The organism is Arthrobacter sp. THG-b23 (genome assembly GCF_059091265.1).
On the sequence record NZ_JBNHGM010000005.1, the window covers coordinates 171,846 to 274,957 of the forward strand.

At 66.0% G+C, this 103,112-nt stretch carries 77 protein-coding genes and 1 tRNA gene (1 of these 78 only partly in view); 31 read left to right on the forward strand and 47 right to left on the reverse strand.

Going from position 1 to position 103,112, the window contains the following annotated elements; genetic code table 11:
- On the reverse strand, nt 1-117 hold the 5' end (the start) of the coding sequence (locus AC5RVD_RS11310) for a M28 family peptidase (RefSeq protein WP_494126961.1). Its footprint begins 1,398 nt before the window's first position; the window shows 117 of its 1,515 coding nt (coding positions 1-117); it begins with the start codon at nt 115-117; the stop codon falls past the left edge of the window.
- A 282-nt stretch (nt 118-399) separates the two neighbouring features.
- On the opposite strand from AC5RVD_RS11310, the gene AC5RVD_RS11315 reads away from it, so the two are divergent.
- Both AC5RVD_RS11315 and AC5RVD_RS11320 read left to right on the forward strand, forming a co-directional pair.
- The gene (locus AC5RVD_RS11315; RefSeq protein ID WP_494126962.1) at nt 400-1,713 is read left to right on the forward strand and encodes a UDP-glucose dehydrogenase family protein; all 1,314 of its coding nucleotides are present in this window, start codon (nt 400-402) and stop codon (nt 1,711-1,713) included.
- Nucleotides 1,714-1,891: 178 nt separating this feature from the next.
- Nucleotides 1,892-3,928 (forward strand): M1 family aminopeptidase, encoded by a 2,037-nt coding sequence (locus AC5RVD_RS11320; RefSeq protein WP_494126963.1) that lies wholly within the window; start codon nt 1,892-1,894, stop codon nt 3,926-3,928.
- A 52-nt stretch (nt 3,929-3,980) separates the two neighbouring features.
- Here AC5RVD_RS11320 and AC5RVD_RS11325 read toward each other — a convergent pair whose 3' ends face one another.
- From AC5RVD_RS11325 to AC5RVD_RS11350, 6 genes are all read right to left on the reverse strand, one after another.
- Nucleotides 3,981-4,241 carry an SHOCT domain-containing protein gene (locus AC5RVD_RS11325; protein ID WP_494111488.1) on the reverse strand — a complete coding sequence of 87 codons (261 nt, stop codon included), beginning with the start codon at nt 4,239-4,241 and terminating at the stop codon, nt 3,981-3,983.
- Between the two features lie 166 nt (nt 4,242-4,407).
- Nucleotides 4,408-5,388 carry a hypothetical protein gene (locus AC5RVD_RS11330; protein WP_494111489.1) on the reverse strand — a complete coding sequence of 327 codons (981 nt, stop codon included), beginning with the start codon at nt 5,386-5,388 and terminating at the stop codon, nt 4,408-4,410.
- Nucleotides 5,385-6,287, reverse strand: coding sequence for a hypothetical protein (locus AC5RVD_RS11335; RefSeq protein ID WP_494111490.1), 903 nt, complete (start codon nt 6,285-6,287; stop codon nt 5,385-5,387). Before AC5RVD_RS11335 ends, AC5RVD_RS11330 begins: the two co-directional genes overlap by 4 nt.
- A gap of 4 nt (nt 6,288-6,291) precedes the next feature.
- Nucleotides 6,292-6,993 (reverse strand): signal peptidase I, encoded by a 702-nt coding sequence (locus tag AC5RVD_RS11340; RefSeq protein WP_494126964.1) that lies wholly within the window; start codon nt 6,991-6,993, stop codon nt 6,292-6,294.
- Entirely contained in the window at nt 6,990-7,565 is a 576-nt protein-coding gene (locus AC5RVD_RS11345; protein ID WP_494126965.1) for a SipW-dependent-type signal peptide-containing protein, read from the reverse strand. The genes AC5RVD_RS11340 and AC5RVD_RS11345 overlap by 4 nt, the downstream gene beginning before the upstream one ends.
- A 79-nt stretch (nt 7,566-7,644) precedes the next feature.
- Nucleotides 7,645-8,184 (reverse strand): alternate-type signal peptide domain-containing protein, encoded by a 540-nt coding sequence (locus AC5RVD_RS11350; protein ID WP_494111493.1) that lies wholly within the window; start codon nt 8,182-8,184, stop codon nt 7,645-7,647.
- A gap of 367 nt (nt 8,185-8,551) precedes the next feature.
- On the opposite strand from AC5RVD_RS11350, the gene AC5RVD_RS11355 reads away from it, so the two are divergent.
- The gene (locus tag AC5RVD_RS11355) at nt 8,552-9,400 is read left to right on the forward strand and encodes a response regulator transcription factor (RefSeq protein ID WP_494111494.1); all 849 of its coding nucleotides are present in this window, start codon (nt 8,552-8,554) and stop codon (nt 9,398-9,400) included.
- Here AC5RVD_RS11355 and AC5RVD_RS11360 read toward each other — a convergent pair.
- Nucleotides 9,367-9,831: an Hpt domain-containing protein gene (locus tag AC5RVD_RS11360; RefSeq protein ID WP_494111495.1), complete on the reverse strand. Its 465-nt coding sequence runs from the start codon at nt 9,829-9,831 to the stop codon at nt 9,367-9,369. The genes AC5RVD_RS11355 and AC5RVD_RS11360 overlap by 34 nt on opposite strands.
- A gap of 315 nt (nt 9,832-10,146) precedes the next feature.
- On the opposite strand from AC5RVD_RS11360, the gene AC5RVD_RS11365 reads away from it, so the two are divergent.
- A complete protein-coding gene (locus tag AC5RVD_RS11365; RefSeq protein WP_494126966.1) occupies nt 10,147-10,416 on the forward strand; it encodes a hypothetical protein in 270 nt (89 codons plus the stop codon).
- 7 nt (nt 10,417-10,423) lie between these two features.
- Here the strand turns inward: AC5RVD_RS11365 and AC5RVD_RS11370 are convergent, their stop codons facing one another.
- Nucleotides 10,424-10,840 carry a MarR family winged helix-turn-helix transcriptional regulator gene (locus AC5RVD_RS11370; RefSeq protein ID WP_494111497.1) on the reverse strand — a complete coding sequence of 139 codons (417 nt, stop codon included), beginning with the start codon at nt 10,838-10,840 and terminating at the stop codon, nt 10,424-10,426.
- Between the two features lie 95 nt (nt 10,841-10,935).
- Here AC5RVD_RS11370 and AC5RVD_RS11375 point away from each other — a divergent pair, with 95 nt between their 5' ends.
- Entirely contained in the window at nt 10,936-12,741 is a 1,806-nt protein-coding gene (locus tag AC5RVD_RS11375) for an ABC transporter ATP-binding protein (protein ID WP_494126967.1), read from the forward strand.
- Between the two features lie 12 nt (nt 12,742-12,753).
- Here the strand turns inward: AC5RVD_RS11375 and mfd are convergent, their stop codons facing one another.
- Complete coding sequence (gene mfd / locus AC5RVD_RS11380; protein WP_494126968.1) at nt 12,754-16,368, reverse strand: transcription-repair coupling factor; 3,615 nt, start codon at nt 16,366-16,368, stop codon at nt 12,754-12,756.
- Nucleotides 16,369-16,503: 135 nt separating this feature from the next.
- Between mfd and AC5RVD_RS11385 the strand changes: the two genes are divergently transcribed.
- The gene (locus AC5RVD_RS11385) at nt 16,504-17,004 is read left to right on the forward strand and encodes a DUF2505 domain-containing protein (protein WP_494111500.1); all 501 of its coding nucleotides are present in this window, start codon (nt 16,504-16,506) and stop codon (nt 17,002-17,004) included.
- A gap of 16 nt (nt 17,005-17,020) precedes the next feature.
- Nucleotides 17,021-17,242: an SCO4848 family membrane protein gene (locus AC5RVD_RS11390; RefSeq protein WP_494111501.1), complete on the forward strand. Its 222-nt coding sequence runs from the start codon at nt 17,021-17,023 to the stop codon at nt 17,240-17,242.
- A gap of 70 nt (nt 17,243-17,312) precedes the next feature.
- On the opposite strand, the gene sufU is transcribed toward AC5RVD_RS11390, so the two are convergent.
- Together sufU and AC5RVD_RS11400 are read right to left on the reverse strand one after the other, a co-directional pair.
- On the reverse strand, nt 17,313-17,774 hold the full coding sequence (gene sufU / locus AC5RVD_RS11395; protein WP_493988006.1) for a Fe-S cluster assembly sulfur transfer protein SufU: 462 nt from the start codon (nt 17,772-17,774) through the stop codon (nt 17,313-17,315).
- A 1-nt stretch (nt 17,775) separates the two neighbouring features.
- Complete coding sequence (locus AC5RVD_RS11400; RefSeq protein ID WP_494126969.1) at nt 17,776-19,092, reverse strand: cysteine desulfurase; 1,317 nt, start codon at nt 19,090-19,092, stop codon at nt 17,776-17,778.
- A 258-nt stretch (nt 19,093-19,350) separates the two neighbouring features.
- On the opposite strand from AC5RVD_RS11400, the gene AC5RVD_RS11405 reads away from it, so the two are divergent.
- Nucleotides 19,351-20,994, forward strand: a complete 1,644-nt coding sequence (locus AC5RVD_RS11405) for a RecQ family ATP-dependent DNA helicase (RefSeq protein WP_494126970.1) — start codon at nt 19,351-19,353, stop codon at nt 20,992-20,994.
- Between the two features lie 55 nt (nt 20,995-21,049).
- Here AC5RVD_RS11405 and AC5RVD_RS11410 read toward each other — a convergent pair whose 3' ends face one another.
- Nucleotides 21,050-23,959, reverse strand: a complete 2,910-nt coding sequence (locus tag AC5RVD_RS11410) for a PKD domain-containing protein (RefSeq protein ID WP_494126971.1) — start codon at nt 23,957-23,959, stop codon at nt 21,050-21,052.
- Between the two features lie 377 nt (nt 23,960-24,336).
- Here AC5RVD_RS11410 and AC5RVD_RS11415 point away from each other — a divergent pair, with 377 nt between their 5' ends.
- The 6 genes from AC5RVD_RS11415 (at nt 24,337) to AC5RVD_RS11440 (ending at nt 30,336) form a co-directional block, all read left to right on the forward strand.
- Complete coding sequence (locus tag AC5RVD_RS11415; RefSeq protein WP_494126972.1) at nt 24,337-25,077, forward strand: hypothetical protein; 741 nt, start codon at nt 24,337-24,339, stop codon at nt 25,075-25,077.
- Between the two features lie 44 nt (nt 25,078-25,121).
- Nucleotides 25,122-26,471, forward strand: coding sequence for an O-antigen ligase family protein (locus tag AC5RVD_RS11420; RefSeq protein WP_494126973.1), 1,350 nt, complete (start codon nt 25,122-25,124; stop codon nt 26,469-26,471).
- The gene (locus AC5RVD_RS11425; protein WP_494126974.1) at nt 26,468-27,706 is read left to right on the forward strand and encodes a hypothetical protein; all 1,239 of its coding nucleotides are present in this window, start codon (nt 26,468-26,470) and stop codon (nt 27,704-27,706) included. The genes AC5RVD_RS11420 and AC5RVD_RS11425 overlap by 4 nt, the downstream gene beginning before the upstream one ends.
- Before the next feature lie 7 nt (nt 27,707-27,713).
- Entirely contained in the window at nt 27,714-28,565 is an 852-nt protein-coding gene (locus AC5RVD_RS11430) for a sulfotransferase (protein ID WP_494126975.1), read from the forward strand.
- 92 nt (nt 28,566-28,657) lie between these two features.
- On the forward strand, nt 28,658-29,404 hold the full coding sequence (locus tag AC5RVD_RS11435) for a hypothetical protein (RefSeq protein WP_494111509.1): 747 nt from the start codon (nt 28,658-28,660) through the stop codon (nt 29,402-29,404).
- On the forward strand, nt 29,401-30,336 hold the full coding sequence (locus AC5RVD_RS11440) for a glycosyltransferase family 2 protein (protein WP_494111510.1): 936 nt from the start codon (nt 29,401-29,403) through the stop codon (nt 30,334-30,336). Before AC5RVD_RS11435 ends, AC5RVD_RS11440 begins: the two co-directional genes overlap by 4 nt.
- Here AC5RVD_RS11440 and AC5RVD_RS11445 read toward each other — a convergent pair.
- A complete protein-coding gene (locus AC5RVD_RS11445; protein ID WP_494126976.1) occupies nt 30,311-31,330 on the reverse strand; it encodes a sulfotransferase domain-containing protein in 1,020 nt (339 codons plus the stop codon). The two genes, AC5RVD_RS11440 and AC5RVD_RS11445, sit on opposite strands and share 26 nt — an antisense overlap.
- Nucleotides 31,331-31,696: 366 nt before the next feature.
- Between AC5RVD_RS11445 and AC5RVD_RS11450 the strand changes: the two genes are divergently transcribed.
- From AC5RVD_RS11450 to AC5RVD_RS11465, 4 genes are all read left to right on the forward strand, one after another.
- The gene (locus tag AC5RVD_RS11450; RefSeq protein ID WP_494126977.1) at nt 31,697-33,352 is read left to right on the forward strand and encodes a GumC domain-containing protein; all 1,656 of its coding nucleotides are present in this window, start codon (nt 31,697-31,699) and stop codon (nt 33,350-33,352) included.
- Between the two features lie 15 nt (nt 33,353-33,367).
- A complete protein-coding gene (locus AC5RVD_RS11455) occupies nt 33,368-35,044 on the forward strand; it encodes a lipopolysaccharide biosynthesis protein (RefSeq protein WP_494126978.1) in 1,677 nt (558 codons plus the stop codon).
- Nucleotides 35,045-35,068: 24 nt separating this feature from the next.
- Entirely contained in the window at nt 35,069-36,097 is a 1,029-nt protein-coding gene (locus AC5RVD_RS11460) for a glycoside hydrolase family 26 protein (RefSeq protein WP_494126979.1), read from the forward strand.
- Nucleotides 36,098-36,250: 153 nt separating this feature from the next.
- Nucleotides 36,251-37,213 carry a sulfite exporter TauE/SafE family protein gene (locus AC5RVD_RS11465; RefSeq protein ID WP_494126980.1) on the forward strand — a complete coding sequence of 321 codons (963 nt, stop codon included), beginning with the start codon at nt 36,251-36,253 and terminating at the stop codon, nt 37,211-37,213.
- Between the two features lie 8 nt (nt 37,214-37,221).
- On the opposite strand, the gene AC5RVD_RS11470 is transcribed toward AC5RVD_RS11465, so the two are convergent.
- Nucleotides 37,222-37,494, reverse strand: coding sequence for a hypothetical protein (locus AC5RVD_RS11470; RefSeq protein WP_494126981.1), 273 nt, complete (start codon nt 37,492-37,494; stop codon nt 37,222-37,224).
- A gap of 99 nt (nt 37,495-37,593) precedes the next feature.
- Between AC5RVD_RS11470 and cysC the strand changes: the two genes are divergently transcribed.
- On the forward strand, nt 37,594-38,526 hold the full coding sequence (cysC, locus tag AC5RVD_RS11475) for an adenylyl-sulfate kinase (protein ID WP_494126982.1): 933 nt from the start codon (nt 37,594-37,596) through the stop codon (nt 38,524-38,526).
- Between the two features lie 103 nt (nt 38,527-38,629).
- On the opposite strand, the gene cysN is transcribed toward cysC, so the two are convergent.
- The 6 genes from cysN to AC5RVD_RS11505 form a co-directional block, all read right to left on the reverse strand.
- Nucleotides 38,630-39,880 (reverse strand): sulfate adenylyltransferase subunit CysN, encoded by a 1,251-nt coding sequence (gene cysN, locus AC5RVD_RS11480; protein WP_494126983.1) that lies wholly within the window; start codon nt 39,878-39,880, stop codon nt 38,630-38,632.
- Nucleotides 39,880-40,800: a sulfate adenylyltransferase subunit CysD gene (gene cysD, locus AC5RVD_RS11485; RefSeq protein WP_494122630.1), complete on the reverse strand. Its 921-nt coding sequence runs from the start codon at nt 40,798-40,800 to the stop codon at nt 39,880-39,882. Before cysD ends, cysN begins: the two co-directional genes overlap by 1 nt.
- Before the next feature lie 42 nt (nt 40,801-40,842).
- On the reverse strand, nt 40,843-41,652 hold the full coding sequence (locus AC5RVD_RS11490; RefSeq protein WP_494111519.1) for a 3'(2'),5'-bisphosphate nucleotidase CysQ: 810 nt from the start codon (nt 41,650-41,652) through the stop codon (nt 40,843-40,845).
- Between the two features lie 73 nt (nt 41,653-41,725).
- Nucleotides 41,726-43,288: a sugar transferase gene (locus tag AC5RVD_RS11495; protein WP_494111520.1), complete on the reverse strand. Its 1,563-nt coding sequence runs from the start codon at nt 43,286-43,288 to the stop codon at nt 41,726-41,728.
- A 1,276-nt stretch (nt 43,289-44,564) separates the two neighbouring features.
- Complete coding sequence (locus AC5RVD_RS11500; protein WP_494111522.1) at nt 44,565-47,198, reverse strand: LuxR C-terminal-related transcriptional regulator; 2,634 nt, start codon at nt 47,196-47,198, stop codon at nt 44,565-44,567.
- Complete coding sequence (locus AC5RVD_RS11505) at nt 47,195-49,915, reverse strand: helix-turn-helix transcriptional regulator (protein WP_494111523.1); 2,721 nt, start codon at nt 49,913-49,915, stop codon at nt 47,195-47,197. The genes AC5RVD_RS11500 and AC5RVD_RS11505 overlap by 4 nt, the downstream gene beginning before the upstream one ends.
- Nucleotides 49,916-50,373: 458 nt before the next feature.
- Between AC5RVD_RS11505 and pssD the strand changes: the two genes are divergently transcribed.
- Both pssD and AC5RVD_RS11515 read left to right on the forward strand, forming a co-directional pair.
- Nucleotides 50,374-50,823, forward strand: coding sequence for a PssD/Cps14F family polysaccharide biosynthesis glycosyltransferase (gene pssD / locus AC5RVD_RS11510; RefSeq protein ID WP_494111524.1), 450 nt, complete (start codon nt 50,374-50,376; stop codon nt 50,821-50,823).
- Nucleotides 50,820-51,446 (forward strand): glycosyltransferase, encoded by a 627-nt coding sequence (locus AC5RVD_RS11515; RefSeq protein WP_494111525.1) that lies wholly within the window; start codon nt 50,820-50,822, stop codon nt 51,444-51,446. Before pssD ends, AC5RVD_RS11515 begins: the two co-directional genes overlap by 4 nt.
- Nucleotides 51,447-52,092: 646 nt before the next feature.
- Here AC5RVD_RS11515 and pth read toward each other — a convergent pair.
- The 15 genes from pth to AC5RVD_RS11590 all read right to left on the reverse strand — a co-directional run bounded on the left by pth (nt 52,093) and on the right by AC5RVD_RS11590 (nt 76,928).
- Entirely contained in the window at nt 52,093-52,686 is a 594-nt protein-coding gene (gene pth / locus AC5RVD_RS11520; protein ID WP_493987976.1) for an aminoacyl-tRNA hydrolase, read from the reverse strand.
- A gap of 115 nt (nt 52,687-52,801) precedes the next feature.
- Complete coding sequence (locus AC5RVD_RS11525) at nt 52,802-53,404, reverse strand: 50S ribosomal protein L25/general stress protein Ctc (RefSeq protein WP_494111526.1); 603 nt, start codon at nt 53,402-53,404, stop codon at nt 52,802-52,804.
- A 303-nt stretch (nt 53,405-53,707) separates the two neighbouring features.
- Complete coding sequence (locus AC5RVD_RS11530) at nt 53,708-54,733, reverse strand: M28 family peptidase (protein WP_494126984.1); 1,026 nt, start codon at nt 54,731-54,733, stop codon at nt 53,708-53,710.
- A gap of 247 nt (nt 54,734-54,980) precedes the next feature.
- Nucleotides 54,981-56,231: a heparan-alpha-glucosaminide N-acetyltransferase domain-containing protein gene (locus AC5RVD_RS11535; RefSeq protein WP_494111528.1), complete on the reverse strand. Its 1,251-nt coding sequence runs from the start codon at nt 56,229-56,231 to the stop codon at nt 54,981-54,983.
- A gap of 22 nt (nt 56,232-56,253) precedes the next feature.
- Nucleotides 56,254-61,734, reverse strand: a complete 5,481-nt coding sequence (locus AC5RVD_RS11540; RefSeq protein WP_494126985.1) for a Pls/PosA family non-ribosomal peptide synthetase — start codon at nt 61,732-61,734, stop codon at nt 56,254-56,256.
- A 139-nt stretch (nt 61,735-61,873) separates the two neighbouring features.
- Nucleotides 61,874-63,253 (reverse strand): aspartate kinase, encoded by a 1,380-nt coding sequence (locus tag AC5RVD_RS11545; protein WP_494111557.1) that lies wholly within the window; start codon nt 63,251-63,253, stop codon nt 61,874-61,876.
- 219 nt (nt 63,254-63,472) lie between these two features.
- A complete protein-coding gene (gene ectB, locus AC5RVD_RS11550) occupies nt 63,473-64,828 on the reverse strand; it encodes a diaminobutyrate--2-oxoglutarate transaminase (protein WP_494111558.1) in 1,356 nt (451 codons plus the stop codon).
- 607 nt (nt 64,829-65,435) lie between these two features.
- Complete coding sequence (locus tag AC5RVD_RS11555) at nt 65,436-68,138, reverse strand: LuxR C-terminal-related transcriptional regulator (RefSeq protein WP_494126986.1); 2,703 nt, start codon at nt 68,136-68,138, stop codon at nt 65,436-65,438.
- Nucleotides 68,135-70,339 carry a helix-turn-helix transcriptional regulator gene (locus AC5RVD_RS11560; protein WP_494126987.1) on the reverse strand — a complete coding sequence of 735 codons (2,205 nt, stop codon included), beginning with the start codon at nt 70,337-70,339 and terminating at the stop codon, nt 68,135-68,137. Before AC5RVD_RS11560 ends, AC5RVD_RS11555 begins: the two co-directional genes overlap by 4 nt.
- Nucleotides 70,340-70,971: 632 nt before the next feature.
- Nucleotides 70,972-71,952 carry a ribose-phosphate diphosphokinase gene (locus tag AC5RVD_RS11565; protein WP_493978678.1) on the reverse strand — a complete coding sequence of 327 codons (981 nt, stop codon included), beginning with the start codon at nt 71,950-71,952 and terminating at the stop codon, nt 70,972-70,974.
- The gene (gene glmU, locus AC5RVD_RS11570; protein WP_494111532.1) at nt 71,949-73,442 is read right to left on the reverse strand and encodes a bifunctional UDP-N-acetylglucosamine diphosphorylase/glucosamine-1-phosphate N-acetyltransferase GlmU; all 1,494 of its coding nucleotides are present in this window, start codon (nt 73,440-73,442) and stop codon (nt 71,949-71,951) included. Before glmU ends, AC5RVD_RS11565 begins: the two co-directional genes overlap by 4 nt.
- Nucleotides 73,443-73,543: 101 nt before the next feature.
- Nucleotides 73,544-73,615: transfer RNA gene (locus tag AC5RVD_RS11575), tRNA-Gln, on the reverse strand.
- A gap of 110 nt (nt 73,616-73,725) precedes the next feature.
- Nucleotides 73,726-75,264: a putative bifunctional diguanylate cyclase/phosphodiesterase gene (locus AC5RVD_RS11580; protein ID WP_494111533.1), complete on the reverse strand. Its 1,539-nt coding sequence runs from the start codon at nt 75,262-75,264 to the stop codon at nt 73,726-73,728.
- A gap of 34 nt (nt 75,265-75,298) precedes the next feature.
- Entirely contained in the window at nt 75,299-75,685 is a 387-nt protein-coding gene (locus AC5RVD_RS11585; RefSeq protein WP_494111534.1) for a SpoIIAA family protein, read from the reverse strand.
- Between the two features lie 205 nt (nt 75,686-75,890).
- A complete protein-coding gene (locus AC5RVD_RS11590) occupies nt 75,891-76,928 on the reverse strand; it encodes a hypothetical protein (protein ID WP_494111535.1) in 1,038 nt (345 codons plus the stop codon).
- Nucleotides 76,929-77,130: 202 nt separating this feature from the next.
- On the opposite strand from AC5RVD_RS11590, the gene AC5RVD_RS11595 reads away from it, so the two are divergent.
- A complete protein-coding gene (locus tag AC5RVD_RS11595) occupies nt 77,131-77,298 on the forward strand; it encodes a hypothetical protein (protein ID WP_494111536.1) in 168 nt (55 codons plus the stop codon).
- Between the two features lie 81 nt (nt 77,299-77,379).
- Here AC5RVD_RS11595 and AC5RVD_RS11600 read toward each other — a convergent pair whose 3' ends face one another.
- On the reverse strand, nt 77,380-79,104 hold the full coding sequence (locus AC5RVD_RS11600) for an ATP-binding protein (protein ID WP_494111537.1): 1,725 nt from the start codon (nt 79,102-79,104) through the stop codon (nt 77,380-77,382).
- Between the two features lie 256 nt (nt 79,105-79,360).
- Here AC5RVD_RS11600 and AC5RVD_RS11605 point away from each other — a divergent pair, with 256 nt between their 5' ends.
- From AC5RVD_RS11605 to AC5RVD_RS11615, 3 genes are all read left to right on the forward strand, one after another.
- Complete coding sequence (locus AC5RVD_RS11605) at nt 79,361-80,329, forward strand: ATP-binding cassette domain-containing protein (protein WP_494111538.1); 969 nt, start codon at nt 79,361-79,363, stop codon at nt 80,327-80,329.
- Nucleotides 80,329-81,156: an ABC transporter permease gene (locus tag AC5RVD_RS11610; protein ID WP_494111539.1), complete on the forward strand. Its 828-nt coding sequence runs from the start codon at nt 80,329-80,331 to the stop codon at nt 81,154-81,156. Before AC5RVD_RS11605 ends, AC5RVD_RS11610 begins: the two co-directional genes overlap by 1 nt.
- Before the next feature lie 118 nt (nt 81,157-81,274).
- Nucleotides 81,275-82,258, forward strand: a complete 984-nt coding sequence (locus tag AC5RVD_RS11615) for a DMT family transporter (protein ID WP_494126988.1) — start codon at nt 81,275-81,277, stop codon at nt 82,256-82,258.
- On the opposite strand, the gene zapE is transcribed toward AC5RVD_RS11615, so the two are convergent.
- Together zapE and AC5RVD_RS11625 are read right to left on the reverse strand one after the other, a co-directional pair.
- Nucleotides 82,178-83,323 (reverse strand): cell division protein ZapE, encoded by a 1,146-nt coding sequence (zapE, locus tag AC5RVD_RS11620; RefSeq protein WP_494126989.1) that lies wholly within the window; start codon nt 83,321-83,323, stop codon nt 82,178-82,180. The genes AC5RVD_RS11615 and zapE overlap by 81 nt on opposite strands.
- Before the next feature lie 165 nt (nt 83,324-83,488).
- Nucleotides 83,489-84,064 carry an NADPH-dependent FMN reductase gene (locus AC5RVD_RS11625; RefSeq protein ID WP_493978714.1) on the reverse strand — a complete coding sequence of 192 codons (576 nt, stop codon included), beginning with the start codon at nt 84,062-84,064 and terminating at the stop codon, nt 83,489-83,491.
- 124 nt (nt 84,065-84,188) lie between these two features.
- Here AC5RVD_RS11625 and AC5RVD_RS11630 point away from each other — a divergent pair, with 124 nt between their 5' ends.
- On the forward strand, nt 84,189-84,680 hold the full coding sequence (locus AC5RVD_RS11630; RefSeq protein ID WP_494111542.1) for a MarR family winged helix-turn-helix transcriptional regulator: 492 nt from the start codon (nt 84,189-84,191) through the stop codon (nt 84,678-84,680).
- Between the two features lie 9 nt (nt 84,681-84,689).
- Here the strand turns inward: AC5RVD_RS11630 and AC5RVD_RS11635 are convergent, their stop codons facing one another.
- The 5 genes from AC5RVD_RS11635 to AC5RVD_RS11655 all read right to left on the reverse strand — a co-directional run bounded on the left by AC5RVD_RS11635 (nt 84,690) and on the right by AC5RVD_RS11655 (nt 90,982).
- A complete protein-coding gene (locus tag AC5RVD_RS11635) occupies nt 84,690-86,525 on the reverse strand; it encodes an ABC-F family ATP-binding cassette domain-containing protein (RefSeq protein ID WP_494126990.1) in 1,836 nt (611 codons plus the stop codon).
- Between the two features lie 73 nt (nt 86,526-86,598).
- Nucleotides 86,599-87,534: a 4-(cytidine 5'-diphospho)-2-C-methyl-D-erythritol kinase gene (locus tag AC5RVD_RS11640; RefSeq protein WP_494126991.1), complete on the reverse strand. Its 936-nt coding sequence runs from the start codon at nt 87,532-87,534 to the stop codon at nt 86,599-86,601.
- An 18-nt stretch (nt 87,535-87,552) separates the two neighbouring features.
- A complete protein-coding gene (gene rsmA, locus AC5RVD_RS11645; protein WP_494126998.1) occupies nt 87,553-88,395 on the reverse strand; it encodes a 16S rRNA (adenine(1518)-N(6)/adenine(1519)-N(6))-dimethyltransferase RsmA in 843 nt (280 codons plus the stop codon).
- A gap of 191 nt (nt 88,396-88,586) precedes the next feature.
- Nucleotides 88,587-89,699, reverse strand: coding sequence for a resuscitation-promoting factor (locus tag AC5RVD_RS11650; protein ID WP_494126992.1), 1,113 nt, complete (start codon nt 89,697-89,699; stop codon nt 88,587-88,589).
- 329 nt (nt 89,700-90,028) lie between these two features.
- Complete coding sequence (locus AC5RVD_RS11655) at nt 90,029-90,982, reverse strand: TatD family hydrolase (RefSeq protein ID WP_494126993.1); 954 nt, start codon at nt 90,980-90,982, stop codon at nt 90,029-90,031.
- A 149-nt stretch (nt 90,983-91,131) separates the two neighbouring features.
- Here AC5RVD_RS11655 and AC5RVD_RS11660 point away from each other — a divergent pair, with 149 nt between their 5' ends.
- The 3 genes from AC5RVD_RS11660 to AC5RVD_RS11670 are packed head-to-tail and all read left to right on the forward strand — an operon-like array spanning nt 91,132 to nt 95,923.
- Nucleotides 91,132-92,169 carry an AAA family ATPase gene (locus AC5RVD_RS11660; protein ID WP_494111548.1) on the forward strand — a complete coding sequence of 346 codons (1,038 nt, stop codon included), beginning with the start codon at nt 91,132-91,134 and terminating at the stop codon, nt 92,167-92,169.
- 5 nt (nt 92,170-92,174) lie between these two features.
- Nucleotides 92,175-93,548 (forward strand): DUF58 domain-containing protein, encoded by a 1,374-nt coding sequence (locus AC5RVD_RS11665; RefSeq protein ID WP_494126994.1) that lies wholly within the window; start codon nt 92,175-92,177, stop codon nt 93,546-93,548.
- 5 nt (nt 93,549-93,553) lie between these two features.
- Entirely contained in the window at nt 93,554-95,923 is a 2,370-nt protein-coding gene (locus AC5RVD_RS11670; protein WP_494126999.1) for a transglutaminase TgpA family protein, read from the forward strand.
- On the opposite strand, the gene AC5RVD_RS11675 is transcribed toward AC5RVD_RS11670, so the two are convergent.
- Nucleotides 95,911-97,392 carry an NAD-dependent succinate-semialdehyde dehydrogenase gene (locus tag AC5RVD_RS11675; RefSeq protein WP_494108070.1) on the reverse strand — a complete coding sequence of 494 codons (1,482 nt, stop codon included), beginning with the start codon at nt 97,390-97,392 and terminating at the stop codon, nt 95,911-95,913. The genes AC5RVD_RS11670 and AC5RVD_RS11675 overlap by 13 nt on opposite strands.
- Nucleotides 97,393-97,613: 221 nt before the next feature.
- Nucleotides 97,614-98,498, reverse strand: a complete 885-nt coding sequence (rsmI, locus tag AC5RVD_RS11680; protein ID WP_494111550.1) for a 16S rRNA (cytidine(1402)-2'-O)-methyltransferase — start codon at nt 98,496-98,498, stop codon at nt 97,614-97,616.
- Between the two features lie 149 nt (nt 98,499-98,647).
- Here rsmI and AC5RVD_RS11685 point away from each other — a divergent pair, with 149 nt between their 5' ends.
- Both AC5RVD_RS11685 and AC5RVD_RS11690 read left to right on the forward strand, forming a co-directional pair.
- Entirely contained in the window at nt 98,648-100,288 is a 1,641-nt protein-coding gene (locus tag AC5RVD_RS11685) for a dolichyl-phosphate-mannose--protein mannosyltransferase (RefSeq protein ID WP_494126995.1), read from the forward strand.
- A 49-nt stretch (nt 100,289-100,337) separates the two neighbouring features.
- Nucleotides 100,338-102,149 (forward strand): AMP-dependent synthetase/ligase, encoded by a 1,812-nt coding sequence (locus AC5RVD_RS11690; protein WP_494111552.1) that lies wholly within the window; start codon nt 100,338-100,340, stop codon nt 102,147-102,149.
- A 10-nt stretch (nt 102,150-102,159) separates the two neighbouring features.
- On the opposite strand, the gene AC5RVD_RS11695 is transcribed toward AC5RVD_RS11690, so the two are convergent.
- On the reverse strand, nt 102,160-103,112 hold a 953-nt coding region (locus AC5RVD_RS11695; RefSeq protein ID WP_494126996.1), incomplete at its 5' end, for a TIGR01906 family membrane protein.

Genomic DNA, 103,112 nt, shown 5'->3' on the forward strand with positions numbered 1-103,112 from the left:
TTCTCGCAGGGTGCTGGTGTCTGTCCCCTTAGCGGCTTGAGCGGGCAACCCGGTTCCGAACGCCAATGCGGTGGCGGCAGCGATGGCCGCACCCCGCCTGAAACTGTGGGTCTTCATGCTGGTTCCTCCATGAGGTGTGGATGAAAGGATCCCGCTGTCCCCGCAGCAGGATCCTGCCCGGAAGCTACCCCATGGCACCGGAAAGCAACATAGCCAAGCCGTGATACCCCTCACAAACACCTGAAAGAACCATTTCAGCCTTGAATCCGGCGCCAACGTCCTGGGCGCAGCCCTCGGCACCGTGCTGGCCTATGCGTGGCTGGAACACCGGCAAAACCGCCAGCGGTAACGCGCTAAAGTCGAAGTAGTCTCTACTCAAGGCACGTGTAAAGGACCACCATGCGAATTTCCGTCATCGGCTGCGGCTATTTGGGGGCCGTGCATGCCGCGGCCATGGCCAAGCTTGGGCATGACGTGGTCGGTATCGACGTGGACGAACGCAAGGTCGCCGAACTGCAGGCCGGCCGCGCCCCGTTCTTCGAGCCGGGCCTGCCCGAACTGCTCGCTGAGGTCCAGCAGACCGGCCGGCTGACGTTCAGCACCGAGATGGCCGACGCGGCCGGAGCCGCCGTGCACTTCGTGTGCGTGGGCACCCCGCAGCGCAAGGGCGAGAACGCCGCCGACCTGCGTTACGTGGATGCTGCCTTCACGTCCCTGGCCGTGCACCTCCGCCCCGGCGACGTGGTGGTCGGCAAGTCCACCGTGCCGGTGGGCACGGCGTCACGGCTCGCAGAGGAAATCCGGGATGTCGCCCCGGCGGCCATCCTGGCGTGGAACCCGGAATTCCTGCGCGAAGGCCACGCCGTCAAGGACACGCTGACCCCGGACCGCTTTGTCTACGGCGTGCCTCCGGGCGCTCCCGGTGAAGCCGCCACGGCGGCCATGGACCAGGTCTACGCGACGCCGCTGGCCGACGGCACACCGAGGCTGGTGGTCGACTATGCCACCGCCGAACTGGTCAAAGCCGCGGCAAACTCTTTCCTGGCCACCAAGATCTCCTTCATCAACGCCATGGCGGAAGTTTGCGAAGCCGCCGGGGCCGACGTCACCGCCCTGGCTGATGCCATCGGCATGGACGAGCGGATCGGGCGCAAGTTCCTCAACGCCGGCGTCGGCTTCGGCGGCGGCTGCCTGCCCAAGGATATTCGCGCCTTCATGGCCCGGGCAGGCGAACTCGGTGCCGACCAGGCCCTGACATTCCTACGTGAAGTGGACGCCATTAACATGCGCCGCCGCACGCGCGTGGTGGAACTGACCCGGGAGCTCTGCGGCGGGTCACTGATCGGCAAGCGCATTACCGTGCTCGGTGCCGCGTTCAAACCGCAGTCCGACGACGTCCGTGATTCACCCGCGTTGTCTGTTGCCGCCCAACTGCAGCTGCAGGGCGCCACGGTCACCGTCACCGACCCGGAGGCCCTGTCCAACGCCAAGCAGCGTTTCCCGGAACTCAGCTATGAACCGGATACCAAGACGGCTATCGCCCGCGCCCACGCGCTGGTGCTGCTGACCGAGTGGAATGAATACCGCGAGCTGGATCCGGTCGCCGTCGGAAACCAGGTGGATGAAAAGAAAATCCTGGACGGACGCAACGTACTGGACCCGGCAACGTGGCGCCAGGCCGGCTGGGCCTTCAAGGGCATCGGCCGCCCCTAGAGTTTTCCCAAGTTCGGCCCTCCAGAATGGGCCCGAACAGCCAATTGTGCGGGCCCATGGTCGTATCCGTTGACAGTGGTCCCGAACAGGAGCATGTTATGTAGATGGCCAGCGCTTGAAGCCGCCGACCCTGCTGATCAACGGGTCCGTGCAGCCTTGGCCGATGGGGGGACGTTGCATGATGGGTCGGAGTTGCCTTGCCTTGGCCGCGGCCGCGCTGTTGGGCGTGTCCGGCTTGGCGCTGCCCGTCGCTCCGGCGGTCGCAGCACCCGATCCCGGCCAGCACGTCTTCGAGCCCGGCTCCGCCACCCTTCATGATGAGTATTTCCCTGACGCCGGCAACGGCGGCTATCAGGTGATTCACTATCAACTGGACTTGCTGTATGCCCCGCCCACCGACCGGCTGGGCGGCACCGCCACGATCACCGCGCAGGCCAAGCAAGACCTTTCGGAGTTCAGCTTGGACCTGGATGGACTGGATGTCGATTCCGTCAACGTCGACGGGCGGGACGCCCGCTTTGCCCGGACCGGAACCAAGCTCGCCGTCACCCCCACCCGCGGTGTACCGGCCGGCAGCCGCTTCACCGTAGTCGTGGAGTATTCCGGCATCCCCCGGACCCTCGCCTTGCCCGGCCCCGCCGGGTTCATCCATACCGACGACGGTGCTCTCGTCACCGGGCATCCGGAGAGTGCCCCAACGTGGTTTCCGGTGAACAACCATCCCAGCGACCGTGCCGGCTACACCTTCAACATCTCCGTGCCCGACGGATGGCAGGCGGTGGCCAACGGCTTGCCGGACGGCATGGAAGCCGAGTCCGGCCGCACCGTCTACACCTGGAAGGCTGCCGAACCGCTGTCGCCGCATTTGGCGACCATCGCCGTCGGGCATTTCGACCTGTCGGAGCACACGGAGGACGGCATCAACTACGTCGACGCGATGGATCCGGTGCTGAAGGAGGTGGTGATCCCGCGCAACGGCGACGGGCTGGCCTGGTCACAGAGTGACGACGCGAGCTACAAGCGGCTCACGCGCACCGTCAGTGTTCCCCCCTCCGGCGGTGAACTCTCGTTCTGGATGCTGCGGGACACGGAGCCTGGTTGGGACTATGCCTTCGTGGAGGCGCGCACGCCTGGCGGCAACGATTGGACCACACTGAAGGACGACACCGGACTCGCGGACGACGAAACGGGCAATTCCTGCCCGGCGTGGCATCACGTGCACCCCTTCCTAAAGCACTACCAGACGGACGACGGCGGTGGTTCCTGCAGTGCAGGAGGCACCACCGGTCAATGGTGGGCGGCCACCGGTGCCAGTGACGGCTGGGAGCACTGGGAGTTCGACCTGGCAGACTACGCCGGCGAAGATGTGGAGCTGTCCATCACCTACGCCAGCGACATCACGGGGCAGAACGACGGAGTCTTCGTCGAGGACATTAACGTGGCGGGCGGTACGGGGTCCACGTCCTTCGACAGCGACGGCGACCGCTGGGACGGCTGGGAAGCGCAGCGTGCACCGGACGGCAGTCCGGAGAACGCGAACGGCTGGACGGCCGGGTCCGCCGCTCCTCCTTCGCAGGCGTACAAGATCCAGCAGTCGCTGGACAAGCAGCCGCACATCATAAAATTCCTGTCCACCGTGTTCGGCAAGTATCCGCTCAAGAGCGCCGGCGGCATCATTGACCGTTCCGAGAACCTGGGCTTCGCCCTCCAGATGCAGGGGCGGCCGGTCTACCCCATGGATGGCTTCTACGATGAGGCCAGCGGAAATGCCATGGTCGCACGGGAATTGGCGCACCAGTGGACCGACTCGCAGTTGCCGCCGCCGCGGTGGCGGGACAGCTGGCTCAACCAGGGCCTGGCGACGTATGCCCAGTGGCTCTGGAACGAACAGCAAAACCTGGGCAGCGCCGATGATACGTTCGATTTCTACGCCGGCATAGCGGCTGACCACCACTTCTGGCAGGTGCGGGTGTCGGATCCGGGCGCCGACCAGCTTTTCGCCGCCAACGTCCAGACCCGGGCGGCCATGGCGCTGCACGCGCTGCGGGAAAAAGTGGGCGACAAGAATTTCTTCAGCATCCTGAAGACCTGGGTCCGGGACGGATCAGGCAAGCCCAGCGATTTCCAAGAGCTGGCCGAGGACGTGGCAGGCGAAGATCTGGGCGCACTGTTCAAGACCTATGTGTCGACGGGCGGGAAACCGGGGGTCCTGTAGCGGCCGGCCCGTGCGCGCAGATGGGCCGCCCGCCAGCGCATCCACCCATTGGCTAGCGGTCTTCGCCGAGGACCCGCAGGCCTTCGCGGTAGGCATCTGCCGTCAGCTCGCCGCGCGCGAACCTCTGGTCAAGGATCTGCCGGGCCGTACTCCGCCGGTGCGACTGCTGTATTTGGCCGCCTGCCGCTGCCAAAGCATCTTCCACGTCGCGCGGTCTCAGCCCCATGAACGCGCGAACCACAAGAACCGCCAGCAATGCCACGATAGCCAGCAGCAGCAGCCCGAACAGCCAGGCCAAGCCCATATCTACCATGATGAAAGCACCCCTTCGATCACGACGGAACGATGGCTTCTCTACTCCGTTCCCCTAGGGTCAGGATACGCGTCCGTTCGGGCAACCAACAGGGACGGGTGCACCGATCCGCCGCCTGTCTCCAGGGTTTTTGGCAGGACGGCATCCCGAAATCCGGGGGGCATTCCTACTCCGGCGAAACAGCCTCATGGAGTGTCGTACCCCTTGGGAAATACTTCAGGGTCTTGTAGACAGGATCGCCGGCAACAGTTCCGTTCATCGGCTGGATCCGCACGCGGTAGTCACCAAAGAAATCACCGCCGGTCTGGGAGAACGGCAGTTCAAAGTCCGCGCTGGTCGCCTGCACCGTCGTTTCAGCGCCCCAGCCGTTGGCTGCGAGCAGAGACACGTCGTAGGAGGTGGCGCCGGTCGATTCGTTCCAGCTGAAGGACACGTACCTGCGGTCGCTGGCGGGCGCACTGACGGTGTGCTTCACACTCGTCAACAACCCCAAAGGCGGATGCTGTTTGGCGTCGTAGTAGCAGTTTTCCACGTTTGAGTGCTGGTAGTCGTACGCCAAGTAGGCAGCATCGCCGGCGATAGCACCGTTCATCGGCTGGATGCGCAAGCTGTACTGCGTGTAATAGGGAGCTTTTGTCCCGGCCCCGTTGAGGGGATTGCCCAGCCGGTCGGAAGGAATCCGGGGCATGCTGAACGTGACCGATTCGCCTTTCACTTCGGCCGCGTGGTTGTAACGCGGATCAGCTGAGGTGAGCGTGACGGTGTAGTGCGTGAAGCTCGAGGCACGGCTCCAACCGAAGGTGACGTCGACCTTGTCGCGGTTCACCAACTCCTCCTTGGTTTTCCCCACCACGCATTGCGCGGACTTCCGTCCCGGCCCTATGGGGCGGGGCTTCAGGTGGGCGCCGTCCGCGACGCGGGTTGCGCCGGATCCGGACGGCGGGCCATGCACCGGAGCCACCGTAATGTTCAGGGTTGCCGTAGCCGTCTGCTTCCATTTGGCCGCAGCGACGGGCACGCCGGCGCCGAGCAGAATGACCAGGAAAAATGCCACCAAGGCCGGCGTGAAACCGGGCAGTGCCCTCAACCGCGCCGGAAAACCGGGGCTGGCTGAATTTGGCGCGTCGGGTTCGCGCGGCGTGCTCATGAGCGCTTCCTTCGTTTCATTAGGACCACAGACAGGGTTCCCGTCAGGCCCAGAGCTACCGCCAGCCATCTGCTGCTGTTGGCGAAGACATTGCTCTCGATCCAGGTGGCGGGCTGGGTGGCGCGACCTGTTTCGGCCGCCGGTGCACCCACATCGCTTCCGGGCAACGGGAACACCTGGTCTTCGAAATCAGCAGTCACGCCGGCGTCGATGGCCTGTTGACCGTGGAGCTCGGTGGAGCCAGTGGCGTCCGTACCCTTTCCGGTCGAGCCGGAGGCCGCGCGGCCGGACCCGACCGCGGAATCGGCAGCTGCCCCGTCCGGCGGCGGGACGCCCGGGTTGGATCCGGTACCTGCGGGGCAGGCGGCGCGGGCCGCCTGTCCTCCCGCCGTCGCCTGCAACGTCACGGCCACATCCACATCGGCGCTCTTGAGCCGGGTCTCGTTCGCAGCCTCTTTGTCGAGCCGCAGTGTCATGTCCAGGCGCAGGATCTCCCCCGCCTCGAGAGTCCAGACGGTGTTGATTCGGGAACAAGACCACGGCCCCGTCAGCGAGGCTTCGCCGGCAGGTTCCTCGCCCGACTCGACCTGCAGGACCAGATTCCTGGCGATCTCCACGTCGGCGTCGCCGACGACGCCGGCCACGGTCAGCGCTCCGGCGTCGCTGCCGTTGTTGCGGATCCACAGGCCGGAGGTGATGGATCCACCGGGCACCAGCGGCGCACTCTGTTCAAACAACGGTGCCTGAAGCCGCGACGCGAAATCCCGTCCGTCCAGGCTGAGCTGCAGACGTTCATCGCCCGCGAATGCCGGACCGGCCGGCGCCAGAACCAAGAGGATCAACAGGACCGAAACCGAGGCGCGCCAGGCGCAGGGCCGTCGTTCCTTTCGTCCGGTCATCGCGCTAAATCCTGTTCTGTTCCCTGAGCGAACGGCGGGTCGGCAGCGCTTCCGCCTGCGGCCCGGGAGTGGTGCCGACGCGGGCGCAGATATCGTCCCGGGCATCCGTGGCCGCCTCCTCCTTATCCCCTCCTGCCGGATTGGATGGGACCCCGGCGGCGGCACCTGAGCTGCCTTTTTGTCTCCGCTGGCGGAGTCCACGAATCACCGCCAAGCCGCCATACGCAATGAGCGCGAGGGCCGCAAGCTGCACCAGGCTGCCGCGCCCGCCTTGTCCCAGGGCGTTGGCAACAAAGCCGACCGAGGGCACGGCATAGAACAGTTTGCCCCGAACCTGCACTTCCATGACGGGCATCTCGTCTTCCAGGGAGTTGTTATCCCCCTTGGTCACCAGCAGCCGCTCACCGTCTTGGGCCGAGATGATCGCGGTGACGCGGTGGGTGACAACGACGGGGCTGTTGGATTCCACCTGATAGGTAATGATGTCGCCGGCACGCAGCTCTTCGAACGGGACAGGCTGCACCACCAGAAACGTGCCCGGCGCGTATTTGGGCGCCATGGAGTTCGTCAGCACCGTGTATGTCTGAGACCCGGTAACCAGAGGTATAACGACCAGCACCAGCGCTGCCAGGGTGACCGTCAGGAAGACCAGGTAGGCAAGTCCCCTGCCTATCAGGCGAACAACATGCATGAGCTTCTCTCTCACATCTGAGCCGCAGACAACGGAATGGAAATCGCTGTAGACGAACCCTCCAGGGAGGCTGGTACGTCATCGGCGAGTTCCACCTGGAAACAAAAGGCGCGCGCGTGCCCCTTGGCCAGGCGGAACGAAGGGAGCGCATCCGGGTCGGCACCAAAAAGGGCAGGGTTCGAGCAGGAGGCGAGATTTCCAGCGGCTGCGGACGTGATTTTGAGGAATCTACCCAGCTCCTGCGATTCGATAATCGGCGCTACCGCCACCTTCGCCTCAACGGCGAAATCGGCAGTGGCATTGGCCTCGTTCGTCACCAGGACGCCGGCATATACAGTGCCGCCGGGCAGCACGGCGCCCGCTGGTTTCGTGGACAATGCAAGCGTCGCCGGAGCACCGTTGGCCAGCGTCATATCCATGTGCCGGCTTCCGTCCCCGCTGAGGGTGACTGTGAAGTCCGCAGCCTGGACGGTGCCGGCATCGGCCGATACGCTGGCTTGCCAGAGGGCATAAGTGCCCTGCACGGCGAGCATACCCAGAAAAACCGCAGCGGACATCAGCGCCGCTGCCGTCGCAAAACGCCGCATCCAACTCCCCCTGCCTACCACTGGCTGGAGCCGATGCCCAGCGGGCCTGCTGACTGTCAAAACGAGGCAACTGTCTCCGCTACCTCACGGGCGCAGGCGTAACCTGCTCAAGCTTGAATGCCACGTTGCTGAAGTCATACTTCGCGTTCACGCTCTGCCTCTGTGCAGTGTCCGCGTTGAAGGTAAAACTCACGGACGCAGTGATGTCCTCGACCGATTTCGAGAGGACGTTGGTTAGGTCAACGCCTTCCTTGGCCAGGGTGACTTCCGGCTTACTGATCGTTCCGTCGACGAAGGCTGCGTCGAGAACGTTCGTCCCGTTTTTCCCGTCCACGCTGAGTTTCGCCTTGAGGGCGTTGCCCTCAAGAACAACGTCCAGGTTTTGCTTGTAAGTCAGCGTCTCGCCGGGAATCACTCTGTGGGTTGCGAGGTCCACGGGGGCGTCCATCAGATTGCTCGTCCAGATACCCTGCTCTGCTGTCAGGTTGAGGTTACCGGCCTGGATCGTGCCCATTTGTGCGGTCTGGTCCGCGTTCCAGGCTGCCAGTGTTCCGCCGCCACCGAGGAGCAACAGTGCGCCCGCGCCGATCGCGATAGTGCCCTTAACCATCTTGTTCATCTTTGACCTCATGCTGTGCTGACCCGGTAGGACGTTCCTCCCGCAACTTCAACTGTCATCGGCCCGGCCAAAGATGAACCGTTGAATGTGCTGAAGGTTCTCGAAATTACCGGCGTGACGGCCGGACGAACCTCAAGAATCCGCCCTAACCTCAAGATGAAGACGCAGGAGTAAAGCGGAACACGCTGCCGACGACGGAACACGGGCCACCCGGTGTGATTCACCGGCGGTGAGACCGTGCCCGGCGGGAAGGGTTGAACGTTGCACGAGAGCAGGGCATCGTAGCTAAGAGGACTCCCCGCAAATCGACTCAAGCGGTCTCTCGACCGCACGCCAGGAATCGGCAGACACACAAGAAATGGGATAGATGGACATTCCGCAAGTAGCCGTCGTCATAGAGGACGACGAAGACATCCGGCGGCTCATCAGCAGTGTTCTCGCCCAGTCCGGGTTCTCGGTTCATTCGGCCGCCAGTGGCCAGGAGGGTGTAGCTGCGGTGAGGGATCACTGTCCCAGCATCGTGACCCTGGACGTGGGGCTGCCGGACTTCGACGGTTTCGAGGCCGCACGGCAGATCCGGATTTTCAGCGATGCCTACATCCTCATGCTTACGGCGCGGTCCAACGAAATCGATACCGTGCTGGGATTCAAGTCCGGAGCGGACGACTACATCAACAAACCGTTCCGACCGTTCGAACTACGGGCCCGGGTCTCGGCCATGCTCCGCCGCTCCCGCAATACCGGGCCGCTGTCAACGCAGCCCCCCGCGGCCGTGGCCAAACCAACACCTGTCGCTGCCGGGCAGCCCGCGTACCCGTCCCATCCTGCCTCGCGGACTGCCGGAGGGAGCGAGGGCGGTGGCGCCGAAGCGGTTGCGCCCGGCACCTACGACCACAACGGTCTTTCATTGGACTATCCGACCCGTACGGTAACCGTGGACTCGACCGCCGTGGAGTTGACCCGGACGGAATTCGAATTGTTGCTGACCCTCATGGACGGCGGCCGGAACGTGCGCAGCAAGCAGGACCTGGTGCGGCGCCTGCGGTTTGAGGAGTTTGATACCGGCTCATTTGTTTCGGAGGCGGACGAACGCGCCGTCGAGGTCCACATGGCCAACCTGCGCCGCAAACTCGGAGATGATCCGCGTTCGCCCCGGTGGCTGGAGACCGTTCGAGGGTTCGGTTATCGGATGGCTCCGCTGTCCGTCGCCAGGTAATCGGCAGCAAGGCGCTGCATCGTCTCGTCGCCGCACCTTCCGATCGGCTCAAGCAAATCCCGCGCGGTCGCAATCGCTTGCCGGTTCCCCTCCGCGACTTCGACGGCCAGGATTTGAATTTGCTGGCCCATAAACGACAGCCGCAGTGCCCCGGCCACGCTGCTGGCGGTCTTGAGGCTCAGGGAAACATCCATGAGCTTGTCTATGTCCTGTTCCAGGACCGCTTGTACCAGCCGTGTCCTCCGGACATTCCACATGTCAATGTAGTCGGCCACGAACCGCCGGCAGGCGTCTTCGTCCCTCAGGTCCCTCGCCAAGGCATGCAGTACCGGCACCGAGACCACCGGTAGCGCGCAGGCAGCCAGAAGGAGGGACACTGCGGGTTTGCCCTGGTCCGTCTCCTGGACATCGTGCTGGGGAGGAAAACTCATAGCTGCCAGTCTGGCCTCGGCAGCTCAGGAAGCCGGGCGGCGCGGGCCGAAGATCGGCCAAAGGAAAGCTGAATGACGCGGCGGGCCGTTGGCGCCGGGGCGACCCGTCGGACTTCACGACACGACCCGGCTGGATGGCGCGATTCCGGCCCCGGCTACCTAAGATGGCTATGCCACGTCTGTGCGTACAACACCCGTTCCTGATGGCTGAAAGGCCAGTTAATGCCCACTCCTGCCCAAGACACCAAACTGCCGAGCCGGCGCGACGTTCGCACGGGGGCAGCCGACCCCGCGCCGCCAACGGGCATGATTCCAGTGACTCCTCTCGTGGCCAAGCCGTCCGGCGACCCGTATCCGGCCAGGCGGGAGTTGCGCACCGGCCTCATCCAAGTAGTGGCACCTGCGGCCGGTCAAGCGGCCGGTCCTACAAAGTATGTCCGCATCGAGAAGCCGCAGTCCGGCTCCTCCGGGTCCGCACGGCGTGGCAAAGCGCCCAAGAAGGCGGCCAAGACCGCCTGGGTAGTGAGCACCGTCGTCGTCGTGCTTGCTGCGGCAGCCGCCCTGTGGTTCGCGTTCTTGCGGTAGGCCCGCCTTAGTCCTCCGCCGATGTGAGCTTGGCCAGGAGGGAGGAAAGCTGGGAGCGCTCCGCTGCAGACAGGACGCCAAAGTACTTTTCCGCATGCCTCACCTGGACTTCCCGGATGGCCTTTCCTATCTCCCGCCCAGCCTGGGTCAGGACGACCACCGTGGCCCTGCGGTCCGCCGGATCAGGCTCCCGCAAGCACCAGCCCCTCTCCTGCAGGCCATCGACGATGTCGGTCGCCGATCGCGGCGCTATCCGAAGCCGCTCGGACAGTTCGCCCAGACGCAGCGGGCCGTGCTGGCGGAGCACGCGCAGCGCCCTCGCTTGGGACGGGGCGACGCCGAGCGGGGCCATTCCCTCCCGGGTGCCCCTCCTGAGTTGACGCGACACGGCCCAGAACGCGTCCAGTAAACTTTCGTCTGCCACGGGAATAGACTACCAAGTTTCCCTGTTGTAACCTCATATTGAGGCAACCTCAGCAATGCGGGCGGCGCACGTTGCCCCCTTCATCACGGATCGAGGTGGTTCCGACGGAAACCTTCGGAATAACCCCCGGCCGCGGTCCCGTCAGGGAGCCGACGGCCGCAGAAAAAGAACAGGCCCGGCACGTACCGCTGAAGCGGATCGCCGCCCTTTTCCGTCCCTACCGGGGACAACTGGCGCTCGTTACCGGCATCATCATCGCGTCCTCGGCCGCCGCCATGGCCTCGCCGTTCCTCCTGCGGGCCGTGATCGACACGGCCCTGCCAGGCCAGCAGCTCCCGCTGCTGGCCTGGCTGACCGCGGGGATGCTGGCCGTCGCTGCCGTCACGGCCCTGTTCGGCGTTTTGCAGACTTGGATCGCGACCCGGGTGGGCCAACGCGTGATGCACAGCCTGCGGACCGAGGTCTTCGCGCACCTGCAGCGCCAGTCAGTCGGCTTCTTCACGCGGACACGGAGTGGGGAAATCCAGTCCCGCATCACACACGACATCGGTGGCATGCAGTCGGTCGTCACCTCGACCGCAACAGGCATCGCCACCAACCTGACCACCGTCGTCGCCACGGCAGTGGCCATGGCCGCACTGTCCTGGCAGCTGTCGCTGATCTCGCTGCTGGTCATGCCGCCGGCCATTGTGCTGACCCGCAAGGTGGCCAAGGTGCGGCGGGAGCTGACCGCCCGCCGCCAGCGGGAACTGGCCGACATGAATGTGACCATCGAAGAATCGCTCTCGGTCAGCGGAATCCAGCTGAGCAAGACGCTGGGCACCGGAGACGACCTGGCCGCCCGGTTTTCTGCCTCCTCGGAGCGGCTGACCGACCTGGAACTTCGTTCCGAACTGGCCGGGCGCTGGCGGATGGCCACCATGAGCATCATCTTTGCCGCCGTACCCGCCGTCATCTACTTCGCCGCCGGCCTGCCGGGGGCCGCAGGGAACATCAGCATCGGCACGGTGGTGGCGTTCACGGCGCTGCAGGGCGGCCTCTTCCGGCCGTTGCTCGGGCTGCTGAACGTGACGATCACCGTCACCAGCTCGCTGGCGCTCTTCGCCCGGATCTTCGAGTATCTGGACCTGCCGGTGGAAATCGCGGAGCCGGCCTCCCCCGCCCCGGTGGATCTGTCGAAGGTCGCCGGCCATGTCCGCTTCGAGAACGTCAGCTTCAGCTATCCGGACAGCGAGACACCGGCCATCGAGCATGTGGACCTTGCCGTCCCTGCCGGTTCCACCCTGGCCTTGGTCGGCCCGACCGGATCCGGAAAGAGCAGCCTGGCCTCCCTGGTGGCCCGCCTGCAGGATCCGACGGAGGGTCGCGTCACCATCGACGGCGTGGACCTCCGCTCCCTGCGCCTGGCCGATCTGGCGTCCATCGTGGGAGTGGTCAGCCAGGACACCTACCTGCTTCACACCACGGTGCGCGAAAACCTGCGCTACGCCAAGCCGGATGCCAGCGATGCCGACATCGAGCAGGCCGCACGGGACGCCCAGATCCACGACCACATCGCGGCACTGCCCGACGGTTACGACACCGTCGTCGGCTCACGCGGGCACCGGTTCTCCGGCGGCGAGAAGCAACGCATCGCCATTGCCCGGACCCTGCTGCGCAATCCCCCGGTGCTGGTGCTGGACGAGGCGACCAGTGCCCTGGATACCCAGACCGAACACGCGGTCCAGCAGGCCTTCGACCGGTTGGCCGCGGGCCGCACCACCATCACCATTGCCCACCGGCTCTCGACGGTCCGCAATGCCGACCAGATCGCCGTCCTCGAGTCCGGGCGGATCGTCGAACAGGGAACGCACGAAACCCTGCTCGACGCCGACGGCCGGTATGCGGCGCTGGCAGCCTAGGCGCACGCGCCGTTACTCCTTGAACACCGCGTCGATGACGCCCTGCGCCCATTCAAGGATGGCCAGGTCGGCCAGGTCCTTGCCGCCGATCCGAGCGGTCTTGGGCTTGGGGACGAGGATGAAGTCCAGCGCCGGCTTCACCTGCGATCCGGGATACATCCGGTTCAGCCGCATCGCCTTGGACTCCGGCAGTGCCGCGGGCGCGAACTTGATGAAGTTGCCCTGCACCGCCACGTCCGTCAGCCCGGCAGCGCGGGCCTCGATCCGGAAGCGCGCCACCGCCACGAGATTCCGCACGGGCTCCGGCAGCTCGCCGTAGCGGTCGGCCAGCTCGGCCACCACTTCGTCGATGGCTTCGCCGGTGGTTGCCTGCGCCAGCTTCCGGTACGCCTCCAGCCGCAGCCGCTCCCCCGGCACGTAATCGTGCGGCAGGTGCGCGTTCACCGGCAGTTCGATCTTCATCTCGGCGACCTTCTGCTCGGATTCGCCGCGGAAATCCGCCACCGCCTCGCCGACCAGCCGGATGTATAAATCAAATCCGACGCCGGCAATGTGCCCGGACTGTTCTCCGCCCAGCAGGTTGCCCGCGCCGCGGATCTCCAGGTCCTTCAGGGCCAGCTGCATGCCGGCGCCCAGCTCATTGTGCGCGGCCACGGCTTTCAGCCGCTCCAGGGCCACTTCGCCCAGCGGTTTCTCTGCGTCGAACAGGAAGTAGGCGTACGCCCGCTCCCGGCCGCGGCCCACCCGCCCGCGCAGCTGGTGCAGCTGTGAGAGGCCGTACCGGTCCGCCCGGTCGACGATCAGGGTATTCGCGTTGGAGATATCGAGCCCGGTCTCGATGATGGTGGTGCAGACCAGGACGTCAAAGCGCTTCTCCCAGAAGTCAACAATGATCTGCTCCAGCCGTGACTCGCTCATCTGCCCGTGGGCCACCTCCACCCGCGCCTCGGGGACCAGCTCCCGGATCCGTGCCGCCTGCCGCTCGATCGACGAAACCCGGTTGTGTACGAAGAAGACCTGTCCCTCGCGCATCAGTTCGCGCCGGATGGCCGCCGTCGTCTGCTTGTCCGTGTACGGGCCAACATAGGTCAGCACCGGATGGCGCTCCTCCGGCGGGGTGGCCAGGGTGGAGGTCTCGCGAATGCCGGTCAGCGACATTTCCAGCGTCCGCGGGATGGGTGTCGCGGACATGGCCAGGACGTCCACGTTGGTGCGCATCTTCTTCAACGCTTCCTTGTGCTCGACGCCGAAGCGCTGCTCCTCGTCCACGATGACCAGGCCCACGTCCTTGAACTGGACCTCCTTGGACAACAGCCGGTGCGTTCCAATGACGACGTCGATGCTGCCGTTCCTGATTCCTTCCATCGTGTCCTTGGCTTCCTTGGAGGTCTGGAAGCGGGACAACGCCTTGACCCTGACCGGGAACCCGGAAAAGCGTTCACTGAACGTCTCGAAGTGCTGCTGGGACAGCAAGGTGGTGGGAACCAGGACAGCAACCTGCTTGCCATCCTGGACCGCCTTGAACGCGGCCCGCACCGCGATCTCGGTCTTGCCGTAGCCCACGTCGCCCGAGATCAGCCGGTCCATCGGGACTTCGCGCTCCATGTCCGCCTTGACCTCGTTGATGGTGGTCAGCTGGTCGGGCGTTTCGATGTAGGGGAAGGCCTCTTCCAGCTCGCGCTGCCACGGCGTGTCCGGCCCGAAGGCGTGCCCGCGGGAGGCCATCCGGGCCGAATACAGCCGGATCAGTTCCCCGGCGATCTCCTTGACCGCCTTGCGGGCCTGGCTCTTGGTTTTTGCCCAATCGGAGCCGCCCATCTTCGACAGGGCGGGGGCGTCTCCGCCGACGTAGCGGGTCACCTGGTCCAACTGGTCCGTCGGCACGAACAGCCGGTCCCCCGGCGCACCGCGCTTGGCCGGGGCGTACTCCAGCACCAGGTACTCCCGCATCGCCTTGGCGGGCCCGGCGCCGGTGGACCGCTGCACCAGTTCCACGAACTTCCCCACGCCGTGCTGCTCGTGCACCACAAAGTCGCCCTCGGTCAACTGGAGCGGGTCCACCGCGTTCCGCCGCCGCGACGGCATCTTGCGCATGTCCTTGGTGGAGCGCGCGGTGGCCCGGCCCAGCAGGTCGGCTTCGGTCAACAAACCCAGCTTCAGCCCGTCGAACACGAACCCCTTGCCGGTGCTCGCGGTGGTGATTTCGATGATCCCGGGCTGCGGTTCGCTCTCCAGCGATTCGACGCGGGAGGCCGGGATCTGGGCATCGTGGAAGAGTTCGGCCATGCGGGCGGCGGGGCCCGGACCTTCGGTCGCCACGACCACACGCCATTGGTCGCGCACGCGGGAACCGATGAACTCCATCATTTCGGCCACATCACCCTGGTAGCCCCTCGGCTCCCTGGCGGCGATGGTCAGCGTGTCGATGTCCAGGACGGTTTCGTCGTCGGGGTTGAACGAGGTGATGGACCACCACGACACCTGCTGTTCTCCGGCCGTCGCCCGGGTGTCCGCCAGCGAGCGGAAGCCGGCCTGCTCCAGGTCCCCTTGCAGCGCCAGGTCCAGCGGCGCGTCCCCGCCCTCGGAGGCCGTCGCCCACGCGGCGGCCAGGAATTCGTCGTTCGTCGTCTCAAGGTCGTGTGCGCGGCCGCGCACCTTCTCCGGTTCAATAACGACGGCGATGGATCCGGGCGGCAGCTCCCCGATGAACGGCACCATGGCGTCCACCAGCACCGGCGACAGCGATTCCATGCCTTCGACGGCGACGCCCCCGGCGATCTTCTCCAGCATGTCAGCCGCCGCGGGCATCTGGCCCTTCAGCTTGGCCGCGCGGCTCATGACCGAGGGCGTGATCAGCAGTTCCCGGCACGGCGGGGCATACAGCTGGGCGGGGTGCTTGACGTTCTCGCCGGCCAGGGAGCGCTGGTCCGCAACGGCGAACCAGCGCATCGATTCGACCTCGTCGCCGAAGAACTCGATCCGGACGGGGTGGTCGTCGGTGGGCGAGAAGACATCCAGGATCCCGCCGCGGACGGCAAACTCGCCGCGCCGGCTGACCATGTCCACCCGGGCGTAGGCAGCTTCGGACAACCGCCGGACCACGTCGGTGAAGGCGACCTCGTCGCCGACCGTCAGCGAAACAGGCTGCAAATCCCCCAGCCCCTGCACGAGCGGCTGAAGCACCGCACGCACCGGCGCCACGACCACCCGCAGCGGCGCCGCCCCGTCGTCGTGCTTCAGCCGGCGCAACACCGACAGCCTGCGCCCCACCGTGTCCGACCGCGGCGAGAGGCGCTCGTGCGGCAACGTCTCCCAACTGGGGAACTCCTCGATCGACTCATCCGGCAGATAGCTGCGCAGCGCCGCGGCCAGGTCTTCGGTCTCGCGTCCGGTCGCCGTCACCGCCAGTACCACGCCCACGCCGGGATGGTCGCCGCCTGAGGTTCCTTCCGTGGCGCCCGATTCGAGCCCCTGCACCATCTCGGCCAGCAACGCTGCCCGCAGGCCGGGCGGCGCACCGATCTGCAGATCCTCGCTGCGTTCTGCCACGGGCCGGGCCGACTGCAGCCGTACCTTTGCGAACGATTCGTCCTGGGCGAGGGCTGTGCGCAGTCCGTTCAGGCTCATTGTGTTCCATCTTCTTCCGGTCGGGCGCAACACGAATACCCTCCAGTTCGGCGCAACTGAGGGTCAGGGACCAACTTTACCGCGCACAGTAGGATGGGTGCTGGCCCAACCAGTTCCGAGAATCCGGGAGTCTTCATGGCGCTCAGCGCTTCCACCACCCTTCCCTACCCAGCAGCCAAGGTCACCGAAGCCTTCACCGACGAGGCGTTCCTGCGCCACATCAGCGAGTTGGTCGGCGGCACCTTGGAGTCCGTGCAGCGCGACGGCGATGTATCGGGCGCCTTCACGCTGACCGTGATCCGCAAGGTTCCCAGCGCGCGGCTGCCGGAGATCGCAAAAAAGATGCTGGGCGACTCGCTCACCGTCACCCAGACGGAACGGTGGCAGGCGCCGGCGGCCGACGGTTCCCGCACCGCTGACGTCAGCATGAAGGTGGCCGGCGCCCCGGTGGACGTCAATGCGGTCCAGCAGCTCGTTGCTGACGGAGACTCCACCCGGGTGGACCTCAGCGGAGACGTGAAGTCTTCCATTCCGTTCCTGGGCGGCAAGATCGCCGCCGCCGCCGAGCCGATGCTCGGCAAGGCTTTGAACATCCAGGCGCAGCAGGCCGAGGCCTGGCTGTCCGGCCGCGTCTGATCCGGGAGCCGCTGCTGTGAATATTCCGGCTGCCCTGGCCTGGGTGCTGATCCTTGCCGGCGTCTGGTCATTGCTTGTCTGGGCACCGCATCTTGTCCGGGTGTGGAAGGATCCGCGCTCCAAGGACGAGAAGGGTGCGATGACCCGTTACTTCACCATGGAGTTCATGAAGGCGACCACCTCCATGATCCTGGGCATCGCCACGCTGGTGATCGGCGCCCGCGGACTCGCGGGCTAGGCAACAAGCCAACAAGCCAAAGGAGGGGCCGGGCCGCGCTACTGTGCCGCCCGGCCCCTTTTGCGTCCAGTCAGTTCGCCGCCAGCAAGGCTTCCTCCAGCGCCACCCACGCGAGCATGGCGCACTTAACCCGCGCCGGATACCGGGAGACGCCGGAGAACGCGGCCGCATCTCCGAGGATTTCTTCGTCGGCCTCGACGCTCCCCCGCGAGCGCATCAGCTCGCGGAAGTTGTCCACCACCTTCAGCAGCTCCTCCCGCTCCATGCCTTGCGCCAAATCGCTCAGCACCGACGCGGAGGCCATGGAGATGGAGCAGCCTTGGCCGTCCCAGCTGACGCCGGAGAGCATGGTTGCAGCGCCGTCCTCGTGCACGGCGGCCCGGAGCGTGATTTCGTCGCCGCAGGTGGGATTGAGCATGTGCGACTCGCCCGACTTGTCACCGGGCGGCGGATCCGCCAGGGGCGCCCCGTGCCGTTTCTTGGCGTGCTCCAGGATGATCTGCTGGTACAGCTGCTGCAGTTCAGCACTCACGTCAGTTAACTCCAAAGAACGGGCGGACCCCGGCGACGGCCTCCAGGAAGGCGTCGACGTCGTCCGTGGTGTTGTACAGATAGGTGCTGACGCGGGTGGTGGCCACCAGGCCGAGGCGCCGGTGCAGCGGCTGCGCACAGTGGTGGCCGACGCGCACGGCGATGCCCTTGTCGTCCAGGAACTGGCCGACGTCGTGGGCATGGACGCCCTCGACATCGAAGGCGGCCAGCCCGATCCGCTCGGCGCCGGCGGCCGGGCCGAGCACCCGGACACCGTCGATGGCCACAAGCCCGGCCACCAGCCGCTGCCCCAGTTCCGCCTCCCAGGCATGGATCCGGTCCATCCCGGTCTCCCGGAGGTAGTCGACCGCCGCGGCCAAGGCCACCGCCTGCGAGATGCGTTGGGTCCCGGCTTCGAAACGTTGCGGGGACGGCAGATACTCGGCCTGCTCCATGGTCACGGTCGTGATCATGGAACCGCCGGTCAGGAACGGCGGCATGGCGTTGAGCAGCTCCGCCTTCCCGTACAGCACGCCGATGCCGGTGGGGCCCAGCATCTTGTGCCCGGAGAAGGCGGCGAAGTCCACGTCCAGCGACTTCACGTCCACGGCCATGTGCGGCACCGACTGGCAGGCATCGAGCACGACGACTGCGCCCGCCTCCCGGGCGAGCCCCACCAGGGCCTCCACCGGGTTGATGGTCCCCAGCACATTGGAGGCATGGGTGAACGCCACCACCTTGGTGCGCGGACCGATGACCTGCGCTGCCTCGTCGAGGCGCAGCGCACCGGCGTCGTCCACCGGGATGAAGCGCAACGTGGCGCCGGTGCGGAAGGCGAGCTCCTGCCAGGGGATCAGGTTGGCGTGGTGCTCCATCTCGGTAACCACCAGCTCGTCGCCGGGCCCCAGGGCAAAACGCGACGCGGCCTCCCCGCCGCGGCCGGCACTGGCGTTGGAAAAGGCATAGGCGACCAGGTTGATGGCTTCAGTGGCGTTGGAGGTCCAGACCACTTCGTCGATGCCGGCATTGATGAAGCCTGCGACCGTTTCCCGCGCGTTCTCGAAAGCATCGGTGGCGGAGACCGCCAACATGTGCGCGCCGCGGTGGACGGCGGCGTTGCGCTGTTCGTAGTACTCCTGCTCCGCCTCCAGCACGGAGAGCGGATTCTGCGACGTGGCGCCCGAATCCAGGTAGACCAGCGGCGAGCCGTTCACCTGCTGGTCGAGGATCGGGAAGTCGTTGCGGATGCGCCGCGCCTCGGCGTTGTCGATCATGCCGGCGGCATGCTTGAGGGTTGCGGGAGTGGATACCACAGACACCTGGGGTGCTCCTTGGATCGATGGTTGGAACCAGTTTGTCCCGCTATTGGCCGACAATACGCAAGACAAGTCTGCGCTAATCATCCCACTTCACCGGGTGCGGGGTCACCTGAGCCAAGCCTTACCCGCAGGCCTCAGGGGCCCCGAACGACGGCAGGACGGCTGCTTGGCCGCCCCGACCGGTATATACAAAGTCCTGCGGATTGGTTAGAAACGAGACTAAGCACCACGTCATTGACCCGACCTTTCAGGAGCCTGATGCCAGATCATTCCCAGACGCCCGACCACGGCGAATTGCGCAGGGTGGCCGAAGAAACTTTCGGCTGGGACGTCCTCCGCGAAGGGCAGTTGGACGCCATGGCTGCGGCCGCCCGCGGTGAGGACGTCCTGGCCGTGATGCCTTCGGGTCACGGAAAGTCCGCCATCTATCAGGTTCCTGCCGTCGCGTTGCCGGGCACCGCCGTCGTTATTTCTCCGCTGATTGCGCTGCAGTACGACCAGGTGGATGCCATCAACGGCGATCTGGGCGCACAGCGGGCCTTCGCGGTGAATTCGCAGCTGAGGGCGTCCTCGGAACGGGTGGCGTGGGACGCGATGGCCAGCGGCGAGGCGAAGTTCCTTTTCCTGGCGCCGGAACAATTGGCCCGTGAAGAGACCCTGCTGCGGTTGGCGGAACAGGACATCTCGCTGCTCGTGGTCGACGAGGCGCACTGCATCTCGTCGTGGGGACACGATTTTCGGCCCGACTACCTGATGCTGACCTCGGTGGTGAAGCGGTTGGGGCACCCGCCGGTCATCGCGCTGACGGCCACCGCATCACCGCACACGAGGACGGAAATCGTCGACCGGCTGGGCATGCGCGACCCGTTCATCAACGTGCAGGGTTTCGACCGGCCGAACCTGAACCTCCAGGTCCTGCGGCATCACGAGGACGGCGGCAAGCGGCGGGCCGTGGTGAACCAGGTGGCCGAACTTGGCGGGCCAGGCCTGTTATACACGGCCACCCGCAGGGACACCGAAAGATACGCCGCCGAGCTGGCCGAGCGCGGCCTGCGGACGGACGCCTACCACGCCGGCCGGAAGGCGGCGGACCGGGAGGCGATCCACGAGCGTTTCCAAGAGAACGGGGTGGACGTGGTGGTGGCTACCTCCGCCTTCGGCATGGGGATCGACAAGCCGGATGTGCGGTTCGTGGTTCACGCGGACATCCCGGATTCGCTGGACAGTTACTACCAGGAGATCGGCCGCGCAGGACGGGACGGTGAACCGGCGCAAGCCATTTTGCATTACCGGTCCGAGGACCTGGGCCTGCAGCGTTTCTTCGCCGGCGGCGCCCCCGACCCGGACGAGCTCGCGAGCGTTTTCAGCGCCGTCCGGGACCACGGTCCACTCCGTCCCGCCGCGCTGCGCGAACACACCGGCCTGTCGCAGCGGAAACAGTCCCGCCTGCTCAACTTCCTGGAGCACAGCGGCAGCATCACCGTGAACCGCAAGGGCTACCGGGCGGTCGGCGGCGCGGACCCGGCGTCGGCTGCGGAAAGTGCACTGGCGGAAGCCGATGCGCGGCACCGGATCGACGAGTCCCGGATCGAAATGGCCCGCGGCTACGCCGAGACTGATCACTGCCGGCGCGACTGGTTGCTGAACTACTTCGGCGAAGAGACGGACGGTTACTGCGGCAATTGCGACAACTGCGAGGCCGGGTCCCAGGCTGCGGCCGAAGCCCGGGAGGCGGCAATGCCGGCGGGCTATGAGATCCAGCGTCCGGTGAAGCACCGCGAGTGGGGGCCCGGCATCGTCATGGGGACCCAGCCCGACCGCATCACGATCCTGTTCGAATCGGTCGGCTACAAGGACATCGCCCTTTCGGCCATCGAGTCGGACGAGGGCCTGCTGACATAGGCAGACCCCGCCGGTTCCTGAGCCGGCGGGGTCTGCTTGCTGCCAGTTGTTGCCTTTACGGCGTCGCGGGGCGTATGACGATGGTGCCCATCACGGCGTTGGCGGTGGCGCTGTCAGCGGTAGCGGTCAGGCCACCCGCCCTGGAACCGGACACCGGGCCGTTGCTATCGGCTACCAGCCAACTCAGGTGTCCGGCGCCCGTACCGGCGCCGGTCTGGCGTACGGTCACGCCGGCAGGTGCCGTCCAGGACGTCGTCGAAGCGGTTTTATCCGCCCAGTACGAGAGCACCCAGTCACCGGCCGCCGCAGCCATCACCGGCGTGGTGTGGGTGGCCCGGCTCACGGTTTCCCGCTCGAACCCGAAGGACGCGGCACTGACCTGCGCCCCGCGGTAGGCCGAGACTGCCAGCGAACCACGAGTCCAGTCGGCCGTGCGCACCATCACCGTAGCCCCGGCATCCTGCGCCGTGGCAACCTTCGAGTACAGCACCGAGCGCATGGACGTCGCCCCGGCCTCCGCAGCCAGGGTCCACCCCGCCGGCGGCGTCAGACCGACCGTGCCCGAGTTCGCCGAGAACGCCGCGACCAGCACATCGCCGGCCGCTACCTGGGCCGGCAACTGAACGCTGTGGCTCATGGCCGACCCGGTATTGGAGCTCGCCACCGAACCCACGAACGCAACCTTGGCAGACGGATCCGGCTGCGAGGAACCCGATACGGTCACCGTCCGGGTCACCGACGCGGTTGCACCGGCGGCATCCGTCACCGTCAGCGTCACGCCGTAACTGCCCGCCGCGGTGAAGGTGTGCGAGAACACCCTGCCCGTAGCCGTAGGTCCACCCGCGACCCGCCAGGCGTAAGAAGCGATCGCACCCTCAGGATCGGATGAACCAGATCCATCGAACACGCAGCTCAACCCGCTGCATTCCGCCGTGAACGACGCCACCGGCGGCTGGTTCTGAGGCGGAGTCGATGTGCTGGTTCGCGCGATGAGTGACCGCGCGGCCCAGTTGGCGCCGTCCAGGCCCGGGCCGCTGACCGCCGCGGTGGTTCCGGACACCCGGCCATCACGGCCGGCGGGTTCGGTCCAGTTCACCGCATTGAGGTTGCCGTTGGCGGAGGCCCAGTACAGGGTGTTTCCGGCCAGGAACATGCCGCTCACGTTGCGCCAGTCCACGCCCGCGGCCGCACCGGTGATGACGTGCTGCTGGGCGCCGATGGTGCCGGTGTCCAGCTCGAAATAGCGCATGTACAGGTTGGGCTGGCCCTGGACCGTGTAGTACATCCGTCCGTTGGAGTAGAACAGGCCGGTCATGTCCTGCAGCTCCTGGCCCAGGTTGGCCAGCTTGTAGCTGGAGGTCTGCCGGCCGAATGAAGCCAGGTCCGTTCTGTTCAGGTTGCGCAGGTTGACCTGCTCGGCCGCGCCGATCTGCGTTCCGTTGAAGGAACGCTTTTCCATGGTCCCGTTGGCCATGGCCAGGTAGAGGGAACCGCCGGCCACGAAGCCGCCCCGGACATTGGCCCAGTCCACGTTGCCGGAGGGCGCCCCGGTGACGGGAGTGGCCCTGCGGCCGTCGAAGTAGACCTGCTGGACCGTGCCGGATCCCGACTTCAGGACATCAACGGGAAGCCTCGGTGCGCTAGCCGTAGCCGCCGCATAGCCGCCTGCCAGCGGGAAATGCGCGATTCTGGCCCGGTACTGGGAGTTCGCGATCCGATCGGTGTCGGACCCGACCCACAGGCCGGTGGCGGTAGCCAGCAGGTCGAAGACTCCACGACCGCGGTCCCGTCCGGGGTTCCACGCCAACGCCATGCCGTTGGCAGAACTGATCACGCCAATGCCTTCGCGGACTTCCGCACCGGGTCCCGCCGCGTCACCGACGAACGGATTGTTCGTCCAGCGGTTGTGTCCGCCGAAGTAGATGTGCGCGCCGACGTGCTCCAGGGCATAGATGCTGTCGCCGCCGACCCAGTTAATCCAGGTCGGGTCAAGCTGCTGGCCGGAAGCGGCGGTTTCCCAGCGCGCAATGCTGTCGCAGAGGCTGGGCGGACCGGAGCCATAGCCGCCAAACGTCGAGACAGCCAGGTTTGACCCGTCCGGGGCAAAGTCCAAATCGTTCACGTAGTAGGCCCGCTGGAAGTTGCAGCGGGCATCGTAGCGGTCGGTGTGCCAGTTTTGGTCCACGGAAGCAGTCGCACCAGCGAGGTTGATTTTCGCGATCTGGTTCCGATCCGCACCGTTGACCGTGGCGAAGTGCCCGGTGATGAACATGGTGTTGCCGTCCGGGGTGGTGTCGAACTTGTGGACGAAGACATTGATCCCGGCGTCGCCGGTGCCTGTCGCGCCACCGACGAACTCGAAGTTCACGGTGGGTCGCAGCGCACCGGACGATGCATCCAACTCGGCGAGCTTGCCGCGCTGTTGCCCGCCAATGGTGTCGAATTCACCCCCGATGAAAAGCCGGTTGCCCACCAACTTCATGTCATGCACGACCGAGTTGATTTGCCCCGGATTGAAACCCGTAATGCGGGCACCGTTGCTCACCGAGAGCCTGGTGACCTTCTGCACGCTGGCTCCGTTCAAGGTTCCGAACTGCCCGCCGACGTACACGGACTGCCCGTCCGCGGATGCCACCACGCTGCGGACCGTGCTGTTGAAGTTCGGTGCGAACGAATTACTGATCGCCCCGGTGTTCTTGTTAAACGCGACGATGCGGTTGCGGACCAGTTCGGGGCCTCCCGTGCTCGCCTGCACCCGTGTGAACGAGCCGCCCAGGATGATCATGTCTCCCGCTTCCGCAATGGAGAACACGATGCCGTCGAGCACGTGCGGCGTGTAATTGACTGGGTTCGCCCGCACCACCTGGTTGTGGCTAACGTCGGCGGCCACGGCCGCGCCGGGCGTTGCCAATCCCATGCCGGCGACCAGCAGTAGCCCCGTAAATATGGATAAGAGTCTTCGCATTGTTATTCCTGTTCTCCCCCGGTTCCGCTTTCGCGGCGGAATAGCTGCGGCCCCCTCATTCGGCATCCCGGATATGCAATTCGGGATCAAAGAAAAGACCCTAGGCTGCACCAATACTGCCGGGGATCAAAGAGCACGGAAACACTCGGCAGTGGCTTGCGGCTACCAGTTCTTCTTTCGCTCTACTCGAATTCCTCCGGACCGCTACGGGTCATATACCCGGTCTTTCCGACCCCGGTAACGGTGTTGGGACAGACCGGGTATCTGAAACCTTTTTCTGCACCGTCAATGGCCATACGATCGGGTCAGCTTCGTTCCCCGGCGCGTTGAATCCGGGGTGCGGCAGCCTCGTTCTTGAGGTTCATCTGGGGGGAAGAATGAAACGAACGATTGCCCATGGCTGTGCCGCGCTCGGCCTGGTCCTGGCCTTGTCCGCCTGCAGCAATGGTGCCGATCCTGCGGCGGACAGTTCGCCCACAGTGGACGGGAGGGCAAGCGGGACTCCGGCTAATGGAACCAAGTCCGGCATCGGCAATGAAAAGGGGGCCACGGCTACTCCGTCCCCCGCGACCACGCCTGATGCGGCCAAGAAAAAAACGCCTGACGCAGCCGCCAAGAAGGACACGCCTGGCGCTGCCGCCCAGGAGGATCCGCTGGCGAAGCTCGACCTCAACCACCACGGCAACCTGCCGGCGGAAGTCGGCGAGGCGGGAGTGCTCGGCGAACCGAGCGGGGAGAAGTTCGCCGAGATGGAGGCCAGTGAGATCCAGGCCGATTTCACGTGCACGGCGGACACCGCCCTACCGAGCATCAACGGGCAATTTGTCGCCATCCATTTCTCGGTGAAGGCGCACCCCGAGCTGCCGGAATCCGGCTGGCCCTATCTCGCCATGTCGGTGCACGATTTCCGCGCCTGGGACGGCGACGGCGAACAGGTGGTGGATCCAGTCGGCAACAGCGAGGGCTGTGTGCCCGCGGCCGAACTGCTGCCCAATCCGGTAAATCCCGGCGGCGACGCCGAGGGGCTGATCATCCTGGATGTCCCGGAGGGCAACGGTTCGGCTTCGTTCCGGATGGGCGGCTTCGAGGGCGCTTACGGCTGGGAATGGTCCTGGTAAATAACGGCACAGGGGGCATCTTGATGTTGGGGGCAAAAAATCGGGTGGCGCTGCACGCGTGGCCCTTCGTGGTGTTCTTTGCCGGTTTTCCGGTGTGGTGGCTTTTGGGGTTCGGGGTGCTGGGTTTCCTGCTCATGGCAGCGCCCCTGGGCTACTATCTGCTACGCTGGCGCGCAGTGCTGCTCCCCCACGGTTTCGGGATCTGGTGGTTGTTCCTCGCCGTAGCTGCCATCGGTGTCGTCGTGCTCTGGATTCCGGTCCCGGGGCTGCTGCCCGAAGAAGGACCTGAACGCCTCCTGCCGTGGGCCTACCGGATGGCGTGGTTCGTGGCGGTGACCATCGTCATGCTGTATATCGGCAACACCTCCGAGCGGGAACTCCCCCGCAGGCGCATCGTGCTGCTGATGGCGTGGATGTTTGTCATCACGGTCGTCGGCGGATATGCCGGACAGTTCCTCTCGCGGGTGGATTTCCCGTCCCTGCTGGAGGCGGCACTGCCGGCCCAGCTGGCCTCAAACGCGTTCCTGAACGGCTTGATCCACCCCGGCCTGGCCCAAATGCAGGGCATCCTCGGATTCGACAACCCGCGGCCGAAGGCGCCGTTCGAGTATGCGAATTCCTGGGGCGCAAACTTCGGCATGTTCCTGCCGTTCTTTATGCTCTCCTACGCCTATGTGCGGAATTGGTGGCAACGTGCGCTTTGGGCCGCGGTATTGGTGGCTTCGGTGCCGCCGGTTATTTTCTCGCTCAACCGCGCGCTGTGGCTCGGTCTTGCCGTCCTGGCCCTGGCAGCCGGCATTCGGATGGCCTTGCGCGGCAAAGTACTGGTTCTCATTGCGATGGCCGCCGCTTTCGTGGCCGGTTTGATGGCGGTACTGCTGACTCCTTTGGGCTATCTGGTGCAGGCACGGCTGGAAAATCCGCACAGCAACCAGGGCAGGTTCAATCTGGCCAAGCGAAGCATCTCCACGATGCTGGACCAATCGCCCGTCATCGGCTTCGGCGCCCCGCGGACCCAACAGAACAACTTTTACTCCATCGCAGCCGGCGCTACCGCGGATTGCAGCCAGTGCTCGCCGCCGCAGCTGGGCACCCAGGGTGCACTCTGGTACCTCATCTTTTGCACCGGCATACTCGGTACGCTCCTGTTCCTCTGGTTCATCTTCCGGAGGTATCTGCCGGCGCTGCGGACACGCGACCGGGAGTCGGCCGCCATGCTCTACGTCTTCCTCTTTTTCCTCTGCGTGCTGCCGTTCTACGACACCATCGCCGCCCCGCTGATGACCCTGATGATAGGCGTCGGCCTGCTGTGGCGGCGGGAACTGGAGCAGCGGCATCCGCCCCGCCTTTGGGCGAGCAACCGGAAGCAGCGATCGAAGGAGCCGGTTTCATGAAAACAATCCGCAACAGCCCGGCGCTGGAGGATCTGGTGGCCACCGTGGAGCAGCTGTTCCCGGATTCAATCGTCAGCGCCGGCCCCGTCGGGCCCGGACGGCATGCCTTCCGCCTGGTGCCCGGCCCGCGACGGCCGCGCCTGCTGGTACCGGCCCACTGCAGGGCGGCGGCATCAGATGCGGTAGACCGCCCCAGCGCCAACGACTCGTTCAGCCGTTCGGCGCAGCGGTGGCTGCTCGCCAAGCTGCTGGCGTCGCCGGGGGGCGGGGCGCTGATGCCCTACGGGCTGAACGTCACTCCCGGGTCCGGATCCATCAGCGACTACTTGACCGACATCGTGGGCGCACCGGTGATGCTGTCCCTCTCCGTAGGCTCCGCGAGGGCGAACCGGAAGCCGGTGCTGAACGTCCACACGGCAGAGGGGCGGGAAATCGGATTCGCCAAGGTGGGACTCAACGACTTAACGAACGCCTTGGTGGACCATGAGCACGGCGCGCTGCGGGCCCTGGCCCGTCAACGGTCGGCTTCCTTTGCAGTGCCGGAGGTGATTCACCACGGCAACTGGCGCGGCAACGCGGTCTTGCTGATGACCGCGCTGCGCCCTGACAGGCGCCGCGTCCAGAACGGGGTCCCGGTAGAGGCGGCCGCGGCGATCGCTGCAACCGGCACCATCGGCTCCTGCACGGTGGAGTCGGGGTCCTGGTTCACCCGGCTGCGGCGGCAGCTGACGATGCTGCACGGCACGAGCGAGAGCGTACTGCCGGAGCTGGCCGATGCCTACGGCGAGCGCTTCGCCGGCTTGGACGTCCCTTTTGGCGCGTGGCACGGCGACTTTGGTGCCTGGAACCTGGCTGCCACCGCCGGACCACCCTTGGTCTGGGACTGGGAACGGTACGCCGAGGACGTCCCGCTGGGCAGCGACGTTGTCCACTACCTGGCCCACCCGGCATTGCGGGCGGTGGACGATCTGGCCGCCGCCCGCCGTTCTCTCGGCGTCGGCTGCCGCCCCGTGCTGGCACAGGCAGTCTGCCGCAGCGCGTTACCGGATGCTGCCCGCGACCCCGCGGTACTGGACGCGCTGGTACTGGGCTACCTGCTGACGATCGCCAGTCGGTTTACTCTCGACAGCCTGACCCGTGACGGGACCGCAGTCCGCCCGTTGGCACGCTGGCACCAGCGGGTACTGGCAGACCGGCTGGAGCATCCCGCCCTCACCACCTTCGGCAAGAAATGAGAGATCGATGACTTTGACCGAACGGCTCAGCGGTTCCGCCCGCGCTGCTGCCCGCACCGCGGCCACGTCGGTGGGCCAGCTCAGCGCCGATTTCCGGATGCGTCCGTCATTCTTGATCGCCGGCGCCCAACGCTGCGCCACCACCAGCCTGTTCCGCATGTTGGCGCAGCACCCTCGGGTGCGTCCGCCGCTGTTGAACAAGGGCATTCACTTCTTCGACACCGCGGACCGTTTCCGGCGCGGGACGCGGTTCTATGCCGGGCATTTTCCCTTGCGCCGCGCGGGTGGGGAAGAGATCACCGGCGAAGCCAGCCCGTACTACCTTTTCCACCCCCTGGCACCCTGGCGGATCGCACAGGAGCTGGGACCGGTGAAGATAATCGTGCTGCTGCGCGACCCGGCCGAGCGGGCGTTCTCCGCCTACAAGCAGGAGTACGGCCGGGGATTCGAGACACTCGGTTTCGCCGAAGCGCTGCGAGCCGAACCGGGCCGCCTGGCCGGTGAAGAAGAACGGATCATCGCCGACCCGGGCTATCAGTCGTTCGCGCACCAGCACCACGCCTACCGTGCCCGTGGCCGGTATGCGGCACAACTGCAACGCATGTTCGACGCCGTAGGGCGGGAGCACGTATTGGTGCTGGACGCCGACGACTTTTTCCAGCCGGGGCTGCCGCAGTGGGACCAGCTGCTGGAGCACCTGGGGCTGCCGGATGACCGCCCGCCCACGACTGTGCATTCCAATTCCCGTCCCAGCCAGCCGATGCCGGAGCGGTTGCGCCGCCAGCTCCGCGACGATTTCGTTGACGACGACGAACGGCTCGCCCGGCTGCTGGGCGTCACTCCGAGCTGGCGCAGATAGCAGTGGCCGAGATGAAGATTCAGGACCGACACCAGGATCGGCCGGCACCGCTCCGGCAACCGGACGGCCGGCAGGGATCAAAGTATCGCGGCATGATACGCGCCAACTGGCGGGCAGGCTGCGCCGTGCTTGCCGCCACGCTGGCAGCCGGGTTGGGACTACATGTCGCCAAGGAACCCGAATACACCGCCCGCACCGACGTGGTGGTCGTGGCCGTCTCCGACTTGGCCCTCAGCGATGCCCTCGTGGTGGATGTTTCCATCGACTCGGCCGTGCAGTTACTGCTCTCTGATCGGGTTTTGGGGCGGACGGCCCGCAGCCTGGATTACCCGGGAGGTACTGCCGCGCTATTGGACGACGTCACGGTTTCGCCCGTGGTCAACTCGCGGATCCTTCAGCTCTACGTCTCAGCGCCCGAGGCGCGGACGGCTTACCGCGCGGTTGCCGCGCTGTCGGAAAACTTTCTTGAGGTGCGCAGCGAATCGCTTGCGGCGACCACCCGGGACCGGGCGGAAACAATCGCCGCCCAGAAGCGGGTCATCGAGCGCAGCATGCAGGACCGGTCAATCCCGGCCGCCGCGAACACTGCTTTGCGAGTCGACACACTCAGCCGCCAACACGCACAGCTCGAGGCAGAACTGACTGCCCTGAGCGTCCATGACCCGGAACCCGGCTATATCTCCCGGCCCGCAGTGCTGCCCGACCGCAGCAAGCGCACAGGGCTCCCCACCGCGATCGGGTCCAGCCTGGCGGCCGGACTGGCCTTGGCCGCGGCCATGGCCGCACGCAGCCAACGCAGGCACGAACAGAGGTCTCCGAACGAGGGAAGGACGTCATGAACACACCTACCGGGCTGGAGGTCGATGCAGCCGTCGACGTCGTCATAGCCACGCACAACCGGCCGGAGCTGCTCCGCCAGGCGATCGGCAGCGTCATGGCGCAGGATTACCCCGGCGACATCCGTGTGACCGTGGTCCATGACCGCTGCGCTGAGGACCCGGCCCTGGCCAGAACCGATCCCCGGCGCCAAGTGCGGGTCATGTCCAACCGGCGCACTCCAGGCCTGGCCGGCTCGCGCAACACCGGCCTGCTCGCCGCCGACGCACCGCTGGTGGCGTTTTGCGACGACGACGACGCCTGGCGTCCCGACAAACTGAGGCAGCAGGTGCAGACGATGGTCGAGCGAGCCGCCACGGCCTGTGTTACCGGCATCGAAGTCCATTACGGGGAAAAACGGTTGGTCCGCATCCCCAACGTCCGGGAGATCACGGCCGGGCAACTCACCGCCAGCAGGCTGACCGGGGCACATCCGTCGACCTATCTCCTGCTGCGCGAGCACCTGCTCGAGAGAGTGGGGTTGGTGGACGAGGATCTGCCGTACGGCTACGGCGAGGACTATGACCTGCTGCTGCGCGCAGCCCAGCACGGCAAAGTGGCGGTCCTAGCGCAGGTAGGAGCCGACGTGCTGTGGCACCCCGACGGTTCATATTTTTCCCGCCGCTGGGACGCGATGGCAGACGGCTTGGAGTATCTGATGGCCAAACATCCGGCGATCGCGGCAGACCGCCGGGGCCGAGCGTGGATGCAGGGCCAGAGGGCCTTCGCGCTGGCGGCACAGGGGAACCGCAGGGACGCCCTGCGCACGGCGGCCGGGTCGTTGGCCGGCAGCCTGCTGGAACCGCGGGCCTACCTTGCGCTGGCGCTGGTGCTGAACCTGGTGAAGGCGCCAGCGGTGGTCCGGGCACTCAACGCCCGCGGCCGCGGGATTTGAGATTCGTGCCGCTGCGCGCCACGGCATAGGCGGCGCGCAGCGGGGCGCTGAGCACGCCGGCGATCCGCCGGTCCCGGACCGGCATTTGCCGCCGCCAGGCCTCATCCAAACGGATAGGCAGCGCGCCGGTGCGGAACCGCATCGGGTTGCCGGCGACGGTGTGATGGGCCGCGAGTTGCACCTCCTTTGGCGTAATGTGTCCCATCGCCGCACCGGGGTTCACGCCGGCGAATCGAAGGACATCATGAACTGTTTCGCGTGGCCTGGCCATGAAATCCTCATAGTGGACGGTCATGACCGGCACGCGCAGCAGCGTCAGGGCGTGGAAAAGGACCCCGTAGAGGGTCCAGCGGGTGACCGCGGCCGCCGTCGAGTACCGGGGCATGAGCGCATCGGCGCCCGTGCTCTCGGGACGCCTCACGACCTTGGCCCATGAGTACGCCACCCCGCGCGGGTCCCGGACCACGAGCACGCATCTAAGCCGGACCTTGGCGGCACGAAGCAGGTATGCGTAAGCGGGATGTTTGCTGGAGTCGATGATGAGACCGGCACCGCTGACCTGGGCAATCGCCCCGTACAGGGAGTCGAGCCGATGCAGGAGGCGTTCCCGGGGCTTCCTGTGTCCCGGCAACGGCAACCCGGACGCCAGCTCCGGCAGGAAGCGGTTCCGCACGACCGCGAAACGGTCCCGAATCGCCTGTACGGAATCCACCCGTGCCCAGCCGCCGTATGCAGCCTCGCCAACCTGCTGCCAGAAACCGCACTCGCTGAACGGCAGGCCGCAGCCACAGAGCTCGTCGTCGCGCAGCCCCCGTTCCCACAGATGAAGCACTTCGCCCACGCCGACGGCATCAGGGCATTCTGCCAGGCAACGTTCCAGCAGGGTGGACCCGCTGCGGCCGAATCCGCCGAGCATCAGGACGGCCGGACGTTGCCGCCGTTGTAGCGCGCCGCCGTGCTTCCCCGCCGTCGTGAGCGGCTCCACGCGATGCACGCCGCTGTCTCCCGGCCTTGCCGCATCCGCCGGCGGCCCAACAGCAGGGCGACCGCTCGACATGTTGATCCCCATTACGACTCCCCCATGGCTGGGAGCCGTTCACCCGGCGCGGAATGCGCCGGCCGTTCGCCCCCAGACTTGCCAATAATCACGGCGGCACGGAATCCTGTCAAGAATTTCGTGAAAACGCCCGTGCTATTGATGAAAGCGTTAATGTTTGCCCGGGCGGGCTATTCCACACTCTGTGGTTCTGTGCAAGACTGGGCAACACGCATCGCCTGGGGGCATTTGGCGGGCGTTTTTTGGGGAATTTTTGGGGATGCCGGAGGCGAAAGCCGGCCGGCAAAAGTTGGGGGTTTAATCATGGACGATTCATCGGCGCGCCCAGCATTCTTTGGCCGTGCCATGCGCCGGCATTGGTTGTTGCTGCTGGCTGTGGTGCTGCTGGGAGTGCTTGGTGCCGGAGCCTATGTCGCGGGCAGCGTGCCCAAATATTCGTCGACCAGCGTTGTCTTCTTGGAACCGTTGTCGGGCAATCCGTTTTCGCCCGCGACGCCGCCGACGCGAAACGAGCAGCTCGCCGCCTTGACCACCGAGGCCGGGCTGGTCCACACGCAGGCGGTGGTCGAACTCGCCAGGGAATCGGTCGGGGATGCGCTCGGCGAAGACGCCGGGCAGCTCATCGCCACGGAGGTGCCGTCCAATTCCCAGGTAGTGCACATCACCTACAGCGCGGCCTCACCTGCTCAAGCGCAGTCCGTGGCCGGGGCGCTGGCCGAGGCCTATCTGCAGTACCGCAGCGACCGGGCCGCAGATGTGCTCGAGGCCCGATCGGCGATGCACGATGAGCAGATCGCGTCTGCTACGCAACTGCTGGACGAGGCCTCCGCCGCGCTGAACACCGCGCGGACCGCAGAAAAACCAGACCAAGCGGCCGTACTGGACCTCGAGCAGCAGGTCTCCCTGTACGCCAACCAACTGGCGGAGATAAGGCTCGAGGCTTCGGACGCGCAGGCAGGATCCTTGGATCCCGGAGACATCATCGACCCGGCCAGCCTCCCCACCGTGCCTGATGGCGTGGACCCGCTGCTGATTGCCGGGGGGATAGTCCTTCTGGCCTTGGCAGTGGGCGTCGGGCTGGCTCTGTTGCGCGAGCATCTGCATCAACGGATTCTTGACGGACCCGATCTGGTTTCCGCAGGAATAGGTCCGGTGCTCGGCACGGTGGAAGCGCTCCCGGCAGGGCGGAATGCGGAGGCCACCTTGGACGACTATCGCCGGCTGAGCAACGCCATGCAGCGCGTGACGTTCCTGCCAAACAACACTGTTCTGCTTGCCGGTCTCTCGGAAGGAACGGCGACACGGCAGGTGTCCGAAGGGCTGGTGCAGGCGTTCGAGGAGGCCGGTCTCCGCACCGTGGTGGTGATGGCGGACGGCACGGCACCGCTTGATGGCAAGGCATCCGCTTCTGCGCAGGATGACGGAGCGGCAGGAAATGGTCTGAGCGAGCTTCTGAACGGCCAGCTTCCGCCGTCCGAGGCCCGGACGCTGCTGGTTCAGGTCTCCGAGCACGTGTCAGTGCTGGAAACGGGGCGGGAGCCGCAGCGCCTGTCGGCGCTGGTTCAGCACCGCGCCCTGGATACCGTGCTGGCCACGCTGCAGAACGCCTCGGATTTGGTGCTCGTTGTTGGACCTGCAGCCGACTCGGCCACGGGCGGCTCCCTGATGCGCGCTTGCCGCGAGGCGGTGTTGGTCGCGGCACAGGGCCGGTCCACCGCCATGGAAGCTTCGGCCGCCCGCGACCTGCTCGGCAATGGTGGGGCTGCAATGCTTGGATCAGTACTCCTCCGAAGGAGTTCCAGACGGCGCAGGGCCACACCGCCCCAGCCCGCGATCCAACGCCAGGAAACGGCCAACCCCGAACCGGTACCGGTAGGCGGTTCCGTCGACGGCGGCATAGCCGACGGACCAGGCACGACGGAGACCGGCGAGCGGTCCCGGCCGCTCTCCCGCAGCTGACCGGTGGCGTCATCCGTGTTCGCCAAGGAAAACGGGCGCGTCCGGCAGGATGACGACGACGGCCAAGCTGCGGTCCGCCGGATAGCACGCTCCGGCAGTGTGAACATCCTGGGCAGCGGGATCTCTGCCGGGGCAAATTTCGTGATCATTGTCCTGATCTCCCGGCTCTGGGATTTGGAGACCGCCGGTTCCCTGTTCGCCGTGACGTCGCTGTTCCTGATTGCCTTGGCTTTGTGCCAACTCGGCGTGGACCAGGGACTCATCCGGTCCATCGCGTGGAACAACGCTCGCTCCGAGAGCAGGCACAACCCCCGGCTGGTCGTGGAAGGCCTGCTGGCCGCTCTGGCCGCCAGCCTGGTCGTGATGGCCGCGGGCATGCTGCTGGCCGGGCCACTCGGGCAGTTGCTCGGAGGTGCGCCGGCGACACGGGACGTGATCGTGGTCTTCGCCGCCGCGCTGCCCATTGGCGCAATTTACGAGCTTCTACTGGCCGTCTCACGGGGACTTGCGCACATGCGGCCGACGATCGTCGTCGAGCGTCTGCTGCGCCCCTGCCTGCAGCTTGCCTGCGTGCTGCTGGCAGGCGTATCGGGTGCCGACGCCGTAGGGCTGGCCCTGGCGTGGACGGCGCCCTACCTCCTGGGGCTGGTTCTCGCGGCCGCAGGGCTGCTGCGGATCCTGCGGGCGAATCCGGGCTCGCTCACCGGCGCTTCATCGGGCACGGCCGTCATCGATTACCCCATCAAGGCCAACGCTGCGCGCGCCGCATTTTGGAAGTTTACGATCCCCCGCGGCTTGGCCCGGCTGGCGCAGGTCGGGCTGCAGCGGGCGGACATCGCGCTGGTCACGGTGCTCGCCGGCCCGTCGGCCGCCGCGCTGTACACCGCCGTCACGCGATTCCTGGTGGTGGGCCAGATGGCCACCAGCGCGATGCAACAGGTCAGTGAACCGCAACTTGCGCGGCTCCTCGCTCGCGGACAGCTGGACCAGGCCAAGATGGTGGCACGGAAGATGACGCTGTGGGCGGTCATGCTGACCTGGCCGGTGTACCTCTTGATCACTGCCTATGCCGAATGGCTCCTGGAACTGTTGTTCGGTTCGTCCTTCGCCCTCGCGGCCGGAAGCCTGCAACTGCTGGCCTGCGCCATGCTGATCGGCGCGGCCATGGGTCCGCTGGACGTGTTGCTGTTGATGGCAGGACGGAGCAGCCTGTCGCTGATCAACGTCACGCTGGCGCTGGCCGCCGACGTGGTGCTCTGCCTGTTGCTGGTCCCGGTGCTTGGCATCTTCGGAGCTGCGGCAGCGTGGGCCTCGGCGATCGTGCTGAAAAATGTCCTGTGCCTGGTCCAGGTGCACCGGACGCTGCACATTGTGCCGACCTCGCGGGAGGTCGTGGCGATGGCCGCCTTCCTGTTGCTGGTCTTCGGTGCGGCGCCGTGGCTGGCCGCACATGTGCTGGTGTGGCCGCCGGCGGTCCAGGTGGCGCTGCTGGCGGCAGCCGCGTTGATTTATGCGGCGGCGGTCTGGCGTCGCCGGGCGTCGCTGCTGCGCGGGACGCGGATGCGGGAAGTTCCGGAGGCCGCCGCCGGGTCGACAGGCACCCCGGAGGCCGCCTCCGGGTCGACAGGCACCCCGAAGGGCGGCCGGGGACACGCCGTCAGCCAGGCAAAGGCGGCCACTCATCAGGTGTGAATGCGCACTGCGGAGGAGACGCAGATGAGACGTCGTGTGCTGCTGCCTGCATTAGTTGCTGCCGTGGTGTCCCTTGCCTCCTGCTCGCTGCCATTTCCGCAGGTCGATCGGTGGTCGTTGCCGACCTGCAACGTCCTGCTCGGCGTGGCCGCCAACCCGCTGCCCGGCCAGGACTGGGATGCCGCCCTGACCGATTTTGAGGCAGCGGCCGGACGGAACGTGGACGTGGTGCGCTATTACAAACGAGGCCAGGGCAAGATGTTTCCGGACGAGATTGAACTTGCGCGCAGCAGCGAACCAGGTCGAAACAGGATTCTTTTTTACAACTGGAAACCAGACGGGCTGACCTGGCGTCAGGTTGCCGACGGCGCCGCCGATCATTACCTTCTCCAATTGGCCCGCCACCTGGCCGCGCATGCGAAGCAGCCGTTTTTCCTGTCGCTGAATGCGGAGATGGAAGACGAGGTCAACACGGACCCGGATTCCGGTCAGACTGCCGATGATTTCCGCCGGTTTTTCCGCCATGTCGTGTCGACACTGCGTACCAACGGGGTGGACAACGTGGTAACGGTGATGAACTACACCGGTGCCGAAAAGTGGGCCGTGCAAGACTGGTTCGCCGATCTGTACCCCGGCGACGACGTGGTTGATTGGATTGCGCAGGATCCCTATGCCTACCCCGGGTCCGGCACCACGGACTTGGCTGGGCTCGTCAACCGCTCGAGCGGCGGGGCCTGGCCCGGTTTCTATGATTGGGCGGCGGAACATTACCCGGACAAGCCGCAGATGCTCGCCGAATGGGGTGTTGCGGCGGAACTTCCACCAGCCGGCGCCAAGGCCGATTTCTTCCGGACCGCCGCCGACGACCTCGCTGCACTGCCACAGCTGCGCGCGTTGGTTTATTGGAACCACTCCGGCCCTACCCAGGAAGACCATTTCGCCGTGGGTGACACCGCCATCGACTCGCGTCCGGAGGATTTAACCGCATTCCGCGAATTCATTGACGACGGCGCGCTGAATTCCCCTTCTGCATGCCGACTGGCGCACGAGTGAAGAGGCAGCGGCGCGGCCTTGCCGGCGAAAACAATGGGACGCACCTGAATTTCTGCAGCCTTTTCCTGCCGCGGGGACTGGCGTAACTATTCCAGTAGCGGCAAGGAAAAATACTCTATTTCCGCGGCAGCAGGGCTGCCAGAATATCGTTTCATGGACGTCACTATCGGTTTCGCCGCGTTCGGCATCGGCATCGTCGTCGGGCTGACCGGCATGGGCGGCGGCGCTTTGATGACGCCGATGCTGGTGCTCTTCTTCAATGTTCCGCCGTTGACGGCTGTCTCCAGCGATCTCCTGGCCAGCGCAGTCATGAAGCCGGTCGGATCGGCGGTCCACCTGCGGCGAAAGACCGTGAACCTGCAGCTGGTTAAATGGCTGGCTATCGGAGCCGTTCCATCGGCTTTCTGCGGCGTTCTGATACTCAAGGCGCTCGGCGACGACGCCCTGGTCCAAGACGGAATCAAATTCGCCTTGGGCTGCGCCCTGATGCTCACCGCCGTGCTTTTGGTCGTCCGCGCCTACATCCGGTTGGTCGAACGAGCCAAGTCACGCAACGGGCAGGGCGCGAAGCTGCCGCTGGATCGACCGGAAGTAGCCGCCCGGATCCTGCCGACGGTGCTGCTCGGTGTCGTCGGCGGCATGATCGTCGGCCTGACATCCGTCGGGTCAGGGTCGATCATCATCATCGGTCTCATGATGATCTATCCGGGGCTCAAGGCTTCCCAGCTAGTGGGCACGGATTTGGTGCAAGCCGTACCGCTTGTCGTGGCCGCTGCCGTCGGTCATATGCTGTTCGGTTCGCTGGACCTGGGAATCGCCCTGCCACTCATTCTGGGCAGCATTCCGGGCGTCTGGGTCGGGGCCCAGATGTCGTCCCGGCTCAGCGGCGGTTTCGTCAGGCGGGCCCTGGCTTTCGTCCTCCTGGCCTCCTCGCTGAAGATGCTGGGCGTTGACAACACCACCACGGGGTTAATCCTGGTCGCGGTCCTGCTGGTGGCACCGCTGGTCTGGATGCATATCCGCCGGCGCCGGGGCTTCCCTGCCCTGGCCTGGACCGAGAAGCACGAACGCGCCCGCGCCGCGGCTGGCCAACCGGCGTCGGAGGTGGCCCGGTGAGGGACTGGTCAGCATCCCTGCGGGAACCGGTTCACGCGCTGTCCGGCGCCAGCCTTGACGAGCTTGAGCTGCTCACGGGCGGCTTGTATGCACCAGCGGACGGCTACTGCCGGCCGGGCCACAAACCCGACGGCTGGCCCCGTGAGTTCACGCTGCCCGTGCCGTCCGATATCGCCCGGCAGAGCGCCGCCCAGGGTGCCCTCCTCCTGTCTGATCCGGAAGGTACGCCGCTGGCCCGGCTCACTGTTGTTGAACGCGTCAGCCACGAAGAGCCAGACCACGCGGAGGCACCATGCATTGGCGGCAACGGTGCGGTCTATTTGAGCGGTACCCTGAAGCCGTTACAGCCGGCAGAACACCCGCCGGCGCGGAGACTCCGCTTGACCGCTCCCCTGTCGGAGGCGGACGGCCCCTGCCTTGTTGCGGCGTTTGCCGTTTCGCCGGAGCCGGGACAGATCGCCAAGGCGGTGTCCGCCGCATATGAGGCCGATTGCCGCCTGTTACTGACCGCCGTGGTCAGCAGTTCGGTCTCCGCCACCCGGGACCTCAGGAAGCTGCTGGACGCCTTGAACGACTGCGCCCATCGGGTATCCGGCGCCTTGGTGCGTTTGCTGGTCATACCGGATGCCGACGACCATTCCCTGCTGCGGAGCCATGCGCTGGAGCGGCTTGGCGCCGCGGCTGTCCTTGATTTCACGGCGGATCATGCGTCGCTTACCTCCCCCGCGCGGCCCGCCGCCGATGCGGCCGGGACGCGGCGGGAGGGCCTGGTGGTGTTGTTTACAGGGCTGTCCGGCTCCGGCAAATCGACCCTGGCCCGCCGGTTCACCGAACGCTTGCAGAGTATGGATGGCCGCGAGGCCATCCTGCTGGACGGCGACGAAATGCGGCGGATGCTGTCGGCGGGGCTGGGCTTCTCGCCGGCCGATCGTGAGCTGAACGTCCGTCGGATCGGTTGGGTGGCGGCACAGATTTCACGGGCCGGAGGCATAGCGGTTTGCGCCCCGATTGCACCCTTCGAAGCTGCACGCCGGGAGGTTGCGGCAATGGCCCGGGAGGCGGGCGGTTACCTTCTGGTGCACGTCTCGACGCCCCTGGAGGTCTGTGAGGCCCGCGATCGGAAGGGCCTGTACGCGAAGGCGATGGCTGGCCTGATTCCTGATTTCACCGGCATCAGTTCACCCTACGAGACGCCGCAGGACGCCGATTATGTGGTCGACACTTCCCGGGTCGACGTCGAGGAGGCCGTCGGAGAGCTCCTCAACCTGGTCAAATCCGGGCAGATGCCGGTTGGTGCGGCGGCCAACGGCTAGCGCGCCTACGGGATCCGACGGACCCTCTCGTTCCGACCACGGTGCCCGCAGCCCTGCCCGTGGCATGAATCCACGGGCAGGGCTGTTGGTGCCGGTGCCGGTATCAGGCCGTGGCGACGATCATTCCGGCGCCGACCGTCGCATTCGTAGCCTCGTCTATCAGGATGAAACCGCCGGTCTGCCTGTTCCTCCTGTACTCGTCGGCGAGCAACGGCGACGTGGTGCGCATCCTGATCCGGCCGATTTCGTTGAGGCTGAGCGAGTCGGGGTCGGGCCGGCGATGCAGGCTGTTGATGTCCAGCCCGTACTGCAGGTCCTTGACCAAGGCCCGCGCGCTGCGGGTGGTGTGTTTGACCGCAAGCTTCTGCCCCCGCTGGAGCGGCTTGTCGCTCATCCAGCACACCATCGCGTCGATGTCCTGGGCCACCAACGGCTTGTTGTTCGGCCTGCAGATCATGTCACCGCGGGAGATGTCCAAATCGTCTTCGAGCCGCACGGTAACCGACATCGGAGCGAAGGCCTCGTCTACCGGTCCGTCCGGGGTATCGATGGCCGAAATCCGCGAAGGCAGGCCGCTGGGCAGGACGATCACCTCGTCGCCCACCTTCATGACGCCGCCGGAAACTTGGCCGGCATAGCCGCGATAGTCGTGGTTGCGGTTCTGGTGTGGCCGGATCACGTACTGTACTGGAAAGCGCACGTCCACGAGATTGCGGTCACTCGCAATGTGTACGTTCTCAAGATGGTGCAGCAGTGACGGCCCCTCGTACCACGGCATGTTCTGCGACCGGGAGACAACGTTGTCGCCCTGCAGTGCGCACACCGGGATGATTGAGAGGTCGGTGATTTCCAGCTTGCTGGCGAATCCGCTGAACTCCTCGCGGATCTGTTCAAACACTTCCTGCGACCAGTCCACCAGGTCCATCTTGTTGACGGCCAGCACCAGGTGCGGCACCTGCAGCAGCGACACGAGGAAGGCGTGGCGCCGGCTTTGTTCCACCAAGCCCTTCCGGGCGTCCACGAGGACGATCGCGACGTCCGCCGTGGAGGCGCCGGTGACCATGTTGCGGGTGTACTGCAGATGGCCCGGAGTGTCGGCGATGATGAACTTGCGCTTCGGCGTCGCGAAATACCGATAGGCAACGTCGATGGTTATCCCTTGTTCCCGTTCGGCGCGCAGCCCATCGGTCAGCAGGGCCAGGTCGGTGTACTCGTCGCCTCGTTCCCGGCTAGTGCGTTCGATCGCTTCCATTTGGTCGCTGAAGATGGATTTTGAGTCGTAGAGCAGGCGCCCGATCAGGGTGCTCTTGCCGTCATCGACCGAACCCGCAGTGGCAAAACGCAACAGATCCATCAGAAATACCCCTCTTTCTTGCGGTCTTCCATGGCCGCTTCGCTGACTTGGTCGTCCCCGCGGGTGGCGCCGCGCTCGGTGATGCGGGTCGCCGCTACCTCGGCGATCACGTCCGCGGCCGTCGTCGCCGTGGAACGGACAGCGGCGGTGAGGGTGGCGTCGCCCACGGTGCGGTACCGAACCGTCTCCCTGAAGGTGCGCTCGTTGCCTCGCGGCTGGCAGAAGCGATGCACTCCGAAGAGCATGCCGTTGCGTTCGAAAACTTCCCGCTCATGGGCGTAGTAGATCGGCGGGACGGTGATCTGCTCGTGCGCGATGTAGCTCCAGATGTCCAATTCGGTCCAATTCGAAATCGGGAACACGCGGATGCTCTCACCCAGATGGATTCGGGGGTTGTACAGGCCCCATAATTCCGGACGCTGGTTCTTGGGATCCCACTGGCCGAATTCATCACGGAAAGAAAAAACCCGTTCCTTGGCCCGGGCTTTTTCCTCGTCACGGCGCGCCCCGCCCATGAGGGCGTTGAAGCCGTATTTTTCGGCGGTCTCCAGCAGCACGGCCGTCTGGATGCGGTTGCGGGACCCGTTGGGCTCCTCCTGCACCAGCCCGCGGTCGATGGCATCCTGCACCGAGCCGACCACCAGGTTCACCCCGAGTTCTTTGACCAAGGAGTCGCGGAACTGCAAGACCTCGTCAAAATTGTGGCCGGTATCGACGTGTACTACCGGAAACGGTATCGGTGCCGGCGCGAAGGCCCTCGCCGCGAGATGCAGCATGACGATCGAGTCCTTGCCGCCGGAGAACATGAGCGCCGGTTTCTCCAGTTCGGCGGCGACCTCACGGATGATATAGATCGCCTCCGACTCGAGCAGTTTTAGGTGGCTCACGTGATAGCGCGGTCCACTGGTTGTCTCATTCATTTCTTTCTTCCCCCTTTGATGGTGCCGGCCGGTACGTAACGCCTATTTCCTGGACAACAGGCTGAGCCGCTGCAACAGGTCGCCTGCCAGTTCCTGCCGGCAGACCAGCAGATCGGGCAAGTACGCACGCGGTTGGTTGTAGACCAGTGGCGAACCGTCCAGCCTGCTGGCATGCAGGCCACGGCTACGGGCCACGGCGACCGGAGCCGCAGAATCCCATTCATACTGGCCGCCGCTGTGCAGGTAGGCGTCCACCTCGCCGCGGATGACGGCGGCGATCTTGTAGCCGGCAGAGCCCATCGGCAGCACTGCCGCGCCCGTTTCCTCCACCAGTGCGTCAATGACGGCGGGAGGCCTGGTCCGCGATACTGCGATCCGCAACCGGCGGCCGGGCGGGAAGCGGGACGGCTGCAACCGGACGGCGGGGTCGGAGGTATCCAGGGTCGTGGAAAGTCCCGGCAACGCGACGGCCCCCGCCCGCAGGCTGCCCCTGCACCACAAAGCCACGTGGACCGCCCAGTCCCGGCGCCCTTCGGAGAATTCACGCGTGCCGTCCAGCGGATCGACAATCCAGACCCGTTCCGCCCCCGGGCGCGCCGGATCATCCTCGCCCTCTTCCGACAACACGAGGTCCTGCGGCCGAGACCGCCGCAGCGCTGCGACCAGCAGCTCATGCGAGCGCGCATCACCTTCTGTTTTCAGCCGTTCGGCCGTCCATCCCGCCACCGCGGCGTCCCACTGCAACTGCCGCAGCATGGCCCCGGCCCTACCGGCGAGCTCCGGCGCCAGCGCGGTGTCCGGGACGTAGCGTCCCAAATCCAGGCGGTTGACCGCCTGTATATCCGCCCCCATCAATTTCCCCTTTCACTGCTTGGTTCGCTTGTTCCTGCTTGTAGCGAGCGCTCATCGCATGGACGGCGGGCCCTCAATAAGCGCCGGTTGGATTCACCATCACCTTCAACGTGCGCCACATGATCATGAGGTCCCCGGTCAGCGACCAGTTCTCCACGTAGTAGAGGTCGAGCCTGACGCTTTCGTCCCAACTCAGGTCGGACCGTCCGTTGATCTGCCAAAGCCCGGTCAGCCCCGGCTTGATGTACAACCGGCGGCCCACGTGGCCCTCGTAGCCCGCCACTTCCGAGGGCAGCGGAGGCCGGGGCCCGACCAGGGACATTTCGCCCCGCAGGACGTTGAAGAACTGCGGGAGTTCGTCCAGTGAGTACTTGCGCATCCAGGCGCCCACCCTGGTGACACGAGGGTCGGACCGCAGCTTGAACAGCGGCCCGCTGCCTTCGTTCATAGCCTTGAGGCCCTCAAGTTCCGCCTCGGCGTTGGCGGTCATGGACCGGAACTTGAACATCTCAAACGTCTGTCCGTTGCGGCACACCCGGCGTTGCTTGAAAATGACCTTGCCGGGCGAGTCCCAGCGGATCAGGCCGGCGAAGGCGGCGAAGACAGGTAGCAGGACAAGAAGAGCGGCGGCGGAGACGACGACATCGACGAACCGCTTGAGCAAGTACCGGTAACCGGAGAACTGCGGCCTCTCGACATGCATCAGCGGCAAGCCCTCCACCGGGCGCATCTGGATCCGGGGACCGGCGACGTTGGTCAGCGACAGCGCGACCACCAGTTCGGTGGCGCTCTCCTCCAGCCGCCAGCCGAGTTCCCGCAGGTAGCCGCTGCGCTGCCCCACCTGTCCCGCAACGATGACGGCGTCTGCGCCCAGGAGTCCCACGGCCCGCTCAACGTCGTCCAGGCCGGCCACCACGGGGACCTGCCGTGCCGCGAGGGCGCCGCTGTCAGCCGGGACGCCGTCCAGCGCTGCCCCCACCACTTGGTACACGGCGCCGGATTTCTTGGCGATCTGGTCTATCACGTAAACGACGTCTTCATAGGCACCGAGGACGACGACCTTTGAAAGGTAGTGTCCGTTCTCCCGCTGCCTCGTCAGCCACCGCCGCCAGCTCCAGCGTCCCGCCAAGAGTGCGACGACGCCGACCGGTACCCCCGCCACGAATAAGGGTGCCAACTCGTCCGCCTGCAGGGCCAGGAGGACGACGGCGAGCATTCCATAGGCGCCGGAGCTTGCCCTGATCACTTTCTTGTACTCGGCGGCTCCCACACCGATCACCCGCAGGTCCCGGGTCCTCCCGACCGCGAGGGCGCAGGCCATGACAGCCCCGGTGACCAGCGCAAGGGTCGCACCGGCCCGGGTTGCCTGATCGCCAACGAGCAGCAGTGCCACACCCACCGAGAGCACGATGATGGCACTGTCCGTAGCGAGCAGTTTGGCCTGGTAGCGACGGGCCCACGGCTTGGACGTGCCGTCGCGCGTTCCCAGACGTGGAATAGCCGGTTTCAGGAGCGTCGGTATGGACAGTTTCGGTGCAGCCGGCGTCTCGAACCCGAACGTTTCCGCGGCGACACCCACCAGCGGGGCGACCGTGCGTTGCAGGTAGTTGTCCGTGGACACCTGGGCATCATGCATGGCTAGCGCTTCCCTTCAAGAACCGGAAAGTCCGGCGTAGTGATCATTGACCGGCGCGAAGTTGGCCGGCGGCGGCTGGCGTTGGCTCTGCCGGCGGCCTCGCAAACAAGCGATGTCCTCACGGCCCTCATGGCGCCCTCAGCAGAGCAGCCGCTGCAGCCAGCCGTTCGAAGGCCGAGCGGCCGACGCTTCCCCCCGCACTCCGGCTGAAAACGGCCTCCTGCGCTCCCTCGCCAAGAGACAGTTGACCGGGGGCCCTCTGGTCTACAGAGCCAGCTACCGGGCGTGCCGGCACCCCCGCCCAGCATTCTTCGGGCGGCACGTGGCCCAGGACTGCGGAGCCCATGCCCACCGTCGCGTCCCGGCCGATGGCAACACCGGAGGCGACGCTGCAGCACATCTGTAGCCAAGCGCCACGCCCCACCTGCACCTGGCCGGCAAGGGCCGCACCTGCCCCCACGGTGGCAAATGCTGACACTGCGACATCGTGCGCAAGTGACACCCGCGGCATGATGACGACGTGTTCTCCAAGGGTCACTCCCGCGGCCAAGACACTTTCCGCCAGGACAAGGCTGCCTGCACCGACCCGGACGCCCGCAGAAAGCGGTGCGCGGAGGCCGACGAATGTGGCGTAGCGTTCGGGCCCGGCTCCGCACTCCGCCAACCGATCCACCAATTGCTGGCGGATGGCCGGTGATTCGTGGCATACCAGGAGCCGGCAATCCGGGTACCGGTGAACCGCCTCGACAGGCCCGAGGACTTGTACACCATCTACGGAACGTCCATGGACGTCCGGGTCGTCGTCGAGCACGCCGACTACGTCCCAGCCACCCGCAAAGCGCATCGATGCCAGGACTTCCCTGGCCAGTCCCCCTGCCGCAACCAGCAGCACACGGGTTACAGAATCCCCCATTGCACATCTCCCCCCAGAAATGCACTTCCCCGCTCTTGTCCGGCAGCGGGTGCCGCAGCCGTCCTTTATACATGTACGGGTTACTCGCCCAAGCGATCCGTGGACTCCCTGCGTCCTTGCAGGGCCGGTGTTTTCCGTACCCTCAGAAGCCTACGGAAGCGCGCCTGAGTGCGTGCGCGTACCGGCTACCTGATTGTCCGCCGCGCTACTCAGGTTTCTGCCTCCAATGTTGCGGCGCAGGCGGCAACCGCGGGTGCGAAGAGGAGGGCTTTGCCGGTAGCGGGACGCCTGATACCCGGACATGGAACGACCACTACCGGCGGCATACCTGCCTCTGGCAGTGGTCATACCCACGGGCCGCTCCTACAGGTGTTCGCGCCCCAGTTGCTCCCTGCGGTTGATACCCAGTTTCTCGAACATACGGTAGATGTGGCCTTCGACGGTCCGTACCGACAGCGAGAGCGCGTCAGCAATCTCCGCATTGCGCTTGCCCGCGATGACCAACGCCGCGATGTCGCGTTCCCGTCGTGTCAGCGACGTAGAGGACGGGACCTCGCGGGCGACGGGTGCCGTCTCCTGCCACTGCCCGAGCAGTGCGTTAATGCGCCTTTGCGCGGTCCTGTTGCGTTCCGCCTTGGCAATCCGCAGCGCCTCGGACAGGGTGTGGAGCCCAAGGGAGACCAGCCCTGATGAGTGCACTTCCTCGGCCGTGTGCACCAATTGCTCGATTCCCCCTGTGTCCGCAGCCTCGCAGTAATGGGCTGCCAACGCGGCCTCCCTCCCCTCAAGGGAAGCGGCCAACGTACCGACCTGGCCGATCCGGCCCATGTCGCCCAGCTGAATGGCCAGGAAGCCCATGGCGAGTTCGAGGGAGCTCCAGCCCCGGTTCCCCGCAGTGTCTGCCAGGGATTGCAGCTCGGACAGCGCCTTGGTGCCGGGGAACTGGAGAAGCCGGGCGGCAGCAGCCAGGCCTGCGCTGAAAAGGCCGGAGGGAGTAGCGTTACCGGTCTCCGTCAGCGCGTAATCGGACAGGTACTGTCCGGCCGGCTCATCCTGACCGTTCAACATCGCCAGATACGCACCGACGGCGAGCGCCACCGGGCGCAGGCCCAACGGGTCGTGGTGCTCCAGTTCCCCGGCAGCCCCGGCCAGCATCCGGTAAGCCTCGGCATAATCGCCCCGGCGCCCGAGGATGATCCCGGCCGCTACGTCGACTGCTCCGCCGTAATGGACCAGCTCGTTGGGCCTTGCGGCCCGGAATCCAGCCACTGCTTCCGCGGCGTCATCCCAACGCCCCGCCGTCAGCAGCGCGGCGATATGGCGGACAAGGACAAACATCCGGCTTGCTACCTGTGGCTCATGCGCTTCGAGCGCCTGCAGGGCCTTGGTCGTTTCCCCTACCGCGTGATCCGCTCGACCGGTGACCGTATAGGCCTGTGCCAACAGCGCGCGCGCCAGCACCAGGCAATCCAGGTCCTGGGCCGAGGACGCCTCCGCAACGAGCACCGCCAGGGGCCCGCTCGCCGCCGTGTATTCGCCGTCGGCCACAAGATGGCGCAATCCAAGCAGCCGGAGGCTCCGGTCCAGCATCCCGGCCTGATCCATACCAGGCGCTGAATCTGAGCGCGTCGGCAAGCCCTCTGCCTCGGCGGCCCAGGCCTCCAGGCTGCGGTGCGTCCAAATATTGGGGGAATACGGCCGTTGTACCGCCAGCAGTGCTGCATCCCGGGCCTGCTCCGCATTACCGGCGGCGGCGACCAACCCCTCGAGGAGGGGGCCGGACGTGGGATCGGAAGGGCAAATCGCCCGGGCCCGCTGCAGCTGCGCCGCCCAGCGGAACTCGACTGTCATCACGGCGCCAGCTGACCGCACGGCAAGCTCTGTTTCTCCCGCATTGTTGGCCGCCGCGGCCGCCTTCACCAGCTCATCGTCGGGCAGCTGCACGCCGCTATCGAGCGCCCACTTTGCTCGCCGGAACAGCATCTCCCCCGATCCGCCGTCCGGCAGGACGTCCTCCATTTTCCGATACAGCCGCAGCCTCCGGAACACCGGCACCAGAGTCGGCAGGGCCCGGGCGTGAACCGGGTTGCGCAACCAGACCCGCGGTTCGGGCGGCGGCGAGATCTCGATGAGTCCGTTTTCCATCAGCCGGTCGATGGCCTGCACGTTCCCGCAATCGAACATCACCGTCAGGGGGACTGCCCCGAGCAGTGCCACGAAATCCAATACTTCGCGCTCGTCGGCGCTCAATTCGCTGAGCTCCCGTTCAATCAGCTCCGAGAGGCGGACGTCCGCCTCCGGCAGCACATCGCGCAAGAGCCACACGCCGCGGGTCTGAACTAATCGTCCAGCCTGCCGGGCCTGCTCCAGCAGGCTTAGCAGGAAGAGCGGGTTACCGCCGCTCGCCCGGGCAAACATGGCACTGGCACTGGCCGCGGTCTCTCCGCCAAGTACCTGGTTGCACAATTGGTGCACCTGCCCGTCGGTCAGCGGATCCAGTGACCGGCGGTGCAGCACGCCCTCGACCGCTTCTCCCAGCAGCGTGGGCGGTTCGGCCAGACTGGGTCGGCTGAGCAGCAGCGCCTTGACCTGCATCGAGGCGACCAGCTGGCCAAGAATTTCCGCGCTTCTCGCGTCCAGATCTTGGGCGTCGTCGACCACCAACAGGGCTGGCTTTAGGCCGGCTGTATCGGACTGCAGCCGCTCCGTCAGGGTACGCATGGTGGAGAAATGCGAGTCGAGTTGTTGCGCCGTCAAATTCGTGAGCAGCGGGGCCAAAGCGCCGTATGGGACCGAGGAGAAGGTCCGGCTCCCATGTACTCGAAACGGCCGCACGTCGTCCGCCAGTTCCTGCAGCACGGCAGCCGCGAGGGCGCTTTTGCCTAGCCCGGATTCAGCGACGATCCATGTCCCGTTGCCACTGCGGATGTTCTCAGTGGCGGCCACGACATCGGTGTCCCGCCCCACCAACCGACGCCCGTTACCATCGTCAGTCATGATGCCGAACCCGCCGCTCCCAGCAGTTCGCGTAAATCGGCGCGGCCCGAGACATGGAGCCTGGCGAACATCTTCCCCAAGTGCCAATCAACGGTCCGTGGCGACAGATGCAGCCTCCGGCCCAGCGCTGCACTGCTGCTGCCCTCGGCGGCCAGCTGCGCCAAGGTCAGCTCGAAGGGAGTCAGGGACGCCAGCATCGCAACGATGGTGCTGCTGTCCCGGAGCATGCGGTAGCCCGCGTTTTCCAAGGCGCGCGCCTTGCGGGCCGCTGCGCGGTCGCCCCCGGTGACCGCCGCGCTTTGGGCGGCACGGGCGGCGTCGTAGCTGAACAGGATGTCGCCCAGCGCCGCCGCGCCATCGGCTGCCTTAAGCAGTATCCCGGGGTCTTGGGACATCAGGCCCTCGCTGTACTCATTGCAGAGCCGTGCGGCTTCGCCGTCGCAGGCGGCAGCCGATGTCTGCAGCTTGCGGGCATAGGACTTGCCGCCCACCCGCGCGGCGGCGGCATGAAAAGTCATGGCCGCGGCAGAATTTCCGGCGGCCAGTTCTTCGACACCGGTCTGATTCAGCACCGCGGCTGCGTCGTCCCCCCGCTGCAGCCGCTGGGACGCAAGGATGCTGAAGTATTCCGTGGCGCGGCGCGCCACCTGGCGGGGACGTTCCGGTGAAGCAGCGGCAGCGGCCAGATGGCGGCGGGTATTGTTTTCGTCCGACAGCAGCGAGTAGGAGTAGGCGGCCGCCGCGTTGGCAAGGCCGACGCCGCCGCTGTTGCCGGAGACTTTTAGTTGGCTGATGGCCGGTAGCAGGGCAGCAAGGGCTTTTTCCGCCCGACCGGCGCGGGCGTGGACGAGCCCCAAGGCCAGCTCGCTCCCGCCGCCGTACAGGGACGTCCCCGCCTGCGCCGCGAAGGTTTCGCAATAGCCCAGGCATGAATCAAGTTGGCCTGCCACGATGAGCGACGTGAAGATCCGGGTGCCCACGAAGTTGCGCAGCCCCTTGGGCAGTCGCAGATCCGCCAGCTCCGCCAGCAACATGTTTCCCACGCCAAGGGCTTCCGTTTGCCGGCCCATGACCGCAAATGCTTCGCAGAGAAGCGCTCCGGCGCGGAGCCTGATCTGCGGCGGTTTGTCCCAGTCGTCGCGCAGCAATTTGACCAGCTCGGGGACTTGTCCGTAACTGCCGTCGAAAGCCGCCTGCTCTGCTTCGATCAGCAGGGTTTCATCGATCGTGGTTTCCAGTATTTCCTTCGTCCGGGCTGCATCACCGCGTACCTCGTCGCCTTCGTTGGTCTCCGTCACCGTATGCAGTTCTGCGGCGAGCCTTTCGCGCAGGTTCCTCAGCTCCTCCAACCAGGGGTCGATGGATCCGCCCGTGACCCGCGAAACGGCGAGACGTTCGCCGGCCAGCGCGACCAGGGCAGCCATGGGCTCCTTGCCAAACTCCGGGAGGGAGGCTGCCAGCAGGTCGGCAGCCTGGCCCGGTTTTCCCATCAGGAGCAGTGCCCGGGCCTCTTCCCGGAGGCCGGACGCGCCGCGGTGTTGCCGGCCCAGTGCCCGGACCAACTGCAGCGCGCGTCCCGGCTCCAGTTGGTCGTTGGCGGCAGCAGCGGCTCGCAGGGTCTCTTCCGGGTTCAGCGCGGCGCCCCCCTCCAATGCCCAGATGCCGAGATCCGGCAGGTAGCGCTCCGGCACCTCCGCCGGGTGCAGGACGTGCGCCACCTCATCCCACAGTTCACGCGTCCGTCCAGGCGTGAGCATGCTCTTGACGACTCCGGCCAGGAATTGTCCTCCCACCCGCACCAGCGGGTCGGCGCCCAGCTCGACCGTGATGGTACCGCGGGCCTCCAAGTGTTCCAGAGCCAGCGGGTCGGCCAACCGCTGAAGAGCCGAGAGCGTGACGCCGCCCGCCAGCGCCAGTTGCTCGACGAGCCGCCGGTGCCCGGGAGGCAGTTGCAGCAGCCGCGGTCGCATCACCTCTGCGATGTCGCCGGTGAAAACGAGCGGCTGCGCCAGCACCCACGTCCCGTCCTGCTCAACCAAAGTCCTTGCTGCCACCTGGTCTTGGGCCAAGACCCGCAGGTAGCGCGGATTCCCACCGGTGTTCTGCCACAACGACCGTGCAGCGACGGAAGATATGTTGCCCCCGAGAATCTCGGCCAGCAGCGCCTCACTGTCTGCCGGGTCCAGCGGAGCAACGTCGAAGCGGCGGAGGTCTCCGTCGATCCACAGCTGCATAAAGGCTCCGTCGCCGGCGGCAACGTCCTGGCTGGCCACGAAAAGAGTAACGACTCCAGCGCGTGCCAATTGGGTTAGGGCAGCGGAGGTGAAGGCGTCGAGATTCTCGGCGTTGTCCACAAACAGGACAATCCGTTTGCCCTTGGCACGGTTCAGCAGCGTAGCAGCGATTCCCTCGAGCACGAGCGCCGGGTGCTCCAGTCCGTCGTCGCCCACTCCCCCGAGCAGGATCCCCAACGGGGCGTAGCGGGTGCGGGACGAGGCGTGGCTTCCCCGGACAAATTCGACGTGCGTTTCCGGGCCGAACCATTTCAGCACCTGCTGGGCGATGGTGGATTTCCCCATGCCGGCAGCACCGATCACCAACACCCCTTGGTGGCCTGGTTGCAGTGCCGCGAAGATGTCCTCTGCAAGGCGGCGGCGCCCCGGCGAAATAGAGTCGGTCAGCGGACCATGAAACGGCCCATTAAATACAGCAGTCATCAGCGTCTCCCCCCAAAGTCGCTCAGACACAGCCGTGCATTACCACCGGCCATGCATTAGCACCGGCCACAAGCTGCGTTCCCCCAAGGTCCGCAAGGCCCGATCCCCAACCGGTGTGGTCCACAGTCTAAAGCCGATTTCGTGCCGCGTCTATGGAGGGAGAGTCTCCTGTTGTGCAACATGCAGGTAGCAATCGTGCACCCTGGCCAAGTAATGCCCGTACCAGTCACCGTAAAGATGAGTGTCTTCCGGCTCTGCTCCGGGGAAGCAACGTGTATCCTCGCGCGCATTCTCCGGCAAGCCCGGTAGCGGCAAGGGCCACGACTGGTGCAGCCCCGGGATCCCGGTACGCACCACTCGTGAATCCACCAGCACGTGTCAATAGGCTCGCCTTATCACCGGAGAGGTCGGTGGTCCGAGGTGCCGTGGGGCGCATCTCGGTAGGGGGAGGATTACGCATGAAAATCATGTTCGTGACGTCGGCAGGCGGGCACTTGGCCCAATTGCTGCCGTTGGATAAGTGGTGGAGCCAGCACGCCCGGAGTTGGGTGACGTTCCAGCGGCCCGAGGTCGAGGCTGCTTTGCAAAACGAAAAGGTCACGTGGTGCTTTTATCCAACCACCCGGAATGTCCGTAATGCCATCAGGAACCTGCTTCTGGCCTGGCCGACGCTCCGCCGGGAGCGCCCGGATGTCGTAGTTTCCGTTGGCGCCGGCGTGAGTGTTCCGTTCTTCCTGATCGCCCGCCTGCTCGGCATCCACACTGTTTACATAGAGTGCTTCGATCGGATCACCATGCCGACTCTGAGCGGCCGCCTTTGCTACCCGTTATCCGAGCTTTTCTGCATTCAGTGGGAAGAACAGCGGCGCTTCTATCCCGAAGCCGTGAATATCGGACCGGTGCTGTGAACAGCGCGCATCCCGCTCCGCGGATCGTGGTCTCCCTGGGAACCGACCATCACACGTTCGACCGCCTGGTCGACTGGATCGACGAGTGGCTGGCAGGTATTCCCGACCCACCGTCGTGCTTGGTGCAGCACGGTGCCAGCCGTGCGCCCCGGCACGCCGACGGGGTCACCAGGATGCCTCGCGAGGACTTGCTGGCACTGTATCGAACTGCCACCGTCGTCGTCGTCCAGGGCGGGCCAGGCTCGATCCTCGATGCCCGTGAGGCCGGTCATCTGCCGATCGCGGTGCCCCGGCGGCCGGAACTGCGGGAAGTCGTCGACGGGCACCAGATTGCGTTTACCGAGACGATGGTGCAGCACGGCGACGCGATCCTCGTGCAAGACCAGCAGTCATTGGCGGCCGAACTGGAGAAGGCGCTGCTCGACCCCTCGTCTGTCCGAACGGCGCCGCGCGTCTCTTCGGCCGCCGAGGCTGCCGAAAGACTCAGCGCGGCTGTCGAGCGGCTGGGGAAGACCTCCACCGGACCCATTGCCCTGCGCCGTATCCGGCAGCTTCTGGCGCTGCGGCAGACGGAGGTCCATGCGCACGCGGGGGCCAAGGCTCCTCGCGTCGCCCGAAACTAGGCCTGCGGCGCGTCCGGCTCGAACCGGACGTCGCAGTCCCTCTAGACGGGGACGAGCCCGCCCTGCGCAGGTGGGTGAAATCCCTGACCGAAGGGTTGCGCTGCGTTAAACGCCCCCGACGCAGCGCAACCCGAGGTTTGCCTGTGGCACGCCTGCATCGGCATGGTCATGAAAAAGGGGCCGACGATGGGATGGGGGTGGCCCGGTCTCTTCAGGCCGCCCATCGTCGGCCCCGCTCAGGGAGCCGCAATGGCTGAAACGATTCTATTCACGCTCAACCCTGTGTGCCAATTGACGGTTTTGTGACGCTTGCCAAGGCGTGCAGCACCTTGGTTATCCAGCAAGGACCGACGGGGCCTGGGGGGAAGGTTCCGCCTACGCGGTTCCTCTGGCTTTAGCCAACCCCGCCGGTCCGCTGGAGGCGCCTGGATCCTTGGGCTCCAGGCGCACGGTATTGCGACACCGCCTTGAGGGCGCCAGCAACACTTTCTCAGCGTAAACAGGCGCGGGCGGCCTGACACGAGTAGTCACCACTCGTTCTTGGGCCAGGATGCGGGGCCCATGACCCGCGGGTACCCGGAGTTCCGCGCCCGGGTGTGCTGTCCTCCGCCGTCCGACGATGGGTTAGGGCACGGCCTCCTGACGCTCACCCCTGCTTTGCGTTGGCGTGGTACTTTTGCTGCGCCGCCAGGAGCCCGTCGGCCAGGAGCAGTTCGACGGCGTCTGCTGCATCGTCCAGGAGGAAGGGCAGGTCCTTCTTTTCCGCCGTCGAAAAATCGCGCAGCACATAGTCCGCCGTATCCATCCGCCCGGGAGGGCGGCCAACGCCTATGCGGACCCTGTAGTACTCCTTGGTCGCCAGCGCCTTGGACATGTCGCGGAGGCCGTTGTGCCCGCCCTCTCCCCCGCCGATCTTGAGTTTAATCGTGTTGAAGGGAATGTCGATCTCGTCGTGCAAGGCGACCACATGGTCCGGTTCGATCGAAAAGAACCTGCACAGCGCCGCCGTCGGCCCTCCTGACAGATTCATGAACGTCAGTGGCTTGGCGAGCACGACCCTGGGCCCGCCGATTCCCAATCGCCCTTCCAGGACCTGTGCGTGCGCCTTGTGCGACTTGAACGAACCACCGACCCGGCCGGCCAGTTCGTCGAGGGCCATCTGGCCGACGTTGTGTCGATTGCCGCTGTAGCCGGGGCCTGGGTTGCCCAAGCCGATTATCAGCCAGGTGTCGCTGCTCACGTGGACGGGTGCTCCTCGGACGGTAGATGCGAAGGATTCATGATCATCCTAGGGATAGACCAAAGCCCCCGGCGAATGCGGGATGCAGTCGCCGGGGGCTTTGGAGGCAGCGTTGTTACTCAGCCGGGGTTTCGGCAGCCGGCTCAGCGGCTTCGCCCTCTTCCGCAGCTTCAGGCTCGGCCACGGTCGGAGCGGAGACCGCGGCGATCACGGTGTCCTCGGGGATCAGCAGGCTGACGCCGGCAGGCATCTGAATGTCGGTGGCGTGAACGTGCTCGCCAACCTCACGGCCCTCAACGTTGATGGTCAGCGACTCCGGCAGGGCGGTCGCATCGGCTTCGACCAGGACGGTGAACTCTTCCAGGTCCAAAACAGCACCGGGGGCGACTTCGCCCTCAACATGGATGTTGACGTCGACGTGAACCTTCTCGCCCTTGCGGACGGTGAGCAGGTCAACGTGCTCGATGATCTGGGCGATGGGATCGCGCTGGATGTCCTTGGCCAGGGCCAGGTGCTCGCTCCCGTCAACGTCCAGGGTCAGCAGCGCGTTGGAGGTACGCAGCGCCAGCGTGGTGGCCTTCTGCGGGAGCAGCACGTGCAGCGGCTCTGCCCCGTGGCCGTAAATGACGGCGGGAATCTGGGCGTTGCGGCGGGCCCGGCGGGCCGCGCCCTTGCCGAATTCGCTGCGGACTTCAGCTGCAAGCTTCTGGTCGGACATGATGTTCTCCTTGTGCTGGGTGGTTTTGAGGCGGGTGCCTAGAGACCGACCCGCCGCACCGATACCAGCGCAGAGAAACGAAGCTGCTAGCCACCGTCGATAACGGAGGACCGGTTCCGGCCCTCCCTCGCCTAGGCAATGGTTGAAGTTTATCAGGATCAGGCCGCAGGCCCGAATCACGCACCGGGAGGAGCCCGCAACTTCGACTGGCTGGCGCGGACCAGTAGATCAGGGTCCGGAAACGGGCCATTCCCCACACTGGTGGCAGCCGTGCTCCGAGCCTGTCAATTGATTAGCCGCCGCTTACTCGAGGGCGCTGCTGTCTTCAGCCAGGCTGGTGGCGGCGTGGGTGATCGCGTCGGTCATGATGCTTAGAGCCTCCAAATCGACGTTGCTAATGTCATCGCCTGGCTTGTGGTAGTTCGGGTCGCGCGGCTGCCCCGCAGCGCCGCCGAAGAGGATGCCCTCCCGGGCCGACTTTCTCTCGTTGCTGCCGGTGAACAGGCCGCCCACTGCGACATCTTCCTCAACGAACGCGACCTGATCGGAATAGAAGTCCCAGTCTGTGGACACCCAGGGCTGGTCCCGGGAGTCGAAGTAGTCCGTGAAGAAGTTCATGATCTCCAACGAACCGTCGGGCACGTCCCGCAGGGAGTCGTTATCGGTTCTACGTGGGTCATAGACCGCGATGACATAGTTGGGCGAGGCGACCATGTCGACGTTCAAATAGGCGGCGATGTGGTCGAGTTCGCCGCTGTCGTCCTCTACCAAGTCCTCGACATAGTGCTGGGAGCCGAACGCCTCCGGAAACTCTTCCGCCCCCCACCACGCGAAGCGCACTTTGTTGTTGGGTTCACTACGTTGGCTGAGTTCTTGCGCGGCCTCCAGCAGAGCCGCCGCGCCGGAAGCGTTGTCATTGATCGCCGGACTGTTCCGCACTCCGTCGAGGTGTGCGCCAAGCATGATCACGTTCTCGTCATCGCCGCCAGCGGTCTCGGCGATGATGTTGAAAGACTCATAGTTCTCGCCGCGACTTTCGAAAGTGAAGTACTGGCGCCAGCTTTGATAACCGGCACGCTCAAGTTGCTGTTCTACGTAGTGAGCCGCGGCCTCGTATCCGGAGGTGCCGGTCGCCCGGTCACCGTGCTCGTCGGCAATTGCTTGAAACTCTTCCAGATGCTCGTACGGCGTGGCAGCCAGCGCCGGCGGCCCGGAATCGTCCTTCCGCACCATGGCCAGGACAAGCGCCACCAGGATAACGACCAGCCCGAGCGCCGCGAAGACGACAATTGGCCTCTGATACAGGGTTCGGGGCCAGTGCCGTTTCATGTCACCCTCATGTGTCCAACATCACGACAGCATTCTAGCGTCCGGGCTGTCGGCCAGCGAATGTCGGTGGCAGGCCTGTAGGCGTTCCGGTGGCAGGCCTGTAGGCGTTCTGGTGGCAGGCATGCAGGCACAAGGATGAAGTCCCCAGGGGTAGACCTCGCTTGGCCAGTTCAGTATGGATGCGGTGGTGCCCACAAGGTTGCCGAAGCACTTCCCGGCCTGTGCGCCCGGGGCAAGAGGTCCCTCATCAGCGGGGAACCGTTCCGGATGCCGCAGGAGAGCCGGACGACCCGTCGTCCGCGATCTGTCCGAAGTTTCTGGCGGCCGCGGCGACCGGTCTCTCCAAGGGGCCTTGTCCCAGCCAGCGGCGCCAGATTACACCGAACGCCACGGCGACCGATAGATGCACGATGAACCACACAAAGGGTGCCTCGTAGTGCACCTCCGGGCTGAGCGCGAGCAGGTGCGCGGAGTAGAGGGTCAGTGTCATCGAGCCCATCGCGGCAAGGGGTGCCAGCAAGCGTGCGGCCGCCCGCTCGGCCAGGAGGAACAGGCCGGTCGCCAACAGACCGAGACCGAGGCTGCTGGCGATTGCCAGCGGCATGTTGGAGTGCGGTGTCGCGATAGCGAGCCACCAAGCGGAGGTGTCCGGAATGATCCCGGGCCCAAAGACAAGACCATTGTCCAACTCTTCCTCCGTCATCCCGCTGGTGGCGAGCAGCCGCTCGAAGCCTCCCATGGCATACAGCAGGATGGCTGAGGCTGCGTTGGACAAGATCGCCAAGCCTGCACCGATAACGGCGATATATCCCTGCACCTTAGGCTTCCGCAGGTCCAGTCGTCCGATCCCCAAGCCGGTCAGGATGTAGCACATGTACGCCAGCGCCGGATATGAACCGGTCAGCAGTAGATCCGAGGCCACGCCGGCCGGTTCGAAGAAGAAATGCCCCACGGTGGGGTTGAACGTCGACGATGTCGGGAGCATTGGATCCAGCTTCTGCAGCAGGATCGGCGAGACGATGCCGAAGACCGCTGCGCTGATGAACAATGTTTTGGGCCGCAGATGGAGGAAAGGAATGGCGAGCAGGAAGAATACCGAGTAGTAAATCAAGATGCCGTAGGCAGGAGGGTCCTCCTGCTGCAAAAAGGGCGCGATCGTCAGGGCTATTGCTGCGATCAGGACGGCCCGCACGGCCAGTCCCAGACGGTCCCCCGCCATTCGCCGCCCCGTGTGCGGTCTATACCCGCCGGAGGAGAGGGCCAGACCCACTCCGGCGAGGAGGGCGAACAGCGCAGCCGAGTCGCCGGCGAAAAGGATCCACGCCAGGGTCGGCTCGTGGGTTTCCTCATTCGCGTCCGGCAGGATGTGAATGGCGATCATCCCGACGAGGGCCAGACCGCGGGCCGCGTCGATGCCGACCAGCCGCCTCCGCTTCTGCATCGACTCACCGGCCGCAGGGCTGACGTCGCGTCCCTGGCTGTCCTGAATGGGGCCCATCTTCGTCCCTGCCTTCCGGTGCCTAGACAATTTCCCGTGCCGGGTTGCCACCGTACCGCGCGCCCTCCGGCACTTGGCTACCCTTCATCAGGAAGGAGTCGGCCTCCAGCACCGAACCGTCGCCCATGGCGACGTCGTAGAGCACGTAGGCGCCGACGCCCAAGGTGGCCCCCCGGCCGATGGTAATGGCGTCGAGCTTGAAGACGCCGTCCTCCATTGAGTGGCACTGCACGACGCTGGCGAGATTGAGGGTCGTGTCGTCGCCGACGGCCACCAACGTCTTCTCCGGGATGACGCAGCCGTCGTCAAAGACCCGCTTGCCCATCCGCACACCATGCAGGCGCCAGAACAGGGGCTTGAACGGGGTGCCGTCGAAGAAATACAGCGGATAGGTGATGAACTTCCAAAACCGTTCGTGCCGCCAGAATTTCACGTCATAGATGGAGCAAACAGTCGGGACCATCGCTTTGAATCCCTGGGCGGCACGCTCAAGCACGATGAAGAAGGCGATCATGAAGGCGCCGAAGCTGACCGTGCCCGCATAGAGTCCGGGGCCCGGTACACCGGGGAACAGAATGATGGCGAGTGAGAACGCCAGCATGCCGGCGAGGACGAGAACCCACCGGCTGGCCAGATACAGTCCAATCGAAATTGCATTGTGCCGGTTTTTGGCCGGCAGCCGGCGGGCGATTTCCTTCTGGCTGTCGATCTTGAGGAACGCTGTGTCCTGATTGACCGAGCGGGGAATCTCGAATGCCGGTGAACCGAGCAGGCCGACGTTTTGCCTGACCTCGCCGTGGATGGGAACCATGACTTTGCTGCCGAAAAGAACGTTGTCGCCGGCACGAGCGCCGGCGGGATACGGAATGTCGTTGCCGAAGAAGTTCTTCGCCCCGATTTCTACCTCGGAAACGCGGAAGGACGTACTCGAGTAGTTGGCGTTGCTGATCGACACCCCGTCGGAGATCATGGTCCCGGATCCCACGGTGGTCAGGTAAGGGTTGTCGTGGTCGAGTTCCGTCCCGAAGTTCGACCCGGTCTGCTCCAGATTGGGCTGCTTGTAGCCGAGCATACGGAGGTAGTGCACAGCCAGGGAGCTGTCCCCGCTGATATGCATGAACTGGAAGACATTGGTCATCCGGAAGATGAGTCGGTGGGCCGCATAGCGCAGACCATACAGCGGATAGGCCTCCCCCGGTTTGATCAAGAAATTGAGCACTCGAGGAACCGTCAACATTGCTGCCAGACCGACGAACATGCCACCGAACAGCAAGACGAAAGAAGCCAATGCGAGATCCAGGTAGAACCCCGGGTTCGCATGGTTCACGTGGCCGGTTTCCACGTAGGCCGGCAGGAGCAGCGCGATGGCCAACAGAAGCAGCGGGCCGAACAGGACGGTGTTGCTGATCAGGACGAACGCACTGTAGGTGACCCGTCGCCGCCGGCTAACCGGCAGCGGCTCAACCAAACGGTAGTTCACGTCCGTTGGTACCGCAGGGGATCCGTGCCAGCTTTCGCCGGCGGGTACGGACTGCAGTCGCTGCAGCGACGACGAGTGGCCCAGCTGCGCTCCATCACCCATCGTAGAGTCAATGTCCAGCACGCACCTCTCGCTGATCAAGACGTCCTGGCCAAGGGTGACACGGCCGGTCTGGATCCACCCGTTATGGGCCCGGTAGCCCAAGTAGAACGTATCCCGATTGATCACCGTTCCGCTGCCGATCGTCAAGAGGTCGGTGCACACAGGAGTAATGGGGGTGAGGATGGTGACGTTGGCGCCGATCTTCGCCCCCAGCAACCGCAGATAGAAGGGAAGGATTGGCGTGCCCACGAAGAACGCCAGCGGGTTGATTCTAATCAGCGCACGGACAAACCAGAACTTGACGTATGCCAGGGACCAGATGCGGATGTTCTGCTCTTTCCACCGTCCGAGGATCAGCCATTTGAGCAGGATCGGCACGATGCTGAGGGCCAGAAAGAAGCTGACCCCGACGATGACCGAACGTCCCCAGATCTCCAGGACGTCGGCCCCTGCAATGACCCAGGTGTAGCCGGCCACGATCGCCGTGATGAAGGCGTAGGAGTAGCCGATGGAGAGCGCTGCTTGCAGGACACCGCAAAGCACGATGTCGAAAGTGGAAATCCGCCCTCGTTTTGGCCGGGTGGGCGCTTCCTGTTCCGCCCACACGTCGGCCGCGGTCGGAGAAGCGATCGCCGCAGCGAGCCCTCGGATCGTCGGATGCTCATAAATGACCTGCAGACCGACCGGCGGCAGGTCGGTGTTTGAGCGCAGCGCAGCGGAGAAGCGCGCCATCAGCAGTGAGTTGGCCCCGAGGTTGTCGAAGATGTGAGCCTCGACGGAGACGCGTCCCAATCCCAGCACGTCAGCGAGCTGCTCCGCCAACGCCGCCTCTGCGTCCGTCGCCGGCTCGCAGTACTCGGCGTCAACCGAAGCGCTCACCCGGTTGCTGGGCGTCGGCAGGTTCTTACGGTCGGCCTTGTCGCTGGGCAGCATCGGCATGGTCTCAAGCTGCTCGTAGAAGGCCGGGACCATGTAGCTCGGCAGTCGGTCGCGGAGCTCCTCCCTGATGATCTCGGGCGCGAGATCGGAGACACCCTTGCGCAACGTATAGAACGCGGCGAGCTCGGTCATCCCCGGTGCTGATTCATGCGTCTCGACCACTGCCTGAGCAATCCCGGGGACTTGCAGGAGCACCGATTCGATCTCGGACAGCTCGATCCGGTATCCGCGGATCTTGACCTGGGTGTCGATCCGGCCGTGGTACTCGATCAACCCGTCGTCGGTGATGCGGCCAAGATCGCCGCTGCGATAGATTCGTCCGGAGGGGTTGTTCGGAATGCCCATGAAGTCGGGGATGAAGACTGAATCTGTCTTCTCGGGATGATTCACGTAACCGACCGCCAGCCCGATCCCGGCGATGCCGATCTCACCCATTTCGCCCCGTGGCAGGGCCCGTGGCTCCTCGGGATCCAAAATCATGATCGTGTAGGTCGGCAGTGGTTGGCCGAGTGTGATCGGCTTGTCGGGATGCATAACGTCCCACGTGGCGGTCACGGTCGCTTCGGTAGGCCCGTAGACGTTGAGGAACCTCCGGCCCGGCCGGTGCCAGCGCTCGGCCAGATCCCGCGGGCAGGCCTCACCGGAGACCAGCAGAAAACGCAGACCAGGGAGCTCATGCTCAAGTGTGGCCAGCAGGGTGGGTACACAACACATCGCGGTAACACGGTTGTCGATGACGAACCGTTCCAGGTCTGCCCCGAGCAGGCTCTTCGAACTCGGCTTGGGCACCAGAGTCGCACCGACCATCCATGGCACCCACATCTCCTCGACGGAGAAGTCGAAGGCGATTGTCAGCCCCTGATAGACGCGGTCATCGCTCTGATATCCGTAGACCTCGGCGGCGACCCGGACAAAGTTGCAGATGCTGGTGTGTTCGATGGCCACCCCCTTGGGACGGCCGGTGGACCCCGAGGTATAGATGATGTAGGCCAAGTTCTCGACCGGGTCGGGCTTTTCGCTGTCGGTGAGCCGGGAGCCGGGCAGACCCGCGATGTCCGCGGCGGCCGTGTCCAAACTCAGGGCGCGGGGGCAACCTTGCGGCAACAGGCTGGCCAGGTGGCTCAAGGTCAGCACGCAGCTGGCGCCGGAATCCTCCATGATGTAGCCCATCCGGTCTGGCGGGAATCCGGCGTCCAACGGCACATATGCCGCCTGAATCTTCAGCACCGCCAGCATCGAGACGTAGGACCACAGTGCATCGTCGAATAGCAGCGCAATACGGTCGCCGGACCGTGCTCCGTCGGCGAGCAGGTGACGGGCCAGCTGATTGGCCCGCGCGTCAAGCTGGTCGTAGGTCAACGTCGAGTCCCCGGAGTCGACCGCCAACTGGCTTGCTCGGCCTTCGCGGCGCAGCGAGTCGCATCGGTTCTCGAAGAGCGCCTCCAGACGCTCACCCGGCGACCACCGCACACTTTGGCGGTGCGAGGACTGCAGCAGCAACGGGTCCAAAGTAGCTGCCGTCGCCTCACGAGCCGCGTCAGCCGCGGGCACCGAACCGTCCGAGCGCACCTCGTACGGCGCCGCACCGCGCTCCGTCTCGCTGAGTTCGAGTCTCCGTCCGGCAGGTTCGGCATGCCCGTCGGCCCGGCCGATAAATACCAGACCTTCATGATCGGCGCGGACAAGGTCTCCGGTGCGATATGCCCGAGGCCAGCCCAGGGTGTCCATGGGAGCATACTTCTCGGCATCTTCGCTGGGATCGAGGCACCTGCCCAACCCGACGCCGCCGATGACCAGTTCTCCTTCTTCGCCCCAAGCGACAGGCGCGTCGCCCTTGCCCACCACGGCCAGTTGCCAGCCGGGCAACGGCCGGTCGATGCGCACCGGAGTCGACCCGTCGGCCTGAGCGCAGGCGACGACGGTGGTTGCGGTGGGCCCGTAGGTGTTCCAGACCTCCCTGCCCGGGGCGGCCAGTCGCGCCGCAAGATCCGCGGGGCACGCCTCGCGGCCGAAGATCAGCAACCGCACGTTTTGCAGCGATTCCGCCTGCCAAAGTGCAGCCAGGGCCGGCACCGTGGGGACGACGGTGATACCCCGGGCCGCCATCCACGGACCCAGCTCCTCGCCGGATCGGACCACCTCGCGTGGGGCCGGCACCAAACAGGCGCCGTGCCGCCAGGCCAGCCACATCTCTTCGCAAGTGTCGGCACTGACGGGAAGACCGGCCAGCACACGATCGCCGGGCCCGAGCGGCTCCTCGGTGCAGAAGACGGACGCTTCGGCGTCCACGAGAGCGGCCACCGACCGGTGGGAAAAGGCAATCCCCTTGGGCCTGCCAGTCGAGCCGGAGGTGAAGATGATCCACGCATCATCGTCGGCGGTGGGCGGGCGAACTTCCCCATGGGAGGGCGCGTCCATAACGGGACGGACCCGCAGCCCGGATTCGACTACAGCGCATACTTGAGCCTCTTCCCAGACCCTCGCAGCCCGGTCCCCTGGCTCGTCAGGATCGACAGGGACGTATGCCGCGCCGCGGACGAGCACGGCCAGCACGGCGATGTAGAGGTCGACCGTATCCGCGGCCATCAGGACGCCGACCCGGTCGCCGGTACCGATCCCGCGTTCGCGCAGGTCCAGGGCCAGGGACTCGATCCGCCCCAGCAGCGCCAGGTAACTCAGCGAGGTGGTGCCATCATCCAGCGCTACGGCGTCCGGGTACTCGTCCACGGTGCGAAAAAGGATGTCCAACAAAGTTCGAGGGGTCGGTGCAGGGCCCCCTGAGGACACTGCGGTCGTGGGAGCAACCGTGCTGCCGGCGCGTCCGTTGACTGCTGCCGGGGCCTGGCCGGTGCGGGCGGCCAGCGCGACGAATGTTTCCGGAGCCGCCTTGTGGGCACCGGCCCGCCGCTTCCGCACCGGCATCTGTCCGACGAGCATGGTGGTGTCCTCTGATCCAGAGTACGAGTCCTCGGCTGGAGCCATTGGTACCTCCCGTATCGGCGGTGCTTTTGGGTAGATGGGTTACTGCGGTTAGCCCCTGCTCACGTGGTGCAGAAAGCCAATGTCCTTGTGCCGGCTCGGCAGAGGGTCTGCGCCTTGGGCCTTTCCTTTCAGCCCGACGTCACAGGGAAGATCCTGGCCGGGTAGAGGCAGCCGCCTGAACGACGAACGGCGGAAGAGTGTCTTGCGTGCGGTCCCCCACGGCTTCCCTTTCCAATGGCGCGGCTTCTTTTTCCAAAGGCGTCAGGCCAAAGGCGATCTGGAGCGCGCGGACAGCATCGGCAAGCTCATCGGTGCGTGCCACAGCCGCGATGCACAGCTCCGAAATCGAGATCATTTCAGGACTGATTCCGGCGTCCGAGAGCGCTTTGAAGAAAGTGCTCAAGGTAGCGGGCGAAGAGCGCATCCCGAGTCCAGTGAGCAAGACCTTGCCCACTTCGTCATTGTGATAGAGCGCTTCAAAACCGATGCAGGTCTGGGCCGCGTCCAAAACCGAAATAGCTGCCGGCGCCTCCGCGGATGGAAGGGTGAAGGTGATATCGGCGGTTTCGGCGCCAGCATCCCGCGGATTTTGGGCGATCATCTCGATGTGCAGCCCCGATGCGGCGAGTTCCTGAAGGAGCCGCGCTGCGGTCCTCGAGCAGGTTGGGATGCCGGCGACGGTGACTTGTGCTGCAGAGTTGACGCTTGCCACGCCCGAAACCAGGGTCTGTTCGCCTGCGTGCGCATTCGAATGGGGCTGGTCGAGACTGGGCAGAATCATGGTGCCCCGCTTTTGCACGAACGAGGATCGGACATGAATGGGGACACCGAAACGACGGGCGTATTCAATGCATCGGAGGTGGAGAACCTTTGCTCCCGCGGCCGCGAACTCAAGCATTTCCTCGCTGGCGAGCACGTCAATCTTGCGGGCATTGGGTACTATCCGCGGATCCGCCGTATAGATACCGTCCACATCCGTATAGATCTCACAGACGCTTGCACCCAGTGCTGCGGCGAGCGCGACGGCGGTCAGGTCCGAACCTCCCCTTCCCAGAGTGGTGACCGTTTTCCCTTTGCGGCTTTTACCCTGGAACCCTGCCACGACGGCGATCTGACCGTTCTTCAGGCAGGTGCGGATCCTGCGCGGATCGACATCGATAATGTGCGCTTTGCCATGGCAGTCGTCGGTGATGAGGCCCGCCTCGCTGCCGGTGAAAGTCCGGACATCGGCCCCCAAATCCGCCAAGGCGATCGCCAGCAAGGCCGCCGAAACGAGTTCGCCGGTCGTCAACAGGGTGTCGAGTTCGCGGGCAGGTGGATGCGGCGAGACACTGGCCGCGAGATCCAACAACTCGTCGGTGGTGTCGCCCATGGCGGAAACCACCGCCACTACTTGATATCCGGAGGCCTGTGTCTCAGCCACCCGCTGAGCAGCGCGTCGAATGCCTGCGGCATTCGCCACCGACGAGCCACCGTACTTCTGCACTATGACGTTCGTCGGTCGTCCCGCCGCGCCCATCGTTACCGGCAATCCGCCCGGCAGCGCCCCGCCGCTCGTCGAGGCACTGCGCGGGAGGGCGAATGAGTCCTTCGCCGTCCGGACAGCAGCCCCATCCATGCGCTTGAAGTTTTTCACCCTGGCCCCCCGATCTTCGTGGACTGCGCTGCACCTCGGTGCGGTGCCCTGCCCGCCACAACTCCGGACCGCCCTGCGGCGCGCGGCCGGAGCGCTTTCCACCTATCTGCCAATGTGCTCGGCCGGCTCACTGACTGCCTGCTGCAGAACGGAAGCGGACGCCCGTGCCCTCGGAACTTCCCCGCCGCGGTTGATTGATACTTCGTCGCGCCGCTCACCGGTAACCGACCCGACCGCCTCTGCAAGAAGGTCAAGCCCGCGGGTCATGTTTTCCGCGCTGATGGTCAGCGCCGGCATGGTTTTGACCACTTCTCCCTCCGGTCCGGAGGTTTCTACGAGCAAGCCTCGGGCGAAGGATTCGGCGGCAACTTTTCGTGCCATTGTCCGGTCCGGAAAATACAGGCCGGCCAAGAGTCCGCGGCCGCGGACACGGGCGCCTTCGGTTCCGGCCGCCATCGTTGCAAGAGCTGCGTGCAACTGTGCGGCCCGAGCAGCGATGTCTTGTTCGAATCCGCGGCCGTTCCAGAAGTGCTCCAGCGCAGCGGTCCCGGTGACGAAGGCCGGGTTATGCCCGCGGAAGGTGCCGTTGTGCTCGCCAGGCTTCCAGATGTCTAGTTCGGGCTTTGACAGCATGAGGGCAAGCGGCAGTCCGAAGCCGGACAGCGATTTGGACAGGCAGACAATGTCGGGGCGGATGCCTGCTTCCTCAAAACTGAAGAACGTGCCGGTGCGCCCGCACCCGGCCTGAACATCGTCAACAATAAGAAGCACACCGTGCTGGTGGCAGAGATCGGCGAGCCGCCGCAACCACTTTCCACCGGCCGCTCTGAGCCCTCCCTCGCCCTGGACAGTCTCCACGATGACTGCGGCGGGTTTATCCATTCCGGACCCGCTGTCCTCCAACGCATGCTGCAGCCACAGAAAATCTTCCGTCGGCTGGTCGAAATAACCATCGTAAGGAATGCTTGAAGCATTATTGAGCGGAACTCCTGCGCCTTGGCGCTTCATTGAATTGCCCGTCACCGCCAAGGCGCCGAGCGTCATCCCGTGAAACGCATTGGTGAAGCTCAGCACCTGGTGCCGGCCGGTAACCTTGCGCGCCAGCTTCAGCGCCGCTTCGACGCTGTTCGTCCCGGTGGGGCCCGTGAACATGACCTTATAGTCCAGCCCGCGTGGCGCCAGGATAAGTTCCAGGAACGTCTCTAAGAATCGCCGCTTTGCCGTCGTCTTCATATCAAGTGAATGAATGACAGAGCCGGAGCGCAAATACGCAATCAGCGGCTCCAGCAGAAGCGGATTATTGTGCCCGTAATTAAGTGCGCCTGCGCCGGAAAAGAAATCCAGATATTCCCTGCCGTCCTCGCTATACAACTTGTCCCCGGCGGCGTGGTCGAAAACGGTGTCCCACGTCCGGCAGTAACTGCGGACCTCCGACTCCAGGGATGCAAAAATGTCCATCATTTGTCTGCCTTAGCTGTCGTGGACTGGCCCGGGGGTATCGGGGGTATCTCCTCGGGGCGAGGGGAGCATAGGACTGCCGGGGGCCCGGCCCGGACGACCCCGGCGTCCCATCCTGCTGCCTCGGACGGTGCGGGGCCGTCGCATGAATGTCCATGCGGGTGGCGGACCCTCGAGACCTTGACGAATTCTTCGATCATGACCATTCCCCAATGCGTTCAACCGGGTCCCCAATCCGTTCCACCAGACGGATTCTGCGCTCGACCAGCGTGCGCTGAGCTACTGCCGTGACGCTGTGAAGCGCGTTGCTGCCCGTGGCTCAGGTGAGGCCCGTATCCCCAATGCGGTGCCGGGATGGATGCACAGCCCGCCGACGCATGTCTGCGGACTGTCCCGAAACCGATGTCGTCGAAAGCCCCATGCCCCCTTGTGTTTTCCGGTGCTTTCGACAGTTTCAGCCTAGGAAGCGGCTACGTAGTTTGCCCCAGTAGCCGACACTCGACTTGGACCGCCAAATCGGCTGATTCCCGCACGGCCGGCCCGACTGCCTACTTGCTGCTTGCCAAGCGGTACTTGGATTCGCGCGTTCAGACACTTACTGATGGCCTCACTGATCGAGTACTTCGGCATACTGAATCAGCTGTTTGCGGTTCTCAACCCCGAGTTTTAGATATATCCGGTAAAGGTGTCCCTCGGCTGTCCGGGGAGAGAGCGTCAAGGACTCCGCGATCTGCTTGTTGGTGGCACCCTGACGCACCAGGAAGACAATCTGTTGCTCCCGCGCGGTCAAGGCCGGTCCACCCCCACGGACACGCTCGATCGCAGGAGTCGCTACACCCTCGAGTTGACGCAGCGCCACCCGCAATTGGTGCAGTGCACCGTTGTGCTGGCGCTGAAGCCCCTGCCGCTCGTAGATGCCCGATGCCCATGCCATTGCCGTGGCCGCGAGCAGGTCTTTGCCTGCCCGCGTCGCCATCTCGGCTGCTGTCATCAGGTCCCCCGGATCCGATGATGCCCGGCCGGAAGCGACAGCCGCCAAAGCCTGGGTTTCGAGTCCATCCAACGGGGCGCAGAGTTCCGCGAGACGGTCCGCCCCGGCACCGTCCCCGAGCAGCAACTGCTGCTCCAGGATCTCTTTCTCCGCGCTCACCCATCCCGCGGCCCTGGCCGTCGCCGCGCAGGACTCAAGTTCTCCCTGCAGAAGGACCGGAATCGGGCGTGCCTTCCCCGGCGGACCCTCGCGGCGCGTTGCAGCAACCGCAGTGAAGGCAGAGGCCACGAGCAGGCGCGGGCGCCTCCCGGTGCCCGCTTCGTCCTGCAAGCCCATGCGGAAGTCTGTGGCTTGCTCGCCGTTGCACAACATCGCTTCAGCAGCTGCCGCAGCTCCGACCGCGGAAGGAAGCAGCATCCCGTGATCCTCATGCCGCAGCGGCCCGAAACCCTCCGCCAACGCTTGGACCGCAGTCTTCATTCGGCCCTGTCGAAAGAGAAGCAGTCCTCGGAGAGCGGGTTCGGTACCTGAAAACCAACGGTGCCGGCACGGAGCGCTCCTGCCGTAATCATCCAGGGCGCGTTCGGCTTCCTGGTAGCGGCCGGAGATCAACAAGGACTCCACGTGGCGGGAGAAGACGAAAGGATAGAGTGCCCGCAGCGAGGGAGTCGCTTGGACCAACTGCAGGGCCTCTGTCCCGGCTTCCGCCGCTTGCCGAAAGTGGCCCGTTTCCGCGAGACACAGCGCCTTGACGGTCCCGGCAAGCAGCCGGGCAACAGCGCCCTCAACTCCACCGGCAGGGGCCGCCAGCTGATCAAGGGCCGTTCTGAAGTCTCCTTCCAACATGTGGGCATAAGCCCTCAGCAACCAAGCGCCGGTTGCTGCATCCAGGCAGGCGTCCGCGGCGACCGGAGCGTCGCCCGGGCCTGTCGGGGGTTGCACTCCCGCTGCTTCCATCCAACCGCCAGAAATCTTTTCCAGCTCAACCCGGTAGCCGGCTTCCGGCTCAACCAGGGACGCCCGGAGCAGCGCGGCGGCCGCGATGGTCCGATGGTCCGCGGTGTCCTTGACCAGGTCCAATGCCGTTTTGGCATTCGTACTGTCGCCAAGCCCCCAATGGGCGCGCGCCAGTTCCACATGGGCCGCGGCAGAATCGCCGGTTGTGGCCGCGGCATTGGCAAGCCGGAAGGCCAGCGGATGCTCACACTCGTCATTGGCATGACGTGCGGCGCGCAACGATTCTTCCAGTGATGGCGGCCGGCCGGCATCGATCTTCCAACGCACCAGCTCCACACTGGTTCTTCCCGGTGATGGTTCCAGACGTTGCAGGACATCAAGGAACTGGTCCAGCAGTTCCGCGCTGCGTCCTGCGGGAACCATGGACCGGATAACATCGGCGTACGGCGGAAACCGGAGCCGCACGGTGAGGTCCCCGGCCTGCATGTCGGCCAGCAGCCCAGCCTCCTCCAACGATCGGACCACCGCGCTGTCGAAGAGGGAACCGGCCGCTGCCGCCGGCACCGAGCCAGCCAGTGCGGCGATGTCCAATACACGCCGCTGTGATGCATCCAGCCCATTGACCAGTCCCTTGAACAGATCAGTGGTGACTGGATCGAGTCCAACGGGTTCCCGGATCATCCGCCACAATCCGTGGTGCTCTACCGCAGCGCCTGTTTGCGCAGCGTGGTCGGCCAGAGCTTTTAGCAGGTGCGGATTTCCCACAGACTTGTGCTGCAGCAACTGCACAGTTCCGCCCGCTATCGTCCCTCCGAGCATCTGCTCGAGGGTGTTGCGGACTTCCGCCGTCGTCAGCGGAGGTACTTCGAAGGCTTCCAGGATCCCGTCCTGGCACAATCCAAGGAGTTCACGCGGCTGCGAGTTCCAGCTTCTACAGAGCGCCAGGATCTTGAGCGAACGCGCCATGACCAGTTGCGCCAGCAGATAACTGCTCGCGTCGTCCAGGTCATGGACATCGTCGACAATCAGCAACACGGGACGTGCCTCGCCGTCGGAGCCTTCGGCAAGGGAGGAGCGCACTGTCCGCAGGACTGCCAGCGGAGAGTCCAACTCCGCCGAGGTCACTCCCCTCAGATAAGGAAAGAGCGCCCCGTAGGAAACGTTTGCCAGCGTTTGTTCGGCCCGTGCCCGCTGCACCCGCACCGTGTCCCCAAGGCTCCGGACTACCTCATCCGCGACGGTTGACTTCCCTATCCCGGTGTCCCCGTAAAGCACCGCGCCGCCGGTGGCATGGCCGGCCAGACATCCTGCTACGGCATCGATGAGGTTCCGGCGCCCGCCCCCGGAGCCGGGGACGTTCATGCCGTTGTGCCCGGAGATTCCGGAGCCAGCATCTCGGCCAACTCTTGACGGCTGCGAATGAGCAGCTTGGCAAATACCTGGTACAAGTGGCCTTCCACCGTTCTGGTCGAGACACCGAGTTCCTGGGCAACAGCGTGGTTGCTGCGGCCCTCAGCAACACACCGGGCTACGTCCTGTTCACGCGCCGTGAGGCGCCCGCGCCATGCGGCCTCGTAGCCTGGTTCCGCCCCGTCCGCCAAGAGCGTACGAATGTTGCGCCTGACCCTGCGGAGTACATCGGCCCGTCCAGCTCTGGCTGCGGCCGCCTCAGCTTGGCCGGCCACGTCGCGGGCGAAGGCCAGGTGACCGGCACGTTGCGCTTGCTCGGCCGCTTGGAGAAGCAGGCTGGCGTTTCCGGCGGCAAGCCCCTTCGCATACGTTTCACAGACAGCCGCGAAAGGTCCTTGGCACCGGGTGGCAAGTTCCAGCATCCGTTGGTCCTCGTCGACCCCGGAAAGTCGCGCCATGGCCGCCAACGTCATCAGCTCCATGGTGCCCACCGCCGCCGACCGGTCCGCAGCCGCCTGCTGCCGAAGCAGTCGCAGCGCACCATCGACGTCGCCGCCGGCCGCCCGCGCCAAGGCGCGAAAATGCCGTTCCAAGCGGCTGATGAGCCAAGGGCTTGGACCGCTGCCGGGGGGCTCTCCTCCCGTCTCACCCCCGACTTCATTGAGCACGGCGCGGCAGTAAGCCCAGGCCGCTTCGGCGAGCGGTGCCAAGCCGTCCGGGTCCGCTTCCGACACTTGGGCGCGGGCGGAACGCAGCAGGCCTGCTGCACGGTGCAGTTCACCGGTCAAGGCCAGCACGATGCCGTCAACCAGTTCCTCCCAGGTACCGCCGGAATCACCATGGCGGCCGTACCGGCGGATACTTTCACCAGAGCCCAGCCACGAGCCGGACAGCAGGTAAGCCGCGGCCCGGTGCTGTTGAATTTCAAGGCGTAATTCCTCGGACACCGTTGCAAGCTCCGGCCGGGGTTCGTCGGCGAACGCGAGCGCGTCATCGCCGCGCCCGGTGATGACCAGGGATTCGCAGAGCAGGGCCCGGCTGAGCAGCCTCTGCCAGGTCGGGACAAAGGGATCCTCCGCACAGTTCCGAAGCAGCCCTACCGACCCATCGTACTCACCGTGGAAGACCATGGACCGGGCCGCGTCCAGCGGCGGCACCAAGCCGTGCTGGACCGGTCCTGGCTGGCTGCGGGCGCCGGCCCTCCGGTTCACCGCTAGTGGCCGGGACCGATAATGGCCGTCGGGCGACGTGGCGCGCAGGGCTTCGGCCATCAGCCGGTCGGCGATTTCGGCCACTGGTAACGGACGGTAGCCGATGCCAACTATTCCGCGGTGCTGAAGCTGGTCCAAGGCGTCGCCGCGGCCGGTCGCTTGCAGATCGGACAATGACAGACCGCCGGATGCGGCCAGCCGGCGGGCGAGATCCAGCACGTCATCGCTTAAGCCGCTCAGGGTCGCACACACCGTGCTTACCGTGAGCGGTCCCAGTCTGACTGGGTTCCCGGTATGAACCCATACACCGTGCCGTTCCCGGAGAGCACCTGACGAAACATAGTCCCTGACCAGCAAGGGAACGAACCTCGGGTTCCCGCCGGAATGCGCCTGCAGCACCCGCGCTGCCTCGCGTGAAAGCCTTCCGTCCAGCCCGGCCGCAGCCAACTCGCCAACTTCCGCCTGATCCAGCGGAGGCAGGTCGATGCGCTGCATTCGCGGGTCGTGGCCCAGGTGCAGGAACGCCGGTGGAACCGCCGAAAAGTCCCGGGCGAGGATGATTACCCGCGCGTCTCCCCGTGTGACCAGTTGGCTGAGCAGTGTGGCGGAGTCGCCGTCGAAATGCTCCGCATTATCGATGAGCAGGACGACGTTTCTCCTGCCGGCTGCCTGGCTGAGCTGTTGTGACAATCCGTCCAGAACCAGCATGGGGTGCGCCAACTGCGAGTCATCCAACTCGGCCAGCAAGTAGGTCAGCGCGCCGTAGGACCGGCTGCGCGCGTACGCGGTGCCCCGCAGCTGGACGACCAGAACACTCGCCCCAAGATGCCCGGCCACATGCCGTGCCAGCAGGGTCTTCCCGTATCCGGAAGGCGCGACCACGACTGCGCCCGCGGATTCCCTGTCCGTCAGCGCTTCAAGAACCGCTCCTGTTGCTTCCACCCGGCCGATCAGAACGGTGTCCGGGCCGGGCACAAGCGCATGACTGAATAAAGTTCCAGCCTTCATGGCGAGACCGTCTTTCTTCCCCTGCCCCCAGCGCCCAACCCCAATCGGACGTGAAATTAACCATAGCCAGCAAGCCGGGCCTTGTATACGAGTAGCAGGTGGGCCGGGAACGGCAGCGGCAGACGATCCACGGTGGCGAAGGCACAGTCCCGGTCTCGGAGGACTGCTCCACCTCGGGACCACTCTCGGCCTTCGCATCAGCGGTGAGGGGGAATTCCGCTGGCGCTCCGGCCGATTCTGCCATGGCCGCTCCCGGCCCACATCCCTAATGTAGGAGCCTGGGACCACGCCTGCACGGGGGGACGCTACGCGTCTTGACGTTGCGCTACCTAGATATCGGCTGCGGGCTACCCGGGTGGAACCAGCTCACAGCCAGCGGTCACTTGCCACTCCAGCCGTAGGGCTGCGGATCTAAGTTCATGCTCCGGGCGACGCTCCGCGGCAATCCTCCGCCGGACATGGAAAACGGAGCCGACGATGGGGTGGCCCGTTTCTTCAGGCCCCCGCCGCCGGCCCCGTTCGGGAACCCGTTATGGCTGGTTGGAACTTAGTTCAGAACGCCGTTGTCAGGCCTTGCCGTCGAACAGGCTCGTGACCGAGCCGTCTTCGAAGACCTCGCGGACCGCGCGGGCGATCAGCGGAGCAATGGAGAGGACGGTCAGTTCCTTGAAGTTCTTCTCCGGCGGGATTGGCAGCGTGTTGGTGACCACCACTTCCCGGGCACCGCTCTCGGAAAGCCGGCGGGCGGCGGGATCGGAGAACACGGCGTGCGTTGCCGCGATGATGACGTCCTTGGCGCCGGCGTTCTTCAGCACCTGGACGGCGCCGGAGATGGTTCCGCCGGTATCGATCATGTCGTCGATCAGCACGCAGGTGCGTCCCTCGACCAAACCGACGACCTGCTTAGACACGGCCTGGTTGGGCGCGTTCACGTCGCGGGACTTGTGCACAAAGGCCAGCGGAGCCCCGCCCAGTCGCTCGGCCCACTGTTCAGCAACACGGACGCGGCCGGTATCCGGGGACACGACGGTCAAGTTGTCCAGGTCGACCCGTGTGCGGACATACTCGGCCAGGAGCGGAATAGCCATGAGGTGGTCGACTGGACCGTCGAAGAAACCCTGGATCTGCGCCGTGTGCAGGTCGACGGAGATCAGCCGGTCCGCGCCGGCCGTCTTGTACATGTCGGCCACCAGCCGGGCCGAAATCGGTTCCCGGCCGCGGTGCTTCTTGTCCTGCCGGGCATACGGGTAGAACGGAGCCACCACGGTGATGCGCTTGGCGGAAGCCCGCTTCAACGTGTCCACCATGATCAGGTGCTCCATCAGCCATTCGTTGATGGGAGCCGGGTGCGCCTGGATTACGAACGCGTCGGTACCGCGCACGCTTTCCTCGAACCGCACGTAGATCTCGCCGTTTGCGAAGTCGTAGGCGGACGTCGGCAGGAGGTCGATCTCCAACTCTTTGGCGATCTCCCGCGCCAGTTCCGGATGGGCGCGTCCGGAGGCCAGCACCAGCCTCTTTTCGCCCTGTGCCTTGATTCCGCTCATGAAGGATCACTTTCTGCAGTTGGGGATTGCGTGGAGGAAGTTCGGGAGGCAGCTTCTGCAGATGAGCTGCCGGGGCGGTTCTTCTGCACCCAGCCGTCAAGGTTCCGCTGCGGTGCGACGCTGACCGCGAGCGCTCCGGGCGGCACATCTTTGCGGATCACCGCGCCTGCGCCGGAGTAGGCACCGTCGCCGACGCGCACGGGAGCGACAAAGACGGTGTTCGAGCCGGTGCGCACGTTCGAGCCGATGACGGTCCGGTGCTTCTTCTCGCCGTCGTAATTGGCGGTGATGTTGCCGCAGCCAATGTTGGCGTTCTCACCGATCTCGGCATCGCCGGCATAGCCCAGATGGGACAGCTTGGCGCCCTTGCCGATGCTCACGTTCTTGGTTTCGTAGAACGCGCCAATCTTGCCCTTTTCGCCCAGCACCGTGCCGGGGCGCAGGTAGGTGAACGGGCCAACCGTGGCGCCGGGCCCGATCTCGGAATCGGTGCCGTGCGTCCTGACCACCGAAGCGCCTTCGCCCACGGTCACGTTCGTTAGGGTCGTCTCCGGCCCCACCACCGCATCGGAGGAGACATGCGTGACGCCGTGCAGTTGTGTGCCGGGCAGCAGCGTCACGTCGGTACCGAACGTCACCGTCGAGTCGATCCAGGTCGATGACGGATCCACGATGCTGACGCCGGACCGCATGGCAGCGTCCAAAATTCGCCGGTTGTGCTCCGCGCCAAGGGCCGCCAACTGGACCCGGTCGTTCGCCCCCTCCACCTGCCAGCGGTCGGCGGTGACGACGGCGGCCACCCGGCCGCCGTCGGCCCGGGCCAGCGACAGCACGTCGGTCAGGTACTTCTCACCCTGGGCGTTGTCCGTGGTGATCTTGGACAAGGCTGCGCGAAGGACACCGGCGTCGAAGGCATAGATGCCGGAGTTGACCTCGCGGATCGCACGCTGTTCTTCCGTGGCGTCCTTGTGCTCGACGATGCCCTGGACACTGCCGTCGTCGGCGCGGATGATCCGCCCGTACCCGCCGGCGTCATCGAGGACCGCGGTCAGCACGGTGACGGCATTTCCGCTGGACGCGTGCTCGGCCACGAGTTCCTTGAGCAGCGCCGTGGTCAGCAGCGGAACATCGCCGTAGGTGACCACCACAGGGCCGTCCAGTTCGGCAGGAAGCGCATCCAGCGCCACTTCCACTGCACGCCCCGTACCGGGGATCTCGTCCTGGTCGACGATCAGTACGTCCGGGTCCAGCGAGGAAATGTGCTCCGCCACACGGTCGCGCTCGTGGCGTACGACGGCGGCGAGCACCGTGGGTGCCAGGCCGCGGGCCGCGGCGAGCGCGTGGCCCACCATGGAGACTCCGCCGATCTCATGCAAAATCTTGGGCTTTTTGGACTTCATCCGGGTGCCCGCCCCCGCGGCCAGGACGATGACCGCTGCCGGTGTTGAAGCGTTTTTGACGTTTTTTTCAGGGACGTCCTGGGGGCTCACTAAGTGGCACTCCTCGCTGCGCTGATTCCGGTGTGGCCGGTGCATTTCTGTTAACGGCATACTACCTGCCGCAACACCGCCTGTTTACCGGCCGGTGGTCGTTCCGCCCATAGGATTCGAACCTATACTCCACGGCTCCAAAGGCCGGGGTGCTGCCATTACACCAGGGCGGACTGTGCCGCCACGAACGCTGACCCGGTGGCACAAGTGTCCATTTTGCCACGTTTGCCAACCTCGATGCGACTCGGCGGCATGGGCCGCCGGCAGAGGGCATCCGTACCTGTCACTCGGCCGGGGTCGCCAGGCTCAGTTCGTCCTCGCAAGACGGCTCGGCGGCCGCCGGCAGGCAGGCACCGCTGCGCAACAGCTGGGCGATGCGAGATGCCGACACCGGCTTGCTGAAGTAGAACCCTTGGCCACCGGTGCAGCCAAGATCACGCAATTGTTCGGCCTGCTCCCGCGTCTCGATGCCCTCGAAGATCGCGTCCAGCCCCGCGGCACGAATGAGCTGGAGTACGGCGCCGATGAAATCCTGCTGTGAACCGTCGGCCGAATGGGTAGCAATGATGGACCGGTCCACCTTGACCAAATCGACCGGCAACCGGCGCAGGTAACTGATCGATGAGTAGCCGGTTCCGAAGTCGTCGATCTCAATGCCGATCCCGAGCTTTCGCAGGGCCAGCAAGGAGTAGGTTTCGACTTCGCCCCCGGTGACCAGGCCAGTCTCCGTAATTTCCAGGACCAGCGACTCGGCCGGCATTCCGGAGTCCCTCAGGACCCCGCGAACATGCTCCACGAAGTCGATGCGCTGAAGCTCGGCCACCGAGAGATTTACACGGATCTGAAACCCCGGATCCAGCGTCAGTTCGGCGGACCACTGGGCAAACTGGTGTGCGGCCGCGGACAAGGTCCACCGGCCGAGATCAACTATCAGGCCGGTTTGTTCCGCCATGGGAATGAAATCGCTCGGCATCACACGTCCACGCACCGGGTGATTCCACCGGACCAACGCTTCCACCCCGATCGGCAGGCCCGTGCACAGATCCACTACCGGTTGGTACTCGAGCTCGAAGCCGCCGGTCGCGATGGCTCCGCGGAGTTCCGACGCCATCTGGTTGTGCAGTTGGCGTGCCTGGAGCATGTGGGATTGGAAAATTTTGGTGCGGTTTTGAGGGTCTTTTTTCGCCTCGTACATGGCCGTGTCTGCGTCCAGCAACAGGCTCTGCGCGCTCTGTCCCGCATCTGCCACGCGCACGCCGATACTGGCCTGCGGCCATACAGTGACTTCGTCCAGTTGGATCTCGTCACTAAGCACGTTCAGAATGCGCTGGGCCACCTGAAGCGCGAGGTCCGTCGTTGCACGCGGAAGAAGGATCGCAAATTCGTCGCCGCCCAGCCGTGCCACCGTGTCGCCGTCGCGCACGATGGACCTCAGCCTGTTCGCGACGACCGTGAGCACTCGGTCGCCGGCGTCGTGGCCAAAGCTGTCATTGACCTGCTTGAAGGAATCCATGTCCAGTAGGAGCAATGCCGGGGCCCGCTGGCCAGACCGGGCATCATCGAGCGCGACGTCCATGTCCTTCGCCAAAGCCGTTCGGTTCGCCAGCCCTGTCAAAGCATCCGTCAGGGCCATCCGGCTCATGTCCCGATGGGCTTGGCGCAGCTCAGCCGTCCGTTGCTCGACGCGCTGTTCCAATTCCATGTAGCTGAGCTGCAGCTCCTCAGCCAGGAGGTTGACGCCTGTGATGACAGCATCAATGTCGTCGCGGGCCGGTGAGGGCTGGATTCTGGTGGTCAGATCGCCCCCGGCCAGGCGGACCATGCCGTCGACCAGCAGCTGGAGCCGCGGGTCGGAATTATGCGGCATTGTCCCGTTCCAGCCACGCAAGGGCCTGTGGTTCGGAATCAAAGTAGCGGACCGGGCATTCCGAGGGTTCGGCTCCGAGCACGAAGTTAGCGATTACCCGGTCCACCGGCGACTCACCCACGAGGGCAATGGCGGAAGCGTTAGTGTGCCGCCCGAGCATCGACCGCGCCATGCGGGAAATCGATGTTACTCCCTTCATCCGCATCAGCACGCGGCAAGGGTGTCCGCCGGAAAGCACACGAAGCTGTGTTGAGGTATGGGCCGCCACTTCGTCGGTGAAGGCTGCTCCCCGCGGAAGATCGACGCTGATAATGCCGACGCCGGCACTGATCACATCGGCAGCAACGGCATTGGCCGCGTCAACCGCGGACCTCATGCGGCAGCGTCGTCGTTGGGTACCGCTCCTACTACCCTCTCGGGCCAACCATGACCTAGCACGTGCATCCGCTCCCCAACGATTCGATGGAAGCTTTCGCTCCCGTCCAATAAATCCAGAACTTACTGCTTCGGAACTGCCAATTGTTCACAGCGTAAACGAACGGAGTTCACGACACGCCCAATGACACGATAAAGAATTTAAGTTACGAAGCTCGCGGAATCTCCGCGATTTCTCCAGCCACCTGGGCCGCCCGATCCTTCGCCCCAGACTGGTTGAAATAGGACTGACTGTCCTTTAAGTGACGTATCGCCGAGGCAGAATCGCCTTGTGCACGAAGTGCCTTGCCCAGGAGCCAGTTAGCCTCGCCCGCCGTCTGATGCGCCATCGATGGAGATTCGGCGCATATCGGCACGAGCAGCCGGACCGCCTCGGCGTATTCGTTTCTGCGAAGATGCCAATGAGCGCGATTCATCTGATTTGAACGAATCATATCGTCCGTCACACCTACAATGGATGCAGCCAATTCGGCTCGGTCCATGCAATTTTCTGTTTCCGCGTCTGAGATGCCTGCTGAGAGTCGCATTGCGGCTGAAGCCCTGTTAAACCACGCCCACAGTGCCAAATCATTCGATGGCGACAGGCGTTCCGCGGCCAATTGGTGGTAGCGCACCCCGTCACTCGCGTGCTGACGCAGGAAGGCAACATTCCCAACGGCCCAATACCCTTTCCCTGCCATTTGCGAGTCGGTAGAGGCTTCCAGCAGCTCGATCAGGCTTTTGCAATGCTCCCAAGCTTCGTCGTTATCACCGCGCTCTGCCAAGGTAGCCACAAGAGCGGTGTGCGCCTCTATGCGGATTTCCAGCCGCAGATCATCAGAAACACCGATTTCGACTGCGGCTGCGGCGTCTGCCAGTGCGGCATCTAACTCCCCTAAACCTTGCAGGGACACGGACTCCAGCGTCAGCACGCGGCACATCAACTCGGAGGACTCTGCTGTGAGGGGGTGTTTTCGAAGCCGCTGCGTCATCGCGATGCAATCCTGCTGTTGCCCTAAATCACGGTGGCATTCCGCTTCCAAGAAAGCCATATGCCACCACGTACCCTGGTCACCCGCCTCGGCCGCTTTCTCAGCGCAGTCGTTGGCGAGCAGGCTCGCCGTTCGAAAGTCACGCTTGAAGAATGCCTCCCGCGCACGGAGCTCAAGTAAAACTCCATCGCCCGAACCAGTAGCCGGTCCCATATGTCCTCCATGCATCCTGACCGCGGAATGGTCACCAGACGGTTCCTGCCTCGATCATATTCGTTGCAAGGCTTTGTCCCGCGCTCAAAGCCATGTGTCGTTTAACCTAGCTCTTTCGGCACTTCGCTATGTAGACTGACGACTGTCACCGCACTGTATGGATTTGCAGATCCGTGCATAAAGAAAGAATGAGGGAACCAAGATGAAGAAGTTTTCTGCATCCGTTCTGGTTGCTGCAGTCCTGGCAGTTGTTGGTGCCGCGGCGCCGGCCGCTGCCGCTCAGTCCAGCGACCTGTCTGCCACCGTCATCCAGAGCAAGACCGTTGATAGCGGCAGCTTCGGAATCCTGATCGGCAACTGGCCGCACTAAGCAAGTAAATAGAGCAGGGATTCCGCTCTACGGCTGAGGCCGTGGCATGCATCTTCGGAGGCGCGCCACGGCCTTTGTGGTTTAAGAGACAGCAACCGTGTCCGAGGACTCGGCCGGCTCCTGCGTCGGGTTGGATTGCAGCGGCAGAGTGATGGTGAAGGTAGTGCCCACGCCCACGCTGGACTCCACGGAAATATTGCCGCGGTGCTGGTCGACCATCCCCTTGACGATGGCCAGGCCCAGGCCGGTGCCTTGGATGGCGTGGGCGTTGGATGCCCGATAGAAACGGGCGAAGAGCTGCGGCAGGTCCTCTTCCGGGATGCCGATCCCGCTGTCGGCGACCTTGACGACGGCGCACGGGACGCCGTCGTCGTCGTTTCCGCCACTAACGGTGACCCGCACCTCTCCGTCCTGCGGCGTGAACTTGACGGCGTTGGACATGATGTTGGTGAAGACTTGCTCCAACATCTTGATATCGCCGTCAGCGGCGAGCCGGGTGTCCAGCCCCTCGCCGAGCAGCTTCACGTTCTTGGCCTGCGCAGCCGGTTCCAGCGCGGTGGAAACCGTGCGCAGGAGGCGCGGCAGGTCCACCGGTTCCGTCTTCAGGCCACTGCCCTGGAAGTCCATTCTGGACAGGGTGAGCATGTCTTCGATCAACTCGCGGAGCCGCGCGGCGTTGCGGCCCACGATTTTCAGCATCCTGGCCACCGACTCCGGGACCTCACCGGCGTCTCCGTCGAGGACCAGCTCCAGGTATCCGGCGATGGAGGTCAGTGGAGTACGGAGCTCGTGGTTGACCGTTGCCACGAAGTTCGACTTGGCTTGGTCCAGCTCGCGAAGCTTTTCCACGACCTGTTGCTGCGCTGTGATCAGGTGCCCCTGGATCAGTCCGTGTGCCAGGTTGCCGGCCACGTGCTGGAGCAGGGAAATCTCGGCCGGTGACCATGGACGCGGCCGTCCCGTGCGGGTCAGGCAAAGCAAGCCGAAAGCCTTGGGGCCCTGCCCCAGGGGCGCCAGCAGGGATGCCTTGCCCTGCGCGGTGGCGAGCCATTCGGCAACATGCGAATGTGCGGCGAGGTCGACACCGCCGTCGTCGGCCGACGTGAGCACACTGTGACCGGCCCAGAGCGCCGAGGACAGTTCCAGCACCTGTTCCTCGGTGCGGTGGGGCATAACCATGGCCTCGTGGACGGAATCGCCGGTCCATTGAGCGGCGGTGTGCGGCACGCGTTCGTCAGCCAGGGTACGCACCCAGACGTGGTCGGCTTCGAAGGCCTCGCCGATGCCGCTCAGGGCGAGGTTGATCATTTCGTTCGGGTCATTCGTGCTGCGAATGCCATCGGACACGTTCCGGATCTGCTCCCGCAGGACGGCCACGCCGTTGCGCTCCCGGCGCCGGTGTTCCGACCTCGCGAGGGTCACGCGGACACGGTTTACCACACTGGATGCCGTCAGCGGTTTGATCAGGTAGTCGGAGACGCCCAGCTCATAACCGCGCTCCACCAAGGGCAGTTCGTCCTGGGTGGCCATGAGCATCACGCGCCACTGCGCGCCCGGCTGGCTGTCCGACAGGCGTCGCACGGCCTCCATCCCCGCCAGGGACATATCGGCGGCGTCCACCAAGAGGATGTCGGGCGGGTTGCGCTGCACCTCGGCCAACACCTCGGCGGCGGAAGTCAACGCAGCGACCGATATTCCGGCATCGTTCAGGACGCTGCGGAGGAACTCGCGGGTCGCAGGGTCCACCGCGCCGACCAGTACGGTTGGGCGAACTGCCGCCCCGGGCTCACCTGCAACGGTCCGCACTGCATTCCTCCTGCATTGAACGCGGCCCGGCGTCGTCCCGGCCCCCCGACGTTATGAATGAAGAGTAGCAGTGCTCCCACCGGTACGACGGGAGGTTCCGGTCCTGTCTGCCGGCACGAAACCCCTCCCCCACCACCGGGCCGACATGCCGTTGCCGCGCTTCCAGGACCGTTGCTGTCCGCGATGACTTCGTGTCCGTAGACGCCAGGCTCCCGGCGGGCGTAGCGTTTTGCCATCGCAGAGACTGGGAGCCCCGGTGATCCATACGGACAAACTCACCAAGCAGTTCAAGAACAAAAAGGAAACGGTGGAGGCGGTCAAGGGCGTCGACATCGACGTTTCGCCCGGCGAGCTGGTGGCCTTCCTGGGCCCCAACGGAGCCGGCAAGTCCACAACGCTGCGGATGTTGACCACCTTGCTCTGGCCCACCTCGGGCAGCGCCACCGTCGCCGGCGTGGACGTGATGGCCGACCCCGCAGGGGTACGTTCGCGCATCGGCTACATCGGACAGGGCAACGGCGGCGGCCACAGCTTTCGGGTCATCGACGAACTGGTCATGCAGGGCCGTTTCTACGGGATGAACGCCGCCGATGCCCAGTCGCGTGCCCGCGAACTGTTGAGGACGCTCGACTTGCAGGACTTGGAAAAGCGGACGGTCATCAAGCTCTCCGGCGGCCAGCGCCGCCGCATGGATGTGGCCCTGGGGCTCATGCATTCGCCCCGGCTGCTGTTCCTCGACGAACCTTCGACGGGCATGGATCCGCAGAACCGGGCGAACCTGTGGGAGCACATCATGCGGATGCGGGCCGAGCACGAAACCACCATCGTGTTGACCACCCATTATCTGGACGAAGCGGACTCCATGTCCGAGCGGGTGATCGTGATTGACCACGGCCGGATCATTGCCGACGATACGGCGGCACGGCTGAAGTCCAATCTGGCCGGGGACCTGCTGGCCGTGGAGGTTTCCCTGGACTCGGTCCCGGCCGCCCGTGCCGTCCTCGGCCGCGCTGCCGCGGATGGGGACCTGGAAGAAAGCAGGAACGACGGCGCCGCCCGCTTCCGCGTTCGCCTCACGGATGGCGCCCGGCTGGCTCCCGGGCTGCTCAAGGCACTCGACGATGCCGGCGCCCCGGTCATGTCGCTCCAGCTCAACCCGCCCACCCTGGACGACGTGTTCCTGGAACTGACCGGGCGCAGCCTGCGGGAAGGATCCGAGGTCTGATGCAACAGCAGCGGACAGACCCGGCACAGCTCCGTCGGAGCGCCCCGGTCACCACACCCGGCCTGGGCAAGATCGTCCAGGACACCAAGTTTGTCTTTTGGCGCGAGCTGCTCCTGGTGCTCCGGGATCCGTTCTCCCTGATCTTCTCGCTGTTGCAGCCGCTGATTTTCCTGGCCCTGTTCGGCCCCCTGCTCGGCGCGGCCGTCGGGGCCGAAGCATTTGGCGGGGAGAGCTCGCTGCAGTGGTTCCTGCCGGGCGTCGTCGTCATGATCTCCTTGTTCGGCACGACCATGACCGGCTCCAATCTTCAGTACGAACTGATGACCGGCTCCTATGAGCGGGTTTTGGCGACACCGCTGTCCCGCTCCTCGCTCATGATCGGGCGGGCGCTGAAGGAGTGGGCGCCCCTGGTGGCACAGGGTTTGCTCATCGCCGTGGTCTGCATCCCGTTCGGGTTTGTTTTCCATCCGCTGCAGGTCCTGCTGGGCCTGCTGATTCTGGGGATCTTCGGCATCGGCATCGGCGCGCTCTCTTACACGCTGGCCTTGGTCACCCAGGGGACGGAATGGGTGTTCTGGGGCGTGCAGCAGACCCTGCTGTTCCCGCTGATGATCCTCTCCGGCATCATGCTGCCCGTGGAGGCCGGACCCGGCTGGATGCAGGTGCTCAGCCGCTTCAATCCGCTCACCTATCTGGTCAATGCCGAGCGGGAACTGTTCGCCGGCGCCATCGGCTCGGACACGCTGTGGGGGCTGGTGGCAGCGGTGCTTACCGCGGCCGTTGGGCTGGTCGTCGGCGTGCGGACCACCAAACGGCAGACGCTGTGAGACGCACCCGCCTGGCCGCAACACCCATCCGGCGCGGACCCCGGACATCCGAGGCAGGAAGCAGCCGTTCGGCCCCGGCGCCGGCCGGTGCACTACCGCTTGGGCTAGCGTAGCGGCCATGAGCAGTTCCACCCCCGTCCGGCGGATCGCCGCCGTCCCGCCTACGGTCCTCGCGGCCGTAGCGGTAACGGTCCTGGCATGGGCCAGCGCCTTCGTCGTGATTCGCGGTGTGCTGCCGCATTTCGGGCCCGGGGCGCTCAGTTTGTTGCGGCTTGCCATCGGCTCCGCTGCACTGGCCCTGCTGCTGGTCGGGCGGCCGTGGGTCAAGCCGGGCCGCCGGGCCTGGTTGCTGATCACCGGCTGCGGCCTGCTGTGGTTCGGCGTCTACAACTTTGCCCTCAACACCGCGGAGCAAACGCTCGACGGCGGCACCACCGCCATGATCGTCAATTTCGCGCCCGTGCTCACGGCCTTGGGCGCCGGACTGTTCCTGGGCGAAGGCATCCCCCGGTGGCTGGCGATCGGCGCCGGCGTCGCCTTCCTGGGAGTCGTCATGATCGGCTTCGGCACCGGTGGCGGTGCCGCCGGCGGCCTCGGGCTGCTGTGGGCGCTGGCCGCGGCGCTGACGTACTCCGCCGGGGTGCTGCTCCAGAAGCCGGCCCTGGGCAGCGTGCCCGGCGGGCAGGTCACCTGGTTGGCCTGCAGCATCGGTGCCGTCTCGTCGCTGCCGTTTGCCGGCGAGCTCATGTCGGACCTGCGCAGCGCCCCGACCGAAGCGACCCTGGCGGCGGTGTATCTGGGTTTGGTACCCACGGCGCTGGCCTTCAGCACGTGGGCCTATGCCCTGGCCCGGATGCCGGCCGGGCAACTGAGCGTTTCGTCCTACTTGGTTCCTCCGGTCACCATCGTGTTGGGATGGCTGTTCCTGAGCGAGACGCCCACCCTGCTGGCCATCATCGGCGGCGCCGTGTGCCTGCTGGGCGTTGCGCTGTCCCGCCGGCGCGACCGGCGGGAACGGCAGTCAGCGCCCGGCGCCCACACGGCCGAGGGTGCCCAACCGGCTGGCAATGCGGGAGATGTCGACGGCGGACGGGCTGGCTGACGGGCCCAGGTCAAGCGGCTCCGCGCTGATGACCGTCAGCGGCACGTCGGCGTCATAGAGGATGTCCACTAGATTGCTGAAGCGCTGCCAACCGTTCATGCTGATCCCTTCCCGGGCCGGCACACCGGAAACAATCCAGTGCGCGGCATGCGCCAGCAGGCCCAGGTAGTCGGAGGTGGCGGTGGGGCCTTCGCACAGGTCGCGGAAATCGAACCACAATTCCGCCGGAGTGCTCCGGAGGACCGGCAGCGGCCAGCTCCCCGGCCGCAGGTCGCGCGCCTCTGCCGGGGACGGCCACTCAAGGCCTGCCTCGGCGACCCGCGGGTCCTCGGGACCGTCCGGGGCAATGATCATCGCACCGTCGCCGAACCGCGCGAGGCGGACGCCGCCGTCGTCGTCCCGGCCCCCGGAACGCCCGGCAGGCTGCGTGCGGTAGTCCACCGGCCCGGCGATGGGTGCAACGTGCATGGTGCGGCGGATCAGGGCGATGGTGGACTCGAACAGGCCATGGAACGCCTCGCCGGGCATCAACTGGTCGGGCGGATAGTTCGAGGTGGTGACCAGCACTATGCCGCGGCGGTGGATTTCGCGCAGCAGCCGGGCCAGCAACTGGCCGTCCCCCGGATCGTGGACGTGGAATTCATCCAACACCAGCAGGGCGCAGTCGCGCAGCAAGCCGTCGATGGCCACCTCGATGGCGCTGGTGCCCGGCGGCCTCGCCGCCGGGTCCTGCGCATCGCGGCGGCGGGCGTGCAGTTCGCGGAACAGGTCGTGGAAGTGCCAGCGCTGCTTGTCCGGCACGTCCACGGCCTCGAAGAAGGTACGGGCCAACCAGCTCTTGCCCCGCCCGACCGGACCCCACAGGTACAGCCCGCGGTGCCCGCCCTGCGGAGCGGGCATTCCTGCGCGGAGCCTCGCGGCAGCCTCGGCCAGCAGGCGGGCGGCCTTGTGCTGGTCTTCATCGAGGCGGAAGCCTGCTGCCGAGGCGGCCTGCTCGAGGCGGTCGAGCATCTGCTTGCGGCGTGCGGTAGCCCACCGGCCGGCCGCAATGTTTCCTGCGTCCACGACGCGTCCCTCCCTCTCCCGATACCCCCGAAACCCTACCCTCCGTCGACGCTGTTTCGGCCGTCCCGCCTTAACGGGGCAGGGCGCCCCGGCTTCCCTGAGGGGAAGCACGGAGCGCCCTGCCGTGCGGAGCGTCAAGCGGCGCAGTGCCGCCGGGACCGCAGGTTAGTTGGCGGCGACCGCGGCGGCGCGGACAGACTCCATGGCCTTGGTCCACGGGATGAGCTGGTCGATCATCGGCGCCAGGGTGCCGGCGTTCTGCTCGGTCGGCTTGAAGTCGGCGAAGTTCTCGAAATCGGTGAACAGCGAGAACATGACCTGATTGCGCACGTGGGCGATCTGCAGTTCGGACAGGATGTTGCGCAGGTGCTCGGCGGCACGGGCGCCACCCATGGAACCGTAGGAAACGATGCCGGCGGCCTTGTTGTTGAACTCGACGTTCAGGTAGGACAGGGCGTTGGTCAGGGCCGGCGTGACGGTGTGGTTGTACTCGCCGGTGACGAAGATGAAGCCGTCGAACTCGCTGATCTTGGCCGAGAACGCCTTGGTGTGGTCGTTCTGGTAGTTCTGGTAGGCCGCCGGGTAAGCTTCGTCCAGCAGGGGCAGGTTGAAGTCGGCGATGTCGACGACCTCGAACTCGGCGTCGGTGCGGCCGGCTGCCTGGGCGAGAACCCAATCGGCAACCTGCTTGTTGACACGACCCGGACGGGTGCTGCCGGTAACGATAGCGATCTTGGTCATAAATAACCCCTTCGAGGTCTGGTCCCGACGCGCCAACAATGTTGACACGTCATGGTTTTGTTGACACGTCAATTATGCAGGGCCGAAACTTGAATTGTCAACCAAAGACGAGGAAGGGACAGTCGTGAACTCCGACACCCGCTGGCTGAACGACCACGAGCAAGAGATCTGGCGTGCCTTCCGCGAATTGCTGTGGGGCTTCGAGTCCGCCATGGACCGCCAGTTGCTGCGCGACTCCGATCTGTCCGGCGTGGAGTATTCGGTCCTGGCCTCCCTGTCGGAGGCGGACGAGGGCGTCATGCGGGCACGGGACATCGCGCAGCAGCTGGACTGGGAGCGCAGCCGGCTGTCCCACCTGCTCAAGCGGATGGAAGCGCGCGGACTGGTGGAGCGGGTGGCTTGTGCCACGGATGCACGGGGTTTCAACATCTCGATGACCGACGCCGGGTGGGAGGCCATCCGGCAGGCCGCCCCCGGTCACGTCCGCTTCGTGCGGGAAAACGTGTTCGATCCGCTCTCGGCTGCGGAACGCGAGGCGCTGCTCTCGGCAACCACCAAGATCCAGCAGTCCATCCGCGACGCGGGCCTCTGGGGTAACACCGGCAAGTCGTCCTGAGCCAAGGGGTCACTCCAAGACTTCGGAGACCTCCAGCCACTCCATCTCCAGGGCCTCCTTCTCCTCGGCGATTTCCTGGAGCTTGCGGTTCATCTCCGCCAGCCCGGCGAAGTCGACGTCGGCCTTGGCGCCTGCCGCGTGCATCTGCTCCTTGAGTTTGTCCTCCTGCTGGCCCAGTTTGCCCAGTTGGCGCTCGATCCGGTTGAGGTCCTTCTTGGCCTGGCGCTTGTCGGCTTCGCTGTGTACGGCGCCGGAGGGCGTTTCGGCGGCGGCGCCTCCGGTGCCCGATGACGTCGAGGACCTGCCGGCGAGCGCCGCTTCGCGCAGCTCAAGGTACTGGTCCACTCCCCCGGGCAGCCCGCGGAGCTTGCCGTCGCCCAGCAGTGCCACCTGGTGGTCGGTCACCCGTTCCAGCAGGTAGCGGTCGTGCGAGACGACCACGAGCGTGCCCGGCCAGCCGTCGAGCACGTCCTCCACGGCCGCCAGCGTGTCCGTATCCAGGTCGTTGGTTGGCTCGTCCAGCATCAGCACGTTTGGCTCGCCGACCAGCAGCCGCAGCAGCTGCAGCCGCCGCCGTTCCCCGCCGGACAGGTCCCGCACCGGCGTCCACTGCTTCTCCTTGGAAAAGCCGAGCTGTTCCACCAGCTGGCTGGCGGAGACCTCGCGTCCGCCGATGTTGAAGACCTGGCGTTCGCGCTGGATCACCTCCACCACGCGCAGGTCCGAGACGTCATCGAGTTCACGGACTTCCTGGGTGAGCATGGCCGTCTGCACCGTCTTGCCGCGCTTGACCTTGCCGGCGGTGGGGTGGATCTCGCCGTTCAGCAGCCGCAGCAGGGTGGTCTTGCCCGCCCCGTTGACGCCCACCAGCCCGAGCCGTTCTCCCGGTGCCAGCCGCAGCGTGATGTTGTCGAAGAGCGCGGCGGGTCCGTCGCCGCCGTCCGTGGGCCGGGGCGGCGGCGTGTACGAAACCTGCTCGAGGTCCAGCACGTCCTTGCCGAGCCGGGCGGTGGCCATCTTGTTCAGGGCCACTGCGTCGCGGGGCTCGGGCACATCGGCGATCAGCTCGTTGGCCGCTTCGATCCGAAACTTCGGTTTCGCGGTCCTGGCGGGAGCACCGCGGCGCAGCCAGGCGAGCTCCTTTTTCACCAGCTGCTGCCGCTTGCCTTCGACGACGGCGGCCGTCCGGTCGCGTTCCGCACGGGCCAGCACGTATGCGGCGTATCCGCCGTCGAACGGGTCCACGGTACCGTCGTGGACCTCCCAGGTCCGCGTACACACTTCATCCAGGAACCAGCGGTCGTGGGTGACCACCAGGAAAGCTCCCTCGGTGGGGCGCCACCGCGTCTGCAGATGCCTGGCCAGCCAGGCGACCCCCTCGACGTCGAGGTGGTTGGTCGGCTCGTCGAGCATGATCACGTCGTGGGGCTCGATCAGCAGCTTGGCGAGGGCGACCCGGCGGCGCTGCCCGCCGGACAAGGACGACACCGTGGCGTGCCAGTCGACATCGCCGACCAGGCCGTTCATGATTTCGCGGATCCGCGGGTTGGAGGCCCACTCGTGCTCGGCGGCTTCGCCGACGATCGCCACACCGACCGGCAGGTCTCCGTCCAGCACGTCCTGCTGGTCCAGGTAGCCCACGTTGACATCGCCGCGCTTGGTGACCCGGCCGTCGTCGGGCGTGGCGCGATGCGCCAACAGCCGCATCAGGGTGGACTTGCCGTCGCCATTGCGCCCGACCATGCCGATCCGGTCCCCTTCATTCAGGCCGAGGGACACCGAGTCCAGGATGGTGCGGGTGGCAAAGGCGACGCTGACGTTTTCTGCGCCGAGCAGGTGGACCAAGGATGCTGCTTTCTGTTGCGTTGGTGGATGCGGAGGGTGGCCGCCGCTGGCATGCAGGGGCAGGGCCGGGCGGTCAGGCCATGATGCGGGCGCCGTGCACCGGTCCGCGGACCGGCAGGGCAACCACACCGGCGACATCCGAGAGCCGCTGCCCCAGCTCTGCCGCCTCGCGCCGTCCGGCGGTCAGGAAGGCTACCGTCGGGCCGGAACCGGAGACCAGGCCCGCAAGCGCGCCTTCGGCCTTGCCCAGTTCAAGGATATCGGCCAGTTCGGGGGCCAGTTCGATGGCGGCCTCCTGCAGGTCGTTGTGCAGGCACCCCGCCAGCTGGTGGACGTCGCCGGACTGCATTGCCTGCAGGATCGCGGGGTCCACCTGCTCGGGCTCGTCCGGGACGTGGCCGCGGCGGGCGCGCAGGTCGTCGGCCACGGCGTAGACCTTGGGCGTCGACAACCCGAACGAGGCAGGTACCAGGACCCAGTGCATTTCGCTGCGCGCCAGCGCCGGCGTCAACCGGTCCCCGACCCCCAGCCCGACGGCCACTCCGCCGTGCAGCGCGAACGGCACGTCCGCGCCGAGCCCGGCGGCCAGGCCGATCAGCTCATCCCGGGAGTAGCCGGTGTTCCAGAGTGCGCTGCAGGCCACCAGGGCCGCGGCCGCGTCGGCGGAGCCGCCGCCCATGCCGCCGGCAATTGGCACCCGCTTGGTGATCTCCAGGTGCACGCCCTGCGGGTGTCCGGAGGTTTCGCGGATCAGGTCGGCGGCCTGTACCGCCAGGTTGGAAGCATCCAGCGGAATGCCGGCCAGGTCAAACTCCACTCCGGGCCCGTTGCGCACGCTGACCGTGATGGCATCATCCTCACGCGCGGTAGCGGTGACCTCCTCGTACAACGAGAGGGCCAGATAAACGCTGGCCACCGAGTGGTAGCCGTCCGCACGGGGGCCGCCGACCCGGAAGGAGACGTTGATCTTTCCGGGTGCCATGACGCGGACGGGACGTGTTCTGGTCATATCGGTGCCGCCACCTTCCTAGCCGACAAGCGGATGGTTGAACTCGGCGATGCGGGCGAAGGCGGCAATGTCCAGCACCTCTCCGCGGGCGCTTGGGTCCACGTTGGCCAGCCGCAGCGCTTCCTCCGCCCGGGCGGCGCTGCCGGCCCATCCGGCCAGTGCGGCGCGCAGGGTCTTCCGGCGTTGCGCGAACGCCGCATCGATGACGGCAAACACTTCGCGGCGCGGGGCGCGGGTCACCGGCGGTTGCCCGCGGGTGAACTCCACCAGCCCGGAAGCGATCTTGGGGGCGGGCCAGAACACGTTCATGCCGATCACGCCTGCCTTGCGCATGGTGCCGTACCACGCGGCCTTGACGCTGGGCACACCGTAGATCTTGGAGCCGGGCTTGGCCGCGAGCCGGTCGGCCACCTCGTCCTGCACCATGACCAGGCCGTGCCGCAGCGACGGGAAATGCTCCAGCAGGTGCAGCACCACCGGTACGGCCACGTTGTAGGGCAGGTTGGCGACCAGCGCATCCGGGGCCTTGGGCAGTTCGGTGACCCGCAGCGCGTCCGCCAGCACCACGTCCAGGCGCCCGGCGGCGTCGGGACGCCATTCGGCCGTTGTGCGTTCCAGCCGGGCGGCGAGTTTGGGATCGATTTCGACGGCGACCACATGCCCGGCCGCATCCAGCAGCCCGAGCGTGAGCGACCCCAAACCGGGACCGACCTCCAGGACGGTTTCGTCGGGGACAACATTGGCGGCAGCCACGATCCGGCGGATGGTGTTCCCATCGATCACGAAGTTTTGCCCGAGGGTCTTGGTGGGACGCACGTCCAGTTCGGCCGCGAGCCGCCGGACGTCGGCGGCTCCGAGCAAGGGCCGGGTGGGGGCGGGCGCGGCTTCCCCGGCGTCGTGCCGGGAGTCGGTGCCGGATGCGGAGTGGGGTTCTGTCACTGTGCCATCGTATCGGGCCGCGGCCCGCTGCCGCGGCGGCCCCGACCGGTTAACGGACCTCGGGCCCGGGCGGCATGGCCCGGGCCCGAGGCCGTGGATCTCTGGCGGGATGCCTACAGCAGTCCCAGCTTGGCAGCACAGGCGGGCCAGTGGCCCCAGCCGCCGTTGCTGCGCAGCACTTCGGCGGTGGCGATCTGCTCCGAGGGCGTGGCCATGTAGGCGTAGGGCGCGTACTTGCCGCCGCCGGCGCCGAGCCAGGAGCTTGCGCTGAACTGCAGTCCCCCGGAGTAGCCGTTGCCGGTGTTGATGGACCAGTTGCCGCCGGACTCGCACTCGGCGAGCGCCTGCCAGCTCCCGCCGACGTTGGCGTTGTTGACCTTGGCCGGGCGTTTCTTGGTGCCGACCGTGACCTTCTGGCTGACCGGTTCGCGGGTGACCTTTTCGCTGACCAGCTTCCGGTCGGTTTCCTTGCCGTCGGTCAGGACGACTTCGTAGACCTTGACGCGTTCGCCGGCCTCCCCGGCGCGGGTGACCTTCTCTTCGTCCTCGTACATGGCGGAGTTCGTCGTGGTGGCCGTCTCAAACGGGACGGGCTCGGCCTCCTCCACACGCTCCCGGTCGATTCGGGTCACTTTGACCTTGGTGCCTTCGGCAATCGGCTCGGCGGCGGCAACGGAGAGCTTGTCTTCCTTGCCCAGCTTGATCTTCTGTTCCTTCAGCAGGTCGCCGATGGTGGTCGCGGTGGTGACTTCCTTGCGGGTCTCGCCGTCGACCGCAATGGTAACGTTCTTCGGCGTCGAGATGGTCACCGCGCCCACCGAGGCCAGTTCGGCGGTCAGCGGGGCGGACAGGGCCGACTTTTCGTTGACTTCCAGTTCGTCCAGCAGTTCCTTGACGGTGGCGGCGGTGGTGTGCACGGTGGAGGCCTCGCCGTCCACGTTCACGTCCACGGGTTTGGCGGTAACCACTTCGATGCTGGCACCGTCGGTGATTTCTTCGCCCACCGCCGGGGTGACGTCGTCGAGCTCGCCGACGTGCACCTCGGATTCGGCCAGCACGTCTGCAACGGTGGAACCGAACGTGGAGACGGTGCTGGCCTGCCCGTCCACGGTCAGGGTGACCGACTTGTTATTGCCCACAAAGGCCACCAGTCCCAGGACCAGGGCGGTCATGACGACGACCTGGCCGGCGATCTTCACCCAGCGGTTCTTCAGCGCGTTTGTCACGGTTCCCGAATCTGTTGCAGTTTCCGGGCACGGGGACATAAAGACACGCGCGTGGGACGTGCCGCTCTTAACGGCACGGTGCGAGTGCAGGCAGCACCCGCAGCGGATGTTTGGGCGTACGAACGGAACGTCCAACGGCTACCGCCACGGGTGTCACAATGTCCGGTTGCCTTCCCCGACCCCGGCCATTAGCTACCTACCGTAATCGAAACGTGACATGGCGACAAGCGCGGCCATCGGCCGGCAGCACCGGCCGATGGGATTGCGTCCCCTCGTTCGGGCGCGCCGACCTGCCCGTTTCCGGTCCAGCCGGGAAAAATACCCGCGTGTTATTCCTGCTGCCAGGAGCCGTAGACATGCCGCGTGTTGTCCGCCACCTCTGTGCATAACTGCGCCAGGTCCTTCCCGAGGACCTCGGCCATCGAGCGCATGGTGTAGGGCACCAGGTAGCTGGCGTTCGGCCGTCCCCGGTAGGGATGCGGGGTCAGGAACGGCGCGTCGGTCTCGGCGAGCACCAGGGCCGGTTCCGCGGTCGCCAGGGCCTCACGCAGGCCGTCGGCATTCCTGAAGGTGACGGTTCCCGCGAAGGACATGTGCCAGCCGTTGTCGTTGCAGGTCCTGGCCAGCGTTGCGTCACCGGAAAAGCAGTGGAAGACAACTTTCTCGGGAGCGCCCTCCTCGAGCAGCACGCGCACCACGTCGTCATGCGCGTCCCGGTCATGGATCTGCAGGGCCAGGCCCAGCCGCTTTGCCATGTCGATGTGGCGGCGGAACGATTCCTGCTGGGCGCCCCTGCCTCCGCTTCCGGTCCGGTAGTAGTCCAGTCCGGTCTCCCCAATGGCCCGGATCCTCGGGTGCGACGCTATCGACTCGATCTCCGCCAAGGCCTCCTCCAGCGTCCCCGCATCGGCCAGCGGGGGTGCGTCATTGGGGTGGATGGCCACCGCGCCCAGCAGCCTCGGCTCGGCCTCGACAGCCTGGAGCGTGAAGCGGGCGGATTCCAGGTCGCAGCCCACCTGGACGGCGCCGGCAACGCCGACCGCCTCGGCAGCATCCATCGCCTGCCGGACCGTGACCGCCACCAGTCCGTCGCGGAAGTCCAGGTGTGTGTGGTTGTCCATCACCGGCACGGGCAGCGCTTCGGGGGCCGGCGGATAGCTGAGATCACGACGCCGGCCGTCCCCCTCGGTGGGGCTCCGCACCGCCGTCGTGCGGGCTGCGGTGCTGTCAACTGTGTAGGCGGGAGGAGTTTCGCCGGCAACGGCGGCTGGAGCATGGGACATGATTCCAGCCTACTGAAGCGCCGGGTGCGGTACCGGCGTGATGGGAAGCGGGCGTGCCAAAGCGGCGTGCGAGTGTCTACCGCATCACACAGCCAACAAGTAGGGTTGGAACAACCGGCCCTCGGGGAAGGCACACCGGAAGGTACTTCATGGATACGCAGCAGCACATGGCAGAGGCCGGGACCGTCCACTCCGATCAAGCAGGCCTGGGGCCTGGCGAGGGCCTCGCGCTGACGGAGTTCCACGACGCCTGCGGCCGGATCAGGGCGGCGATCGAGACCGTCATCGACGGCAAGTCCGAGGCGGCACGGCTGGCGCTGACGGTGCTGTTGGCCCAAGGGCACCTGCTGTTGGAGGACGTGCCCGGCGTCGGCAAGACCATGCTGGCGAAGACGCTGGCCAAGACCATCGACTGCAGCGTGCACCGGATCCAGTTCACGCCGGACCTGCTGCCCTCCGACGTCACCGGTGTTTCCATCTACAACCAGGACATGCACCGGTTCGAATTCCGCCCCGGGCCGGTGTTCGCGAACATCGTCATCGGCGACGAAATCAACCGCGCCTCGGCCAAGACGCAGTCGGCGCTGCTCGAATGCATGGAGGAACACCAGGTCACGGTGGACGGCAACACCTACCCGCTGGACACTCCCTTCATGGTGATCGCCACCCAGAATCCGATCGAGATGGAGGGCACCTACCCGCTGCCGGAGGCCCAGCGCGACCGTTTCATGGCCCGGATCTCGATGGGCTATCCGGATCCCCGCGCCGAAATGGAAATGCTGGAGACCCACCAGTCCGTCTCGCCGCTGGAGGGAGTCCGCCCGGTGGTCACGGTGGGCGAGGTGCGCAGCATGGTGGCCACGGTCCGCGATGTCTATGTCTCGCCCGCGGTGAAGGAATACACGGTCAACATTGGCCGGGCCACCCGCGAACATCCGCACCTCCGGCTGGGAGCGAGCCCGCGGGCCATGCTGCAGCTGCTGCGTGCGGCCAAGGCGACGGCGGCCCTGAGCGGCCGCGACTTCGTCCTCCCCGACGATGTAGCCGCCGTTGCCGAGGCCGTGCTGGCCCATCGGTTGATCCTTGACCGCAAGGCCATGACGGCCGGCGAAGACGCCTCCAGCGTGGTGGCCTCCGTGTTGGCCAAGGTTCCCGTGGGCGGCGAATCCCGCCGCGCTTCCTCCTGACGGCCATGGACGCGTTCGGCTGGCTGCCCACCCGGTACGTCACGCTGCGCGGGTGGGGCCTGCTGGCGGCCGGCGTGCTGGCACTGCTGCTGGCGCAGATCCTGGGCCGCCGGGACCTGCTCACCCTGGGGGTGTTCCTGATCGGCCTGCCGCTGCTGGCCGCCGCGGCGATGGTGCTCCTCAAGCCGCAATTCACCGTGGAGCGGAAGTTCCGGCCCGCCGCCGTCGAAACCGGCCTCGTGGTCCAGGTCCGGTTGTCGGTGCGCCGCAGCGGGGGCCTGGCGGGACTGGTGTACATGGAAGAGCAGCTGCCGCTGCGCTTCGGCAAGGCGCCGTCCTTCCGGTTCCCGGCGCGGCACCCGTCCCGTTCCGGGGCGAGCGTGTACGAATACAAGCTCCGTTCCAGCAAGCGCGGGCTGTTCGCCATCGGGCCGGTGACGGCGGATTTCTCCGACCCTTTTGGGCTGGCCAACCACCGGCACCAGCTGGGGGAAACCAGCCCGCTGGTGGTGACGCCGTCCCCGGTGGAACTGCCCGCCACCTCGCTGACCGGCGCACGGGGTTCGGACGGCACGGCAAGCACCCGGCGACAAGCCAACCCCAGCGACGACGACGTGATGACCCGCGAATACCGGTACGGCGATCCGATGCGCCGGGTCCACTGGGCGGCGACGGCCCGTCACGGCGAGCTCATGGTCCGCCAGGAAGAATCGGTGACCACGCCGCAGGCGACCATCGTGCTGGACCGCCGGGCCTCGGCCTACGGCGCCGGCCTGCTGCCCTCCTTCGGCGATGGCTCCGGCCAGCACGGGGACCTGCTGCACACTTCGCCCTCCTTCGAGTGGGCCATCACTGCTGTGGCCTCCGCTGCCAATGACTTCCTGCAGCGCAACTACACCGTCCGGTTCCTCGACGTCCATGCCCGGGCAGCAGTACTGGAGTCCCCGTCGGCCCCGTCGCCCGGCCAGGATGATTTCGACGGGCCGGCGGGCTACCAGGACCTCGCCGAGGGGCTGGCCGCGCTGGGGCTGGCCGAAGACCACAAGAAGTCCGACCGGCACCAGGGAGAGCCCGCCTTCGGGGACCGGCTGATGGACAAACTTGCGGCACACAAGTACAAGGGGCCGCTGGTCGCGGTCCTGGGCCAGATCAGCAGCGGCGAAGCGCGCCTGCTGGCCCCTGCCGCCGCATTCGGCTCCCATGCCTTCGCCCTGATCGTCACCGACCGACCGCAACAGGCCCGGCCCGTCATGGACGTGCTGCGCGCCGGCGGCTGGCGGACCGTGGCGGTCAGCCCCAAGGCCTCGCTGCCGGCCGCCTGGGCGCACTTCGACCTGGTCGACCGGATCGAACCGGTGGGAACAGGAGCGGCCCCGTGACCCTCATGGTGGACAAACAGGCAGAACTCCGCGGCCCCGAAACACCCGGCCCGAGCGGCGGGCGGCCGCCCTCCCCCGGCCTCGCACCGTGGTTGATGAGCGCCGCCGTCGCACTTGCCGTCCTGCTCACCGCCGCCAGCCTGCACGGGGTCCTCGAGGGCTGGAGTTGGCTCTTCCAAGCCGCCGTGACGGTCTGTTGCACAGAGGCCGGCACCGGGCTGGCCCGCCGGCTGGACTGGTCGGCGCTGGCCGGGGCCCTGCTGGGACTGGCCGGCCTGGTGATGTCCGTCACGGCGATGTTCCTGGCGCCGACCGGCTTCCTGGGCGTGATCCCGGGACCCGACACGTTCGCTGCCCTGGATCCCCTGATGGAGGAAGCCCGGGACACCGTTGTCTCGCAGGTCGCTCCGGTGCTGGTCAACGACGGCATCGCGCTGGCGGCGTGCGTGGGAGTGGGGCTGATCGCCCTGCTGGTGGATACGCTGACGGTTCCGCTGCAGATGCCTGCCATCAGCGGCCTGGGCCTGCTGGGCCTGGCCATCGTTCCGGCCATCATCAAACCGAACAGTATCGGGGCGGCGGGTTTCCTGGCCGCCGCGGCGGGTTATCTGCTGCTGCTGGGCTGCGCCCAGTGGCTGGCCGCCGGCGGCAGCGGCAGGGGCCGGCTGGCCTCCGTCGAGCAGATCCGCCGCGCCTCCGGCATAGCGGCGGCCGGCCTCGCGGTCTCGCTGGTGCTCCCGCTGGCCATCCCGGGCTTCACGTCCGGATTGTTCCCGGAGGGTTCACGGCTGAATTGGGGTGCGCCGACGGGCCTCAATCCCGTGGTGAGCCTGGGCGACAACCTCCGGCGGCCCGGCGCCTTCGGGAGGATGACCTATGCCACCGATGCGCAGGAACCGCTCTACCTGCGCTCGGTCACGCTGGAGAACCTCACCGGCGCGCGCTGGAGCCCGAGCGACTTCGACGGCCACCGCCGCACCGGCATCGACGAACTCGAGGTGCCGAGCGTGCGGAACCTGCTGTCCGACGGAGAGGTGACCACCACGCGGATCAGTACGGCGTCCTTCACCAGCCCCTGGCTGCTGGCCCCTTACGCTCCGGCGCGGATCTCGGGCGTCCGCGGCAAGTGGAGCTGGGATCCCCGCACCCTCAACATCCGCGGCGAGTCCGGTACCACCACGGCCAACCAGGAGTACGAAGTCCGCAGCGTCAGGCCGGCGCTGACGAGGGAAGCGCTGCGGGCTTCGGAGCCGTCGAACAATCCCATCGTCGATCCCGTCTTCTCCGAGCTCCCGGACAGCATGCCCGGCATCATTGCAGACACCACAGCGACCGTGCTGGAGGGTCTGGAGAACCCGTACGAGCAGGCCATGGCCATCCAGACGTACCTTCGGACATCCGGATTCGTGTACTCGGAACAGGCGCCGGTCGACGGCGGCTACGACCAGAGCGGTTTCGAGGTCGTGGCAGCGTTCCTGGAGGAAAAGTCCGGCTACTGCATCCACTACGCCGCGACGATGGCCATCATGGCCCGGATCGCAGGAATTCCCAGCCGGATGGCGGTCGGCTATGCTCCGGGCCGCCCCACCGGCGCGGTCATTGACGACGGTGCCGGCGGGGAATTGGAGGAATTCGAGATTGATTCCCGGGACGCCCATTCGTGGCCGGAACTCTACTTCAGCGGAATTGGCTGGGTCACCTTCGAGCCCACGCCGTCACGGGGGGTGCTGCCGGCCTACGCCCGGCCCGAAGGCGCAGGTGGCCCGGTGCTTCCCAACGACGACCCGCTCAGGCCGGCGGGACCGCCTCCGGCCGCCACCGACGACCCCGGAAATCCGGCTGCCTCGGGTTCCGCCGGTCCCGCGGGCGAAGACATGCTCTCGCAACGGCTGTGGTCGGCGGCAGCCGCGGCCATGGTGCTGGCCGTCCTGTTGACGCCGCTGGTGCTGCGCCGCCGGCGTACCGGCTGGCGCAGGGCAGCGTTGGCCGGAGGAGGCGGCAGGGCCGCCGTGGCCACGTGGGCGGAAGCCGTGGATACCGCCGAAGACCTCGGCTGGGCGGCCGCGGCAACGGAAACACCCAGGGCCTTCCAGCAGCGCCTCGACGACGCCGGCGTGGTCACCGGGAAATCTTCTGCCGCCTTGGCGCGGCTGCGGGCCGGCTACGAGCGGGCCGCCTATGCGGCTCCGGAGGCACCGGCACCGGGCGGCGCCGAAACCGCACGGTGGTCTGATGTGGAAACCGTCAAGGACCGGCTCCTGGAGCGGGCCGGATGGCGGCGACGCCTTGCCGGGCTGTTTTGGCCGGCGTCGCTGTTCCGCCGCCGGCCGCCCGCTGGGGACGGCCGGTCGACGGATCTGAACTACCGGGCGTAGGGGTCCGCGATGCCGATGTACTGGACGCTGGTGTACTCGTCCAGGCCTTCCGCGCCGCCCTCGCGGCCCATTCCGGACTGCTTCACTCCGCCGAACGGGGCGGCGGCGTTCGAGATCACGCCGGCGTTGTAGCCCACCAGGCCGAACTCGATCTGCTCGGAGACGCGGAACATGCGGTTCACGTCGCGCGAGTAGATGTAGGAGGCGAGGCCGTACTCGGTGGCGTTGGCCAACGCGATGGCCTGCTCTTCGGTTTCGAACGTGGTCACCGGGGCCACCGGGCCGAAGATTTCGCTCTGCAGGATATCGGCGTCGTTCGGAACGTTGGACAGCACGGTCGGCTGGTAGAAGTAGCCGTCGCCTTCCACGGGCCCGCCGCCGGTGCTGACGGTTGCGCCCGCTTCCACGGCGGCGGTCACCAGGGCATGCACGTCCTCGCGGGCGCCACCATCGATCAGCGGGCCCACCGTGGTGTCCGCTTCGGTGCCGCGGCCCGGCTTGAGGGCCTTCATGGCGTTGGCGAACTTGGTGGTAAATTCCTCGGCCACGGAGGCCTGGACCAGGAAGCGGTTGGCGGCCGTGCAGGCCTCGCCCATGTTGCGCATCTTGGCAGCCATGGCTCCCTCGACAGCCTTGTCCAGGTCGGCGTCTTCGAACACGATGAACGGGGCGTTGCCGCCGAGCTCCATCGAGGTCCGCAGGACATTGTCCGCGGCGTCCTTGAGCAACTGCTTGCCCACCGGCGTGGAGCCGGTGAAGGAAACCTTGCGCAGGCGGGAGTCCTGCATCAGCGGCCCGGAGATGCCGGAAGCGCTCTTGGAGGAGACCACGTTCAGCACTCCGGCGGGGAGGCCGGCCTCCATCATGGTCTGGGCGAAGAGCTGGCTGGTCAGGGGGGTGAGCTTGGCGGGCTTGAGCACCATGGTGCAGCCGGCGGCTACGGCCGGGCCGACCTTGCGGGTAGCCATGGCGAGCGGGAAGTTCCACGGGGTGATCAGCAGGCAGGGGCCGACCGGCTTGCGCTGGACCAGGATCTTGTTCTTGCCCTCCGGCGTGGTCAGATAGCGGCCATAGTCGCGGACCGCCTCCTCCGAGAACCAGCGCAGGAATTCGGCGCCATAGGCCACCTCGCCGCGGGATTCGGCCAGCGGCTTGCCCATCTCCATGGTCATCAGCAGGGCGAAATCCTCGGAGCGCTCGGTCACCAGATCGAAGGCGCGGCGGAGAATCTCGGCGCGCTGGCGCGGAGCCGTGCGGGCCCAGGCTGCCTGCGCACTGTCTGCGGCGTCGAGGGCCGCGAGCGCGTCCTCGCTGGTGGCCGAGGCCAGGGTGGCCAGCACCTTGCCGGTGGCGGGGTCGTGGACGTCGAAGGTCCCGCCGTCGGAGGCGTCGCGCCATTCGCCGTTGATCAGCAGGCCGGTGGGTACTTTGGCGAGCAGTTCTGCTTCGCGGGCTGCGGTTTCAGCCATGGCGGTGCCTCCAAGTGTTCGGGGTTGAGTCCGTGGGCACAGTTGCCCGGTTTCCTTCACGGTAGGTGTTCCGCTTCACGGGTGTAAATGCGAGGGTGCACTACGTTCAACGGTCCCTACTGTGCAGATCGACAATACCAATCCGAGGGCCGGGGTCAGGTCACAGAGCGCGCAGATTACGACATCCCCCGGCTGCCGCCGGCGCCTGCATCGCTCAGGGATCAGCGCCCGCCGCCGGTCCGGGTGGCCAGGACCGCGGCGTAGAGCTCGCGCTTGCTCACCCGGGCATCGGCCGCGACGGCGGCCACCGCGTCCTTGAGCCGGGCACCCTGCGAAACCAACGCGTTGACGCCTTCCACGTGGTCTTCGGGCTGTTCAGGTGCCGCTTCCGGCGCCCCGGCAACCACCACGGCGATCTCACCGCGCACCTCATGGGTTTCTGCCCACTCCAGCAGTTCGCGGACCGGACCGCGCAACACTTCTTCATGCAGCTTGGTCAGCTCCCGGCATACCGAGGCGCGGCGGTCCGGGCCGAACCCGGCATCAAGAGCCCGCAGCATGGCCGCCAACCGGTGCGGCGCCTCGAAGAAGACCATGGTCCGCCGCTCGGCGGCGAGCTCCGCAAGCCGCGCGGCGCGCTCCCCCTGCTTGCGGGGCAGGAAGCCCTCGAAGGTGAAGCGGTCGGTGGGCAAGCCGGACAGCGCCAGCGCCGTGAGCACGGCCGACGGCCCGGGCACGGCCGTGACCACCAGACCTTCCGCCACGGCCGCCTCCACCAACCGGAAACCGGGATCCGAGACCGCCGGCATGCCGGCGTCGGTCACCATCACCAGGGTGCTGCCGGCACGGACCAGGTCCAGCAGGTCGGAGGTACGGGCCGCCTCGTTGTGTTCGTGGTAGCTAATGATCCGGCCGACGGCCGTGATGCCCAGCAGTTGCAGCAGCTTGTGCAGCCGGCGGGTGTCTTCGGCCGCGACTACATCGGCGGTTTGGAGCAACTCGACCAGCCGCGGCGACGCGTCCCCGACGTTTCCGATTGGCGTCCCGGCCAACACGATCTGCCCTGCCTGCCGCGCTGCCGGGGCGCCCCGTTCCTGCTCATTCACATGGACAACCCTACCTGCGGCGTTCACCTCTTTCGCCGGCTCCTTATATAGAGTCGGTATGTGCCCCACTGCAGCGAGGACCGCCCTTCGGCAGCCGACGTCCCGGCTCGTGGCCCCGCACACCCCCGCACCTACCGGTCGGTAACATGATGGCCGTGACCCGAACCGCGTCCCGGCCGGCTACGGCTGCCCGGCGCGGCGGCTGGCTGGAATCCCCGGGATGGGCGTTCAGCGAGGCGGCGCTGCGCCGGCGACTGCTCGGAGTTCCGGGCCGGTTCGGCCTCTGGGCCTGGCTGCTCCCCGTGCTCACGGCCGTCCTCGGCGGAGTCTTGCGCTTCTACCGCTTGGGCGAACCGGGTTCGCTGGTATTCGACGAAACCTACTACGTCAAGGATGCCTACTCCTACCTGCAGTCCGGCTACGAACGCGAATGGCCCAAAGACGCCAACGACTCCTTCAACGCGGGCAATCCGGATGTCCTCCTCGATACCCCCGAATATGTGGTGCACCCGCCCGTCGGCAAGTGGATGATCGCCGCCGGCATGTGGCTTTTCGGTTCCGACAACGGCTTCGGCTGGCGTTTCGGCGCCGCGCTCACCGGCACGCTGTCCATCCTGATGATCGCCTTGATCGCGCAGGCATTGTTCAAGTCGCCGGCACTGGGCGGGGTCGCCGGTTTGCTGACGGCCATCGACGGGCACCATCTGGTCCACTCCCGGACGGCTTTGCTGGACGTGTTCCTCATGTTCTGGGTGGTCGCCGCGTTCGGCGCGCTGCTGCTGGACCGCGCCGACGGACGGCGCCGGCTGGCCGCGAAGATCGCCCGGCAGACCGGCCCCTCCGGGATACCGCACCCTGCGCGGCTGCTGTACGGCCCGTGGGTACTCTGGCGGCCGTGGCGGCTGGCCGCAGGCGTCTGCCTCGGGCTGGCCGTGGGCACCAAGTGGTCGGCGCTGGCGTTCGTCGCGGTGTTTGGCCTGATGTGTGTGTTCTGGGACCTTGGCGCCCGGCGTACCGCGGGGATCAGGGAGTGGTTCTCCGCCGGCGTGATCCGCGACGGGGTGCCGGCCTTCTTCACCATGATTCCGGCTGCGGCGCTGACCTATCTGGCGACCTGGACCGGCTGGCTGCGCTCGGACGGTGCCTACGACCGACACTGGGCGGCGTCGAACCCGTCCGCGACGTGGGGCTGGCTGCCGGACTGGCTGCGCTCGCTGGCCGAGTATCACCGCAGCGCCTACACCTTCCACAGCGGCCTGGATTCCGAACACCCGTACGAATCCAACGCCTGGACCTGGCTGTTCATGGGCCGCCCGACGTCGTTCTACTACCATGCCGAGGAGGCCGGCCAGGGCGCCTGCCGGGCGGCCACACGATGCTCCGAGGCGGTCACGGTGGTCGGCAACCCGCTCGTCTGGTGGGCTGCCGCTGCCTCGCTGCTGGTGCTGCTCTTCTACTGGGCCGGGCGGCGGGACTGGCGTGCGGGTGCGGTGCTGGCGGGGGTCTCGGCCGGCTACCTGCCGTGGTTCCTCTACCCCGACCGAACCACTTTCTTCTTCTACGCGATCTCCTTCCAGCCGTTCCTAATACTGGCCCTGACCTACGTGCTCGGGCTGGCGTTGGGCCGGCCGGCGGATCCGCCGTGGCGCCGGCGCCAAGGCGTGCTGGTGGTAGGGCTCTTCGTGGCGGCGGCGCTGCTGGTGTCGGCGTTCTTCCTGCCCGTCTGGACCGCAGAGATGATCGGCTACGACCAGTGGCGCTGGCGGATGTGGATGCCCAGTTGGATTTGATGCAGGCAAGACAACACGACTTTTACCGGATTCAGAAAGTGGGCACGAAGTGCGCGAAGCAGTAACCGAAGTCCTGGCAGCGATGCCGGCCGGGTCGAACATCACCGACATCCTGGTGGCCCAGCATCAGCGCGACCCGCAGCGGGCCCTCTACGCGGTCAAGCGCAACGGGGCCTGGTCGGATGTTCCGGCCGCCGAGCTCCTGGCGCAGGTCAGCGCCGTGGCCAAGGGCCTGATGGCCTCGGGCATCGAAGCCGGAGACACCATTGCCGTGATGTCCAAGACCCGGTTCGAGTGGACGGTGGTGGACTTGGCCGGCTGGTTCGCGGGCGCGGTGGTGGTTCCGATCTACGAGACGTCGTCCCCGCACCAGGTGCAGTGGATCCTGCAGGACTCGGCGGCGAAACTGGTGTTCGCCGAGGACGCCGCCAAGGCCGCGGTGGTCCGCCAGGCCATGTCCGGGCTGCCAGCCGGGCTGCCGGTGTGGCAGTTGGACGGGGAGGCCGAGGGGCTGGCCGAGCTCGAGGCCCGCGGAACCGCCGTCACCGACGAGGAACTGGAACTGCGCCGGACCTCCCGGGGCATGCACGACGCGGCCTCGCTGGTCTATACCTCGGGCACCACCGGGCGGCCGCGCGGCTGCATCATCACCCATGGCAACTTCGCGGAACTGGCGGTCAACACCGTGGAGTTCCTGGCGGACATCCTCAAGCGTCCGGACGCAAAATCGCTGATGTTCCTGCCGCTGGCCCACGTGTTGGCCCGGGCAGTGCAGGTGATCTGCCTGACCGCCGGAGTGAAGATGGGCCACACCTCGAGCATGGCCGAGTTGATCGAGGACCTAGGCACCTACCAGCCCACGTTCCTGCTGGTGGTTCCGCGTGTGTTCGAAAAGGTTTACGCCACCGCCCGGCAGAAAGCGCAAGACGGCGGCAAGGGCAGGATCTTCGACGCGGCGGCGCAGACGGCGGTCGCCTATTCACGGGCACGGGATGCGCAGGCACGCGGCACCGGCGCCGGGCCCGGGCTGGCGCTTAAGGCCCGGCACGCCGTGTTCGACAGGCTGGTCTACGGAAAGCTGCGCGCGGCGTTCGGCGGGCATGTGGAGTACACCGTCTCCGGCGCTTCGGCCCTGAATCCGAAGCTCGCGCATTTCTTCACCGGCATCGGCGTGCCGGTGCTGGAAGGGTACGGACTGACCGAATCCACCGCCCCTGCGGCGGTGAACCTGCCCCGGGCCAACCGGATCGGCACCGTGGGACTGCCGTTGCCCGGCACCACCGTCAGGATCGCCGACGACGGCGAGGTCCTGATCAAGGGAATCGGGATCACCCCCGGCTACCACAATAACGACGAGGCCAATGCCGAGTACTTCCGGGACGGCTTCTTGTGCACGGGGGACGTCGGCACGTTGGACGACGACGGCTACCTCACCATCACCGGCAGGAAAAAGGAGTTGCTGGTAACGGCAGGCGGCAAGAATGTGGCTCCGGGCCCGCTGGAGGACGCGTTGCGCGAACACCGGCTCGTCTCGCAGGCGGTAGTGGTCGGCGAGGGACGCCCGTTCGTCGGGGCCCTGGTCTGCCTGGATGAAGAGGGCTTGGCGGGCTGGCTTGCCTCGGCCGGACGCGGCCCGGTCAGCGTGGCCGATGCCGCTGAAGACCCGGCGGTACTGGCCGAGCTGCAGCAAGCCGTGGACCAGGCCAACCAATTGGTCTCGCGGGCCGAGCAGATCCGGAAGTTCACGGTCTTGGGGCAGGATCTCACCGAGGCCTCCGGGCACCTGACGCCGTCACTGAAGCTCAAGCGCGTCACGGTGCTGGAAGACTTCGCCGGCGAGATCGAATCACTGTACCGCTAGGCCCTGCAGCTCAGTCCTGTTCGCGGGCGAGCAGCAGTTCGTGCCGGCGGCGCCGTTCTTCGGCAGCCGCGGCGCTCCGGTTCCGGCGCCCGCGGGTCGGCCAGGTCAGGGCGAGCACCAGCGAGGAGACCATCAGCACCAGCAGGGCAATGACGATTCCGGCGTCCATCCAGAACTGTGCGGGGAAGAGGCGGATCAAGGTGTCGTCCACGAAGAAGGTCCAAGTGCCGTCGGCAAAGAAGATCCGGTGGAACTCGGTGAAGAACTGCTGCCAGTTGAGCGCCCCCAGGACGCCCAGCAGTAGGACCAGGATCAGCGTCGCGGCAGAACCGGCGAACAGGCCGCGCCGGATGCCTCCGTGGTAGCGGCGGGCCAGGTAGACCGCCGCGACGACGGCCAGGAGCAGCAGGACCGCCCCGGCAATCATGGCCGCGAGGAACACGCCCTTCACGTCGGCCATGTGGCTGACCTCGGAGTCCAAAAACAGGCTTCCGCCGTTGGGGCCGGAGAGGTCTCCCAGGTACCGCGGGCCGGCGAAATTCAGCAAGTAGTCCACCGCATAGGAGCCGTAGGTCATCCGCTCCTCGGTGCTGAAGCCAAAGCTGTCTGCCGGGAACCCGGGACGGTGGTACTCGATCCAGAGGAACAGCGGCGTGGCCACCAGCCGGATGGCCCCGATGATCAGGAGCGGCGGGAACAGCACCGCCAGCACCACCTGCAGGATGCGCCCGGCCAGCGGTTTGGCGTTCATCGCCTCGTCGCGTTCGGTGGTGCGCCGGACAACCTCCGAGCGCGGCGGGCGTACCGAGAGCGCGCCGGTCGCTGGGTTCGCGTCACTGCCGCCGGCGGCTGCGGCCGTGCCGGCGGGCGGCGCTGGTGGCCGCGCCGGCAGCGGCTTCGGGGCGGCCGGGCCCTGGTCGACGGCGGCGGCTGTGCCGGTCCGCCGGGGCGCTCCGCCCGGAG

Coding starts and splice junctions, on each gene's coding strand:
- AC5RVD_RS11315 (WP_494126962.1), top strand. CDS start 400: ATGCGAATTTCCGTCATCGGCTGCGGCTATTTGGGGGCCGTGCATGCC.
- AC5RVD_RS11320 (WP_494126963.1), top strand. CDS start 1,892: ATGATGGGTCGGAGTTGCCTTGCCTTGGCCGCGGCCGCGCTGTTGGGC.
- AC5RVD_RS11325 (WP_494111488.1), bottom strand. CDS start 4,241: ATGGTAGATATGGGCTTGGCCTGGCTGTTCGGGCTGCTGCTGCTGGCT.
- AC5RVD_RS11330 (WP_494111489.1), bottom strand. CDS start 5,388: ATGAGCACGCCGCGCGAACCCGACGCGCCAAATTCAGCCAGCCCCGGT.
- AC5RVD_RS11335 (WP_494111490.1), bottom strand. CDS start 6,287: ATGACCGGACGAAAGGAACGACGGCCCTGCGCCTGGCGCGCCTCGGTT.
- AC5RVD_RS11345 (WP_494126965.1), bottom strand. CDS start 7,565: ATGCGGCGTTTTGCGACGGCAGCGGCGCTGATGTCCGCTGCGGTTTTT.
- AC5RVD_RS11350 (WP_494111493.1), bottom strand. CDS start 8,184: ATGAACAAGATGGTTAAGGGCACTATCGCGATCGGCGCGGGCGCACTG.
- AC5RVD_RS11355 (WP_494111494.1), top strand. CDS start 8,552: ATGGACATTCCGCAAGTAGCCGTCGTCATAGAGGACGACGAAGACATC.
- AC5RVD_RS11360 (WP_494111495.1), bottom strand. CDS start 9,831: ATGAGTTTTCCTCCCCAGCACGATGTCCAGGAGACGGACCAGGGCAAA.
- mfd (WP_494126968.1), bottom strand. CDS start 16,368: ATGAGCCTGAACGGACTGCGCACAGCCCTCGCCCAGGACGAATCGTTC.
- AC5RVD_RS11385 (WP_494111500.1), top strand. CDS start 16,504: ATGGCGCTCAGCGCTTCCACCACCCTTCCCTACCCAGCAGCCAAGGTC.
- AC5RVD_RS11405 (WP_494126970.1), top strand. CDS start 19,351: ATGCCAGATCATTCCCAGACGCCCGACCACGGCGAATTGCGCAGGGTG.
- AC5RVD_RS11410 (WP_494126971.1), bottom strand. CDS start 23,959: ATGCGAAGACTCTTATCCATATTTACGGGGCTACTGCTGGTCGCCGGC.
- AC5RVD_RS11415 (WP_494126972.1), top strand. CDS start 24,337: ATGAAACGAACGATTGCCCATGGCTGTGCCGCGCTCGGCCTGGTCCTG.
- AC5RVD_RS11425 (WP_494126974.1), top strand. CDS start 26,468: ATGAAAACAATCCGCAACAGCCCGGCGCTGGAGGATCTGGTGGCCACC.
- AC5RVD_RS11430 (WP_494126975.1), top strand. CDS start 27,714: ATGACTTTGACCGAACGGCTCAGCGGTTCCGCCCGCGCTGCTGCCCGC.
- AC5RVD_RS11435 (WP_494111509.1), top strand. CDS start 28,658: ATGATACGCGCCAACTGGCGGGCAGGCTGCGCCGTGCTTGCCGCCACG.
- AC5RVD_RS11440 (WP_494111510.1), top strand. CDS start 29,401: ATGAACACACCTACCGGGCTGGAGGTCGATGCAGCCGTCGACGTCGTC.
- AC5RVD_RS11450 (WP_494126977.1), top strand. CDS start 31,697: ATGGACGATTCATCGGCGCGCCCAGCATTCTTTGGCCGTGCCATGCGC.
- AC5RVD_RS11460 (WP_494126979.1), top strand. CDS start 35,069: ATGAGACGTCGTGTGCTGCTGCCTGCATTAGTTGCTGCCGTGGTGTCC.
- AC5RVD_RS11465 (WP_494126980.1), top strand. CDS start 36,251: ATGGACGTCACTATCGGTTTCGCCGCGTTCGGCATCGGCATCGTCGTC.
- cysN (WP_494126983.1), bottom strand. CDS start 39,880: ATGGATCTGTTGCGTTTTGCCACTGCGGGTTCGGTCGATGACGGCAAG.
- cysD (WP_494122630.1), bottom strand. CDS start 40,800: ATGAATGAGACAACCAGTGGACCGCGCTATCACGTGAGCCACCTAAAA.
- AC5RVD_RS11490 (WP_494111519.1), bottom strand. CDS start 41,652: ATGGGGGCGGATATACAGGCGGTCAACCGCCTGGATTTGGGACGCTAC.
- AC5RVD_RS11495 (WP_494111520.1), bottom strand. CDS start 43,288: ATGCATGATGCCCAGGTGTCCACGGACAACTACCTGCAACGCACGGTC.
- AC5RVD_RS11500 (WP_494111522.1), bottom strand. CDS start 47,198: ATGACTGACGATGGTAACGGGCGTCGGTTGGTGGGGCGGGACACCGAT.
- AC5RVD_RS11505 (WP_494111523.1), bottom strand. CDS start 49,915: ATGACTGCTGTATTTAATGGGCCGTTTCATGGTCCGCTGACCGACTCT.
- pssD (WP_494111524.1), top strand. CDS start 50,374: ATGAAAATCATGTTCGTGACGTCGGCAGGCGGGCACTTGGCCCAATTG.
- AC5RVD_RS11525 (WP_494111526.1), bottom strand. CDS start 53,404: ATGTCCGACCAGAAGCTTGCAGCTGAAGTCCGCAGCGAATTCGGCAAG.
- AC5RVD_RS11530 (WP_494126984.1), bottom strand. CDS start 54,733: ATGAAACGGCACTGGCCCCGAACCCTGTATCAGAGGCCAATTGTCGTC.
- AC5RVD_RS11535 (WP_494111528.1), bottom strand. CDS start 56,231: ATGGGCCCCATTCAGGACAGCCAGGGACGCGACGTCAGCCCTGCGGCC.
- AC5RVD_RS11540 (WP_494126985.1), bottom strand. CDS start 61,734: ATGGCTCCAGCCGAGGACTCGTACTCTGGATCAGAGGACACCACCATG.
- AC5RVD_RS11545 (WP_494111557.1), bottom strand. CDS start 63,253: ATGGGCGCGGCGGGACGACCGACGAACGTCATAGTGCAGAAGTACGGT.
- ectB (WP_494111558.1), bottom strand. CDS start 64,828: ATGGACATTTTTGCATCCCTGGAGTCGGAGGTCCGCAGTTACTGCCGG.
- AC5RVD_RS11555 (WP_494126986.1), bottom strand. CDS start 68,138: ATGAACGTCCCCGGCTCCGGGGGCGGGCGCCGGAACCTCATCGATGCC.
- AC5RVD_RS11565 (WP_493978678.1), bottom strand. CDS start 71,952: ATGAGCGGAATCAAGGCACAGGGCGAAAAGAGGCTGGTGCTGGCCTCC.
- AC5RVD_RS11580 (WP_494111533.1), bottom strand. CDS start 75,264: ATGGTCCGCCTGGCCGGGGGCGATCTGACCACCAGAATCCAGCCCTCA.
- AC5RVD_RS11585 (WP_494111534.1), bottom strand. CDS start 75,685: ATGAGGTCCGCGGTTGACGCGGCCAATGCCGTTGCTGCCGATGTGATC.
- AC5RVD_RS11590 (WP_494111535.1), bottom strand. CDS start 76,928: ATGGGACCGGCTACTGGTTCGGGCGATGGAGTTTTACTTGAGCTCCGT.
- AC5RVD_RS11595 (WP_494111536.1), top strand. CDS start 77,131: ATGAAGAAGTTTTCTGCATCCGTTCTGGTTGCTGCAGTCCTGGCAGTT.
- AC5RVD_RS11610 (WP_494111539.1), top strand. CDS start 80,329: ATGCAACAGCAGCGGACAGACCCGGCACAGCTCCGTCGGAGCGCCCCG.
- AC5RVD_RS11615 (WP_494126988.1), top strand. CDS start 81,275: ATGAGCAGTTCCACCCCCGTCCGGCGGATCGCCGCCGTCCCGCCTACG.
- AC5RVD_RS11625 (WP_493978714.1), bottom strand. CDS start 84,064: ATGACCAAGATCGCTATCGTTACCGGCAGCACCCGTCCGGGTCGTGTC.
- AC5RVD_RS11640 (WP_494126991.1), bottom strand. CDS start 87,534: ATGACCAGAACACGTCCCGTCCGCGTCATGGCACCCGGAAAGATCAAC.
- AC5RVD_RS11655 (WP_494126993.1), bottom strand. CDS start 90,982: ATGTCCCATGCTCCAGCCGCCGTTGCCGGCGAAACTCCTCCCGCCTAC.
- AC5RVD_RS11660 (WP_494111548.1), top strand. CDS start 91,132: ATGGATACGCAGCAGCACATGGCAGAGGCCGGGACCGTCCACTCCGAT.
- AC5RVD_RS11665 (WP_494126994.1), top strand. CDS start 92,175: ATGGACGCGTTCGGCTGGCTGCCCACCCGGTACGTCACGCTGCGCGGG.
- AC5RVD_RS11670 (WP_494126999.1), top strand. CDS start 93,554: ATGGTGGACAAACAGGCAGAACTCCGCGGCCCCGAAACACCCGGCCCG.
- AC5RVD_RS11675 (WP_494108070.1), bottom strand. CDS start 97,392: ATGGCTGAAACCGCAGCCCGCGAAGCAGAACTGCTCGCCAAAGTACCC.
- AC5RVD_RS11685 (WP_494126995.1), top strand. CDS start 98,648: ATGGCCGTGACCCGAACCGCGTCCCGGCCGGCTACGGCTGCCCGGCGC.